120 protein-coding genes, 1 other RNA gene, 1 pseudogene and 1 riboswitch (2 of these 123 only partly in view) are annotated in these 115,343 nt (G+C 44.5%); of the genes and pseudogenes, 28 read left to right on the forward strand and 94 right to left on the reverse strand.

The genetic code is table 11. The features are described 5' to 3' along the window. From ACFFLE_RS01620 to ACFFLE_RS01635, 4 genes are all read left to right on the forward strand, one after another. Positions 1 to 233, forward strand: the 3' end of a protein-coding gene (locus tag ACFFLE_RS01620; RefSeq protein ID WP_380569433.1) for a Y-family DNA polymerase. Its footprint begins 1,027 nt before the window's first position; 233 of the gene's 1,260 nt are visible here — the last part of the coding sequence; the start codon falls outside the window, past its left edge; its stop codon occupies positions 231 to 233. Between the two features lie 200 nt (positions 234 to 433). Continuing rightward, on the forward strand, positions 434 to 1,693 hold the full coding sequence (locus ACFFLE_RS01625; protein WP_380569434.1) for an aminoacyltransferase: 1,260 nt from the start codon (positions 434 to 436) through the stop codon (positions 1,691 to 1,693). Between the two features lie 7 nt (positions 1,694 to 1,700). After that, complete coding sequence (locus ACFFLE_RS01630) at positions 1,701 to 2,975, forward strand: aminoacyltransferase (protein WP_380569435.1); 1,275 nt, start codon at positions 1,701 to 1,703, stop codon at positions 2,973 to 2,975. A gap of 21 nt (positions 2,976 to 2,996) precedes the next feature. Continuing rightward, positions 2,997 to 4,241: a peptidoglycan bridge formation glycyltransferase FemA/FemB family protein gene (locus ACFFLE_RS01635; protein ID WP_380569436.1), complete on the forward strand. Its 1,245-nt coding sequence runs from the start codon at positions 2,997 to 2,999 to the stop codon at positions 4,239 to 4,241. Between the two features lie 22 nt (positions 4,242 to 4,263). Here the strand turns inward: ACFFLE_RS01635 and ACFFLE_RS01640 are convergent, their stop codons facing one another. After that, on the reverse strand, positions 4,264 to 6,012 hold the full coding sequence (locus ACFFLE_RS01640) for a solute:sodium symporter family transporter (protein WP_380569437.1): 1,749 nt from the start codon (positions 6,010 to 6,012) through the stop codon (positions 4,264 to 4,266). A 255-nt stretch (positions 6,013 to 6,267) separates the two neighbouring features. On the opposite strand from ACFFLE_RS01640, the gene ACFFLE_RS01645 reads away from it, so the two are divergent. Beyond that, the gene (locus ACFFLE_RS01645) at positions 6,268 to 6,834 is read left to right on the forward strand and encodes a recombinase family protein (RefSeq protein WP_380569438.1); all 567 of its coding nucleotides are present in this window, start codon (positions 6,268 to 6,270) and stop codon (positions 6,832 to 6,834) included. Positions 6,835 to 7,298: 464 nt separating this feature from the next. Here the strand turns inward: ACFFLE_RS01645 and ACFFLE_RS01650 are convergent, their stop codons facing one another. After that, positions 7,299 to 7,622: a DUF2651 family protein gene (locus ACFFLE_RS01650; RefSeq protein ID WP_380569439.1), complete on the reverse strand. Its 324-nt coding sequence runs from the start codon at positions 7,620 to 7,622 to the stop codon at positions 7,299 to 7,301. A gap of 148 nt (positions 7,623 to 7,770) precedes the next feature. On the opposite strand from ACFFLE_RS01650, the gene pepF reads away from it, so the two are divergent. Further along, entirely contained in the window at positions 7,771 to 9,576 is a 1,806-nt protein-coding gene (gene pepF / locus ACFFLE_RS01655; protein ID WP_380569440.1) for an oligoendopeptidase F, read from the forward strand. A 33-nt stretch (positions 9,577 to 9,609) separates the two neighbouring features. Here pepF and ACFFLE_RS01660 read toward each other — a convergent pair whose 3' ends face one another. After that, positions 9,610 to 10,482, reverse strand: a complete 873-nt coding sequence (locus ACFFLE_RS01660; protein WP_380569441.1) for a CvfB family protein — start codon at positions 10,480 to 10,482, stop codon at positions 9,610 to 9,612. Positions 10,483 to 10,494: 12 nt separating this feature from the next. Next, positions 10,495 to 11,223 (reverse strand): NAD-dependent protein deacylase, encoded by a 729-nt coding sequence (locus tag ACFFLE_RS01665; RefSeq protein WP_380569442.1) that lies wholly within the window; start codon positions 11,221 to 11,223, stop codon positions 10,495 to 10,497. 84 nt (positions 11,224 to 11,307) lie between these two features. Here ACFFLE_RS01665 and ACFFLE_RS01670 point away from each other — a divergent pair, with 84 nt between their 5' ends. The 9 genes from ACFFLE_RS01670 to lysA all read left to right on the forward strand — a co-directional run bounded on the left by ACFFLE_RS01670 (position 11,308) and on the right by lysA (position 21,268). Next, positions 11,308 to 12,912, forward strand: coding sequence for an ABC-F family ATP-binding cassette domain-containing protein (locus tag ACFFLE_RS01670; protein WP_380569443.1), 1,605 nt, complete (start codon positions 11,308 to 11,310; stop codon positions 12,910 to 12,912). Between the two features lie 80 nt (positions 12,913 to 12,992). After that, positions 12,993 to 13,169, forward strand: a riboswitch (Lysine riboswitch). An 81-nt stretch (positions 13,170 to 13,250) separates the two neighbouring features. Beyond that, the gene (locus ACFFLE_RS01675; RefSeq protein ID WP_380569444.1) at positions 13,251 to 14,453 is read left to right on the forward strand and encodes an aspartate kinase; all 1,203 of its coding nucleotides are present in this window, start codon (positions 13,251 to 13,253) and stop codon (positions 14,451 to 14,453) included. A 17-nt stretch (positions 14,454 to 14,470) separates the two neighbouring features. After that, complete coding sequence (locus ACFFLE_RS01680; RefSeq protein ID WP_380569445.1) at positions 14,471 to 15,457, forward strand: aspartate-semialdehyde dehydrogenase; 987 nt, start codon at positions 14,471 to 14,473, stop codon at positions 15,455 to 15,457. Position 15,458: 1 nt separating this feature from the next. Beyond that, positions 15,459 to 16,355 carry a 4-hydroxy-tetrahydrodipicolinate synthase gene (gene dapA / locus ACFFLE_RS01685; RefSeq protein ID WP_380569446.1) on the forward strand — a complete coding sequence of 299 codons (897 nt, stop codon included), beginning with the start codon at positions 15,459 to 15,461 and terminating at the stop codon, positions 16,353 to 16,355. Next, the gene (gene dapB, locus ACFFLE_RS01690) at positions 16,352 to 17,080 is read left to right on the forward strand and encodes a 4-hydroxy-tetrahydrodipicolinate reductase (RefSeq protein WP_380569447.1); all 729 of its coding nucleotides are present in this window, start codon (positions 16,352 to 16,354) and stop codon (positions 17,078 to 17,080) included. Before dapA ends, dapB begins: the two co-directional genes overlap by 4 nt. Before the next feature lies 1 nt (position 17,081). Continuing rightward, the gene (dapD, locus tag ACFFLE_RS01695) at positions 17,082 to 17,798 is read left to right on the forward strand and encodes a 2,3,4,5-tetrahydropyridine-2,6-dicarboxylate N-acetyltransferase (RefSeq protein ID WP_380569448.1); all 717 of its coding nucleotides are present in this window, start codon (positions 17,082 to 17,084) and stop codon (positions 17,796 to 17,798) included. Continuing rightward, positions 17,791 to 18,927 (forward strand): M20 metallopeptidase family protein, encoded by a 1,137-nt coding sequence (locus tag ACFFLE_RS01700; RefSeq protein ID WP_380569449.1) that lies wholly within the window; start codon positions 17,791 to 17,793, stop codon positions 18,925 to 18,927. The genes dapD and ACFFLE_RS01700 overlap by 8 nt, the downstream gene beginning before the upstream one ends. A 12-nt stretch (positions 18,928 to 18,939) precedes the next feature. Continuing rightward, positions 18,940 to 20,028 carry an alanine racemase gene (locus ACFFLE_RS01705; RefSeq protein ID WP_380569450.1) on the forward strand — a complete coding sequence of 363 codons (1,089 nt, stop codon included), beginning with the start codon at positions 18,940 to 18,942 and terminating at the stop codon, positions 20,026 to 20,028. Beyond that, on the forward strand, positions 20,006 to 21,268 hold the full coding sequence (lysA, locus tag ACFFLE_RS01710; RefSeq protein ID WP_380569451.1) for a diaminopimelate decarboxylase: 1,263 nt from the start codon (positions 20,006 to 20,008) through the stop codon (positions 21,266 to 21,268). Before ACFFLE_RS01705 ends, lysA begins: the two co-directional genes overlap by 23 nt. Positions 21,269 to 21,349: 81 nt before the next feature. On the opposite strand, the gene cspA is transcribed toward lysA, so the two are convergent. Next, positions 21,350 to 21,550, reverse strand: a complete 201-nt coding sequence (cspA, locus tag ACFFLE_RS01715; protein WP_017548994.1) for a cold shock protein CspA — start codon at positions 21,548 to 21,550, stop codon at positions 21,350 to 21,352. A gap of 136 nt (positions 21,551 to 21,686) precedes the next feature. Beyond that, on the reverse strand, positions 21,687 to 21,977 hold the full coding sequence (locus tag ACFFLE_RS01720; protein WP_380569452.1) for a DUF1033 family protein: 291 nt from the start codon (positions 21,975 to 21,977) through the stop codon (positions 21,687 to 21,689). Positions 21,978 to 22,082: 105 nt separating this feature from the next. On the opposite strand from ACFFLE_RS01720, the gene ACFFLE_RS01725 reads away from it, so the two are divergent. The 3 genes from ACFFLE_RS01725 to ACFFLE_RS01735 are packed head-to-tail and all read left to right on the forward strand — an operon-like array spanning position 22,083 to position 24,275. Continuing rightward, positions 22,083 to 22,352, forward strand: coding sequence for an acylphosphatase (locus ACFFLE_RS01725; RefSeq protein ID WP_380569453.1), 270 nt, complete (start codon positions 22,083 to 22,085; stop codon positions 22,350 to 22,352). A 26-nt stretch (positions 22,353 to 22,378) separates the two neighbouring features. Beyond that, positions 22,379 to 23,107 (forward strand): 5-bromo-4-chloroindolyl phosphate hydrolysis family protein, encoded by a 729-nt coding sequence (locus ACFFLE_RS01730; RefSeq protein WP_380569454.1) that lies wholly within the window; start codon positions 22,379 to 22,381, stop codon positions 23,105 to 23,107. Then, entirely contained in the window at positions 23,091 to 24,275 is a 1,185-nt protein-coding gene (locus ACFFLE_RS01735; protein ID WP_380569624.1) for a toxic anion resistance protein, read from the forward strand. Before ACFFLE_RS01730 ends, ACFFLE_RS01735 begins: the two co-directional genes overlap by 17 nt. Before the next feature lie 51 nt (positions 24,276 to 24,326). On the opposite strand, the gene brnQ is transcribed toward ACFFLE_RS01735, so the two are convergent. The 31 genes and pseudogenes from brnQ to ACFFLE_RS01890 form a co-directional block, all read right to left on the reverse strand. Beyond that, positions 24,327 to 25,640: a branched-chain amino acid transport system II carrier protein gene (brnQ, locus tag ACFFLE_RS01740; protein WP_380569455.1), complete on the reverse strand. Its 1,314-nt coding sequence runs from the start codon at positions 25,638 to 25,640 to the stop codon at positions 24,327 to 24,329. Positions 25,641 to 25,748: 108 nt separating this feature from the next. Further along, complete coding sequence (locus tag ACFFLE_RS01745) at positions 25,749 to 27,422, reverse strand: vWA domain-containing protein (RefSeq protein WP_380569456.1); 1,674 nt, start codon at positions 27,420 to 27,422, stop codon at positions 25,749 to 25,751. Between the two features lie 74 nt (positions 27,423 to 27,496). Beyond that, on the reverse strand, positions 27,497 to 28,288 hold the full coding sequence (locus tag ACFFLE_RS01750) for an ATP-binding protein (RefSeq protein ID WP_344703059.1): 792 nt from the start codon (positions 28,286 to 28,288) through the stop codon (positions 27,497 to 27,499). Further along, the gene (locus tag ACFFLE_RS01755) at positions 28,288 to 28,494 is read right to left on the reverse strand and encodes a DUF6501 family protein (protein ID WP_380569457.1); all 207 of its coding nucleotides are present in this window, start codon (positions 28,492 to 28,494) and stop codon (positions 28,288 to 28,290) included. Before ACFFLE_RS01755 ends, ACFFLE_RS01750 begins: the two co-directional genes overlap by 1 nt. An 85-nt stretch (positions 28,495 to 28,579) precedes the next feature. Continuing rightward, positions 28,580 to 29,860, reverse strand: a complete 1,281-nt coding sequence (odhB, locus tag ACFFLE_RS01760; RefSeq protein WP_380569458.1) for a 2-oxoglutarate dehydrogenase complex dihydrolipoyllysine-residue succinyltransferase — start codon at positions 29,858 to 29,860, stop codon at positions 28,580 to 28,582. A gap of 14 nt (positions 29,861 to 29,874) precedes the next feature. Next, entirely contained in the window at positions 29,875 to 32,649 is a 2,775-nt protein-coding gene (locus ACFFLE_RS01765) for a 2-oxoglutarate dehydrogenase E1 component (RefSeq protein WP_380569459.1), read from the reverse strand. 112 nt (positions 32,650 to 32,761) lie between these two features. Next, positions 32,762 to 34,126 carry a HAMP domain-containing sensor histidine kinase gene (locus tag ACFFLE_RS01770; RefSeq protein ID WP_380569460.1) on the reverse strand — a complete coding sequence of 455 codons (1,365 nt, stop codon included), beginning with the start codon at positions 34,124 to 34,126 and terminating at the stop codon, positions 32,762 to 32,764. Then, positions 34,123 to 34,797: a response regulator transcription factor gene (locus ACFFLE_RS01775; protein WP_380569461.1), complete on the reverse strand. Its 675-nt coding sequence runs from the start codon at positions 34,795 to 34,797 to the stop codon at positions 34,123 to 34,125. Before ACFFLE_RS01775 ends, ACFFLE_RS01770 begins: the two co-directional genes overlap by 4 nt. Positions 34,798 to 34,982: 185 nt before the next feature. Next, positions 34,983 to 35,609: a phosphatase PAP2 family protein gene (locus ACFFLE_RS01780; protein ID WP_380569462.1), complete on the reverse strand. Its 627-nt coding sequence runs from the start codon at positions 35,607 to 35,609 to the stop codon at positions 34,983 to 34,985. Next, positions 35,609 to 36,685 (reverse strand): undecaprenyldiphospho-muramoylpentapeptide beta-N-acetylglucosaminyltransferase, encoded by a 1,077-nt coding sequence (gene murG, locus ACFFLE_RS01785; protein ID WP_380569463.1) that lies wholly within the window; start codon positions 36,683 to 36,685, stop codon positions 35,609 to 35,611. The genes ACFFLE_RS01780 and murG overlap by 1 nt, the downstream gene beginning before the upstream one ends. A 99-nt stretch (positions 36,686 to 36,784) precedes the next feature. Continuing rightward, positions 36,785 to 38,371 carry a S41 family peptidase gene (locus ACFFLE_RS01790; protein WP_380569464.1) on the reverse strand — a complete coding sequence of 529 codons (1,587 nt, stop codon included), beginning with the start codon at positions 38,369 to 38,371 and terminating at the stop codon, positions 36,785 to 36,787. Between the two features lie 116 nt (positions 38,372 to 38,487). Beyond that, positions 38,488 to 39,207 carry a purine-nucleoside phosphorylase gene (gene deoD, locus ACFFLE_RS01795; RefSeq protein ID WP_380569465.1) on the reverse strand — a complete coding sequence of 240 codons (720 nt, stop codon included), beginning with the start codon at positions 39,205 to 39,207 and terminating at the stop codon, positions 38,488 to 38,490. A 30-nt stretch (positions 39,208 to 39,237) separates the two neighbouring features. After that, the gene (locus tag ACFFLE_RS01800) at positions 39,238 to 39,459 is read right to left on the reverse strand and encodes a YozE family protein (protein WP_380569466.1); all 222 of its coding nucleotides are present in this window, start codon (positions 39,457 to 39,459) and stop codon (positions 39,238 to 39,240) included. Further along, a complete protein-coding gene (locus ACFFLE_RS01805) occupies positions 39,459 to 39,959 on the reverse strand; it encodes a PTS sugar transporter subunit IIA (protein ID WP_380569467.1) in 501 nt (166 codons plus the stop codon). The genes ACFFLE_RS01800 and ACFFLE_RS01805 overlap by 1 nt, the downstream gene beginning before the upstream one ends. Before the next feature lie 33 nt (positions 39,960 to 39,992). Next, the gene (gene msrB, locus ACFFLE_RS01810; protein ID WP_380569468.1) at positions 39,993 to 40,418 is read right to left on the reverse strand and encodes a peptide-methionine (R)-S-oxide reductase MsrB; all 426 of its coding nucleotides are present in this window, start codon (positions 40,416 to 40,418) and stop codon (positions 39,993 to 39,995) included. Between the two features lies 1 nt (position 40,419). Continuing rightward, positions 40,420 to 40,941: a peptide-methionine (S)-S-oxide reductase MsrA gene (gene msrA / locus ACFFLE_RS01815; RefSeq protein ID WP_380569469.1), complete on the reverse strand. Its 522-nt coding sequence runs from the start codon at positions 40,939 to 40,941 to the stop codon at positions 40,420 to 40,422. A gap of 12 nt (positions 40,942 to 40,953) precedes the next feature. Then, complete coding sequence (locus ACFFLE_RS01820; RefSeq protein ID WP_380569470.1) at positions 40,954 to 41,502, reverse strand: DUF2140 family protein; 549 nt, start codon at positions 41,500 to 41,502, stop codon at positions 40,954 to 40,956. 20 nt (positions 41,503 to 41,522) lie between these two features. After that, complete coding sequence (locus tag ACFFLE_RS01825; protein ID WP_380569625.1) at positions 41,523 to 41,999, reverse strand: dihydrofolate reductase; 477 nt, start codon at positions 41,997 to 41,999, stop codon at positions 41,523 to 41,525. A gap of 7 nt (positions 42,000 to 42,006) precedes the next feature. After that, entirely contained in the window at positions 42,007 to 42,960 is a 954-nt protein-coding gene (locus tag ACFFLE_RS01830) for a thymidylate synthase (protein ID WP_380569471.1), read from the reverse strand. A gap of 211 nt (positions 42,961 to 43,171) precedes the next feature. Next, the gene (locus tag ACFFLE_RS01835; protein WP_380569472.1) at positions 43,172 to 43,612 is read right to left on the reverse strand and encodes a BrxA/BrxB family bacilliredoxin; all 441 of its coding nucleotides are present in this window, start codon (positions 43,610 to 43,612) and stop codon (positions 43,172 to 43,174) included. Position 43,613: 1 nt separating this feature from the next. Beyond that, positions 43,614 to 44,725, reverse strand: a pseudogene (locus tag ACFFLE_RS01840) (conserved virulence factor C family protein). Between the two features lie 11 nt (positions 44,726 to 44,736). Then, positions 44,737 to 44,910 carry a zinc-finger domain-containing protein gene (locus ACFFLE_RS01845; protein WP_380569473.1) on the reverse strand — a complete coding sequence of 58 codons (174 nt, stop codon included), beginning with the start codon at positions 44,908 to 44,910 and terminating at the stop codon, positions 44,737 to 44,739. 63 nt (positions 44,911 to 44,973) lie between these two features. Further along, positions 44,974 to 45,369, reverse strand: coding sequence for a ribonuclease HI family protein (locus ACFFLE_RS01850; protein ID WP_380569474.1), 396 nt, complete (start codon positions 45,367 to 45,369; stop codon positions 44,974 to 44,976). Positions 45,370 to 45,379: 10 nt separating this feature from the next. Further along, the gene (locus ACFFLE_RS01855) at positions 45,380 to 46,252 is read right to left on the reverse strand and encodes a 5'-3' exonuclease (protein WP_380569475.1); all 873 of its coding nucleotides are present in this window, start codon (positions 46,250 to 46,252) and stop codon (positions 45,380 to 45,382) included. After that, complete coding sequence (locus tag ACFFLE_RS01860; protein ID WP_380569476.1) at positions 46,242 to 47,090, reverse strand: sulfurtransferase; 849 nt, start codon at positions 47,088 to 47,090, stop codon at positions 46,242 to 46,244. The genes ACFFLE_RS01855 and ACFFLE_RS01860 overlap by 11 nt, the downstream gene beginning before the upstream one ends. 3 nt (positions 47,091 to 47,093) lie before the next feature. Beyond that, positions 47,094 to 50,453, reverse strand: a complete 3,360-nt coding sequence (locus ACFFLE_RS01865) for a dynamin family protein (RefSeq protein ID WP_380569477.1) — start codon at positions 50,451 to 50,453, stop codon at positions 47,094 to 47,096. After that, complete coding sequence (locus ACFFLE_RS01870) at positions 50,454 to 51,584, reverse strand: THUMP domain-containing class I SAM-dependent RNA methyltransferase (RefSeq protein ID WP_380569478.1); 1,131 nt, start codon at positions 51,582 to 51,584, stop codon at positions 50,454 to 50,456. It abuts the gene before it with no gap. 90 nt (positions 51,585 to 51,674) lie between these two features. Next, positions 51,675 to 52,053: RNase P RNA component class B (rnpB, locus tag ACFFLE_RS01875), an RNA gene on the reverse strand. Positions 52,054 to 52,065: 12 nt separating this feature from the next. After that, a complete protein-coding gene (gene gpsB, locus ACFFLE_RS01880; RefSeq protein ID WP_380569479.1) occupies positions 52,066 to 52,392 on the reverse strand; it encodes a cell division regulator GpsB in 327 nt (108 codons plus the stop codon). A 4-nt stretch (positions 52,393 to 52,396) separates the two neighbouring features. Beyond that, the gene (locus tag ACFFLE_RS01885) at positions 52,397 to 52,936 is read right to left on the reverse strand and encodes an SLOG family protein (RefSeq protein ID WP_380569480.1); all 540 of its coding nucleotides are present in this window, start codon (positions 52,934 to 52,936) and stop codon (positions 52,397 to 52,399) included. After that, a complete protein-coding gene (locus ACFFLE_RS01890) occupies positions 52,936 to 53,262 on the reverse strand; it encodes a DUF1798 family protein (RefSeq protein ID WP_380569481.1) in 327 nt (108 codons plus the stop codon). The genes ACFFLE_RS01885 and ACFFLE_RS01890 overlap by 1 nt, the downstream gene beginning before the upstream one ends. An 87-nt stretch (positions 53,263 to 53,349) precedes the next feature. On the opposite strand from ACFFLE_RS01890, the gene recU reads away from it, so the two are divergent. Beyond that, on the forward strand, positions 53,350 to 53,967 hold the full coding sequence (gene recU / locus ACFFLE_RS01895; protein WP_380569482.1) for a Holliday junction resolvase RecU: 618 nt from the start codon (positions 53,350 to 53,352) through the stop codon (positions 53,965 to 53,967). A gap of 2 nt (positions 53,968 to 53,969) precedes the next feature. Further along, positions 53,970 to 56,387: a transglycosylase domain-containing protein gene (locus ACFFLE_RS01900; protein ID WP_380569483.1), complete on the forward strand. Its 2,418-nt coding sequence runs from the start codon at positions 53,970 to 53,972 to the stop codon at positions 56,385 to 56,387. Between the two features lie 25 nt (positions 56,388 to 56,412). Here the strand turns inward: ACFFLE_RS01900 and ACFFLE_RS01905 are convergent, their stop codons facing one another. From ACFFLE_RS01905 to cmk, 33 genes are all read right to left on the reverse strand, one after another. Beyond that, the gene (locus ACFFLE_RS01905) at positions 56,413 to 56,697 is read right to left on the reverse strand and encodes a YpoC family protein (RefSeq protein ID WP_380569484.1); all 285 of its coding nucleotides are present in this window, start codon (positions 56,695 to 56,697) and stop codon (positions 56,413 to 56,415) included. Then, a complete protein-coding gene (gene nth, locus ACFFLE_RS01910; protein WP_380569485.1) occupies positions 56,694 to 57,350 on the reverse strand; it encodes an endonuclease III in 657 nt (218 codons plus the stop codon). The genes ACFFLE_RS01905 and nth overlap by 4 nt, the downstream gene beginning before the upstream one ends. After that, positions 57,343 to 57,957: a DnaD domain-containing protein gene (locus tag ACFFLE_RS01915; protein ID WP_380569486.1), complete on the reverse strand. Its 615-nt coding sequence runs from the start codon at positions 57,955 to 57,957 to the stop codon at positions 57,343 to 57,345. Before ACFFLE_RS01915 ends, nth begins: the two co-directional genes overlap by 8 nt. A gap of 45 nt (positions 57,958 to 58,002) precedes the next feature. Further along, entirely contained in the window at positions 58,003 to 59,292 is a 1,290-nt protein-coding gene (gene asnS / locus ACFFLE_RS01920) for an asparagine--tRNA ligase (RefSeq protein ID WP_380569487.1), read from the reverse strand. A gap of 1 nt (position 59,293) precedes the next feature. Continuing rightward, positions 59,294 to 60,481, reverse strand: coding sequence for a pyridoxal phosphate-dependent aminotransferase (locus tag ACFFLE_RS01925; protein WP_380569488.1), 1,188 nt, complete (start codon positions 60,479 to 60,481; stop codon positions 59,294 to 59,296). A 30-nt stretch (positions 60,482 to 60,511) separates the two neighbouring features. Further along, positions 60,512 to 63,025: an ATP-dependent DNA helicase DinG, 3'-5' exoribonuclease type gene (gene dinG / locus ACFFLE_RS01930; RefSeq protein ID WP_380569489.1), complete on the reverse strand. Its 2,514-nt coding sequence runs from the start codon at positions 63,023 to 63,025 to the stop codon at positions 60,512 to 60,514. Positions 63,026 to 63,043: 18 nt separating this feature from the next. Next, positions 63,044 to 64,006 carry a biotin--[acetyl-CoA-carboxylase] ligase gene (locus tag ACFFLE_RS01935; protein ID WP_380569490.1) on the reverse strand — a complete coding sequence of 321 codons (963 nt, stop codon included), beginning with the start codon at positions 64,004 to 64,006 and terminating at the stop codon, positions 63,044 to 63,046. Continuing rightward, a complete protein-coding gene (locus tag ACFFLE_RS01940) occupies positions 63,963 to 65,174 on the reverse strand; it encodes a CCA tRNA nucleotidyltransferase (RefSeq protein ID WP_380569491.1) in 1,212 nt (403 codons plus the stop codon). The genes ACFFLE_RS01935 and ACFFLE_RS01940 overlap by 44 nt, the downstream gene beginning before the upstream one ends. Then, positions 65,167 to 66,312 carry an N-acetyl-alpha-D-glucosaminyl L-malate synthase BshA gene (bshA, locus tag ACFFLE_RS01945; RefSeq protein WP_380569492.1) on the reverse strand — a complete coding sequence of 382 codons (1,146 nt, stop codon included), beginning with the start codon at positions 66,310 to 66,312 and terminating at the stop codon, positions 65,167 to 65,169. The genes ACFFLE_RS01940 and bshA overlap by 8 nt, the downstream gene beginning before the upstream one ends. A 4-nt stretch (positions 66,313 to 66,316) precedes the next feature. Next, entirely contained in the window at positions 66,317 to 66,694 is a 378-nt protein-coding gene (locus ACFFLE_RS01950; RefSeq protein WP_344702986.1) for a methylglyoxal synthase, read from the reverse strand. A 140-nt stretch (positions 66,695 to 66,834) separates the two neighbouring features. Further along, a complete protein-coding gene (locus ACFFLE_RS01955; RefSeq protein ID WP_380569493.1) occupies positions 66,835 to 67,551 on the reverse strand; it encodes a zinc metallopeptidase in 717 nt (238 codons plus the stop codon). Positions 67,552 to 67,593: 42 nt separating this feature from the next. Beyond that, positions 67,594 to 68,169, reverse strand: coding sequence for a DUF1405 domain-containing protein (locus tag ACFFLE_RS01960; protein WP_380569494.1), 576 nt, complete (start codon positions 68,167 to 68,169; stop codon positions 67,594 to 67,596). Positions 68,170 to 68,251: 82 nt separating this feature from the next. Further along, positions 68,252 to 69,025 carry a menaquinol-cytochrome c reductase cytochrome b/c subunit gene (locus ACFFLE_RS01965; protein ID WP_344702980.1) on the reverse strand — a complete coding sequence of 258 codons (774 nt, stop codon included), beginning with the start codon at positions 69,023 to 69,025 and terminating at the stop codon, positions 68,252 to 68,254. 22 nt (positions 69,026 to 69,047) lie between these two features. Next, the gene (gene qcrB, locus ACFFLE_RS01970) at positions 69,048 to 69,722 is read right to left on the reverse strand and encodes a menaquinol-cytochrome c reductase cytochrome b subunit (RefSeq protein WP_380569495.1); all 675 of its coding nucleotides are present in this window, start codon (positions 69,720 to 69,722) and stop codon (positions 69,048 to 69,050) included. 16 nt (positions 69,723 to 69,738) lie between these two features. Continuing rightward, positions 69,739 to 70,242 carry a Rieske (2Fe-2S) protein gene (locus ACFFLE_RS01975; RefSeq protein ID WP_344702976.1) on the reverse strand — a complete coding sequence of 168 codons (504 nt, stop codon included), beginning with the start codon at positions 70,240 to 70,242 and terminating at the stop codon, positions 69,739 to 69,741. Between the two features lie 140 nt (positions 70,243 to 70,382). Beyond that, the gene (locus tag ACFFLE_RS01980) at positions 70,383 to 70,817 is read right to left on the reverse strand and encodes a DUF2487 family protein (protein ID WP_380569496.1); all 435 of its coding nucleotides are present in this window, start codon (positions 70,815 to 70,817) and stop codon (positions 70,383 to 70,385) included. A gap of 11 nt (positions 70,818 to 70,828) precedes the next feature. Further along, the gene (locus ACFFLE_RS01985) at positions 70,829 to 71,299 is read right to left on the reverse strand and encodes a YpiB family protein (RefSeq protein ID WP_344702973.1); all 471 of its coding nucleotides are present in this window, start codon (positions 71,297 to 71,299) and stop codon (positions 70,829 to 70,831) included. Continuing rightward, on the reverse strand, positions 71,277 to 72,548 hold the full coding sequence (locus ACFFLE_RS01990) for a tetratricopeptide repeat protein (protein WP_380569497.1): 1,272 nt from the start codon (positions 72,546 to 72,548) through the stop codon (positions 71,277 to 71,279). Before ACFFLE_RS01990 ends, ACFFLE_RS01985 begins: the two co-directional genes overlap by 23 nt. A 3-nt stretch (positions 72,549 to 72,551) precedes the next feature. Then, positions 72,552 to 73,838: a 3-phosphoshikimate 1-carboxyvinyltransferase gene (gene aroA, locus ACFFLE_RS01995; RefSeq protein WP_380569498.1), complete on the reverse strand. Its 1,287-nt coding sequence runs from the start codon at positions 73,836 to 73,838 to the stop codon at positions 72,552 to 72,554. Continuing rightward, positions 73,835 to 74,884, reverse strand: a complete 1,050-nt coding sequence (aroB, locus tag ACFFLE_RS02000) for a 3-dehydroquinate synthase (RefSeq protein ID WP_380569499.1) — start codon at positions 74,882 to 74,884, stop codon at positions 73,835 to 73,837. Before aroB ends, aroA begins: the two co-directional genes overlap by 4 nt. Continuing rightward, entirely contained in the window at positions 74,885 to 76,051 is a 1,167-nt protein-coding gene (gene aroC / locus ACFFLE_RS02005; RefSeq protein ID WP_380569500.1) for a chorismate synthase, read from the reverse strand. 72 nt (positions 76,052 to 76,123) lie between these two features. After that, complete coding sequence (ndk, locus tag ACFFLE_RS02010; RefSeq protein WP_380569501.1) at positions 76,124 to 76,570, reverse strand: nucleoside-diphosphate kinase; 447 nt, start codon at positions 76,568 to 76,570, stop codon at positions 76,124 to 76,126. Between the two features lie 64 nt (positions 76,571 to 76,634). Next, on the reverse strand, positions 76,635 to 77,588 hold the full coding sequence (locus ACFFLE_RS02015; protein ID WP_380569502.1) for a polyprenyl synthetase family protein: 954 nt from the start codon (positions 77,586 to 77,588) through the stop codon (positions 76,635 to 76,637). After that, a complete protein-coding gene (locus ACFFLE_RS02020; RefSeq protein ID WP_380569503.1) occupies positions 77,585 to 78,295 on the reverse strand; it encodes a demethylmenaquinone methyltransferase in 711 nt (236 codons plus the stop codon). Before ACFFLE_RS02020 ends, ACFFLE_RS02015 begins: the two co-directional genes overlap by 4 nt. Before the next feature lie 11 nt (positions 78,296 to 78,306). Next, entirely contained in the window at positions 78,307 to 78,798 is a 492-nt protein-coding gene (locus ACFFLE_RS02025; RefSeq protein WP_380569504.1) for a hypothetical protein, read from the reverse strand. 59 nt (positions 78,799 to 78,857) lie between these two features. Continuing rightward, positions 78,858 to 79,130 carry a non-specific DNA-binding protein Hbs gene (hbs, locus tag ACFFLE_RS02030; protein ID WP_031544853.1) on the reverse strand — a complete coding sequence of 91 codons (273 nt, stop codon included), beginning with the start codon at positions 79,128 to 79,130 and terminating at the stop codon, positions 78,858 to 78,860. Positions 79,131 to 79,249: 119 nt separating this feature from the next. After that, positions 79,250 to 79,972 carry a YphF family lipoprotein gene (locus ACFFLE_RS02035; protein WP_380569505.1) on the reverse strand — a complete coding sequence of 241 codons (723 nt, stop codon included), beginning with the start codon at positions 79,970 to 79,972 and terminating at the stop codon, positions 79,250 to 79,252. Further along, on the reverse strand, positions 79,965 to 80,171 hold the full coding sequence (locus tag ACFFLE_RS02040; protein WP_380569506.1) for a DUF2768 domain-containing protein: 207 nt from the start codon (positions 80,169 to 80,171) through the stop codon (positions 79,965 to 79,967). The genes ACFFLE_RS02035 and ACFFLE_RS02040 overlap by 8 nt, the downstream gene beginning before the upstream one ends. A gap of 4 nt (positions 80,172 to 80,175) precedes the next feature. Continuing rightward, positions 80,176 to 81,234 (reverse strand): NAD(P)H-dependent glycerol-3-phosphate dehydrogenase, encoded by a 1,059-nt coding sequence (locus ACFFLE_RS02045; RefSeq protein ID WP_380569507.1) that lies wholly within the window; start codon positions 81,232 to 81,234, stop codon positions 80,176 to 80,178. A 16-nt stretch (positions 81,235 to 81,250) separates the two neighbouring features. Next, on the reverse strand, positions 81,251 to 82,561 hold the full coding sequence (gene der, locus ACFFLE_RS02050) for a ribosome biogenesis GTPase Der (RefSeq protein WP_380569508.1): 1,311 nt from the start codon (positions 82,559 to 82,561) through the stop codon (positions 81,251 to 81,253). Positions 82,562 to 82,661: 100 nt separating this feature from the next. Then, the gene (gene rpsA, locus ACFFLE_RS02055) at positions 82,662 to 83,918 is read right to left on the reverse strand and encodes a 30S ribosomal protein S1 (protein WP_380569509.1); all 1,257 of its coding nucleotides are present in this window, start codon (positions 83,916 to 83,918) and stop codon (positions 82,662 to 82,664) included. A gap of 63 nt (positions 83,919 to 83,981) precedes the next feature. Then, complete coding sequence (locus ACFFLE_RS02060) at positions 83,982 to 84,566, reverse strand: lysophospholipid acyltransferase family protein (RefSeq protein ID WP_380569510.1); 585 nt, start codon at positions 84,564 to 84,566, stop codon at positions 83,982 to 83,984. A 4-nt stretch (positions 84,567 to 84,570) separates the two neighbouring features. Next, on the reverse strand, positions 84,571 to 85,224 hold the full coding sequence (gene cmk / locus ACFFLE_RS02065; RefSeq protein ID WP_380569511.1) for a (d)CMP kinase: 654 nt from the start codon (positions 85,222 to 85,224) through the stop codon (positions 84,571 to 84,573). Between the two features lie 71 nt (positions 85,225 to 85,295). Here cmk and ACFFLE_RS02070 point away from each other — a divergent pair, with 71 nt between their 5' ends. Then, on the forward strand, positions 85,296 to 86,261 hold the full coding sequence (locus ACFFLE_RS02070; RefSeq protein WP_380569512.1) for an asparaginase: 966 nt from the start codon (positions 85,296 to 85,298) through the stop codon (positions 86,259 to 86,261). Between the two features lie 94 nt (positions 86,262 to 86,355). On the opposite strand, the gene ACFFLE_RS02075 is transcribed toward ACFFLE_RS02070, so the two are convergent. Further along, entirely contained in the window at positions 86,356 to 87,333 is a 978-nt protein-coding gene (locus tag ACFFLE_RS02075) for a YpdA family putative bacillithiol disulfide reductase (protein WP_380569513.1), read from the reverse strand. A 13-nt stretch (positions 87,334 to 87,346) separates the two neighbouring features. Next, positions 87,347 to 88,372: a LysM peptidoglycan-binding domain-containing protein gene (locus ACFFLE_RS02080; protein WP_380569514.1), complete on the reverse strand. Its 1,026-nt coding sequence runs from the start codon at positions 88,370 to 88,372 to the stop codon at positions 87,347 to 87,349. Between the two features lie 218 nt (positions 88,373 to 88,590). On the opposite strand from ACFFLE_RS02080, the gene ACFFLE_RS02085 reads away from it, so the two are divergent. Further along, on the forward strand, positions 88,591 to 88,815 hold the full coding sequence (locus ACFFLE_RS02085; RefSeq protein ID WP_380569626.1) for a 4Fe-4S domain-containing protein: 225 nt from the start codon (positions 88,591 to 88,593) through the stop codon (positions 88,813 to 88,815). Positions 88,816 to 88,858: 43 nt separating this feature from the next. On the opposite strand, the gene ACFFLE_RS02090 is transcribed toward ACFFLE_RS02085, so the two are convergent. The 9 genes from ACFFLE_RS02090 to ACFFLE_RS02130 all read right to left on the reverse strand — a co-directional run bounded on the left by ACFFLE_RS02090 (position 88,859) and on the right by ACFFLE_RS02130 (position 97,268). After that, entirely contained in the window at positions 88,859 to 89,413 is a 555-nt protein-coding gene (locus tag ACFFLE_RS02090; RefSeq protein ID WP_380569515.1) for an ECF transporter S component, read from the reverse strand. Continuing rightward, entirely contained in the window at positions 89,413 to 91,110 is a 1,698-nt protein-coding gene (locus ACFFLE_RS02095) for a HAMP domain-containing sensor histidine kinase (protein ID WP_380569516.1), read from the reverse strand. Before ACFFLE_RS02095 ends, ACFFLE_RS02090 begins: the two co-directional genes overlap by 1 nt. Then, positions 91,110 to 91,817, reverse strand: a complete 708-nt coding sequence (locus ACFFLE_RS02100; RefSeq protein WP_380569517.1) for a response regulator — start codon at positions 91,815 to 91,817, stop codon at positions 91,110 to 91,112. The genes ACFFLE_RS02095 and ACFFLE_RS02100 overlap by 1 nt, the downstream gene beginning before the upstream one ends. An 18-nt stretch (positions 91,818 to 91,835) precedes the next feature. Further along, positions 91,836 to 93,035 (reverse strand): c-type cytochrome biogenesis protein CcsB, encoded by a 1,200-nt coding sequence (ccsB, locus tag ACFFLE_RS02105; RefSeq protein WP_380569518.1) that lies wholly within the window; start codon positions 93,033 to 93,035, stop codon positions 91,836 to 91,838. 5 nt (positions 93,036 to 93,040) lie between these two features. After that, a complete protein-coding gene (locus ACFFLE_RS02110) occupies positions 93,041 to 94,672 on the reverse strand; it encodes a cytochrome c biogenesis ResB family protein (RefSeq protein WP_380569519.1) in 1,632 nt (543 codons plus the stop codon). 12 nt (positions 94,673 to 94,684) lie between these two features. Further along, positions 94,685 to 95,215: a redoxin domain-containing protein gene (locus tag ACFFLE_RS02115; protein ID WP_380569520.1), complete on the reverse strand. Its 531-nt coding sequence runs from the start codon at positions 95,213 to 95,215 to the stop codon at positions 94,685 to 94,687. A gap of 81 nt (positions 95,216 to 95,296) precedes the next feature. After that, a complete protein-coding gene (locus ACFFLE_RS02120; RefSeq protein ID WP_380569521.1) occupies positions 95,297 to 96,022 on the reverse strand; it encodes a pseudouridine synthase in 726 nt (241 codons plus the stop codon). Continuing rightward, positions 96,022 to 96,555, reverse strand: a complete 534-nt coding sequence (gene scpB, locus ACFFLE_RS02125; protein ID WP_380569522.1) for an SMC-Scp complex subunit ScpB — start codon at positions 96,553 to 96,555, stop codon at positions 96,022 to 96,024. The genes ACFFLE_RS02120 and scpB overlap by 1 nt, the downstream gene beginning before the upstream one ends. Further along, positions 96,555 to 97,268, reverse strand: coding sequence for a segregation and condensation protein A (locus ACFFLE_RS02130; protein ID WP_380569523.1), 714 nt, complete (start codon positions 97,266 to 97,268; stop codon positions 96,555 to 96,557). The genes scpB and ACFFLE_RS02130 overlap by 1 nt, the downstream gene beginning before the upstream one ends. Positions 97,269 to 97,299: 31 nt before the next feature. Here ACFFLE_RS02130 and ACFFLE_RS02135 point away from each other — a divergent pair, with 31 nt between their 5' ends. Beyond that, the gene (locus ACFFLE_RS02135) at positions 97,300 to 97,827 is read left to right on the forward strand and encodes a DUF309 domain-containing protein (protein WP_380569524.1); all 528 of its coding nucleotides are present in this window, start codon (positions 97,300 to 97,302) and stop codon (positions 97,825 to 97,827) included. Positions 97,828 to 97,906: 79 nt separating this feature from the next. Here ACFFLE_RS02135 and deoB read toward each other — a convergent pair whose 3' ends face one another. The 4 genes from deoB to ACFFLE_RS02155 all read right to left on the reverse strand — a co-directional run bounded on the left by deoB (position 97,907) and on the right by ACFFLE_RS02155 (position 101,069). Continuing rightward, entirely contained in the window at positions 97,907 to 99,091 is a 1,185-nt protein-coding gene (gene deoB / locus ACFFLE_RS02140; RefSeq protein WP_380569525.1) for a phosphopentomutase, read from the reverse strand. An 8-nt stretch (positions 99,092 to 99,099) separates the two neighbouring features. Beyond that, the gene (xerD, locus tag ACFFLE_RS02145) at positions 99,100 to 99,990 is read right to left on the reverse strand and encodes a site-specific tyrosine recombinase XerD (protein WP_380569526.1); all 891 of its coding nucleotides are present in this window, start codon (positions 99,988 to 99,990) and stop codon (positions 99,100 to 99,102) included. Beyond that, positions 99,987 to 100,439, reverse strand: coding sequence for a ferric iron uptake transcriptional regulator (gene fur / locus ACFFLE_RS02150; protein WP_380569527.1), 453 nt, complete (start codon positions 100,437 to 100,439; stop codon positions 99,987 to 99,989). Before fur ends, xerD begins: the two co-directional genes overlap by 4 nt. A gap of 75 nt (positions 100,440 to 100,514) precedes the next feature. Then, entirely contained in the window at positions 100,515 to 101,069 is a 555-nt protein-coding gene (locus tag ACFFLE_RS02155) for an NUDIX hydrolase (protein WP_380569528.1), read from the reverse strand. Positions 101,070 to 101,232: 163 nt separating this feature from the next. Here ACFFLE_RS02155 and ACFFLE_RS02160 point away from each other — a divergent pair, with 163 nt between their 5' ends. Both ACFFLE_RS02160 and ACFFLE_RS02165 read left to right on the forward strand, forming a co-directional pair. After that, complete coding sequence (locus tag ACFFLE_RS02160) at positions 101,233 to 102,147, forward strand: aldo/keto reductase (protein ID WP_380569529.1); 915 nt, start codon at positions 101,233 to 101,235, stop codon at positions 102,145 to 102,147. Then, entirely contained in the window at positions 102,144 to 103,064 is a 921-nt protein-coding gene (locus ACFFLE_RS02165; protein ID WP_380569530.1) for an alpha/beta hydrolase, read from the forward strand. The genes ACFFLE_RS02160 and ACFFLE_RS02165 overlap by 4 nt, the downstream gene beginning before the upstream one ends. Here the strand turns inward: ACFFLE_RS02165 and ACFFLE_RS02170 are convergent. Continuing rightward, positions 103,039 to 103,965, reverse strand: coding sequence for an MBL fold metallo-hydrolase (locus tag ACFFLE_RS02170; RefSeq protein WP_380569531.1), 927 nt, complete (start codon positions 103,963 to 103,965; stop codon positions 103,039 to 103,041). The two genes, ACFFLE_RS02165 and ACFFLE_RS02170, sit on opposite strands and share 26 nt — an antisense overlap. Positions 103,966 to 104,080: 115 nt before the next feature. Here ACFFLE_RS02170 and zwf point away from each other — a divergent pair, with 115 nt between their 5' ends. Both zwf and ACFFLE_RS02180 read left to right on the forward strand, forming a co-directional pair. Continuing rightward, complete coding sequence (gene zwf, locus ACFFLE_RS02175; protein ID WP_380569532.1) at positions 104,081 to 105,562, forward strand: glucose-6-phosphate dehydrogenase; 1,482 nt, start codon at positions 104,081 to 104,083, stop codon at positions 105,560 to 105,562. Positions 105,563 to 105,580: 18 nt separating this feature from the next. Next, entirely contained in the window at positions 105,581 to 106,426 is an 846-nt protein-coding gene (locus tag ACFFLE_RS02180) for a helix-turn-helix domain-containing protein (protein WP_380569533.1), read from the forward strand. 49 nt (positions 106,427 to 106,475) lie between these two features. Here ACFFLE_RS02180 and gnd read toward each other — a convergent pair whose 3' ends face one another. Next, positions 106,476 to 107,882, reverse strand: a complete 1,407-nt coding sequence (gene gnd, locus ACFFLE_RS02185; protein ID WP_380569534.1) for an NADP-dependent phosphogluconate dehydrogenase — start codon at positions 107,880 to 107,882, stop codon at positions 106,476 to 106,478. Between the two features lie 5 nt (positions 107,883 to 107,887). Then, positions 107,888 to 109,006 carry a M20/M25/M40 family metallo-hydrolase gene (locus tag ACFFLE_RS02190; protein WP_380569535.1) on the reverse strand — a complete coding sequence of 373 codons (1,119 nt, stop codon included), beginning with the start codon at positions 109,004 to 109,006 and terminating at the stop codon, positions 107,888 to 107,890. Positions 109,007 to 109,087: 81 nt separating this feature from the next. Between ACFFLE_RS02190 and prli42 the strand changes: the two genes are divergently transcribed. Beyond that, on the forward strand, positions 109,088 to 109,189 hold the full coding sequence (prli42, locus tag ACFFLE_RS02195; protein ID WP_344702891.1) for a stressosome-associated protein Prli42: 102 nt from the start codon (positions 109,088 to 109,090) through the stop codon (positions 109,187 to 109,189). Between the two features lie 38 nt (positions 109,190 to 109,227). On the opposite strand, the gene ACFFLE_RS02200 is transcribed toward prli42, so the two are convergent. The 6 genes from ACFFLE_RS02200 to buk form a co-directional block, all read right to left on the reverse strand. Beyond that, a complete protein-coding gene (locus ACFFLE_RS02200) occupies positions 109,228 to 109,665 on the reverse strand; it encodes a BrxA/BrxB family bacilliredoxin (protein WP_344702889.1) in 438 nt (145 codons plus the stop codon). A gap of 93 nt (positions 109,666 to 109,758) precedes the next feature. After that, positions 109,759 to 111,018, reverse strand: coding sequence for a dihydrolipoamide acetyltransferase family protein (locus ACFFLE_RS02205; protein ID WP_380569536.1), 1,260 nt, complete (start codon positions 111,016 to 111,018; stop codon positions 109,759 to 109,761). A gap of 14 nt (positions 111,019 to 111,032) precedes the next feature. Then, on the reverse strand, positions 111,033 to 112,016 hold the full coding sequence (locus ACFFLE_RS02210) for an alpha-ketoacid dehydrogenase subunit beta (RefSeq protein WP_380569537.1): 984 nt from the start codon (positions 112,014 to 112,016) through the stop codon (positions 111,033 to 111,035). Further along, positions 112,009 to 112,995, reverse strand: a complete 987-nt coding sequence (locus tag ACFFLE_RS02215; RefSeq protein WP_380569538.1) for a thiamine pyrophosphate-dependent dehydrogenase E1 component subunit alpha — start codon at positions 112,993 to 112,995, stop codon at positions 112,009 to 112,011. Before ACFFLE_RS02215 ends, ACFFLE_RS02210 begins: the two co-directional genes overlap by 8 nt. Positions 112,996 to 113,009: 14 nt before the next feature. Beyond that, positions 113,010 to 114,431, reverse strand: coding sequence for a dihydrolipoyl dehydrogenase (lpdA, locus tag ACFFLE_RS02220; protein WP_380569539.1), 1,422 nt, complete (start codon positions 114,429 to 114,431; stop codon positions 113,010 to 113,012). 11 nt (positions 114,432 to 114,442) lie between these two features. Continuing rightward, positions 114,443 to 115,343: the 3' portion of a butyrate kinase gene (gene buk / locus ACFFLE_RS02225; protein ID WP_380569540.1), read on the reverse strand. Its footprint extends 164 nt past the window's final position; the window shows 901 of its 1,065 coding nt (coding positions 165-1,065); its start codon lies beyond the right edge, outside the window — the gene reads right to left on this strand; the stop codon is at positions 114,443 to 114,445.

A 115,343-nucleotide genomic window follows, 5' to 3' on the forward strand; every position in this document is an offset into this window, starting at 1 on the left:
CCTATGCGATGTACCGCACTTTAAGCATCTCTTTGACAAACCTGACACCAGATGACATGAGGCAGTTATCCCTGTTCGAAGACCCGGGCGAATTGAAGAGGCAGGATTTTCTTAGGACGATTGATGCATTAAAGGTCCGGTTTGGACAACTCAGCGTGATGAGGGCCCTGAGTTGTACAGCACCTTCGACGCTTAAGCTTAGGGAAGGGTTGATAGCTGGCCATAAAAGATAAATGTCTTTCGTGTAGCTTCCCGATGGAAATGACAGTGAATTGTAGTCGTGTAGACATGAACTTCGCAGAAATACTGCCAGTACCGTCCGCAGATGATATAATGGAGGAGACTATATATATTTATGAGGTTTCAATTCGCATTAAGTTTGGAATCTGATAATATATTCGGAGTATCAAAATTAGTTGACAGGAGTGCCATTATGCAATTTACAGAGTTGACCACTGAGGAGTTCGAACAGTTCACACGGACACACTTCAGTCATTTTACACAGACGGTGGATAATTATCGTCTGAAAATTGAGCAGGGTGTTGAAACCTACCTGATAGGCGTGAAGGACGGGGAAGCGGTAAAAGCGGCCTGCCTCATCACCCTGACCCCTGTAATGAAGGTATTCAAATATGCCTATACCAATCGTGGGCCCGTCATGGACTATTCAGATAAAAAGGTGTTCGATACATTTTTCGAAGGGCTTAATGCCTTCTTGAAACCAAAGAAAGTGATGCATGTCAGAGTAGACCCCTATGAAGTAATCAAAGAACGCAACCACGAAGGCGATATCCTCGAAGATAGGGGGAACCGCTATATATTCGATTACTTCAAAGCACTGGGCTTTACACATGAAGGATTCTCCGTCGGATTCGATCCAATCGTCCAGATCAGATGGCATTCGGTTCTTGACCTTAGAGATAAAGACAGCAAAGCTGTGTTGAATGATATGGATAGCCTCCGGAAGCGGAATATAAAAAAAGCACAGAAGCATGGTCTTCATGTCCGTTATCTTGGGCTTGACGAGATAGATGTCTTCAGGAAATTCATGAGGGATACATCTGAAATGAAATCCTTCACAGACCGCGATGATTCCTACTATATCAGCCGTAAGCAGCACTTTGGAGACAATGTCCTGATTCCACTTGTGTATGTCAATTTGGATGAATATGTCGCATCGATCACAAAGGATCGGGACGCATTGATGAAAAACATCAGTAAAGCGAATCGTGACCTCGAAAAAGATCCAGCCAACAGTAAAGCTGAAAAGAAAATAACGAATCTGACGGCTCAGCTCGAAAATATAGAAGATAAATTGCAGGAAGGCCATACATTACGTGAAACCCACGGCAATGAGCTTCCCATAGCGAGTGCCTACTATTTCATCACCCCGCATGAAGTGGTTTATCTTGCAGGAGGCAGCGATAATGATTTCAGGCATTTCGCGGGCAGTTATCTGATCCAATGGCATATGATCAACTATGCCCTGGACCATGATATTGGACTGTATAACTTCTACGGCATCAGTGGAGACTTTTCAGAAGAAGCGGAAGACTACGGCGTCATTCAGTTCAAAAAAGGATTCAACGCCACAGTCTATGAATATATCGGCGATTTCATCAAGCCGATCAATAAGCCGGCGTATAGGGTGTATCAGTCACTCGTAAAACTAAGAGAGAGAATAGGGAGGTAACAAACGGATGAAATTCGTTGAACTGACTGAAAAGGAATATAAAGATTATATAGAAAAAGGAGAGGAATCGGCCTTTTTCCAGATGATAGAAAATAAAAAGAATAGGGAGATGGATCAACAGAAGGTACGCCTGCTTGGCGTTAAGGATGCAAGTGGTACGGTGATAGCAGCATGTCTCTTCACATTGAAGAAAACGGTCCTCGGCAAATATTTCTATTATTCCAACCGCGGGCCCGTACTGGATTACCATGATCACGACCTTGTAAAGTTCTATCTGCAGGAGCTGACAACCTATCTCAAGAAGAATGACGGACTGTATGTAAAACTTGATCCGAATTGGATCTATAGAAAATATGATAAGGATGTAGTGCCTAAAGAGGAATATCCGGCCCAGGATGCATTGATCAGACTGATGGAAGATGAAGGATATGTGCATCAAGGGTTCACCCGCGGCTATTCTAAAACATCCCAGGCGCGGTGGATGAGTGTCCTCGATTTGTCGGGCCATGATGAAAAGAGCCTCTTTAAGTCCTTCGATTCACAGAGGAAGCGGAATATAAAGAAAGCACAGAAATTCGGTGTGAAGGTGCGGTTCCTCGATCTCGATGAGATCGATATATTCATGGATCTCTACTTGGATACAAGTGAGAGGCAGGGGTTCTTCACCCATCCGAATCCGAAGGAATACTTCTCCAATTTCAAGAAAGCCTATGGAGATAAGGTCCTTATCCCCCTTGCGTATATAGAGTTGGATGAATACGTAGAGAACCTGTCGCAGGAGATCACAGACAATGAGCGGAAGCGGGACCAGCTCATGCAGAAGGACAGCAAGAATGATAAGACTCTGAATAAGATTGCTGAACATGATAAACAGATCAACAAGATGACTGAAGATCGCAAAAGTGCCATGGAGATAAGTGAAAAGGAAGGGAATGTCCTGAATCTTGGGGCGGGCATCTACTTTGAAACCCCTTATGAGATGGTCTATAACTCAGGTGCGAGTTCAAGCGAGTTCGCCCATTTTGTCGGACCCTACATGATGCACTTTGAAATGATGAAATACTGTCTGGAGAATGGCATCGACAGATATAACTTCTACGGGGTGAGCGGTGACTTCTCTGAAGATGGGGAGGATTACGGCGTCTACCGTTTCAAACGTGGCTTCAACGCTGAAATAGAGGAACTGGTCGGTGATTTCGTCAAGGTCATCAGTAAAGTGCCTTATAATCTCTATAAGGTGAAACGTAAAATCGAACAGAAGACAGCTTCAAAAAGCAACTGAATAGTGAAGGAGGGTTGAACAGTGCAGATATCACAAATCCAGGAAGAAACGTTTAAAGCGTTCATGGCAGAGTATAAGGGACATTGCCACTATCTCCATGACCCGCTTTATTATGATTACATTTCAAAGACACAGGAGACGCACTTGCTTGGCCTCTATGAAGATGATGCGCTAGTCGGGGTCTCCATGCTCAGCGCGACATCGGTCCTGAAACGCTATCGGCTATTCACTTCTCATACAGGTCCATTAATCCAGCCATTCTCGAATGAGAGGCTGCAGTTCTTCCTGAAGGAAATCGACGATCACGTCAAAAAACATCATGCTGTAAAACTCATCCATTCCCCTTATATGATCTATCAGATGAGAGACAACGATGGAGAGATTGTGGAAAGCCCTAAAAACAATCATGAAATCATAGACATCTACATCAATCAGGGGTATTCACATAATGGTTTCACCAAACAGCTGGTTACAGATGAACTGCTCAGACATCAGGCTGTACTTGATTTGAATAAGGATGAAGAGCAGCTCATTAAAGATATGGATTCAAAAACACGCTATAATACGCGTGCGAGTGAGCAGATGGGCCTGAAATTGCGTTATTTGGATGAGGATGAGTATGATAAATTCATCCAGATATATAAAGACACCGAGGAACGCATCGGTTTCGACCCGGTAAGTGGGGAAAAGATAAAAAATCTGCTCCATGCTCTAAAGGAGCGTACTTATCTCACTTTGAGCTATATCAATCTGGATGAGTATTTGGAACAGTTGAATGGTGAACTCGGCGAACTTACTGCAGAATATGAAGAGATGCAGAAAAAAATCGATTCCGGCAATGGTACAAAAAGGATGAAGGGGAGGGTGAATGAAGTAAAGGACCTCCTCGGCAACAAAGAGAAACGGATAAAAAAGATCCAGAATGTGAAAGAAGAGTATGGCACAGTCATAGAGCTTTCTGCAGCCATGTATTATTACAACAACCATGAAATGGTTTATCTATTCAGCGGCAGCTATCCGGAACATTCCATGTTCATGGGTACGAACTTCACGACATGGCAGATGATCAAAAAAGCAAAGGAACTCGGAGCGGAACGCTTCAATTTCTTTGGATTGACCGGCGATTTTACGGAACAGTCCAAGGATTACGGTGTCTTCAAATTCAAAAAAGGATATAATACATTCATAGAAGAGCTACCGGGCACTTTTGAGAAAGTCTTCAACAAGCCTGCATATAAATTGGCACAGAAATTGAATAGAATATAGTGAAGAAACCATAGCGAAGCCGCTATGGTTTCTTTTCATTCTGTAGTTTTTTCAGCATATCCCCGTACCTATCATTCCATTTTCTGTAGGCAAGAGACCATAATATGATCGTGGATAATATAAGGGCGCCTGTAGCTGGCCCGAACCATGGTGAAACGATGCTGTCGTCATGGGCAAGGCCAATCGGGGAAAAGAGGATATAACAGAATATAATGGCCCCGATTAGCAGGAAAGTGACTGGGAGCGCAAATCTCCATGGGGTCATATCCACTTTTGGGTCAGACTTGAAATGATGGGGTTCATCAAGCGGCTTTATGAGCATGGAGAGCATCATAATTGCCACAGCCAACACGAAAAGCATCCCCTGTATATGAATGAAACTGATGTCGAAATTGATGCCGAAAAACATCGGCAGGCCCCATATCAACATATAGTAGAGTGCGACATGGACGATAATCGCCACCTTGGCTCCAATAGGAGGTACTTTTCTGGAAAGTATTCCGGTGAGGATAATGGCAATTACCGGTATATTAAAAAATCCGGTAAATTCGCGGATGATATTCCATAATCCTTCCGGCGCCCGGAGCAGGAGTGGAGCGATGAAGAAGGAAACAAGGGCAAGTAGGGTGCCGAACCATTTGCTGACCTTTATCATCTCACGGTCTGAAGCATTCCTGTTCATTTTGACCTTATAAATATCATAGACGAACATTGTCGCCGCGCTGTTCAACAGTGAATTAAAGCTTGAGAAAACAGCGCCGAGCAGAACAGCCAGAAAGAATCCGCTTAATATAGGAGGCAGTAACTCAGCGATTAATGTAGGATAGGCCAGATCCATGGTTTTGAGTCCATCTCCATATAGATGATAGACGATGATGCCTGGTATCATCATCATGATGGGGACAAGTATTTTGAGGAAACCGGCAAACAAAGTGCCTTTCTGTCCTTCAGCCAGGTTCTTTGCCCCAAGAGTCCGCTGGATGACATACTGATTGGTACCCCAATAAAATAAGTTGGCGAAAATCATACCGGTGAATATCGTACCGAAAGGGACGGAGTCTTCCTTCGAGCCGATGGCGTTTAATTTTTCTGGATTGTTAGTGGCAATCACCTTCATGCCACTCAATACGTTTCCATCCCCCAAAGAGTAGAAACCGATGACAGGTACAAGCAGACCGATGATGAGTAAGCCAATGCCATTCAGGGTGTCCGATATCGCAACTGCCTTCAATCCGCCGAATATAGCATATATGGAACCAATTATACCTACAATCCAAATGACAATCCACATCGATTGCTCAAGGGAAAGACCAAGGAGGGCGGGTACATCGAAGAGCTGCAGCACCGCAATGGATCCGGAATAGAGAACAGAGGGGATTGTGACGAATGTATAGCCGAGCATGAAGAGTAAAGTCACCATCATCCGTGTACCTTCGTCGAAACGGCTATTTATAAATTCAGGTAAAGTGGTGAACGAACCGCCTATGTATCTCGGAAGAAGAATCAGTGCAAGAATGATGACGGCAAAGCCGGCCGTCACTTCCCATGCCATATTGGACATATTTGAATTGTAGGCCTGTCCATTAAGCCCTATAAGCTGCTCTGCAGAAAGGTTGGTGAGCACAAGGGAACCAGCAATAAATCCGCCCGTCAAACCGCGTCCCGCAAGAAAATACCCAGCACTGTCGCCGACAGTATTGCGCGTTTTCATATAGGAATAAAAAGCGACGAAAGCCATGAAGAGAAAACATGTAACAATGGTATAGACCATTTTATCAGCTCCATGAGTATATTAATAAAAAGTCCTTACTAATATACTCTCAATATGCATCTATTAAACTTTAAATGAATGAGTTTTGCAAATATTAATGTGTCTATTTAACGAGGGTTTTACATACATTAACATAAAAACAACAAATGTTAATAAAATAGGTGTTTTTGTTGTATTTTAACTTGTATTTTTATCTTAGTATACTTATACTATATATATACCGTTAAAAATACATTAAAAGGGAGAAATGGAAAAATGAGTAAAATAGGATATGCGAGAGTAAGTACCAAGGGCCAAAATCTGGAAAGCCAGCTCGATATGCTTGAAGAAGCAGGATGCATCAAAGTGTTCTCAGAGAAAGTAAGCGGTAGGAAAGCCCAAAGAACGGCTTTAGATCAGTGCTTAGAGTATATGAGGGAAGGTGATACAATGGTAATCACCAAGTTGGATCGATTGGGTCGGACTACAAAACAGCTTATAGAATTGGCGACGACATTGGAAAAACGCGGCATAGACCTTGAAATCATCAATATGAATGTAACGACGAAAGACCCGATGGGTAAGATGTTCTTTACGATGATGTCGGCATTCGCAGAACTGGAAGCAAGCTTGTTGAGCGAACGCACCAAAAAAGGGCTTGAGTCAGCGCGTGCAAGAGGCAGAAATGGCGGCAGACCTGGCATTACAGACGATAAAAAAGCGATGATACAATCATTGTATGATGCAAAGAAATATACAGGGAAACAAATTGCAGAAATGGTTGGTGTATCTAGAGCTACTGTATATAAAGTTGTAAATGAATCAAAACAAAATGAATCATAAGTCAAAGAAAATTGTACCAACTCAATATAGTGGATAAAGCATAAAGCCTGATCGATATACACGGATCAGGCTTTATTTGGTGCAAAAGTATTATTTTACAAAAGATTTACTGATTATATAATAAAGTTTACATAATATATATTATAGGAAGTTATATATAAGGAAGTAGTACTCCTACTTTTACTTTATATCACGTTTATAGCACATGTCCATAAACCAATACGGTCTATAAATGAATATGAGTCGAATCATCCCTGGAGTCTGTTCCATACTGATCTCGAGTGATTAAAACGAGTTATATCGCCACGTGATTCCAAAATTAAATATATTGATTAAAATAATTTTATATTTATTTACGTGTCTATTTTATATATACATGTTTATGGGTATTACTATACGAATATAAAAAACTTCTTTGGTTTATTTCATCCAAAGAAGTTTTTGCATGCCTCTCGTCCGTCACATTACATATTCCGAGTATTGGTATCTGTTGGCTCTCCATTACTTTCTGGGCTGGATAATTCCTTCTTTCGTTTACGTCCTCTGACATACATCCACACGAGCATGCTTACAATCAGTGACAGAACGCCTAAGAATACTGCATAGCCGAACAACGGCTTCCAGTCTGTACCCTCTATAAAGTTAGGTATCACGAATGCCGCCAGCGTCATCAATATAAAAGAAAACACGGGAATGAGGATATAATTATGCAATACCCATCCGACTAAAATCGTTAAAATAATGACGGCAAGAATCGTAATTAAATAAAAATTGAAGTTCTCTATCATGATTTCACCCCATCTTCACTATTGCTATATTTATATTACCCTCTTTACTTTTAAATATTTGCATATCATATGATTTGAATTTTTAGAATCTTCATGTATACTGTCATTAATACTTCGGATTTCGAAATTAAAGGAGCGATTTTTAGCCATGGAAGAAATGAAATCAAGAAAAGATGTTGACGTGCAATATACGTGGGATTTGAGCGACTTATTTGCAGATGATGAAGCTTTTGCTCAAGCAATTGAAGCAGCTCGTCCCAAAATTAAAGACTTCAACAAAAAGTACTCGGGAAACCTGCACAACCCTACTGCAGCAATAAAAGCCATCCAAGAATATAAATCGATCCTCGAATCACTCGTCCCAATCGGCAATTATGCCAATTTGAAGCTCTCCTCGGACCAAGGCGACGGGAATGCACAGAAATTGGATAGTATGGCGAGTAATATCAGTACATATTTCAACAGCGAATCCAGTTTCCTCACAAGTGAACTGATTCAAAAAGAGGATGCATTTCTTGAAGAAGTGAAATCAGAAGCGCCGCAATTCCTCCACTTCATAGATGAACTGCTCAAAAATAAACCATACCAATTGAATCCGGAAGTCGAAAAAGCGCTTGCAAGCTATTCACCGGTTTTTGACGGACCCTACAGCTTATATCTTAAAACTAAATTGTTGGATATCGATTTCGGTACTTTCAATGCCAACGGAAAGGAATACCCCCTCTCCTACTTGTCTTTCGAGGGAGAATTGGAAGGCCATGAAGATGTCGAGATAAGACGCAATGCATTTAGGGCATTCAGTGATACACTCTCAAACTATCAACATACTGCTGCCGGTACCTATGATTTGCAGCTAAAGCAGGAAAAAACGATATCTGATCTCAGAGGGTTCGATTCTGTTATAGATTATCTGCTCCATGAGCAGGATGTAGATCAATCCCTCTACCATCGTCAAATTGATATGATAATGAGTGATCTTGCCCCTCATATGCGACGCTACGCAAGACTGTTGAAGCGCGTCCATGGGCTTTATGAAATGAAATATGAGGATTTGAAGGTTTCACTCGATCCGGCATCAGAACCTGAAATAAGTGTCGAAGATTCCAGACAGTATATCAATGATGCCCTCAAAGTCATGGGTGATGATTATCTCAATATGGTGAACCGTGCCTATGATGAGCGCTGGATTGATTTCGTCAAGAATAAAGGGAAGTCTACAGGTGCCTTCTGCGCAAGCCCATACGGGTCACATCCATTCATTCTGATATCCTGGACTTCCCTTATGACTGAAGTGTTTGTACTCGCCCATGAATTGGGGCACGCTGGACACTTCCATAATGCCAATCGTGAACAGAACATCTTCGACGCGCGCAGTTCGATGTATTTTGTGGAAGCACCGAGCACAATGAATGAAATGCTGATGGCGAATCATCTTCTAGAGAACTCCGAGGATCCCAAGTTCAAACGCTGGGTCATCAGTTCAATCATATCCAGGACCTATTACCATAATTGCGTGACGCATCTGCTTGAAGCTGCCTATCAACGTGAAGTCTACAGAAAAGTTGATGCCAAGGAGAATATTTCCGCAAGTGACCTCAACACGCTGAAGCGTAATGTCATTGAAGAATTCTGGGGGGATGATGTGAGCATCACTGAAGGGGCCGAACTGACATGGATGAGGCAGCCCCACTATTATATGGGATTATATCCGTATACCTATTCAGCTGGTCTGACGATTGCGACTGCTATGAGCAAGCGTATACTCAATGAGGGACAGCCTGCTGTGGATGATTGGTTGAAGGTACTGAAGGCGGGTGGTACAAAGACCCCTGTCGAATTGGCCAAGATGGCAGGAGTCGATATCACGACTGATCAGCCTCTCCGCGATACCATCGATTATATAGGAGAACTGGTTGATGAGTTGGAGCAGTTGACTGACCAGATAGAAGGATAGAAAATGGGCAGGAAAAACCCGGTAATCATATGATTACCGGGTTTCTTTCATTTCAGTCTCTTTTTCAGTCTGGACGATTTTACCTTCCTTCATCAAACGGCCAAGCGCTCTTTTGAAGGCGCCTTTTGACATATTCAAAGCTTCTTTTATATCTTCAGGCGCACTCTTATCATTAAGCGGCATGCGCCCGCCATTGCGCTCGATGTAATCCAGTATCTTCTCGCTGTCTGCATCCATCTTCTTATATGCCTGCTGGATGAAAGAACCGTTCAATTCCCCTTTATCGTTGATGCCGATCACCCTGAACTTCTTCAACTCACCCAGGCGTGGTTCTTCTTCACGTTCACTCTCATGGATAAAGACTTTGTGTCCTTCATTCGTCAAAAGGAACGATCCTATCCTGAGCAGACGGTAAGGACGCCCTTCCATCCATTTATTCCTGTAGTCTGCGAATGCCGACTGGTCAAGTGGCGTGAAGCGCTCGGCGGCTTCCTGTTCAGTGATCAGACGCCCGAATAATTGGTTGTCGCTCTCAGCCCTCAACTTCAAATAAAGCTGATCCCCTTCTTTAGGCCAGACTGACTTCACTTTAGGGAGGTCAACCCAAGGCACAAGAATTTCGCGAGGGGCCCCGATACCGACGAACGCTCCCTCCCGTGTCACTTCAACCACTTCTGCATAACCGTATTTATCAACGGTTGCAGTTGGCACTATAGGAGCAGCAAACAGTTCACCACTTCTATTCGGATAGATGAATGCGCTGATTTCTTCCCCTATCTCATAATCCCATCCCGAGGCGGAGGCATTCATTCTGATATAGACTGCGTCTTCCGCTTTAAGGTGATATGTGGAACCTTCCCTCTTGATGATTTTCAAAAATTGCACTGTACCTGATATCTGATTCATGAATGATCTCCTTCATTTGTGTTCTATATTTTCAATTATTGTGGTCATATCTTGATTGATGACCAGGTCGGCCATAAAATCAAAAGGCGTCTCTTCTCTGTTGATTATGATAAGATGGTGACCTTTGAAGTAATGGAGCAGATATGCTGCAGGGTTCACAACCAGTGACGACCCCAACACAATCAGTGTATCCGCTTTTGATACCTTGTTTTGGGCGGACTGCAGGACACGCTCGTCCAGCATCTCTCCATATAATACTATGTCAGGCCGCAATATCCCGCCACATTCACACGTCATTACATCATTTTGCAATAAGGCACCCTTAGTATAATCCTGGTTGCATGAAATGCAGTAGAAACGATTGAGCGAACCATGCAATTCATCTACATTACTACTGCCGGCCTCGGTATGGAGGCCATCAATATTCTGTGTCACGGTCCCAAGGGAACGCCCCGCAGTCTCCATTTCCGCAATGAAGCGATGGACACTGTTCGGGTGCTTATCGCTGGTCAACAGGCGTTTCCTGTAAAACTGCACGAAGCGCTCAGGTTCTTCATCGAGATGGTCACGGCTTAAAAGATATTCAGGTGAATTCCCCGACTGCCTGATTTCATCGAACAATCCACCCATACTCCTGAAATCCGGTATGCCACTTTCAACTGAAACCCCAGCACCAGTAAAAAAGACGATATCGTGACTGGTATCGATAATGCTTTGAAACCGGCGTATATCGTTCTTCATGGGTACTCATCCTCCTAGAATTATATTTCAATGGTACCATAAATGTGGTATCATCGCTTAAGAATATACTAAAGGAGAATGCCTATGCTACAGGTAACAGACGTAAGTCTCAGGTTTGGTGACCGCAAACTATTCGAAGACGTAAACATAAAATTCACACCAGGAAATTGCTATGGTCTCATTGGGGCGAATGGCGCCGGCAAATCAACATTCCTGAAGATCCTCTCAGGAGAAATAGAAGCTCAGACTGGTCATGTGAGCCTGGGGAAAGACGAGCGTCTCGCTGTATTGAAACAGGACCATTTCGGTTATGAAGATCAGCGTGTATTGGATGTCGTCATGATGGGACACTCGAAACTTTGGGACATAATGAATGAAAAGAACGAAATCTACATGAAACCGGACTTTTCTGATGAAGATGGCATACGTGCAGCCGAGCTTGAAGGCGAATATGGCGAGATGGGTGGATGGACAGCTGAAGCTGATGCTGAAAGCCTGCTCCATGGACTGGGTATAAAATCTGACTTGGTCGATAAGAATATGTCCGAGCTCGAAAATAATCAGAAAGTCAAGGTCCTGCTGGCCCAAAGCCTGTTCGGCGACCCGGATGTCCTACTTCTCGATGAGCCGACCAACGGCCTCGATATAGAAGCGATCCAGTGGCTTGAGGAGTTCCTCATCAATTTTGATAATACTGTTATCGTGGTTTCCCACGACCGTCGATTCCTTAATAATGTATGTACCCATATTGCGGACCTTGACTTTGGTAAGATTGAGCTTTATGTGGGCAACTATGATTTCTGGTACCAATCCAGTCAACTCGCCCAGCAAATGGCACAGGACCAGAATAAGAAAAAAGAAGAGAAAATCAAAGAATTGAAAGATTTCGTTGCACGTTTCAGTGCCAACGCCTCCAAGTCCAAGCAGGCGACAAGCCGTAAGAAGACCTTGGAAAAAATCGAATTGGATGACATCAAGCCATCGTCAAGAAAATATCCATTCGTCAAGTTTACACCAGAACGTGAAATCGGCAATGACCTCCTCTACATTAAAGGGCTTAGCCATAGCGTCGATGGCGTCAAGGTGTTGGATGACATCAATTTGACGCTCGACCCTTACGATAAGGCAGTTTTAATCGGTTCATCCGAAATTGCCCGCACTACTTTCCTCCGCATATTGGCTGGTGAAATCACACCTGATGAAGGAGAAGTTAGATGGGGCGTGACAACAAGTCAAAGCTATATGCCAAAAGACAATTCAGCTTATTTTGAAGGCGTGAATACAAACTTGGTGGATTGGTTGCGTCAATATGCACCTCCAGAGGAGCAGACAGAAACTTTCCTCCGTGGATTTTTAGGCCGTATGCTTTTCAGTGGTGAAGAAGCTAAGAAGAAAGCAAATGTCCTTTCAGGGGGAGAAAAAGTTCGTGCCATGCTCTCTAAGATGATGTTATCGAAAGCCAACGTGGTCCTTCTTGACGAGCCGACAAACCACTTGGATCTTGAAAGCATTACAGCTGTGAATGATGGGTTGAAAGATTTCAAAGGTTCTATTATATTCACTTCACACGACTTCGAATTCATTAACACCATCACCAATAAAGTGATTGACCTGCAGGATAAAGGTGCAATCGTCAAAGAATCAAGCTATGAGGAATACTTGAAAGATAAAGGTCTCATAAAATCTTAATTGAGAGATAATTTTAAAAAATACAAAAAACAGTTTACTTATATTGGCTGTCTATGTATAATCATATCTACAAATAAAATATGTTTGGATGAGGCGCATCAATCATGAGTAGCCACTTGTTGAAGTCTGCGAACTTTAAGCTGGTGAAAGGGTGCGATGCCGAAATAGTATACTGTTGCAGCAGTCTGCTATTGGATCCGGAGGTTAAGAGCTACGGGTCTGTCATTATTTTTTAATAATGGAGTGCATCACTTGTATATGGATAAGACAAGTCTGGCATTCTGCCAGGCTTGTTTTTTTATTATTTCTGGTGTGTGCTCCCAGTGACAGGAGGACATATGGACGCTAAAGTTTTGAAGTTCGGTGGTTCATCAGTTGGTGGTTTCGATAGGATCAGAAGTGTAGCAGAACAATTGCAGGAAAGGGTGCAATCTGGAGAAAAACTGATAGTGGTGGTAAGCGCCATGGGAAGGACGACCGATGAGTTGTTGACAAACATCAACACCCTCTCCTCTACTCCCAAAGAAGATCACGTCGCGCTTCTTTTGACGACGGGCGAACAGCAGACCATCTCCTACCTGTCGATCATCCTTGAAAATCTAGGGGTGCGCACTAAAGCGATGACTGGCTATCAGGCAGGGATAAAGACGTTTGGCGGCCATATGAAGAGCCGGATTGCGAGCATCGATCAGGAGGCCATAGAGTCTAGCCTGGCATTATATGATGTTGTTGTAATAGCAGGATTCCAAGGCATTAACGGCGATGGAGAAATAACAACGCTGGGACGCGGGGGCTCGGACACTACAGCTGTCGCCTTGGCTGCACGATGCAATATACCTTGTGAGATATATACGGATGTAGAGGGCCTCTATGCAACAGACCCCCGACTCTACAGTGCAGCAGGCAGAATCTATGAAATCAACTACGATGAGATGATGGAGATGAGTGCACTTGGTGCAGGCGTTCTTGAAACACGCTGCATAGAGATTGCCAAAAACCATTCCATCCCCCTCTATCTGGGGCAGACATCATCAGAAAAGAAAGGAACATGGGTTATGCAAGAGACAGAGATCATTGAACGTAAGGCAGTGACGGGCATCGCCCTAGACAGCAGCATGATGCATGTCACCCTTTACGAACCCGAACAGGACTCTACGCTTATATTCGATATGTTCAATCAATTTGATAGTCATGAAGTCAATATCGATATGATATCGCAAGTCATCAACAGTGGAGGCTTTCAACTTTCATTTACGGTAAAGGGGACTGATTCCCTCCAGCTTCATGAAATACTTGAGTTGATTGAAGAGATGCATGGGGAAATCGTGACGGAGGTCAGAACGGATCGGGCTAAAGTTTCAATCATTGGTTCAGGCATGCGGGATATGACAGGTGTTGCTTCCAAGGCATTTATCGCATTGCATCAATCGGGTATACCTTTTTATCAGACGACCACTTCGGAAATCAGCATTTCCTATGTGATCGACAAGAAGAACGAGACTCAGGCAGTCGAAGTGCTCGCCGAAAAATTCAACATATAATTTTGGAGGTTTTTTAGATGGTTAAGGTTGCAATTGTGGGGGCGACAGGCGTCGTTGGAGATAAGATGATTGAAATGTTCGAGAGGTATGAAATAGAACCGGAAGAACTCATGTTGTTCTCTTCTCCGCGTTCTGCAGGTAGACAAATCGAAGTCCATAATAAGTTGTACACAGTCCAAGCATTGACTGAGGAATCAGCGGATGAAAAATTTGATTATGTCATTATGAGTGCAGGAGGGACGACAAGTGAGCATTATGCGCCAGTGTTTGAAGAGAATGGCGCCATCATAATAGACAACTCCAGCCATTGGCGGATGTATGAGGACGTTGATCTTATAGTGCCGGAAATCAATTCGCCAAAACTGAAGCGCAGGATAATAGCAAACCCGAACTGTTCCACAATCCAGTCCGTGGTTGTGCTCGCCCCTTTGAAGGAAAAGTTCGGTTTAATCAGAGTCGACTACACTACCTATCAGGCAGTGTCCGGTTCCGGAAGTGGCGGATTGCGTGATTTGGAAGAAGGTGCAAAAGGTGCGTCTCCAACCACTTATCCCCACCCGATCCATGATAATGTCCTCCCCCATATCGATGTCTTTCTGGAAGATGGCTATACAAAGGAAGAACATAAGATGATTTCAGAAACACGTAAGATATTAGGCCAGCCTGAACTTCCTGTAACTGCTACATGTGTGAGGGTCCCTGTTTCAAACAGCCACAGCGTCCAGATTAACGTCACACTTGAGGCTCAGGCGACTGTCGAAGACATCAGGGAAGCGTTCAAAGGATTGCCCCACATCAGCATAATTGATGATCCGAGCAGCAACCAGTACCCTACTCCGCTGGCAAGCACCGGCAAATCGCAAGTGTTCGTCGGCAGGGTCCGTAAAGATGAATCGTTGGATAATACATTCCATATATGGTGTACAGCAGACAACCTTCTAAAGGGAGCCGCGCAGAACTCGGTACAGATTTTAAAAATGATGATGGAAATGGAGCGTGGATGATATGGATAGTCGTTTGATTTTTGAAGGAGTCGGAGTTGCGATTACAACCCCATTCAGCAGTGATGAGATAGATTTTGAGGCATTTTCCGATCATATAGAATACTTGATCAAGAATAACGCCCAAGCGCTCATAGTAAACGGTACTACGGGAGAATCCCCGACCTTATCCATGAAAGAAGCCAAGTTGCTGATTGAAGCGGCAGTGACCAAGGTGGCGGGTAGAATCCCCGTCATTGCCGGCACAGGGACAAACGCGACACAATCAACCGTGGAGATGTCCAAATTCGCAGAAAATGTAGGGGCGGACGGCATCATGCTGATAACCCCCTACTACAATAAGACGAATCAGAAGGGACTCTACCAGCATTTTATCAAGGTAGCGGATTCCACCAACTTGCCAGTGGTCCTCTACAATGTGCCCTCCCGTACTGCCATGACCATAGAAGCAGAGACGGTTTACGCACTCAGTAAGCATCCCAACATCATCGCCCTGAAGGACGCAACCGGCAACTTGGAATATACAAAGCAGCTACTCGAGTTGACTGGGGACGAAAACTTTAGTCTCTACAGCGGTAATGATGACAACATGCATCGATTTTGTTCGATTGGCGGCAAAGGGTTGATTTCAGTGGTAGGAAATGTCATCCCGGGAGAAATGCAGGATATATACGGATCGATTAAAGAGCACAAGCCGGACTCCGAGGCAAAGTTTCAACAGCTGATGCCTTTAATCGAAGCAGCACAGGTGGATGTCAACCCGATGCCGATCAAGGCGATGACAAGCGCTCTCGGTTTTGGATTGAATGAATTCAGGTTGCCCCTGGTCCCTTTGGAAGGTGCAGCACTGGGGCATGCGTTACGAACGTTGAAGAACTATAAGGAGGGCATCGTCCTATGAGGATACTGCTGGTCGGCTACGGCACCATGAACAAAATTACGGCACGTCTGGCAGAAGAAGGAGGACATGAAGTGGTGGGGGTCATAGTAAATGGCGATAACCACTCCCCCTACCCCACATTTCAAAATATAGATGACGCCCAGGCAGACGTGGCGATTGATTTTTCCCACCCCGCTCTAATATTACGCCTTCTGGAAAATGAAGTGGCCACTCCCCTTGTGGTGGCGACTACCGGAGAAAAGGAAGCGGTCATTTCAAAGCTGAAAGACAAAAGTCGTGAAGCGCCAATATTCTTCAGTGCAAACATGAGCTACGGGGTCCATGTCATGAACAGCCTCCTGAAGAAGGCGCTCGGACTGCTGGAAGAATTCGATCTGGAGATGGTTGAGCGGCATCACAATAAAAAAGTGGATGCCCCAAGCGGTACGCTTGTCAAACTTCTCGATACCGCCCTCGACCATCGTCGTGGCAGTTATCCCGTATATGACCGGTCGAACACTAACGAAAAAAGGAGCAGTGATGAGATTGGCGTGAGCGCCATCCGTGGTGGTTCGATCGTCGGCACACATGATGTCATCTTTGCGAAAGATGATGAAGTGATAGAAATCACCCATCAGGCACAGTCCAAAGAAATATTTTCAAATGGGGCTCTAAAAGCAGCGGCAGAATTGGTACATCGTCCAAAAGGATTCTACGACTATAACAACCTATTCGAGGAGAGATAAAATGAGGAATTTTTCAGCAGAGGAAATCATACAATATATAAGCGATGCGCATAAAACCACACCTGTAAAAGTATATGTAAATGGTCATTTCGAAGGTGTGGAATTCCCCGATTCGTTCAAAGTGTTCGGAAGTGATGCCTCAAAAACGATATTCACTGACCTTGCAGATTGGAAAGTGTTTGAGGAAACGCATTCAAACAGAATCAATGACATTGAAATTGAGATGGATAGAAGGAATTCAGCCATTCCTTTGAAGGACTTGTCCGAAACGAATGCACGTATCGAACCCGGCGCCTTCATTCGTGAAAATGCTGTAATTGAAGATGGTGCAGTAGTGATGATGGGTGCCACCATAAATATAGGGGCGGTTGTCGGTGAAGGCACCATGATCGATATGAATGCTACTCTGGGAGGCCGTGCCTACACAGGCAGAAATGTACATGTAGGCGCAGGCGCCGTACTTGCAGGTGTCATAGAACCGCCGAGCGCATCGCCCGTCGTCATAGAGGATGAAGTCCTGATCGGTGCCAACGCGGTCATATTAGAAGGTGTCAGGGTTGGGAAAGGTGCGATCGTGGCAGCCGGTGCGATCGTCACTGATGATGTTCCCGAAGGTGCAGTTGTGGCCGGCACGCCTGCTAAAGTCATTAAACAGGCAGAAGATGTGGAGGGGTCAAAAAGGGAAATCGTCTCAGCTCTGAGGAAACTCAATGACTGAATTGGAAGCAGTCAGGTCATATAGGCGTAAGCTCCATCAATTCCCGGAACTATCCCTTGAAGAACACAGGACGACTGAATATATAACTGCGTTTCTGAACAGCTTGGATATCACGTTCGAACAGCCACTTAAGACAGGAGTGGTCGCCTATGTAAGGGGTAATTCGGATCGGACATTCGCGTTTAGGGCGGATATAGATGGGCTCCCCATCCAGGAAGAGAATGATGTTGAATACCGCAGCAGGAACGATGGGAGGATGCATGCGTGTGGTCATGACGGCCACACTGCTGCCATGATGCTTTTTATCGAACGCTGTAAAACCTTATCGGATAAAGGCAGCTTGAAGCATAATGTAATCTGTATCTTCCAACCTTCTGAGGAGACTGGAGCAGGAGCTAGACAATTGCTTGATGTGTGGCACCCAGGAGACGTTGAGGCGATATTTGGGATCCATATGATGCCTGAGGAAGACGAAGGGACGGTGGTGGTCCGGGATGAGGAAATCACAGCCAGCGCGACTGAATTCCGTTTTTATATAAAAGGTTCTTCTGCCCATGTCGCTGCAAAGCATGAGGGTGTATCGGCCATTGAAACACTCCTCTGCATCTCCAGCCAGCTCACCCAACTTCAGCATTTCCATCTGAATGGACTCAATCGGAACATCATCCATATCGGAAATCTGCAAGCAGGCGAAGCAATTAATACTGTGGCTTCAAAAGGTTACCTTGAAGGGACAATAAGAACCTACGAAGCAGAAGATCTTGAAAAGATTAAATTACGCATGAAGAAATTGGCTAATTCTGCACGCAATCTTTTTGGCGCAGAAGTGGAAGTAATTTTCAATGAAGGTTATCCACCAGTCATCAATTCAAACAAATTACGCCCGCAAGTCGAAGGCGCATTATCTCTATTGGATTTAAATGTCGTCGATAATGAAAAGCCATATTTGTTCGGCGAAGATTTCAGTTTCTACAGAGCGTTGGCACCCTGCTACTTTGTGTTTTTCGGCTGTCGAAACAAGGATAGAGGATTTACGAATAGTCTTCATACTCCTCTTTTTGACTTCGATGAAAAAATACTGACGGCAGTGGCAGATTATTATATGACCCTTCTGAATGATACTCTTTAAGGTGGTGACCATATGGGCGGTGTTGTTACGATAGATCAAAAACAGTTCATAAAGACAGCCAGGCAAGCGACAGGCGGTAATGATGTGATAGCCGTCGTTAAGAATAATGCGTATAACCACGGTCTTCAATTTACAGTTGAATCTTTCCTTGAAGCGGGGATAAAGGCATTTGCGACGACATCGATGGATGAAGCACTCACCATCAGGGAGTTGTCTGAAGAAGCAATGGTGTTCCTGATGAATCCCGTGCAGGAAATTGAGGTGGCCAGGGAGAAAGACATCCACATCACGCTCCCCTCCCTGCAATATTATTATGATAACAAGGACAGGTTGTCAGGGGTAAAGGTCCACCTAGAATATGCCGGTCTATTCAACCGTTCAGGATTTGAAAATGCAGAAGACATAAAAGAAGTGATTCGGGATGTATATTTCAGTGATCAGGAACCAGGAATCGACATCCAAGGTATATGGACGCATTTCGGCTATGCAGATGAAATAAAAATGGATCATTATGAACTGGAACGTTCATTATGGATGGATGTACTTGCAGAAGTCAGTTCAACCGGGCATAATTTCAAATATATTCATGCACAGAATAGTGCCAGTTATGCACGTGACGGCCTTTTTACAGGCCACACCCATCTCAGGCTAGGCATTGCGCTCTATGGATCCCGCCCCTACTCCCTTTTATCTGCTGATGACTATGTACAGAGCCTTTCATTGAAAGCACCAATCATTCAGATAAGGAGGCTTACAAAAGGACAGAAGTGTGGTTACGGGGGTGTTTATGAGGCGAAGGATGATGTACATATCGCAATTGTAGATATCGGCTACGGCGACGGAATTCTGAGGAAACGCGCTGACTTTGATTGTATGATAGGCACTAGAAGATTTCCGATAAAAGCCTTGATGATGAGCCATATGATAGTCGAAGTCGATGATATTGTTGAAGTCGGTGATGAGGTGGTCCTATACAGCAACGGTATGAGGATAGATGAGTATACCAATTTAGGCGTCGGCGCCAATTCAGAACAGCTCGGTGCACTGAACTATAATTCTCTAAAAAAGGTGATTTTAAATGATGATAGAGTATGTAGATAATGAGCTTCAGATCAAAGGTCATCCTCTATCGGAGGTTGCTGATAAATATGGTACCCCCCTATTTATTTATGATGAAGATGAGATACGGGAAAATTGCCGCAGATATCACCACGCCCTCCAGAAGGATGAAATTGGATATTCGATTTCATATGCTTCAAAAGCATTTACTTCTATCCAGTTGGTGCGTCTTCTGCGGGAAGAGAACATGAAGATGGATGTCGTATCGGCAGGTGAACTTTATACAGCCCTTGCCGGTGGAATGCCAGCGGAAGATATACACTTTCATGGCAACAACAAGACTCGAGAAGAGATTGAGTATGCACTTTCAGCAGGAGTCGGGCTATTTGTGGTGGATGCCCTTGACGAGGTGGCACTTATAGATGATATTGCTCAGCACCCAGTCCAAGTATTGTTGAGGGTAAATCCAGGGGTTGATGTTGACACCCATTCATATATACAGACTGGCCAGGCGGATAGCAAGTTCGGATTATCGATTTCCAATGGCTCTGCCTTAGAGGCTATAAAAGAGATCAAGCATAGCCGCAATCTTGAATTTAAAGGTCTACATTATCATCTTGGGTCCCAATTGACCGAAATACAGCCGTTTATCGATGCCATGGAAATGGTGTTGAGATGGTTGAAAGAAACTGACATTCAAATTGAGGTACTGAATATGGGGGGCGGATACGGCATCAAGTACACAGAAAAAGACGACAGATTTCCGATTGAGGAAGCTTTTGAAGAAATTATCAACAAATTGAAAAACCTGTGCAGACAGTATAGCATGGCCCTGCCCCACATCATGATAGAACCTGGGCGTTCAATTGTTGCAGAAGCAGGAGCCACTCTATACGAAACAGGTGTGGTCAAAGAAATACCAGGTGTCTCCCGGTATGTTTCCATAGATGGGGGGATGAGTGACCATCTACGTACAGCACTATATGGCGCTGAGTATACAGTACTCCCAGTCAAAAAAGAGGAAGGAAAAGAAATAAGATCACATATCGTCGGGAAACTCTGCGAATCAGGGGATGTGATCAGTAAAGACATTGCTCTGCCTGAAAATATCACGCGTGGAGATTTGCTTGTAGTCAAATCTACAGGAGCCTATCATTATTCAATGGCCTCCAATTATAATCAGATGAGAAAACCGGCAGTGGTGTTCATTTCGGATGAGGGAATACGTGAAATCATAAAAAGGCAGGCACTCGCCCAATTGATAGAGAATGATGTTACTTGAATATATTAATATTTAAAAACCCCAAGGCAAAAGCCTTGGGGTTTAGATGATACAAATCCATTTAAAATAAATTGATTTATATTATAGTTTAACAACGTTAGCAGCTTGTGGGCCGCGGTCGCCTTCAACTACTTCGAATTCTACTGATTGACCTTCTTCAAGTGATTTGTAGCCTTCTTGGTTGATTGCAGAGAAGTGTACGAATACGTCATTCTCGCCTTCAATTTCGATGAAGCCAAAACCTTTTTCTGCATTGAACCATTTTACTGTACCTTGTTTCATTAATAAATCCTCCAAAAACGATATTCAATAGTAAATATCATATGACTATTGATATATTGATTATACTCTATTTTAACTTGTTTTGCAAACCAATATGCTATTATATTTTTTGTATCATAAGAATATTCTGAGTATCCTATTTGACTACTTCATTATCTTTGATCATGATTGGAGTATAGAAGATTTGAAGGTCTTCATCACAGTCTTCACAGTATTCCAGTTCACAACCATTGAAAAAGGCATGCATATCATACTTACCGACCTTATATGAGCTGAAGTGTTTCTTCATATCTTGAATAATATCTGTATATCCGTTTCCCATTTCTTCCTCTGTATCATACGTATACCGGTCCACTATTTCTTCCTGCCAGCCTTCGAAAAGCCACCAACCTTCGTAATCCGCCTTTAGTATGACAACTTCGTACATTTTAAAAACCCCAATTCGGTAACCGTAATAAATGTATTATATACGCGTATAATTCGCATTATCAAGCTAAAAAACCTATAATATATTAATAAGAGGTGTTATAAAATGGAGACAAGAATGATTGTTGTTATTGGAAAAGTCCAAGGAGTCGGGTTCAGGTATTCTGCAAAGAGAATCGCCGATCGATTTGGCATAACCGGGTACGCCGCAAATGTAAGAGATTACGTGGAAATCTATGCATCCGGTAGAAAAGATGACCTTGATGAGTTTACTGAAGAAATCATCAAAGGCGCCTCCCCTACTTCACAAGTTGATGATCATTCAATCAAGAAAATGCCATATGACTCCAGCTACAGTAACTTCTCGACAAAATAGTTATCGACTGAAGGTGTATTGCTTTTATGAATAAAAATATCTCCCACTTGGTTGCCTCTATGGTATCCATACCGGTTGCGTTGATTGCCGGTATGCTTTCGATGATCGCCTTCGACATTCATCTTATATTTGATATGATGATTGCGGCTGGGGCGTTCTTTTCATCCTACCTACCAGTCCAGACGAAAAGTATGCGGTCACAACTGGAAAAGATGGGTATCACGAAAAGTGAGTATCAACATGTTAAAAAGCAATTGTCTGAAGCCAGGGAAAAGATGAAACGCTTGAGGCAAAGCTACAAGAATGTCAGAACACTAAAAGACGCAAAATTGATATATGATATAAACAGGCTTTCGCGTACCATCTATCAAGCTGTAGAAGATGATCCCAAACTTTTCTTCAGCATCCAGCAATTCTTCCATTCAAACCTGGATTCCGCCGTTAACACTATCGAGCAGTACCTGTTTCTATATAAGATGCCTGGAAAGACAAAGGATGAAAAAATCAAGCTTCATGAAACCCGGATTTCCCTCTTTGAGTTAAAACGTACCATACAGTCTAATCTATCGGCGATGAATGCCACAGGCTACCAAAATCTCGAGGTGGAAAAAGATATCATTAAATTGAACAGAAAAAGAAAGATGACGACCCTCAAACTGGATAACCAAATGGAACAGAAAAAAGTCAATTTGAAAAAAGAAGAAAAAGAACCAGTATATCAAGACAGAGGTGAACATGATGAAGGAAGAAAATAATCTGAAGGAATCATTACTCTCTGATCCTTTTTCATCTGTGGATGAGAATACAGAAATTATGCCACAGCCAGAACCCACAGACATCGAATCAGTGGAACAGGATCAACTCACAACGTACAAGGAACGCTTCAGTGAAGAAGACCTTAAGAAAATTGAAGAAATAAAAGATAAAATAGAACCACTGGATAATGATGGATTGATCCAATACGGTTCAAATGCCCAACAGGCCCTTTCAAAGTTTTCCCATCAAATGTTATCGGAAGTACAGTCAAAGGATGTCGGCCCGATAGGAGATACTCTTGAGAACTTGATGAAGAAACTCAAGGAAATAAACCCAGATGAACTGACCGATAAGAAAAAGAATATATTCAATCGTCTGTTCAAACGAGTTAAAAAATCTGTGAATGAGTTGATATCGAAACACCAGAGCGTCGCTTCACAAGTAGACAGGATCAGCATCCAGCTTGAACATGCCAAGGAAGTGCTGATAAAGGATATCCAATCTTTAGATCAATTATACAATCAGAATAAGGATTATTTTGACGCGATCAACATCTACATTGCGGCTGCAGAATTGAAGAAGGAAGAACTGAATGAAAAAACTTTGCCAGAATTAAAGAGCAAGGCACATAACTCTGATAACCAGATGGACGTTCAGGAAGTAAATGACATGATGCAGTATATCAACCGACTCGAAAAAAGGATTTATGATCTGAAACTGTCGCGTCAAATCACATTGCAGTCAGCGCCGCAGATCAGGATGATACAGAACATCAACCAGACGCTTGCGGAAAAGATACAAAGTTCAATATTAACTAGCATACCACTATGGAAAAACCAAATGGCGATTGCGTTGACCCTACTCCGCCAACAATCAGCCTCCCAGGCTCAACAAGCTGTCTCGAACACCACTAATGACTTGCTCACAAAGAACTCTGAGATGCTTAAGCAGAACTCGATTACAACAGCCAGAGAAAATGAACGTGGTATAGTAGATATTGAAACGCTGAAAACTACCCAGGACAACCTTGTCAGCACCATAGAAGAGACATTGAGGATACAACAGGAAGGTTCCCAAAAGAGGCAAGCTGCAGAAAAAGAACTCGTCAATATGGAAGAGGAACTTAAATCAAGACTACTTGAACTTAAAGATGAACATCGTTATTAAAAAGAATCGGCCGCTATTAGATATCCAATAGCGGCCGATTCTTTAATTTTATTAAGAATAGGATATACGTTCTTTCTTGAGACCTATCAGATAGCCGACGATATAGCCGATTATCATTACTGGAATCCATTCGAATGAACTTGCAAATAACGGCATGCTTTCAATCCATCCGATATCCATCCAACCATTACGTTGAATGACAGCCAACACACTGGTTATGATTATAAGATAAACCGGCAGTTGGAAACTGAGTCTCGGTGACGGAACAAAGTATGTTATGAACAACAACGCAACAGAAGCCATGGCGACTGGATAGATGATGTAAAGAACAGGTACACTTGTCTGTATTACCTGATTCAATCCTTGGTTGGCAAGCAGAAGTGACAACAACGTGAAACCGATGACAAAAGTTTCATATGAGATTTTAGGCAAAATACTGTTGAAATATTCACTGACCGCAACAATGAGTCCTGTTGCAGTTGTCAAACAGGCGACAAGTACAATAACCCCTAACAATACAGCTCCAAAACCACCATAAGTATCACTGGCGGTGAACGTAAGGATGAATGTCCCCAAGTTCTGATCACCTATAACCTCGTCTCCAATATTCACCCTATTGCCTATCCAACCGAGTGATATATAGATTATTCCGAGCAGCAGAGCTGCGATTGAAGCGGATTTTACGGTTTCTATCAATAATTCTTTTCGGCTGTTGATACCGAGCCCTCTGATGGCATTCAAAACGATCACTGAAAATGCTATTGCTGCTATGGCATCCATAGTCAGATAGCCTTCCGTGAAACCGACAGAAAATGGTGCACTGGCATTAAATTCTTCCGCAGAAGGATTCGGAGCATTACCTGTATACATCATTATAGCCTTGATGATGAGGGCGACGATGGTAAGGAGTAATACCGGCGTCAAAAACCGTCCAATATTATCGACCATACTTGTCGGGTTGTAGCTGAGGGCGAATACTATAATGAAAAAGACGATTGAAAAGATAAGAAGACTAACCCCACCAGCTCCGTTGATAAATGGAACGGCTGCCATTTCATATGCAGTTGTTGCAGTTCTCGGAATGGCAAAGAAAGGTCCAATGGCCAAATATATGGCGACCATAAATAAGACTGCGAATACGGGATGAACCACTTTCAATGACTCCCTGTACCCTCCTCTTGAGATTGAGCCTGCAATCACCCCGACCAGAGGTAATCCTACCCCAGTGATGACGAACCCGATAATCGCCAGCCAGAACAGATCCCCGCTTTGAAAACCTAGACCCGGCGGGAAAATAAGGTTGCCTGCTCCAAAGAACATGGCAAACAACATAAATCCAACTATAAGACTGTTTTTAAACTTCATTTATTGACCCCCTAATTGAATTTGATATAAATGATAGACTTTAGTTTGCAGTATAAAACTGTTTTAGTCTATTAAAATTCTAAATTGTCAGATATAAGACACAGACTATTACAATAACATCTGTGTCAGCAGTCTTTGCATAAGTTGCGGCAGAACATATACGATATCTTCAGCATCGTCAACAATGACAACATTAGTATCATATATATTTTTTATGGCTTCTAATGTATTTTCTTCATTATCTTGGTTTATGAAGATATTGATTACTCCTATACCATTTTTAGCTGCTTCCTGCACAGCTTCATGAGTGTCAATTATACCGCTCTGATTATATTCTTCTGCGCTTGGCAATCCATCTGAAAACATAATGATGAACTTATTCTTTTCATTACGCCTATTTAAAAGCTCCATCTCATGCCTCAAGATCATACCATCCCTATTATCACCCGAAGCTTCAATATTTAATAAAGAAACAGGATAGTAATATTTGGAGCGCTCGAAATCCATATGTTCATAGATGGTGTTGGGATAGTGATTTTTCATGACCTCAAATGTATCTTCATGGTGCGAAATGATACGATGAGGGATTTCAAGCGTCTTTAACACATTGTTGATGATGATTGCCCCATTACGGCACCCTTCGAGATTCTCCATCATAGAGAAAGATTGATCGATGATAAGAGTAAATGCAGCATCTATTTCTCTCGATTCAGTATTTTTCTTTGTAAAAACTTTATGGCTACCTGTAATCATTGGCCCTACCGGATTTTTCATGAGCCTACCTGAAGATCGGTTATCTTGTATAGAATTTATCTTGTAATCAAGAATCTGCATGATCTCTAGAATGATTTTCCGGGCTGTAGAGTGATAGATATCATATAATGATTTGTAATCCGTGTAATTCGTGAGATTTATTTTAGGTTGCACAATATTCAGGACGGCATTGTGGTTGGCAGAATAGGAGTCCATGAAGTGGTTATCACCAGTATTTGTGCCGAAACCTTCGTGGTAATCATCAACATCATCATTATAATCATTTTGCTTTCCATGATCGTTTTTGTGGGATGCGTTGTCGCCCGTCTCACCAATCATGTTAGCCTGCCCCGCATCCCTATCCGTTTTAGTATCTATCTGCCTCATCTCATCCTGTTGGTCTTCATTGGATTTGCTTTCTAGTTTCTGTGCATCCTTCCGTAAATCATCTTTTCGGATGGCTGACTCGATTTCACTGAACGGCATATCATGAATCTGAAACTTGGAAGACACTGAGATGTACCTGGACAAATAATCTGTCATCTCTATTGCGAGCTTTATACTTTCGGCAGTGGAATGGGTGATGATATTAAAATATTCATCCATGAAATAAAATGAATCTTCCGATTTTAAAATGGCTACATTAAATCCTTTTAAAAACTTCTCGGCATCACTTTTGGAAGGTTTTTCATACTCCCTCATCATGATAGTGTCACCTGGACCAATCATGTGTACTATTAATGGACGTTCTTGTAGTGCATATTTTCTAGTACGGTTATACTCCAGCGAAAGAAAGATCTGTTGGGTAAACCTGGATTCCTCTTTCATTTTGCTGTATAAAGCATAATCAAATATAAAAATGGAAGGATAACGTGTCAGGATATCGTACCTGAATCCTTCCAATTCGGATATATCCTGTCTATGTTTCCAAAAGAAACTGAGATTGAAGACATTATCAACTGGGTTGAAGTAACTGAACTTACGCACCATGACAGTAGTTTTTTCCTGTTTGAGCAGAAGGCGCGTCAAATCCGTCAACTCCATCATAATTTTTGAATCTATAACTTCATCGTTGAATTTAATAAATGAATAAGCGATATTCCTCACCTTCCAAAGCGTAACTCAGCTGCATTTAAAATCGCCTTCTTCTCCTGGTTACTATCGAGCTTGTCAATGATTGTGCGGCGACACGCTCGGTTTATAGGTATTTTAGTTGACAAGTCTGCGAGGTCAATCAGACTCCTGACACTGGAAGCTTCCTGTGAAATCTGCCCCTGTTCTGTCATGGTAACGAGATCAGTATGGAAAAGAGTGATTGCGTCAATGACTGATTCCTCTTGTTGTAAGCTTTGTGCTTTCAGAACTTCAGTCAGTGCCTCTCTCGAGACATAACCGAGTTCGATTACGTTGAACCGGTTGAGTAGCGCTTCATTCATGGGCATTGTTCCGACATATCCGACATTTATCGCGGCAATGACATTAAATCCATCCTTTGCCGTCGTTGTTTCACCTGTTAAAGGGTTGGTAATGGTTCGGCGGTAGTCCAAAGCGGCATTCAATATAGGCAAAACTTCCGGTTTCGCCATATTTATCTCATCTATATAGAGAATTGCCCCTTCATTCATCGCCTGTATGACGGGTCCCGACACGAATACGACTTCCTGCTTGCCATCGATATACTCGATTGTCTTGAAACCAAGCAAAGATTCTATATCTACATCCACTGAACAATTGATGCTGTACATGGAACTATTCATATCTTCAGCTAAATTTTCAGCAAGTCTGGTCTTTCCCGAACCGGTCGGCCCTTTGAGCAGGAGATTTTTATTCAGAGACATTATTATTTTCGAATCTTCATATATGGTTTCATCATTATGGAGAAAACGAATAGCCATTATGATTCCACTTTTTCGAAATATGTCTTGTAATAGCCGCCGACTTTTCCGGAATTATCTATGACGAATATATATTCTTCAGTTTCGTTCACCATTCTATAAGTTTCACCAACAGTCAACATATCAGAAACTTTATATTTTTCGGCATCTGTGTGCACTACCTTTACTGTACCCAAGTCATTTTCGTACCATGTTTCATGTAACATATCAATCTCTCCAGTCATTTTATTTAATATGATTCTAACATAAAAAAGTCAGGCGTCACATGGACGCCTGACACAAAATATATTATCAGCCTTCAAGAAGTAGATCTTCAGGATTTTCTACAAGATCTTTAATCGTTTTCAGGAAACCGACTGCTTCTCTGCCATCAATTATCCGGTGGTCATAGCTTAGTGCGATATACATCATTGGGCGGTTTTCCATATTTTCATCATCTATTGCAACAGGTCGTTTTTGAATGGTATGCATTCCAAGAATGGCTGCTTGAGTACCATTGATGATAGGCGTGGACATCAGTGATCCAAAGACGCCACCGTTTGTTATTGTGAACGAGCCGCCGGTCATATCATCGAGACCCAACTTTTTATTTTGAGCTTTTTTCGCCATATCTGCAATGCCACTCTCTATTTCAGCGAATGTCTTACGATCACAGTCCCTTACGACAGGCACTACAAGCCCTTCTTCAGTCGATACTGCAACACCGATGTCATAGAACTGTTTGAGTACGAGATCGTCTCCATCAATTTCAGCATTTACCGCTGGGTATTTTCTTAGTGCTGCTACTGAAGCTTTAGTGAAGAATGACATGAACCCGAGACGGGTACCATCATGACGTTCTTGAAACTCTTCTTTTTTACGTTTTCTGAGTTCCATCAGATTTGTCATGTCAACTTCATTGAATGTCGTCAACATGGCAGTATTCTGGGAAACTTCCAGCAGACGCTTGGCAATAGTCTGCCTTCTGCGTGAAAGCTTCTCCCTTACTACCGGCTTTTCAGGTTTGCCCGAGTCTTGTGCCTTAGGCTGTTGTGTTTGTTTTGGTGCTTTTTCTTCGGCAGGTTTAATGCCATGGTTCTCGACATCTTGGCTCCTCACCAACCCGCGTGGATCGGCAGCATTGATATCACTGATTGAGATGCCTTTTTCACGTGCCATTTTGCGGGCAGAAGGGGTAGCGACTACATGTTCATCATCAGAAGAAGATTCTGATGTCGCTGGTTCTTCGGATTTTGTCTCTTCTTTGGCAGGCGCTTCTTCTTTCTTTTGTTCTGGTTGAGAATTTTCATCTTCAGAGGAACTCTCTGAAGCTTGTTCATCAGAAGAGTCCGCTTTACCGCTTTCGTCAACTATAGCAATGACTTGTCCGACCTCAACCGTATCCCCTTCTTCAGCTTTCAGTTCAGTAAGGGTACCAGCTTCTTCACTGATCACTTCTACGTTGACTTTATCAGTTTCCAGTTCAAGGATATTTTCACCTTTTTCAACATAGTCGCCTTTTTGTTTTAACCAAGTCGCAATCGTTCCTTCTGTTATGGATTCAGCTAGTTCCGGTACTTTTACTTCAGCCATTTTTTAACCTCCTATTATTTAAAAGCAGTTTCGATTATTTTTTGTTGTATCAGTTTATAGGATTCTCCATCGCCCTCAGCAGGAGATGCCCGTCTCAATCTTCCAATGTAGTTCAATTCCACTTTTTCAGGGAGGACCTCGAGCAATAGTGGCAACGCATAATGGTATGCACCCATATTTTTCGGTTCTTCCTGAACAAACCTCACTTCTTCGAGATTTTTTAGATCATCCAATAGATCTTTCAGCTGTTCGGATGGGAATGGATAAATCTGCTCCAGCCTTACAACAATGGTTTCATCGTCAGGATTATCCTTTTGTTCAGCAAGAAGGTCTACTGCCATTTTTCCGCTTGCAATTAATACTTTTTTAACTTTTGTCTTTTTGTAGGAAGGAATGATTACTTCCCTGAATTGACCTTCAGTGAATGCACTTACCGGCTCACTCACTATTGCGTTGCGGAGCAGGCTTTTTGGTGTCATCAGAACGAGAGGTCTCATCTTATCGGTATCCATGTATTGAGCTTGCTTACGCAATAGGTGGAAATAATTGGATGCGCTGGATAAGTTTGCAACCGTCATATTATTCTCTGCCGCAAGCTGAAGGTACCGCTCGAGTCGTGCTGAAGAGTGTTCCGCGCCCTGACCTTCCTGTCCATGCGGCAAGAAGAGGGTCATGCCGGAAGTTTCTCCCCATTTGGCGTTCCCAGACGATAGGAAATTATCAAATAACACTTGTGCCATGTTTGAAAAGTCACCATACTGTGCTTCCCATATCGTCATAACATTTTTATGTTCAATATTATAGCCATAATCAAAACCGACTACAGCAGCTTCGGATAATGGTGAGTTGTGTATATCGAATGAGGCACTCAGGTCTTCAATATTGTGAAGAGGGACAAGTTCTTCACCACTTTCCGGGTCATGGAGTACCGCATGCCTTTGGGCGAATGTACCCCTTTCGGAGTCTTGTCCTGTCAGACGAATAGGAGTGCCATCCTGGTTGATTGTAGCGAAAGCGAGTGCTTCAGCATGCGCCCAGTCCACGAGATCCTTATCATCCTCAAAAGGTTTTTTGCGGCGGTCCAATACTTTGGAAAGCTTTTTGAACACAGTGAAATTCTCCGGATAATCGAGGAGTGCGTCATTAATCTGTTGGAGCCTATCCCTTGAAATGTTATCTTCAGGGTCGCTGTCTTGACCTTCCATCACCGAGTCGGGAGCTTTGAGGTCACCATCTATATTGGTATCATTTTTATCGATGGCATCGTGTGCCGCTCTCATTTCATCAAATACACTCTGGATAATTTCCTGCTTCTCATCTTCAGAAAGAATATCTTCCTCAACGAGTCTGGAACCGTAAAGCTCTTCAAGAGTTTCCCGCGACTTGACTTCTTTGTAGAGAAGTGGGTTTGTAGCGGATGGTTCGTCCATCTCGTTATGGCCGTATCTTCTATAGCCGATTACATCTATGACGATATCCTTACGGAATTGCTGCCTATATCTCAAGGCGATCTCCATTGCACGCAAGACATGTTCTGGCTTATCCGCATTGACATGTATCACAGGGAGGTCGAAACCAAGTGCAGGGTCTGAAGCATAGACAGTTGACCTTGCATCTGTTTCTTCAGTTGTGAAGCCTATTCTGTTATTCGCAATGATATGCAGGGAACCACCGACTGAATAGCCCTTCAATTTACCCAGGTTGAGTGATTCGTACACAATCCCCTGTCCCGGGAAGGCGGCATCTCCATGGATGATTGCGGCAATTGCTTTGTTGGTATCCTGTTCTGGACGGCCAGCAAGGTTCGTCGCCTCTTGCTGTGCCCTTGTTCTGCCGAGGACTACAGGGCCCGCGACTTCAAGGTGACTTGGGTTGTTGGCGAGGGTGATGCGTTGCTCAAGACCTTTGTCAGAACGCGTTTTAGCGCCGCCAAGGTGATATTTGACATCACGCATCCAACCCTGTGTAATTTCCAGGGAACCATCTTCAGGAAGGAATTTCATGGGATCAGTATGCATGAATTCACTAATCATCATTTCATATGGCTTTTCAAGAATGTGCGTCAGTACATTCAGGCGGCCACGGTGGGCCATACCGATCTGAAGGTTTGGTATTCCCTGCCCTGCCATAAGAGTGAGCAGATGATCAAGCATAGGAACGATGGAGTCAAGGCCTTCAATAGAAAACCTTTTCGCACCAACGAAGTTTTTGTGAATATACTTTTCAAAACCTTCTACTTTAGCCAGCATTTTGAAGAGATGTTTTTTTTCATCATCCGACATTTCAAAATTACGTTGATCTGCAATCATCTCCTTGAACCACTGACGTTCCTCAGTGTCATTGACATGCATGTATTCGTATGCAATCGGTCCAGTGTAAAGGTCATGGAGCTGCATTAATGCTTCATAAGCATTATCGTTGTCATCGCTTAGATATTCACTGACAACGGTAGCAGGCATGTTTTTCAGATCTTCTTCAGTCAGATCGTAATCTTTGAAATCCAAACTTGGCACATTTTTTATATCAGGATCATACACGGGATAGATTTCCGATTTCAAATGTCCAAATAGCCTTATATTGTCGATGAGATGAAGTAGATTCTTCACCTTCTTATGGTCAGTTCCCGAAGAATCGGCAACAGCACCACCCGAGCCGAGATTTTCAAACAGGAATCGCATTTCTTCGCTTACACTGTTTGGGTCTTCCTGATACATTTCATGAAGCTCGAGAAGCATTCCCATGTTAGCGCCGAAACGTACCGGGGCATTCTCAAGTTCTTTCTCCTGCATTTTGCCACACCCTCTTTAGAATCTTTTTAACTTATACAGCTCCATTTTAGCACTATAGAATAAGGTTTTAAAGCCAATAATAAGAGCAAAACATAGAATAAGCTACTTTAGGTCACTTTTTCATATAAAAACGGATTGTTACCTTCGTAAACTGTCCTTCTTCGCTTTCCAGCCAGACATTTCCCCTATAGCTTTCAATAAGCTTTTTCGCGATTGAAAGGCCGAGTCCATTGCCTCCCATTTCTCTACTCCTTGATTTATCCACTCTATAGAACCTATCGAATATGGCTTCGATTTCCTTTTCCGGTATTCCAATGCCATGATCCATGATGACTATGTCAAAATGATCTTCTTTCATTTCTGTAGTAATCATTATGTGACATCTATCTTTATCATATTTTATGGCGTTATCAAGAAATATGACGAGTATCTGTTCGAGGTGGTAGGGGTTGATCATATATTTGATCGGTTCTTCTTCCAAGTCAAGTGTGAAAGTATAATTAGAATGGAGTTTCCTCATAGATTCAACACGGCTTCTGACCTCTTCGTTAATATCTACCTTCTCCATATTCATGTCGGGTTTACCTTCATTTTTTGTCAAGATCAACAGTTCTTCGACCAATTTATTAATCCGTCTCAGTTCGTCGATGGATATGCCCAATGACTCATCAAGAACTTCAGGCTTATGTTTCCCCCATCTGCTTATTAATTTCAAATGCCCCTGGATAATCTGGAGGGGAGTCCGTAGTTCATGACTGGCGTCCTCGACAAATTGTTTCTGTTGATTATAGGATTGTTCCAGTGAATCCATCAGGTGGTTGAATGAATCTATCATATAGTCCGTTTCTTCTGAGTTGGTTGTGATCTTCAGACGTTCAGAAAATCCTTGTTCCTCAATCCGTTTCAATTGGTTCGCAATCTTCCTTATTGGGCGTACCATCCTATTGGAGAAAAAGTAGCTGATGACGGAAGTGAAAAGGATAGACATGAAACCAACTACTGTTGCTATGAACATCATCATGCGAATTACTGAGTTGTATGAATTCAAGGGGTGTATGACTGAAATGTAACCATCCCAATACTGTGAATCAATTTTGGTGCTGCCGATAAGAAAATCTTCCTGATCGATTTCAGATTCCTTTATTTCCCGTTCAGAAACAGCTTCAAAATCAATATCGAGTTTCATCGGTATACCGGTAGTGGCGCTGAAGACTTCCTCGCCACCTTGGGTATAGAGAATCATCTTCTGTCTGTCATATAGGCTTGAATATACTTCATCCTGGCTTATGGTGTTGATCGGCTGCGTTTCATATAAGCTTTCCAATTCTTCAATGCTTCTATCGACTGAACGGTACTCCTGATCCTTCAAATATATACTGGTGAAATATATGAGCATCGAACTGAAGATCAGATAGGTTACTGATATGATCAGAGTAGATAGCCTCAGCCATTTATACTTCAACGATTTCTTATTCATGTCCGTATCACATACCCGACTCCCCTTACAGTTTCAATCAGCTTGTGCTTATTGTAGGGCTTCAATTTATTCCTCAAGTATCTGATGTAGACATCCACTACATTCGTTTCAACTTCACTTTCATATCCCCATACATGGTCTAGAATCGTCTCCCTTTGGAGCACGATACCGGCATTCTTCATCAGCAGATACAGAAGATCATATTCGGTCTTCGTCAATTCGATTGGATTGTCGTCAACGGAGACATGGTGGGCGTCGGAATTTATCTTGATGCCATTGGTACTGAGTATCTCGCTTGCATTCACCTGAGATGGTGAGCGTCTCATAATCACTCTGATTCTTGCGAGGAGCTCCTCGATTTCAAAAGGTTTGACAATATAGTCATCGGCGCCATAATCAAGACCTATGACTTTATCGTATGTCTCCCCTTTTGCGGTGATGATGATGATGGGAGTATCTTTTTCCTTTCTTAGCCTTCTACATACTTCAAGGCCGTTTAATCCGGGCAGCATGAGATCAAGGAGGATACAGTCATAATCATTTTCCATTGCTTTCCTCAACCCATCTTCTCCATCTGAAGATGACGTGACCCCATACCCTTCGTGGGTCAACTCAAGTTCTATAAAACGGGCTAGATTAAGCTCATCCTCGACTACAAGTATTTGTTTCATCGTAATCTTCCTATCATTCTTTTTACATATCATATCACTAATCTTCATTTCTAAGAAAGGATAGCAACAAAAAGTGGTATGGCTGTTTTTCAGCCATACCACTTAGAAAGGATATATAGTTTTTGAAAATGATTAGATTAATAAGGGGGGCTTATTCTCATTGAGAATCATTTTCAATTAAAATTTTATCGTTGTAGACGAGTTCTGTCAAGCTTTTTATGCATAATAAAACTTGTACCTGCCACTACAGCGAGACCTCCGACTATCCCAGCTATTACATCAGTTGGATAGTGTACGCCTAGATAAACTCGTGATGATGAAATCATTATTATAAAAAACGCTCCAAGACTATAAAGTAAGGTCTTGTGATCCAGAGAACTGTTTTTCACCAGAACCATCAACGAGCCAAAAAAAATGGTCGAACCCATTGCATGGCCACTCGGGAAACTGAATCCTGTAATTTCTATCAATCGGAGCATCGAAGGCCTTTCCCTATCAAAGGAATTTTTCAGCACCGGGACAAGTATACTGCTTGAGAGCATGGATATGATCAGAAACAAAGTTGCAAACTTCAATCTATAGAGCATCAATATGGTAATCATCACCACTGATAATATGATCATTGAAAGGACTTCCCCGACTTGGGTAAAGCCAAGCATCAATGCTGTAGTGATGAAACTCTCGGAAGCATAGATGAGTTCGTAAACTTCTTTATCCACCCACCGGCCGACCCGTGATTCATGGAACAGGGCAATGGTGCCGAAAATCAGGACAAATACCATGAAAAGCGAGAATTTCTTTGTGCGGCTCATTAATCCACCTCCTTATCCACCAGCATATCCACCAGGTCCTTTGGACGGAAACCTGCATCAAATTGCTTCATTCTGGCAAGTATCTCATCTTCATCGTCTCGAATGCGGTTCACGGCCTCTTGGAAGGTATCTATGCCGAGACCTTCTTCATCAATGACTTCCGCGTACCCCTTCTCTTTAAAATACTCTGCGTTCTCAACCTGGTCTCCCCGGCTTTGTCCTTTGGGGAGTGGGATGAGAATCATTGGTTTCTCATTCAGTAAAAACTCGTAGATTGCATTGGAGCCACTGCGGCCAACTGCAATCTTGGAAATTTTCATAAGATGCGGCAATTCTTTTTTGACGAATTCAAATTGTTTATAATTCGAATTATCAAGCCCTTCAATGTAGTTACCTCTGCCGCACAGATGAATAATTTGCCATTCATTAGTCAGCACGTCGAGATTCTTCCTGATGAAGTTATTGATTGATTTCGCGCCAAGTGACCCTCCCATCACTATCATTACAGGTTTTTCAGGAGTGAAGCCTGTAAGTTCATATCCAATATCATCATATCCACGTGCCAATTCGTCACGTATTACAGGGCCTAGGTATTCAGTTTTATTTTGTGGTAGGTAGTCTAGGGTCTTTTTGAATGTGACGAAAATCTGTGTGGCAAATTTAACGGCAATTTTATTTGCCAGGCCAGGTGTAATGTCAGACTCATGGATATATACAGGTATGCCGAGTGATCTGGCAGCCAGTACTACAGGCACACTGACAAAGCCACCCTTTGAAAATACAAATTCCACCTTCTCCTTCTTAAGGATTTTTCTGGCGTCACCGATTCCCTTTGCAACGCGCGTTACATCTTTAAGGTTCTCCATTGAAAAATAGCGTCTTAACTTACCACTTGAAATATTGTAATACTTAATCGACGTTGCACCGATTATTTCTTTCTCAATGCCTTTTTTCGAGCCGATGTAGATAGGTTCTATACCCCGGTTTATAAGGCATGGGATCATCAGTTTATTAAGCATAACATGTCCCACAGTGCCGCCGCCGGTAAGGGCAACTTTTCTTTTTTTAAGTTCCATACTTTCCTCCATAACTGTTCTATTGTAATTACTTTAAACTATTTTAACTTGCTGTACAATCAGAAGCCGCATAAACATTATGTTCATACGGCTCCTGGATTATTCTTCTGTATCTTCTTCGTCAGGGGACTCTTCAGAACTTTCTTCTGAATCGTCTTCTTCCGGTTTCTGAATTTCAAGTATTTCCGCATGTTCTTTTGCATACTTTTCGATTTCAGAACGTGTAAACTCACCGTTGATATAATCCACAAGATAATTGAGCTGCGCATCGTTTTCATTGATGTAGGTCCGCAACTCACTCATTATGGCAGTGGCTGTTTCGCCAGTGACGTTGCCTGTCTGATCGAGATCATTATCAGCTTGGAATTTCTTTACTGTTTTCGTCAGCTTCTTATCGTAGGATTCGTCAAAATCGTCCATTGGATATCCAAGGGTATCGAGCGCAACCTTGATGGAAGGAACAGATTCATCAGATATGCCTTCTGTAAAGACTTCATCAGGCCCAAGCATCTCAACCCTATAATAATCAGGGTTCAATAGTCGGATATCCGGTGTGATGCCTTTTTCGTGAATCCAATCGCCTTCTGGCGTAAGCCATTTTGTATCGGTGTACTTGAGAAGGGAATCATCACCGAATTCGATTGTCTGTTGAACGATGCCTTTACCGAACGACTCTGTACCGGCAATTGTGACATCAGTCAGATCGTCCATCGCTCCCGTGAATACTTCGGAGGCACTCGCTGAACCTTCATTAATCAGTATATATAGATTAAAGTCGTCCGTGTTGTCATTTGAAGGCCCAGGGGCTGTAATTTCCTTTCGTTCTCCCCCATTCTCTTCGAGGTAAAGTACAGTTTCCCCTTCATCGACGAATTGGTTGATCATGCCGACTGCCTCATCCAGGAGACCGCCTGGGTTATATCTGAAATCAATGATCAGATCTTCAATATTAGCTTCTGCAGCTTCATTCAATTTAGCTTCGAATTCGTCATTGGTGCCTCTTTGGAACCTGTTTATGCTGATATGACCGACTCCGTCTACCTCTTCATAAGTAACACTATCGATATGGATGGTATCACGGGTGATCGTAATCTCAAATGGGTCCCCTTCATTTCTTGCAAGAGTGAGGGTGACATCCGTACCTTTCTCCCCGCGGATAAGTTGAACTGCTTCTTGCACATTCATACCTTCTACTGGCTCATCGTCAACTGCGAGTATTTCATCGCCCGGCTCCACCCCGGCTTCTTCAGCCGGAGAACCACGCATTGGAGATGTGATGATAATGCGACTGCCTTCCTGCATCACTTCTGCCCCTATACCTTCGAAGTCTCCGCTGACGGATTCCTCGAACGAGGCGATTTCCTCGTTATTCATGTACTCGCTGTATGGATCGTCGAGACCTTCAACCATTCCCTGTATTGATGACTCTATCAGTGCGTTCCTGTCAACATCCTCGTAGTAGTTGTCGGTGATGGTGTCATAGACACTATAGAGTTTGGAAAACTCGCTCCTGGTATCAGTACCTACATTAACTGCTTTTTCATTGCCTGCTTCAAGACTCAACGCAGTAATGACTGCAGAAAGTATGATGGAAGTAAGTATTATGATGAGAAACCAGAAAAAATTGATATTTATATGTTTGCCCCCGACTTTGCGGGAATTATTGGAATCATGCTCTTCTTTCAAAATCTACACCTAATTTCTACTTGAATAATTAAGTAACAGTTTATCAGTTTAAAGATGAAAATTAAACAAATATATGTAAAAAGGAAAGGTCTCGACACCTTTCCTTTCTTTTGGAATTATTTTGCTTTTCCAATGAACGGCAGGCTTGCTTCTAAGGCAACCTCTATCATTTCATTGAAAGAAGTTTGTCTTTCTTCACTTGAGGTTGCTTCACCCGTTAATACGTGATCGGAAACCGTCAGAATGGAAAGCGCCCTGGCGTTGAACTTTTTACTGATTGTAAACAATGCAGTGGATTCCATTTCAAGCGCCAATACTCCATATTCCGCCAACTGTTCAATATTGCCATTCTCGTCATAGAAGGAGTCAGCTGTGAATATATTTCCGACTTTAACATTCATGCCCTTCTTCTGCGCTTCATTATAACTTGAGAGCAGCAATTCGAAATCGGATGTTGGAGCAAAATCGATGTTCTTGAAAAGTTTACGGTTCTGATAGGAATCACCTGATGCACTTTGGGCAAGTATAACATCCCTTACTTTGACATCTTTTTGAATAGCGCCGCAAGTTCCTACACGTATCAGGTTTTTAACGCCATACTCGTCCATAAGCTCGTGGATGTAAATGGAGATCGAAGGTACTCCCATACCAGTCCCCTGGACAGAAATGCGTTTTCCTTTATAGTAACCTGTAAATCCAAGCATGTTACGGACTTCGTTATAGCAAGTGACATCATCCAAGAAGTTCTCGGCGATGTATTTTGCACGCAGTGGATCTCCCGGCAGTAGTATAGTGTCGGCAATATCACCTTTTTTGGCATTGATATGAATACTCATTGTTTTATTGCTCCTTTATCTTAAGTTGTTTTAATGCTGCAACCAGTTGAGGTAATCGTCAAAAGCAGTATCAAAATGCGAAAGCGGCATATCTTCATATGGATTGTTCTCAAGATATTCCGTAACCTCAGAATATTCCGTGGAATATTTCGGGAACATGGGATCGTTTAAGATATGTTCGGCTAAACCTCCGATTGATGAGTTTTCACCTTTCCTTGTTTTCATATACTGGTAGAATGAATGATTCTTCATTACTTGACGGTAGCAGTCACAACTACAGTGTCGGCCCTGTTTAAGTTGGTGACATCCTCAACCTTGAATTCATCCAGCATATCACTATTCGTGATGATGACAGGAGAAATGGTGCTGTTCGCTTCTGATTTTACCAGTTCCATATCGAAAGTGACAAGTGGATCCCCTTTTTCGACGGAATCTCCTTCTGAAACATGTCCTGTGAAGCCTTCACCTTTCATCGCTACGGTCTCAAGACCGATATGGATCAGAACTTCAAGTCCATTGGCAGTTCTGAGCCCAACTGCATGGTTTGTCGGAAATACTTGCATGACCGTCCCGGAAACGGGCGCAACGACTTCGCCGTCGGAAGGTTTGACCCCAAACCCTTCGCCCATCATTTTTTCGGCGAAGACCGGGTCTGGGATATCTTCAAGTTGTATATATTCACCGTTTAACGGACTCGTAATTTCCAATTCCTTCTCAGTGTTGTCTTTTTTACCAAATAGATTTTTGAACATAATTTTACTCTCCTATCAAAATGGATTTGAAATTCAATCGAATAATTTAAGGTATTCACCGTAACCTTTTTCTTCGAGTTCATCTTTCGGTATGAAGTCCATAGCGGCTGAATTGATGCAGTAGCGCAAGCCCCCCAGTTCTTTGGGGCCATCTTCGAAGACATGGCCAAGGTGGCTGTCTGAAGCTTCACTCCTTACTTCTATTCTATGCCTCCCGAAGGAATCATCGAACTTTTCACTTACATCTTCTGAAATTGTTTTGGCAAAACTTGGCCAACCGCAATCGGAAGCGAATTTGTCCCTTGAAGTGAATAACGGTGTGCCTTTCAATTTATCGACATAAAGGCCATCCTCGTAATGATTCCAATATTCATTCTGGAATGGTGGTTCAGTTCCATTCTCTTTCATTACGCTATATTCTTCTGGTGATAGCTCTGATTCATGACGTCCTATTGCCATTTTATTTCATCCCCCAATGCTTTTCGATGAATGCTTTTCTGCCGGAGCCCTTAAAGTATGCATTATAATGGGCACTGTTCGTTTTATAGAAATCCTGATGTTCTTCTTCAGCTCTATAGAAGTTTTTGTAAGGTAAAACAGGTGTTTTTATCGGATCATTGAATATATTCTGCTTGTCCAAATCTGCAATTACAGATTCCGCAATTTCTTTTTGCTTGTCATCATGATAGAAAACTGCCGGTGCATATTGCGGGCCTCTATCACCAAACTGACCTTCTGTATCAGTTGGATCGAAAGTCTGGAAAAAGATATTCAATAGTTTTTCGTAAGACATTACAGTTTCATCAAAATCAATCTGGACAGCCTCGACATGTCCTGTTGTGCCGGTTGAGATTTGCTGGTACGTAGGGTTTTCCACATGTCCATTCGAATAGCCGGACACGACGGAATTGACACCATCAAATTGGTCGAATGGTTTGACCAGGCACCAGAAGCATCCTCCTGCTAGTGTAGCTGTTGACAAATTACTCACCTCTTAATCATTTGTTATTGAAAAGTACCACTCGTCATTCTGGTAATCAATCTTTTCGACTTCCACTTCCATTTTAAAATCCTGCGTTAATGTTTTGGTGTTGATCAATAATGCACGCTCATCATCATCAAAACGGATGCCCTCTGGGAGATCGCTTTGATTTTTGATGATTGAGTAGAACATATCTTGGGTGAGCGGCAGATCGCCAACATCGATATCCTTTACGGCAAAGACGACCTCTTCACCTGTAGAGACGGGTTCAAGATTCAAAGAAGTTTCTATTTCAATGCCAAGTACATCCTGCACAGCCTTAAAATAGATACCCGCTTCACCCACCGAAACCTGAATGGATTCCTCATCGATTGCATCATTGAGGATGGATTGCACTGCTTGATTGGTCATCTTCAATTCTATACCCGATTCTGCTGTGTTATAATTACCATTTTTCTCATCAGGCAGATCATATGAATTGCTGAATGTAATGGCTATCCATATGATGAACAGAATATTGATGGACAGCAGTATTGAGAAGAAAGTCTTCCAAATGTTCAAACCCCAACTCCCCTCCTTCTTCACTTGCGTCTATAGTGCAGGAATTCATAAGGATATCTGTTCTTTTCATTTTGAATCCCCTCAATCTTATCGACCAGTTCCCATTCAGAAGGATCATAATCGGGAAAGAAGGTATCACCAGCGAAGCGCCTGTGAATACGGGTGATGTGCATTTCCTCTACAAGGTGCATCGTCTGATTATAGACGGTGCTACCTCCAAAGATAAATACTTTTCCTTCCAAAGAATTGATTGCATCAGTATGATTGATGACATCAATGCCTTCTGCACTGAAAGTTTCATCGCGCGTCAATACCACATTGCGCCTATTCGGCAGGGGACGCCCCAAGGACTCGAATGTCTTACGTCCCATGACGATTGTATTCCCTTCCGTCAGTTGTTTTACATGTTTAAGGTCTTCGGGAAGATGCCAGGGCATTTTGTTTTTAAAACCAATTACAGATTGGTCGGCGTAAGCGACTATTAAAGATATCATGATTCTCCTCCTAGACGGCTATTGGTGCCTTGATATAAGGGTGGCTTTCGTAGTCGATGACCTCGAAATCTTCATATTCCAGTTCGAACATTGATCTATTGCCTTTTATTTTGATTTTAGGAGGGCTGAAGCTCTCACGGGCGAGCTGTTCATTTACTGCGTCCATATGGTTGGTGTAGATATGTGCATCCCCCAACGTATGGATGAATTCATGTGCCTCCAGACCACACTCCCGTGCGACAAGCTCAAGCAGAAGCGCATAGCTTGCTATATTGAATGGTACGCCTAGGAAAACATCTCCGCTTCTTTGATAGAGCTGCAGGCTCAACTTACCATCGTTTACATAGAATTGGAAGAAGGCATGGCATGGCGGCAATGCCATACCGTCGATTTCGGCAGGATTCCACGCCGTAACGATGTGTCTCCTTGAATCTGGATTCTTTTTGATGCTTTCGACTACATTCTTCAACTGATCCGTAAATGAGCCGTCCGGGCCTTGCCAATGACGCCATTGCTTGCCATAGACATTTCCAAGATCACCGTATTTCTCGGCAAACGCATCATCTTCCAGTATCTTATTTTTAAAACGCGTCATTTCTTTCTTGTATGTTTCATTGAATGATGCATCTTCCAGCGCACGGCGTCCGAAATCGGTCATATCCGGGCCTTCATATTCTGCGGATTCGACCCAATTTTTAAACGCCCACTCGTTCCATATGTTATTGTTGTATTGAAGTAGGAAACGTATGTTCGTATCCCCGCGTATGAACCATATCAATTCTGTTGCAAGCATTTTGAAAAGCACCTTTTTGGTTGTCAGTAGCGGGAATCCCTCTTTAAGGTCAAAGCGCATCTGATGGCCAAACAACGAATAGGTGCCGGTTCCGGTGCGGTCATCCTTGTAGCTGCCCTCGCTTTTGATTTTTCTCATAAGGTCATGGTACGTATCATCAAAAGTATTCATTAGATCCTCCCCTTTTCTTTTTGGACGTCTTTATATATAATATACATTGAATACAGTTAAAATAGTTAAAAATTTATTTGATTTGGGGTGTCGATCATGGAAATATTTATGACGGTCGGTCTCACTCTTCTTGCTCTCTATTTGATGTCGATGAGTATTTTTGAGTAGATCCTATCCAATAAAAACAGGAAAGGCTTGGCCTTTCCTGTTTTTATTTTGAACAATTTTCATCAAACGCTTCCTTCAAGTCCATCATGATGTCATGCACATCCCGGCCCTCGATATTTTCCCGGGGCACGAAATGAACAAGTGCATCCCCTTTGAAAAGGGCCATGGAAGGGCTGGAAGGCGCTTGACCGATGTACTCGCGCATACGTTCAGTCGCTTCCTTGTCCTGGCCGGCGAACACCGTTGCCTTATGATCCGGCTTGATGGGGTTCTGTTCCGCTACAGTTACGGCAGCAGGCCGTGCGAGTCCCGCTGCACAACCACAGACACTGTTTACAACCACAAAGGCGGTTTCATCTTTGCCGATGCCCTTCATGAACCGATCGACTTCTTCTGCTGTAGTAAGATCATTGAAAGCCATGCCAGTCAATTCTTCACGCATCGGACGTGCCATTTCCTTCATGTACTCTTCATAGGCGTTCATATTATCGCTCCCTTTCCTGAATTTGCTTCCATACGCTGCCGAGGGCTTCTTCGCCCTGCTCTATACGGGTGATGGCCATTTCGATCTGCAGTCGTACATCGTACTGCGGATCATCTTTATGCGCCTTCAAATGAGACAGGCTCTCTTCATCGCCGACCTCATATATGAACATTGCTGCACGCCACCTTACGATCGGGCTCTTGTCGCCGAGTAGAGGATAGATATCCGGCAATCCTTCTTCGTATCCAAGGTCACTGTATGCATCACCAGCAGTCCGTCTGACAGGTACGGAACGATCCTGCAAGGCTTTCTTAAGGTAAGGCAGCGTCTCACGCTCCTCAATCATTGCCAGCAGACTCACCGCTTCCCGCCTGATCTGCATCTTTTCATCTTCCAGGGCGATGGATAGGACGGGATAATCATCCTGTGTGGGTGTCTCCATATGATTAAGCAGCCACAGGCGTTCCTTCCAGTTGTCGCGTGCAGTGAATTCGGACTTCTCCACCTTGAAGTAGCGTTTTGGCTCCGGGGCCTTCTTTGTCTTTGCTTCCTCCACCATGGTCTTAAGCACTTCATCGTCATGGAGCGCCTCAAGCTCTTCAGTCAACTCTTCGAAGATTGATTCGGGTTCCCCGTATCTGGTGCCATAGTCCTCCCATTTCCTGAGCATTATGATGTTGTCTTCAGGAAGGGTTGCCGCTTCCACGGCATCGGTGAAACGTTCTGGCAGCTGCCTGCGGTGTTCCTGGCCATCGTTGAGCTTGATCTGGTAGGGTATGCCCTTGAAGGTAAGCACCTGGGCTGAGACGGAGCCAAAAGCATTTTCAGATTCTAGTTTTTTTTTACTTCATCGTCATTATTGGAATCGAAAGTTTGCTCGATCTGAGGAATGAGCGTCTCCCAGTCCGCCTTCGGTGACTTGTCGACCGAGATGAAATTGAGGGCGTGGAAGACGCTTGTGACATCCTCCAATTCAAGTACGCGGTTGATGAACTCAGGTGCCTCATCTGAAACAGCGCGGTAAGTCGATGACTTCATTTCCTTCTTCTCTTCACTCACAGTGATTTTCATTGTATTGGGACTTGGTGTCGGTTCAATTTTTACGATTTCCATTATATATCCTCCTATTGAAGTTTATTGCCATGCGTCCGTATCGAAATGCCGACCGAACACTCATGGATGCAGAAATTATGTGCAGCTGTCCTGCTGCCTTCGGAACGGTTCAATTCTTTGAGAAGGCAGCCATGACAGTACTTTTCTTCTAGATCATTAATTTTTTCAAGTACATCTGTGTTCACTTTTCAACCTCCTCCACTGATTATAACGAAGTTCCTTCCATAACAAAAGGCAGGGCCACACAATCAGTTTTTCCGGTGCCTGAACAGTGCGTCTTTAGCGAGTGCATCAGCGTGTCTATTTTTATTCCTCGGGGTCCAACTGATGATGAACAAAGCCATTTCCCCTAACTTATCTGAAACACTCATAAAATATTTTCGGAACACTTTATTTTTGACGTGGTTTTTATCGAAGCTATCTGCAATGACCTTTGAATCGGTGTGGATGATCAGTGAACGATATCCATGCTCAAGCGCCTTATCTACCGCAAATTCCAAAACCGCCCACTCCGCCTCATGGTTATCCATCTCCCCGAGATAAGCGGTGAATTCTTTTTGTCCAGCGTCATCCTTGAAGACTACAGCGCCGGCAGCAGCCTTCGGGTTGGTGCCGGCTGCTGCATCTATATATACACGTGTCATACAGACCCTCCTAGAGACCGAGCTTCCCTACATATTTTCTGGCGATGGACAGATCATGTGCCAAGAGCACCTGATCGACGTCCTGAAGGGATAGGCGCAGTATGCTCGATTCACTTATCTCCCTTGCGTCAAGCGGGACATCGGTAATGATCTTCGCCAGCTGGTGGGCAATCCTCAAAGATGCCATATCCGCTTCAATCTTCTTTCTCAGTGCTGGTGTCAGGGTGTCGAGATTAGTCAGCATATTGTCTATATTGCCATATTCCCGTATCAGCTTGAATGCGGTTTTCTCACCCACGCCTTTGACGCCTTTATAGCCGTCACTTGCATCCCCCATCAGCGCCTTGACATCGATGAATTGCCGAGGGGTGATGCCATGTTCCAGTATAAAACGCTCTTTTGTATAGTGATGGTACTCGGTATAGCCTTTCTTCGTCAGCCACAGCTCATTCTCTTCATCCAGAAGCTGAAGGAGGTCGCGGTCACCGCTGACCATGACGACATCATCGAACGTGGTCGACAGCGTACCGATGATGTCGTCCGCTTCGTAGCCCCTGATGCCGATTTGGAAGATGCCTAAGTCATCAAATACTTCCTTGATGTGGTCGAATTGCGGAATCAGCTCATCAGGCGGGGCTGTGCGGTTCTTTTTATAGTCTGGATACCAGTCGTTGCGGATCGTCTGTGACCCCATGTCCCATGTGATGATGAGTCGGGTCGGCTGTACGGTTTCAACCAGCTTGAAGACATGGCGCACAACCCCCTGCACGCCGTTGGTCGGCCTGTCGAAGGCACTGTACATGAACTGCTGCCTGAAACTGGTGGCGTAGAAATGACGGAACAGGAGCGCCATGCCGTCTATGATCAGATTTTTATCCTTCAAATTTTGCCATCCTTTCATGCATGGTCGACACACCGGTCTCCACATCGTGATGGCGGATCCATTCCGAGAAGCTGCCGCCATAGAGGCGTACCGGCAAATCCATGCTTTCAAGTACATAATAAGGCGGGGTCGCACTCATGCCCGAGCCGCAATAGACTATGAGTTCCCTGAATTCCGACAGGAAGGGCCTGAGGTGCTCCAGACTGGTTATATTCAAGCGGCCTGATTCAAAGACGTCGGAATACGGGATATTTACAGCGCCTGGTATATGCCCTTTCTTAAAGTCGATCGGCTCCGTGTCACCGAGGTAGCGGTTATGTGCCCTGACGTCGATCAGCAGCACATCATCAATGCCCACAGCATGCTCCACGTCTTCTAGTGTGGCGAGCATCGATACATCTGGAGGCTGTACCTCACGGGATTCATCAACTTCATCCGGGAAGGAAGGCGTGTGCTCCAGTAGCGTGAGGCCGGAATCTTTTAGGTTCTCGCACGCGTCATTCCACAGCATGGCATGGAAACCGTATAGCTGGAATAGATAATAGAGGCGTGTATGAAAGAATGCGTCCTCCTTATCCAACAGAAGCAGTTCGGCATCCGTGTCTTGCTTCAGTGCATCATAAAGTCCGCCTACCACTGAGCCCGGTGGTATGGGATGACGCCCTTCATTTAGGCCTTCTGATGTGAACATCCATGGCTTTTGGGGAATATGGAGGCCTAGATATGGTGTGTCTGCCACCATCGCGGCGGATGCATCTAGATCATCCATGACATTACGGCAATCGATGGGCATGAACTGTGTGCCACGTAGATTATTGTCGGTACTGTCGATAATCATTTTTTAATCTCCTTTATGCCTTCTCAGTTGTTCGAAAAGTGCCTGGTCTTCTTCATAGTCCGTTTCGCTGATATCAGCAAGCGGTTCATTCAATGCGTGTGAGACAGTGGTGAGTTCATCGTCCAAAACGGCGTCTTTGGCTGTCAGATACTCATCTGCCATCTGCACTAGCTCCTTTTTTAGCGCCTCGAAATCGATGGAGCCGACAATCGCCTCGGACAGCTCGAGTAGCAGGCTCCTGAATGCTTTAGGTTGGCTTCTCGATTTATGCAGCGCTTTTTGATGGTCCAACAGGACTTGCGGTTTGATGCGCAGTTCCGGCTGTGGCCTCGGCACACGGCCGTCTTCAATACGGCTGGCGATCATGGCTTTGCCCAAGTCTTCGTTGATGGCTGTCAAGGACTGCATCAGCTCGGCATCAGCCTTGTGGTAGACTGCGTTGAAACTTGTGGCAAGTTCAAGTCCAAGGTGCTGGTTGATGTCATTGGAGAGCGCCGTCAGATTGTCAGCGATGAAATTCCGTTCTTTTATGTCCGCAGCCGATATCAAGTATTTCAAGTAATCGTAGAGTTTAAGCTTCAGCTGCTTTTCAGTATGGGAGAGGATGATGTCAATCTCCTGCTGCAGGGTATGTGCAAATTGCTGTGCACTGTAGTCGGCAAGCGTTTCAAGGAGACGACGCCGAAGCGTTTCAATGCGATCCTTTTCCTCATTCTGATTGTGGTACCGTCGCATATTGGAAGCCACTGCTTCTTCCAGCTGGTTGGCCGTTTCCCTAAGCGACTGATACTGCATGCCTATGGCATTATTGTTGGCAATCTCGGTGATTTCCGCCTTGGCCGCTTCAAACTGAGCATTATGGGACGTCACTGCTTGTTTGCTCGAGACCGGGAATACTTTATGGCTGATCTCGAGGTGATCAAGCGACTCGTGGGTATAGTCCATGACTTTTTCCAAGTCTGCCTCGGTCCGCATCAGATCCACCGCATTGATGATGAAGATGATCGGGAAGGCGCTGCCTTTTATCGATTTTATATACTGTAGGAAGCGCTCATCGGAACGGCTGAAGACATGATTGTAGTAGGAGACGTATATGATCATATCACTGTCTGAGATGATGTGGTGCGTCTCCTCTGTATGGCGTTCGTTGATCGAGTTGATGCCTGGTGAATCGACGATGGAAAAGCGCTGTGTCAATTCATTATCGACGGCCAGATATGCCTTATGGATGAAGATCGCTTCTTCGTCTGCACTGATCTTTTCTATAAGTTTATCTTCGGACATGCTGATTTCCTTGCCCAGATCATCACGATGGGCGTCGTAATGCGTCAATATGCCGTTTAGGAACGGAATGTAGGCTTCTTTGACATTATTTTTATGGCGTTTGATCCAAGGGATGAAATCAGTGATGGACTGACCCTCCTGATTGGTGATCACTTGAAGCGACTGGACGATATCCGCTTCTGTCTTATAGAGTGCCCGCGACTCGCCCACGTTCGATATCTCAGTGATTGTCGCGGTGGTCGGATTCGGGCTTGCAGCCAGTCGGGCCTGACCCATCAATGCATTGATGAACGTCGTTTTGCCGGCGCTGAAGCCACCGAAGACGCTGATGTTGACTTTACCGTCATGGATGCGTTTGAGCTTCTCGTTGATTATTGCAGCGAACTCCGCATAGCGCGGATGCGGTTTTAGGATCTTCAGGAGATATTCGAACTGATCGATGTCCATGTTTTGTGGTGCAGGTGCTTCATACCCTCTCGATTCGGGGCGCTCCGTTTCGGTTCGGGCCACATCACGGCTCACCGCTTCCGTCAGTTCAAGCTTGTCGGTCTCGTCGTCCAGATGGATATAGAAATGCCTGTAGTTGGCAGTGCCTAGGGACTCCTTCAAGGCAAGCAATGCCGCCAGATGTTTCGCATCATCAATCTCATCCGAATGGTCTTCAGTCCGTGTCCCTTCAGTGGCTGCGGATAATGTGGCGGCATGCGCCAATGCAGATGTGGTGACGTCTTTTTCAATCCTGGCTTTCAACTTGTCCAAATAGTTCATGATGTACTGGGAAGAAAGGGTGGTGATGTCTTCCTCAGACAGCAGTTCATCATTCCAAATGTACCGGAAAGGCGCCCCTTCTAGAGTGAGCGTATCAAAGAAGGCATTCACCGGGGCGTTTATTTCAGATTGGATGACGGGTTGAATCTCCTCACCGATCTTTGTGCGCTGGGACTCATATAGTGACTGGTACTTCTTTTGCTTGCCAAAGAACCCCCCTGGTTTGATGTCGCCGGATAATACCTTCAAAAATTCGGTGATCGCGGACTTCACGGGGTGGGGATATAGATAGCTGTCCTTTGCGATTGCCTTCACTTTATCCTGTATATGTGTCTTCAACTGGTCTGGGTCGGAGTGAAGTGCTGCAATCCTGTTCTGGTCATCTTCCTTTTCGAGATAATCGATATGGTCCTCTACACCCTCTTTCTGGACACCTTCTTCAAGTCCCAGGCGCTCCTGTAGAGAAGAGATCTGGTCATCCAGATAATACAGTTGACGGCTTTCGATATTGTCTACAATACGTTCATGGTACGCCGCCTCATATGCCCCGCGGTGCGATTCGACTTGTGAGATGTGCGCAGCCAGCGCCTTTACATCATTATGCGGGGAATCATAGATGGAAGTTGTAAACACTTTCTCCGGCATGATGCGCCATTGGCTCAATGTCTTTTTGATGCGTGCGATGAAGGTGTCCATGGCCAGTTCCCCATCGTCATGCTTATCGATCTGGTTGATGATCAGGGAGAACGGGATGTTCATCTCTGAAATCTCTTTTAGCAGCCTTAGATTATGTTCGCTTTCGACGTGATTGTATTCGACTGTAAAGAAGATGTAGTCACTGTTCAGCAGGAAGCGGTTGGCACTGTCTTCATGACTGTCGGTTCTTGAATCGACACCCGGCGTATCCTGGAAGACCGTCTTTTCCTTGAATACTGGATGGGCTACTTTCATCGAGATCGACGCAATGTCCAAGTCACCCGTGTTCAACTCCCTGAGCGCGCTGTAGTCTTCCAGTGGAATGTATCTATATTGGTCGATGAAGGCCTGGATCTCCTCCGCTTCACCGATTTCCACCGATACGGTGTTGCTTGTGGTCGGCACTGGCGATGAAGGCAGGATATCGCGGTCAAGAAGATGATTGACCAAACTGGATTTCCCTGCAGAGAAATGACCGATGAATGAAAATACAAGCTGGCCCCTATAAGTTTTCATAATGGCATGGTCAATCTGTGACACCAGAAATGCATTGTCGGACTTCAGAATCTCTTTACGTAGTTTATACAGGGTTTCAAGGGTAGCGGTTCCAGACAATTATTCATTCCCCCGCTTTCCCCAATATTGGAAGTACGTGGTCTCTATATAGCCGTTGAACAGTTTACGGCGCTTCGTCGCACGCTTCCCTACTATATGTTCGAACATTTTATTTGAAGTCATCAGATAGACGCTCAGCGTCGGGTCGGCAACCATCATATCGCCAAGCCGTCTGTACATCTCTTCGACTTCTTTTGCCTCCCCGATGCGTTCGCCGTAAGGTGGATTGGTCACCAGTTGGGCATCTTCATCTTCAATCTCAAAATCATGGATATCGGACACCAGGAATTCAATATCATCTTGCAGGCCGACTTCTAAGGCATTATCCTTAGCGACTGATATCATTTCAGGATCGATATCAGCGGCGATGATTTTGATGTCCCGCTCATAAAGGGCCGCTTCTTCTAACTCCATACGCATATTCTGCCAATCCGCCTCCGGGATGATGTCCCATTTTTCAGCATCAAAAGTACGGTTCGAACCGGGTGCGATATTGAGCGCCATCAACGCGGCTTCAATCACGATCGTACCAGAACCGGCAAAGGGGTCTATCAAAGTTTTCGAGCCGTCATAATTGGCCAGTTTGAGCATGGTAGCGGCCAACGTTTCTTTGATCGGCGCCTCCCCCTGCCCCGTACGGTAGCCGCGTTTATGGAGGGCATCGCCACTTGTGTCGATGGTCAGCACTGCCCGGTCTTTCAGTATGGCGATATCCACCTTGTATCTCGGGCCATTTTCAGGCAGCTTGCCTTTAATGTTGAATGCTTCTTTAAGATGTTCGACGATGGCTTTTTTCACGATGCGTTGTACGTCGGGTACACTGTACAGCGTCGATTTATGGGAACGGCCTGTAACGGGGAACGCAGCCGCTGGACCGAGGATGTCCGACCATGGCAATGCCTTCGTCTGTTCAAAAAGATCGTCGAAGGATGTCGTTTCAAAATCCCCGACTATGATGCGGATACGGTCGGCTGTGCGCATCATCAAGTTCGTCCGGATGATGGCCGTTTCATCGCCCTCAAAATAGACACGTCCATTTTCGAGTGTCGCAGGATAGCCAAGCGCCTCTATTTCATCGGCGACGACCTTCTCTACGCCCATTGGTGTGTTTGCCAGCAGTTTGAATTGCATCTAAAAACCCTCTCTTTTTTTATGTATGACCCATAATCTATAAAATAAAAGCCCCCCATTTCGTAATGGAGAGCGTGTCTAGTCCGGTGTCTCTGTAAGCCATGTTCTGTACCACCGTGCTGTCATGTGCACTAGTTACACTCGCACAGTGGTGATAATCATCTGTCTATACTACAAAGTAGTATCTCTCCGCCGGTTGAATTCCCATTGGAAAGTGCTCCTACCAAATTTGGATTGCTCACTCGAGGGGTTTACCGCGTTCCACCTCCTGCATTTCTGCAGAAGCTACGTCACTGTGGCACATTTATGACTACCGGGACCATATTCTCACTTAGGCCCTGTCGTCGCCGTCAGCCTTAAGCTGCCCTGACTTATTATTTCGTCAGGCACGAACACTACACTCATCTCAGAAGTGTGTGAGCATGGACTTTCCTCTATGCATCAGAGTGCATAGCGATTATCCGAGACATACCGGTTCGAATCAATTAACTTTAGACTGTCCAAACACCTTTTTTTCCAGATTGCTCAAGCGTTTGAGTATATCGATCTGGTGGTTTTGCGTCTGGTTATCAACGGAGCGTGATTTAGTCGCTACACGAATCCTCAGTTCCTCTACTTCCTTTTTGAGGCGGGCATTCTCATCTTCCAGTCTTTTGAGGCTATTATTCATATCAGCCATCTTCTGATAGTCGCTGATGACATCATCAAGGAAACTATCTACTTCAATCGGCTTGAATCCTCTGATAGATTTTTCGAATTCTTTCTCGAATATATCTTTTGCTGAAAGCTTCAGCGTGTACTCGCTCATTGTATCACCTCTCATACGCGGAATCTATGAAAGCATTGATTTCGTCAAATTGTATTCTTTCAATATTATACGGCCTATCTTCCTTTAGTTCAAGCATTTGATCATATATGAATCGGGTTTTTGAATCGGCCTGTTCATCATATACGACGAGGGCCTGGTCCGAATGGTCGATCAGGAATCGGTTGATCATCGGGAACATCCGCGGAGATTCGTAAGGTCTGTCGAAGATGAACTGGTGATGATCGCTGTTATCTAAAATCTGGTGCAACAGCAGCGCATCGTCCTCCTTGTACCGCTCGTCGAAGCCGTGGAAGGGCTTCAGCACCGAATACTTGAATGTATATTCCTCTCTCAGCTCGATCATCGCCAAGGCGGCGTAGAATTCGATGCCGGTGTACCCTTGGATGATGAACCATTCGGTGCCGTTATCGATATATTCCTTCAATTTGAATTTCATGAAGTCTTTAAGCACCTGGGCTTCAGGCTGTGACGATTTGAATATACCGAGCTCATAAGGCCTATAGCCGGCGATCAGTGTCCGCATCAGAATAGCGCCTCCCTTTCGGCGTGGGCCAGCCACATGTTGAGGAATTTGTATTTCTCACGGTAGACTTTCTTACTGAAGCGGCGCATATGACAAGCCATCAAGAGTTCCATGAATTCCTCTTCGGCCTTTTCACGGGTGGCAGCGTTGAAGCGGAAATCCGTCTTCATGTTCCTTATGGACATCACAGTCTCTTCGTTATCTTTAAGGAACGGTTCGATCTCCTCACCGAAGTCGAATTCGTATCCCGCCCTGGCCTTCTCGTACCTCCGGGCAACTTCATCAAGCAATGCGCGCAGTTCGGAAAAAGAGGGGTTTCTTGACAAAAATGCTGCACCTCCTATAATTATCAATGTTTAAGTCAGCATAAATATTGTATAATGATATATCATCATACACAATAACGAAAGGTGATGGGCATGAAGTACCCTAAAGGCACGAAGCCCCGGCACAACAATCCTGCTTCCCGGAAGAAGTCGAGAAGCGGGACGGTCCGCTACGGATCGCGGGGAATGACGCTTGAAAAAGATCTTGACCATACCAATCAATTCTACCTGGAGACCGGACGGGCCGTCATACACAAGAAACCGACGCCCGTGCAGATCGTCAATGTGGACTACCCGTCAAGAAACAGGGCCAAGATCGACGAAGCCTACTTTAAAGTACCGTCGACAAGCGACTACAATGGCATATATCGAGGAAAATATATAGACTTTGAAGCTAAGGAAACGCACAACGAGTCCCGTTTCCCCTTCATCAACATACATGAACACCAGGTTGACCATATGATACGGTGCCATAGGCACGGCGGCTTAGTCTTTATCATCCTCCGCTTTTCATTCTACGGGGAAACGTATATGATGCCCTTTGAAAAGTTCCTGCCGTTTTGGGATGCTTATAAAGATGGTGGCAGAAAATCAATCAGATATCAAGACATCAAGTATGAGAGCATCCTGCTTAAGCAGGCCATAAACCCGCGCATCCAATATTTGGACGCTGTAGATGAATTCTATTTCGAGAATGGAGAATGACAATGGCACAAAATTATAAGAGAAGTTCTGGGAAGCCACAGAAGAAAGGTGGAAAACGCTCCAGGTCATCAATAATCAAGCGCATAGTTTTATGGCTCCTGCTCATCGGCCTGGTTATGCTGGTTGCCGGGTCCTTCCTGTTCGCCTACTATGCATCGAAAGCCCCCGCCTTCAGCGAGGAAAAGCTGAAAGATCCGATACCTGCTAAAATATACGATAAGGACGATGAGCTGGTCACGAAGCTGTTTGAAGGCCAAAAGCGGGAACTGCTGGACATCGACAATACGCCGGAATACGTCACTGATGCTGTACTTTCGGTTGAGGACGACCGTTTCTATGAACATGGAGCTGTGGATTTCCGGAGACTCGGCGCAGCGGTGCTCAATAATGTTACGGACGGTTTCGGCAGTCAGGGAGCGAGTACGATCACGCAGCAAGTCGTCAAACGGGTCTTTCTGACCGAAGAGAAGACCATCGCCCGAAAGGCACAGGAAGCGTATCTCGCCTATCGCCTGGAACAGGAATATTCGAAGGACGAGATACTCGAGATGTACTTGAATAAAATCTACTACTCGGATGGGATATACGGCATCAGGACAGCATCAAAATACTATTTCGACAAAGAGCTTGATGAATTGAACCTGGCGGAGACAGCCTACCTTGCCGGCTTGCCGCAGCTGCCCAACCGGTATAATCTATATGTGGATGGCGAATCGGGAACCAACCGGGCCCACACTGTCCTGAACCTCATGCTGCATCATGAACGCATCACCGAAGAACAGTATAATGAAGCGATAAATACGGACATCACAGCGAATCTGGTGAGCCGTTCGGAAGAAGAACGTGCTTCTAGTGAACCGGAAGATCCTGAATATGCCTCATATATCAATATGGTCAAGCAGGAACTGCAGACGAACGATAAATTTAAAGATATGGAGCTTGGTGAAGCACTGGCAAGCGGCTTGTCGATCTATACGAATATGGACAGTGGTGTCCAAGCGCAGCTTCAGACGATGGTCAATGACAGAGATTATTATTATAATGAAAAATTCAAAAGCGAGCACTTCAATATTGCGTCCACCATCCTGGATACACAGACAGGTGATCTGGTCGCCGTCTCTGGAGGACGCGATTACCGTGAAGTCGTCATGCATAACCAGGCATTGGTCAAAAAGAACGTGGGGTCTACAATGAAGCCTTTCCTTTCCTACGGCCCTGCCATAGAACATATGAAATGGCGGACGGATCACCTCATTGAAGATGAAATGGAATACCAACCTGAAGGATTCAGCAATACAATCAGCAACTATGATATGCAGGATCACGGCGAAGTTACGATGAGGGATGCCTTGAGGCAGAGCTTCAATATTCCGGCAGTCAAGACTTTTGAAGCCGTAAAGGAAGAAGCGGGAGAAAATGCGCCTGAGGAATTTGCGGAAAATGTCGGACTTGAGTACAGCACTGAGGACGAAGACGATCTGTCGTTGACGTTCAACGATGTGCTCGGGGGCGGTGACCATTCACAGTTCAGTCCACTGGAAATGGCCCAGGCCTATGCTTCTTTCGGCAACGGTGGTACTTACAATGAAGCGCAGTCAATCCGCTACGTCGTCACCGATGAAGGTGAAACCATAGAGTTTGAGAGCGAATCCGAAAAGGCTATGGAAGATTACACAGCCTACATGATGACTGATATGCTAAAAGGCACTTTTGAACCTTACGGCAGTGCAGACTTCATTCCAATGAATGGCTTGAACATAGCCGCCAAAACGGGAACCACTTCCTACTCGAAAGAATTGAGGGAAGAGAATAACCTGCCCGACAATGCAGCGAAAGATGCCTGGATTGTAGGATACACACCCGAGTACACAATGAGTGTGTGGACCGGATTCAACAAAACCCTTGAAAATGGTGAGGCGTCATTCGTCGGTCAGGATGAGCACATTACGCCGCAATGGTTCTTCAGGGACATCATGCAGTCGATCAGCACCTATAATGGACAAGATTTCGCAAGGCCTGATAGCGTTGTCCAGGTGAACGGCAATGAACTCGCCGTTCAGGGCAATGAAGGACTTCAGTCTACAGAAACCGGCAGAAGACAACAACAGAATACTGAAACCGAGAAAACAGTAGAAGAACCAAGTCAGGTCATTACAGAAAGTGAAGAAGAACCAAGCACGCAGGAAAATACTACTGAACCATCAACACAGGAAGAGACTACCGAAGAGCCGACTGAGGAAACGACTTCTGAACCGGTCCAGGAAGAAACGACTGAAGAGCCGACCCAGGAAGAAGCCACTGAAGAGCGGACTGAAGAACCGACTTCTGAACCGACTGAGGAGCAGACGGAAGAAGCGGCGCCTTCTGTTGAAGAGCCAGTGGAGGAGCAGACGGAAGAAGAAACAGATGAAGCGGCATAAAAATAAGCACCCCTGCCTGGGGTGCTTATTTTTTGTTCCTCCTGACGCAATAGGAGGCGTACTTTTTAACGAATTCCGTATAGATCAAATTCAACTGGACGATGCTGTGGTATTTATAGGGATTGGCTTTTATATAAGAAATCCTGTCGCAGTAGTTAAGGGGGAGGACTTCTGGATGATCGTCTGTTTCTAGTTCCGATAAGTGCTTTTGGATATGATCGGTGACGAGTGAATAGTATTTGTCGTAAAGATCATGGTCAGGCTGACGGGCATTTTTGATGAGTGAACCGTAGACTGCCTCGATCGTCACAGTAGCCCTGCCTTCTTCATACGTTTTTGCCCTTCCCTACAATCGTCGAGAAGCGGACACGCTTCACACTTCGGGTTTCTCGCAGTGCAGTGGTATCTGCCGAAAAAAATCATCTGATGATGGGTCTTACTCCATCTATCTTCAGGGACTTTCTTCATAAGGGTCTGTTCCACCTCAAGCACAGAGTCTTTGTACCGTGCAATGCCTAATCGCTTGGATACACGTTCGACATGCGTGTCCACCGCAATTCTCGGGACGCCGAATGCCACTGAAAGTACAACATTTGCGGTTTTTCTGCCGACTCCAGCGAGGCTGACCAGGTCATCGTAATTATCAGGAATTATTCCGTCAAAACGCTCAATGACATCTTTGCTTAATTTTTGGATGTTTTTGGCCTTATTTCGAAATAGGCCGATTGATCTGATGTCCTGTTCCAGCTCAGCCTGCTCGACCGCAATAAAATCCTCGGGCCCTTTATATTTCTTAAAGAGCTCACGGGTCACCTTATTGACAAGGTTATCTGTACATTGTGCCGATAGAAGGACGGCTATAGTCAGTTCAAATGGGTTCTCATGGATGAGTTCACACTCGGCATCTGGAAACATGGCGTCAATCTTATCTATCATTTCTATGGTTTTTTTCCGGCTAATCAAAGACATCTTCTCCTTCCAACCAAGATCTGAGGGGCATATGGGTGCTGTTTTGAGGTGATTTCTTGCTTCTCGGCTGACTTAGGATACGCTCCACATACTGAAGGGATGTCACTTGATTCTGATAGGCAAGATCGACAGCTTCTTTTATTGACTCAGCACTATTTGCTGGGTCTTCAAGCCAGCTGTTGATCCTTTCGAATTCATTCGGGCTGATGACACGGCCGTACAGTGCTTCAATATATTCGAATAACGAGCGTATTTCCGAAGGGTCCGGCTCTGCCGCTTTTTCCTCGATGAACTGTGGAAGTTTCCTGAACAGCGGTTCGAGCGAGAAATGTTCGACATACCGGCCTTCATCTTTGACTGTTTCGACCTCAAGCAGCCCGTTTTCGATCAGATGTTGGATGACATCCGAAACTTCTCCAAATGATATCGTCATCCCTTCAGAAAGGTGTTTGAAATCAGGCAGTTCTGCTGAATTATGACGGATATCAGACAGTCTTATGACGATGATCAATGATTTCTCATCCAACCCGAGTTTAGAGTAATTGTCGAGCAGAATTTTATTGACCGGCACATTCATATACTGTATATAATCTGCAAGCATGATAAAAGCTCCTTATAAAAATATCGCCTTGCGGCGATATTGGTTTTATGGATAGAGACGGTTGAGCAGACGTGGGAATGGTGCTGTTTCCCTGACATGCTGTACACCACTCAGCCAGGCAACAGTACGCTCGAGGCCGAGTCCGAAGCCGGAATGCGGCACACTGCCGTACTTCCTCAATTCAAGATACCATTCATAGGCATCAAGATTGAGTCCGCTTTCTTCTATCCTTTGTTTTAATGTGTCATAGTCATGGATTCTTTCACTGCCTCCAATGACTTCTCCATACCCTTCCGGTGCAATCAGATCGGCACACAGGACGGTACGTGGATCCTCGGGATTTTCTTCCATATAGAATGACTTTATCTCTTTTGGATAGTTGATTATGAAGACGGGTTTATCGAAATGGTTGGCGATTTCGGTTTCATGTGGCGCTCCGAAGTCATCTCCCCACTCTATATCTTCAAAACCTTTTTCCTTCAACAATTCTATCGCATCAGTATAAGTGATGCGCGGAAACGGGGCTTTGATCCTCTCAAGCGCTGTTGTATCACGGTCAAGCCGTTCAAGGTCGAGCTTGCAGTGTTCCAGAACTTGCGTAACCAGGTATTCTACATACTGTTCCTGAACTTCAAGGCTGTCCTCATGCTTATAGAACGCCATTTCCGGTTCGATCATCCAGAACTCAATAAGGTGTCGCCTTGTCTTCGATTTTTCGGCGCGGAATGTAGGTCCGAAAGAGAACACTTTTCCATGAGCCATTGCTGCCGCTTCTGCATATAGTTGGCCGCTTTGTGAGAGGTAGGCATCTTCATCGAAATATTTCGTATGGAACAGCTCTGTTGTACCTTCCGGTGAACTGCTTGTCAGTATCGGCGGATCGATCTTTTTGTAGCCGTTGTCGAAGAAATAGTCATAAGTGCTCTTGATGATCTGGTTGCGGATGTTCATGACAGCGTGCTGCTTCTTCGAACGCAGCCACAGATGCCTGTTGTCCATAAGGAATTCAGCGCCGTGGTTTTTCGGTGTGATCGGATACCCATGGGACTCATGGATGATTTCAATGTCCTCGACTTCCATCTCATATCCAAACGAAGAACGGTCATCAGCTTTAATGGTGCCGGTAATATACATGGAGGTTTCCTGGTTGAGGCCCTTGGCGGTTTCGAATAGACTTTCGTCATTTTCTTTTACTACGATGCCTTGCATGAAACCTGTACCGTCCCTAAGTTGCAGGAACTGAATCTTGCCACTCCCTCTTTTCTGGAGCAGCCAGCATCCTATCGTTACCTTCTGTCCTTCATGTTTTGGTGCCTGGTTAATTGAGATCTTCATGTCAAACTCCTTTTGCATGTTGTGTTATGAATTTTTTGATGCGTTCAAGCGCTTTTTCCATATCCTCTGCGCTCAATGAGTAGCTCAGGCGGATATTGTCGGGTGAACCGAATCCGGAACCCGGCACTACAGCCACATGCTGTTCTTCAAGCAGCTGTGCGACGAAATCATCGACACTATCGAATCCGCATTTAACAGCACACTCCTTGAAATTCGGGAAGAGGTAGAACGCGCCTTCTGGTTTTATGCAAGTTATATATGGCAGCTCCATCAATTTACTGTACGCTTTATCCCGGCGTTCCCGGAAAGTATTATTGTATTCAACCAGATACGAATCTTCCATCCCATAAGCCGCTACCGCAGCCCATTGTGATGGTGTGGCAGGGTTCGATGTCGAATGGGTCGTAAGGTCAGTCATCGCCTTCATGAGGTCACGGTCGCCACAAGCGTAGCCGATGCGCCATCCGGTCATCGCATGGGATTTGCTGACGCCATTTACGATGATGGTGTTCTGCTTCATCTTATCGCTCATCGAGGCGATCGAAATGTGTACATTATCGTAGACGAGTTTTTCGTATATTTCATCAGCCACTACGATTATATCCGTCTCTTCGAGATAATCTGCAAGTGCCTGGAGTTCGTCTTCTGTGTAGACCATGCCACTTGGGTTGCTTGGTGAGTTGAGGAGCAGCATGCGTGTACGGTCGGTCACGTGGCGCTGAAGTATTTCCGGCGTCATTTTAAAGGACGTGGATTCATCTGTATGCATGATGACTGGCTTACCTTCAGCCAGTTTAACCTGTTCAGTGTAACTTACCCAGTAAGGGGTCGGTATCAGGACTTCATCCCCTGGATTCAAGGTCGCCTGGAAGATATTGTAGAGGACATGCTTTGCACCACTTCCAACGAAAATCTCTGATGTGTCGTATTGCAGGTCATGGTCCATTTTCATCTTTTTTGAAATGGCTTCTTTAAGCTCTGGAACACCAGAGGCAGCGGTATATTTGGTATGGCCTTCCTTTAGCGCCTGGTAGGTTTTCTCGATGATCTCATCTGGTGTATTGAAGTCAGGTTCTCCTGCTCCAAGGCTGATGACATCAACGCCCTGGGCTTTCAGTTCTCTTGATTTGGCTGTGATGGCCAATGTCTGGCTTGGTGTGATGTTCTTTATTTTTTTAGAGAGTTGCATCGTCTGTCTCCTTTAATAGTGTTATATCCATTATAAGTCACGAAGCAAAGCTTTGAAAGACTCAGTGTTTCCTTCTATGACGTTTTCGTCAGGGAAGTATTTCAGAAAGGCATTTTTATACCTTCTGCTGAGCAGCCGTTTATCGAACAGGAACAGAAGCCCCTTGTCAGATGGTTTGCGATGGATACGCCCCGCTATTTGACGGAATTGAAAAACAGCTTCCGGCAGATCATTTTTATAGAAATGCCTGAAGTCCGGCTGTTTTGGCACGGGGAATGGTAATTTTGTCAGCATTAGGCTCTTCAATCCGTCCCCCTCTATATTGATGCCTTCGTTGAAACTGGAAGTGCCAAGCAAAATGCTGCGTTCCAGCTGATTGAATTGGGACAGCAACTTGTCGCTGGCCATTCCTCTCGTCTGCCTAAGTATGACGAAGCTTTCGAATGTTTCGATGGCTTCCATGTATTCATATACCTTATCAAGCAGTTCATAATTGGAAAATAGAATCATTAGTTTTTGATCCGTTTCACTCAAATAGACGGCCATATATTCCACGATTGACGAGATGAAGGCATCGTCATTGATATTGTAGTCCGGCACATCTTCAGGAATGAAGAGCTTCGTGCTGTTGAACAGGGAATCATTCGCAAAGACTTTGGTGCGGGGCTCATGCTCTCCGAACCAATAATCAAGATGGCTGAAGCCGCCGTTCACTTCGAGGGTCCCTGAGAGCAGGATGGACGCCGAACCGCGCACCACTCTCTCTTTGATGGTCTCCATATCATCAAGCTGTATATGGATTTTTATCTTTTGGAAATTAACGTCAACATCAAGAGAAAAGCGCTCATTTTGAAGCCCTTCGTATATCTGTTTAAGCACCATAGCATAATGGTGCATATGGTTATAGATTGCCTGGTAGTCGCCTGTGTCCCTGACGATGCCAAGAAATGTCGAGGCGTGCCTTGAGCCTGTCTCAAGATGTGCCATAAGCTGTTTTCTGTTGCCGGCCGAGATGGCACTGAAGATATTATCGATATTATGGTTGATGCGTTTTAATATATCTTCAAGCATTTCGGCGTCCGCAGCATCATTTTGTTCGAGATAGCTAGAAAGTAGCCTCTCCTGATTGGTGGTGCCTATCTGTCCAATGAAGAACTTCATGTCCTGATAGCCATAGGAGACCTTCAGACGCTCATCGAGCGCGCGCTTCAGCTGGTGGGCCTCATCGATGATAAGCACTTCTACATCCTGCAGGTATTCAGCACAGTCTGTAAGGAAATAATGGTTGGTCACTATCAGAGTCGACTCTTCGGCACGTTTTAGGGCCCGGTTGAAGAAAATCTCTCCAAGTGTGCCGGATTGGATCGACGCAGTCCGGTAGTAGGATTTTTCAGGTCCCCTTAAATGTATTTCCGCTATATCCCCTGTTTCAGTTTCCAAAAGCCATACGAGCAATTTCATCTTCAACTGTATGATTTCTGTATTATCCTCTTCAGCGGAGAGCAGAAGTTCTACGGCATCGAGATCAATGTAATTATCTTTTCCCTTCAAGCTGGCTGTCGGTATATCTTTGCCAAGCGCCGCCTTCAGAGATGCCAATTCATCTTTGATGATCTGGTTCTGCAGAATCTTCTTCGACGTGGAGATCAACACTTGTTTTCCATACAACGAATGATAGCTTACGGCTGCAATAAGAAAAGCGATGGTTTTTCCAATACCAGTATAAGCTTCCACCGCGAGGTTTTCAGATCGTTCCATCGCTTCGAATATTTCTTTCGCAAGATGTAGCTGGTCCGCCCTGAAGTCTTTATGTGACCAGCGTATGTAGGCACTATATATTTCGTCCACTGACATGGGAGCAACACTCGCCCGCTTCGTTGTGGCTTTACGGATATGGAAGGTACCATACCGTTCGAGATGAGTCGTCTTTGATGATGTAGATTCTGCTGCTACAGAAAAGATCAGATCTGAAAGGTTAAATTTCAGGGGTTTGGATAAATGGTACAAAAGCTTCAAAGTCTCTGTATCGAGTGCAGTGATCTTAGTGAGCAGATGGATAAGCAGTTCTGCAGTAGCCCTTGCATCTTCATCAGCCCTATGGGCGTTTGACAGTTCAAGATCTAATACTTGCGCAATTTCATTAAGCTGAAAGCGCTCGAGCGTGGGCAAGAAAATCTTGGATAGTTCAACAGTGTCGAGCAGGTATAAAGGCCTGAAGGAAATACCACAGGACTTGAAGGCCATTTCAAGAAACCCGTAGTCGAATTCCACATTATGTGCTGTAAATACACACCCTTCAAGCATACTCGAGATGTGTTTTGCAACCTGTTTAAACTTCGGGGCGCCTTCCAACATCCCGCTGTCAATCCCAGTCAAATCTTGGATGAAAGGAGAGAGCATGACTTCATCCGACAAAAATGTAGTATACTGATCGACTATCTTCAAGTTTTCAACTATTACAATACCTACTTGTATAATGCTGTCTCTATTCCGATCGTTGCCTGTTGTTTCAAGGTCTACAACCGCAAATTTCTGATGTTGCATCTTATCACCGATTCCCCACTATAATTCTATATCTGCACTGATTACTCTTCTGAGTCGACCATTTTCATCCACCACTTCAAGGAAGCCGCCCTCATCTATGTCAAGTGCCCGAGCCATGAATGAATCTCCTGTCTCGCTGATTTTTAAATATTTGTCGAATATTATCGATTTGGCTTTCCACTCGTCCCTGATGGCAGTGAATGGATGCTTGAGGAACAAACCATAGTAATGTTCCAGGTTTCTAAAGAGATGCTTCATGAAAATGTCCGTATCGAGCCCCTCCCCTTCAGCCATCTCTGCTTCGATGGAAGTCGCCCTCGGCAAGGAAGACAAAGCTGCGTCATTGAATATATTGATGCCGATGCCACATACCACAGCATTGACAGCATTCCCTTCACTCACTACTTCCGTCAGGAATCCGCATACTTTCTTATTATTGATATATATGTCATTTGGCCATTTTATGCCGCTCGATAGATTAAAAGTTTCATCAATGGACTTGGAGATGGCGAGCGATATGAATAAATTGAACCGGATGATGTCCGTCAGTGGCACGTTCGGTCTCAATACGAGTGAGATATAGAGCCCCCGCTGTTTGGGAGAAGCCCAATTACGGTTGAATCGGCCACGTCCTTTCGTCTGTTCCTCTGAAACCACGATAAATGCACCGTCATAGGTATCGAGCATCTTAAAAGCAATATTCTGCGTCGAGTCGACCGTCTGCAGATATTCGATATGCCCGAACACTTCGGAGTGTTCCACCAGAACTTCCAAGGCGGTCTGATTTATGTAGCCGGGCGGCGCAATCAACCGATGACCTTTATTCGGTACAGATGTAATCTGATAGCCTTCCGCTTTTAGCGCTTTAATGCTCTTCCATACTGAAGTTCTGGAAATGCCAAGCTGATCCGCCATCGACTGGCCTGAAATGTATTCATCATTCTTTAATAATCTTAATATGTCCTGTTTCGATTTCGACATGGGCGTCCATCCATTTCATGATTTCATACTTGTCATTCTTTAAATTGCCACACAGAATCTCTTCTTCAAGCGCCTCCATAATTGTACGGATCCATTTGCCGCCAGGCAGATTAAAATACGCCATAAGCTGCTTGCCATCGATGGCAATATCTTTTTGGGAATGTATCGGCAAATCCGATTTCACCCCTATCGCGGCAGCTATATTCTGCACTTTCAGCGATGAAGAGAAAAAAGGATTGGTGCCCATCATGGAGGACGCAACAGATAGTATTCTATCAGAAAAACTATATGCAAGCATCAAGTAATCTTCGTGTGCAGCGTCCTCCGACAATTTTAATATCTGGTTGATTTCATTTTTCATCTCGTTCGAAAGTTTCAAGGTATTGAGCGCGTCATATAAATCTTCATCCAGCCAAATCTGCAGTGCAATCTCCTCCAGTAATGATTCTGGCCGTGTTTTGAGGAATGATGTTTCACACACATGTTTGAAGAAAGGGAGATGCGCTGTAATCCCAGTTTTGACAAGGACGTGTTTTGCTTTTAGATTATCCTTCCCACCATACAATTTTACAAGCTCTGCCACTGTTCGCTCTACAGCCACATGTTCAAGGTATTTGGCGCTCTCAGTCATGGCATCTTGCGTGGCTGTTTCAACGTCAAACTGCAGCTGGGAAGAGAAGCGTGCTGCCCGCAACATCCTGAGGGCATCTTCACCGAATCGTTCCCTTGGGCACCCGACCGTCCGGATGATTCCATCTGCTATATCGGCTTTGCCTGAATAGGGGTCCAAAATCTTGAAATCTTCATCCATGGCCATCGCATTCATCGTAAAATCCCTGCGCTCCAAGTCCGTATAAAGCCGGTTGGTGAACGATACGCGGTCCGGCCTGCGAAAATCACTGTAGCCTTCTTCTGTGCGGTACGTCGTGACTTCAAAGGAGACACCTGAAATCCGTACGATGATTGTGCCATGCTCCTTCCCCACATCGATCGTCTGCGGGAATAGTGATTCTATCTGATCCGGAAGCGCGTTGGTTGTGATATCTACATCATTCACCGTGCGTCCCATATAGTAATCCCGTACGCAGCCTCCAACAAAGTATCCCTCGAACCCGTTGGATTTCAATGTCTTCAGTATCTCTCCACCTAAAATAAATAACTCATGCATTGTCTGCATCCCCTAACAGATCTCCATAAAGCTTCTCGTACTGACTGACGATGACATTGGAGTGGAATCTTGATGCAATATCCGACAACATATTCTCATGCATTTCCCTATATAAAGAAGGGTCTTTCGCCAGTTGCATGATATGTTTTCCAGCACTTCTGTAGTCCCCCACCTCAACCAGGAATCCAGTATCTTCATTTCTGATCACTTCACTGATGCCACCAGCCACACTGCCGATAGGTACTGCGCCGCAGTTCATCGCTTCGAGCAAGGCTAATCCAAAGCTTTCCTTCTCACTCAGCAACAGGAAAATATCGCTCATCAGATAGAATGACCGTACATCCGTCTGTTGGCCGGCGAAGATGACATGGTCCTTCAGCCCCAGAGACTTTACCAGCCTTTTGACACTGTTCATTTCGGGACCATCACCCACCAGTACCAGCACTCCATTGAGTGCTTCATGCACAGTATGGAAGGCCCGCACTATATCATCGATGCGCTTGATCTTCCTGAAATTGGAGGTGTGCATCAATACGATAGTGTCTTCATCTATACTGAAACGTTCCTTCATCTTCTGCTGCGTCATCTGGCGATGTTCAACATTAAAATAATTTTCATCGACGAAATTATGTACGGTGCGGATCTTTTTCTCCGTCTCTATCACAGCTTTCGTCTGTTCCTTTAAGCTCTCGGAAACTGCCGTAACAGCATCAGAGCCGTTTATGCCAAAACGGATGGCGCTCACTAACGACATATCGTAGCCGAGCACTGTGATGTCTGTACCATGGAGAGTGGTTACAACGGGCACCTCCCGTCCAGCCATCTGCCTCGCCAGTATACCGCATACGGCGTGGGGCACTGCGTAATGCATATGGATGATGTCCAGGTTATGCTCAAGAATCACTTCAGAAATCTTACTTGCGATGGTTATGTCATATGGCGGGTAACGAAAAACGCTGTAATCATTGATATCCGTCTGGTGAATATAGATGTTGGGATGGCTTGTGCTTAGACGGAACGGTACATTGGAAGTTATAAAATGGACCTCGTGCCCCCGCTCTGCCATCTGTATACCAAGCTCGGTGGCGATGATTCCGCTGCCCCCTACACTTGGATAACATGTAATGCCAATTTTCATAATGCTACTCCCTTTCCGTGCGTGTCAGATGGTACAGGACTGCTTCCGCAGTGCCTTCATTGGTTGCTAGAGGCACGTCATAGACATCGGATAACCTGAGCAAAGCGGTAACATCCGGTTCGTGCGGTTGGGCAGTGAGTGGATCCCTGAAAAAGATGATACAGTCAATGGCTTTATTCGCGACCATGGCACCTATCTCCTGGTCACCCCCTAGGGGACCGGATTTACAGCGGTTGACCGGCAAACCTGTATGCTCAATGATGCGTCCTCCGGTAGTTCCTGTCGCAAAGAGTTCTTGATTTTTGAAGAAATCCAAGTGGATGTCCATAAAACGTAAGAGGTCATCCTTTTTCTTATCGTGTGCAATCAATGCAATCTTCATGTTCATCATCCTTTTCTGATCATTCAATGATTGATATTCGAAAGAGTATATATTGTCGAATTTACTTCATATCATCATCATTTTACCAGAGTTCAAGATAAATAAAAAAGGAACCCTCCAAAAGGGTTCCAGAAAAACTATCAATTGCTTCCACGTGCAATGAGGATGAACCGTACCAGTTCTGCCACAGCGACAGCAGTCGCAGCGACATAAGTCATGGCCGCAGCATTCAAGACCTTCTTTGCATGACGGTATTCCTTCTCATTGACGATATTCAAAGTCTCTATCTGGTTCATGGCGCGTTTTGAAGCATCGAACTCGACCGGTAGCGTGACCACCTGGAAGAGTACTGCAAAAGCCATAAGTGCGATACCGCCCCATAGGAGCATTTCACCCAGTCCACCACCTGCATTGCTTTGTGCATAGGTGATGAGCATTCCTGCAATGATGAGGAAGTACGAGAAATTACTGCCGATTTGGGCGAGTGGGAACAATGCGGAGCGGAAGTTCAGAAAAGCATATCCTGTTGCATGTTGGATTGCGTGCCCCACTTCGTGTGCTGCTACCGCGGTTCCGGCAACACTAGGCGTATCATAGTTGTGTGGGGATAGAACTAGTTTTTTATTCTTGGGATCGTAGTAGTCGCTCAGAAATCCTCTGCCTCTTTCAATGGACACGTCATAGATGCCATTTTCCTTCAAGATTTCCTCTGCGACTTCACGTCCTGTCAGGCCGCTGGTTGACCGCACACGGGAATACTTATTGAATGTGGATTTTACATTCATTTGTGCGAGCATTGGAACAACCATAAGGACTACAAAATATAGAATGATATACACGTGTATTCCAACCTCCATTATTTTTACATACTTTATTTTACTTCAAATTTCAGTATCCCGTCAATCAGAACGCCTTTCTACCAGTTGTTGTAGCAGCACCAGCACCAACACACTCAGCCAGAACGAAAAATACCCGATATGATCCTGGTATTGGACGAGATTACCATATACGGGGTATTGATTATAGACATAATCCACCACGTCATTATGGAACAGCCATATTGCAGTGATATAGAAATGACTCTGTTTTATTTCAAGATGTGGCAGGAATAGGAAAGCTTGTATAGCCATTATGCTGTGGCTCGCTATAAGCATAAGTCCTATCCACGAAACAAAACCTGTTTCTATGAAAGTCAGGAAGTTCATCACCACTGCCCATACGCCGTATTTTATAAGCGTAGTAAAGGCAAGCGCATCCATCAGCCCCCATCTTTTGCCGAGGAGAATCAGCACGATAACTATGCATAGGAAAAGCGTGGCCGTCGGACTATCCGGGACGAAAGGCATGAAGTACCATTCGGTTGAACCCAGCTGTCCCCTATACCACCAATACCCATACAAAGTCCCGAGTATATTTGAAATGAGCAGGAGCAATAAAAAAGCCCTGTTGTACATTAGGTCCAGTAGCTTATACATATAAACATTCCCTTATTAAAAAAAGCCCTATTCCTAGGGCTTTTTGACTTATCGATCTGTAGCGTGACGCTCCCAGAAGAACTTATTCGTCTTCTGAAGTTTCTTCAAGGTTTGCTACAAATTCTGAGATTTGCTTTATTTCATCGTCTGAAAGTTGATCTTTGAATGCTGGCATATCCCCTGAGCCGTTCTCTACGAATGCCTGTACAGTTTCAGGAGCGAGATCGGCTTCAACCAGGTTTGGACCTGAAGCACCGGTCAGCTCACCGCCGTGGCAACTTGTACAGTTCGTTTTGATGAGGTTCTGGTAGACAGGGTCTTCAGTATCCAAGTTGGAGAATACGATCTCCCCTTGCTGATTCTGTGTCTCCCAGTCGTGGTATGCCACTGATTCCCATGTAGTATAGAAAATAATCGCAAAAGAAATCAGCATCATTGCAGAAGCGACTGGACGTTTTGACCAGAGGCGTTCTTTATTGTTGTCAAGCCATGGTGCAAGAAGCAATGCACCTACACCAAGCCCCGGAATGACGATTGCGCCGATGATGTTGAACGGGCCGGATGCGTATGAGTATTTGAGTATCTGATAAAGGAACAGGAAATACCAGTCAGGTAACGGTATATAACCAGTGTCGGTAGGATCTGCTATACGCTCAAGCGGCGCAGGATCGGCCACTGTCAAACATAGGAACCCTATAAGGAAAACCGAACCAGTCACCCATTCTTTCAGAAGGAAATCAGGATAGAATTCTTCCGTGCGACCAGGAAATTCTGAATAGTCGCGATTTAGTTTTGGCTTTTCATACTTTTGTATTCTGGAATCGCCGACAAAAGTCAGCCCTTTTCCACGTTTCATATCAATTTACCTCCCTTGATTCCTATAGTGGTCCTGAGATGCCTTGTCTACGTATCATGATGAAGTGGATAGCCATCAGTACAAATAGAGCAGCAGGCAGGAAGAATACATGGATGGCAAAGAAACGTGTCAATGTCTGGGCACCGATGATCTGTTCATCACCAGCAAGCAACGTCTTAATCCATTCACCGACGAACGGTACACTCTCTGCAATTTCCAAACCTACTTTTGTGGCAAACAATGCTTTCATATCCCATGGCAGCAGGTAGCCTGTGAACGCCAGCCCAAGCATGACGAGGAACAGCAGTACACCAACGACCCAGTTGAGTTCACGTGGTGCTTTATACGATCCGGTAAAGAATACCCTGAGCGTATGTAGGAATATCATCACTACGACCAGACTTGCGCCCCAGTGGTGCATCCCTCTTACTATAAGTCCTGCAGCAACATCATGTTGCAGATAGTAGACGGAATTCCAAGCATTGACGATGTCCGGGACATAATACATTGTCAGGAACATGCCCGACAATACTTGAATAACAGTGATGAAGAATGTTAACCCTCCGAAACAATAGACGAATGCTGAGAAGTGGTAGGCAGGGTTAACGTGTTCCGGCACTTCGTGGTCAGCGACATCCCTCCATATAGGAGTGATGTCCATGCGATCGTCTATCCAATCATAGATTCTATTAAGCACATTATTCCCTCCTATATTAATTCACCAGTTCGTTAGGCTTCAATTCGCCTATTGTAATAAAACCATCGGACTTGCCGACTTCATACTGATCCAATGGTCCTCTTGGAGGAGTACCCGGAACATTCTTACCATTTTTCTCGTAAAGTCCATTATGGCATGGACAGAAGAAACGATTCGGGTTTGCATCATCACCCGCCCAAGTCACTGTACAACCGAGGTGCTTACATACCGGTGATAACGCTATGAGCTTATCTCCGTCCTTATACACCCAGGCGAAGTCAGTCACTTCACTCTTATACCAGCCATCCTGCTGCTCAAAGGAAAAGTCGACCTTCGTAGGCTCTTCAGTGATCTCATCGACTTTGATGCTCGTTGTGATCATAGCACCTTCTGCTTCACCTTGGAACAATGGATCGACGGCAAATCTTCCCATAGGTAGTATTATGCCGGCAGCCATGAATGAACCGACCCCCATCAGGGAATAGTTCAGAAATTGGCGTCTTGTTACTTTTTGCGACATTCGTATTTCCCCCCTCAAACGCGCGTTCTTTTACATATTAATATAACTAGGACAGTTCAATTTTAGCCTATTAGATGAGGCCGGTCAATAACGTATATCAAGTTTTGATAACGGCCTAAAGCATAATGGTGTAAAAACACCTATTTTTTATTGTTCCATACCGCAATGATTTGTTTCATCGTATCTTTGACCTCATCATCGATGAGGTTCATCTTCATATCTGCAGACATATCCTCCAAGGGGATGTGGTTCAATTGTATGCCGTGTGTCCCTTCTACCTGAGGCACATTATGGGAAAGAATGATGATTTTTTTGAAGCCATAGTTGCGGAGCTGCTCAGAATAGTCTTCTACAACAGCCGTGATGCCATTGACGGTAACGACTGCAGGTGTAATGAAGAGTCTGCCTTTGAATTGTTTCTCAAGATGAACAGTAATCATCTGCATCATTTCCATATCGCTTGCGTGCATTTTAGGATCTTCGTCCATATCCCCATACGCAAAGGGGATGACAGCCGTATCCACAAATTCAATTTCATCTTTGAGTACATTGAGATCTTGATGGTTATAAAGCATCAGGTGCCCTCCTATCGGTTTGTTTTCTGCAAGTAATCGGTCAATTTTATGAAACGGTCGTGGTCTTTCCTGTCCAGGGCCTCATCAATCTGACTTAGCACGGCAGTACGGCTGAGGGCCATCAACTCTTCGTCCAGGGAGGATTCAAGTTCCTTTATTTGTTCATAACGGTTATCCTCATATCCTAGCCTGAAAGTAAGCAGCAAAGGCTCATCCTGATTCATATTCAATTCATGGAAAATCACTTCACCATCTACAGTGATCGTATTCCCCTTCTCAAGCATGAGTGTTGGACCTTGTCCTGATGAAGCGACTTTGAGGTGACGTTCTATCTCCTGGTCATCTTGAAAGTGGATGTTACTTGAGATATCTGGATGCGATTTGATGAAGTTTAAGATCCATACCGCGATACGGTCATCAAAATCATAATTATATAAAATATAGTCAATGAAGTCTTTTCTATATTTCATCGTATTCGTCATCCAACCTCTCCTTTTCAAACTGCCATTCGACATTGTCAGGTTCAATCAGCCTGAGTTTATCCAATACTTCCATTCTTGAAGGATGCCTGATCTCTGTCAGGTAACCATAATAATCCGTGTAGAATTCCACCGAGTCTCCGATGAGCATTGCGGCTTCCTGATATAGCGATAAAGCATCATCGTCATTTTCATTTTCCTGTTGGATCTTGGCCAACAGATACAGACTTTCTCCAGACAACGCATGGATATCGAGATTCGAGGTGTAGGCCCCTATTTCATCTGTCCTTGATGATTTCAATAAGGTTTCAAAAAGCATCAGGTAGGCATCATCATAATCTTCATCGAGTGCTATTGCACGACTGAAGTTTGTGATGGCTTCGTCAGACTCTCCACTCCTGAAATGTAGACGGCCCAAATGGAAAAAGAAGAGCGCATCCGTATCATCTTCCAGAATATATCTTTTAAGCAGATCTTTAGCCGCTTCGAGATCATGTTCCGTTTCATATATGTTCATCAGTAGAATATAGGAGTTGACGAAGTAAGGTTCGTTCTCGATGACCTTACCGAGTAGTTGTTTGGCAGATTCATATGATTGGAGCTGATAGTTGAGCAATGCCTTGCGGTAAAGGTCGTCATTGGTGTATTTGGACTCGTCTACAGCTTCAAAATAATCTTTGGCGGACTCGAGCTCAAGTTGATTCATATGAAGTTCTGCCAAGCGTAGATTAAGTTCGATACCATTCACTTCATTGATATCATTTGCGGTGAGCATTTCATAGAAGCGGATCGCTTCCGGAAATTGTCCATCCTGATAGTGGATTTCTGCCAAACCAAAATCCAGTATCGGATCATCAGAAAGCATTTTAGCTTCGTGAAGCGATTTGACGGCTACGTCATTCATGTTGAGCTGCTGGAATATTTCAGCTTTCAATATAAGGATAGCGGGCGTTTTCTCAGCACTGTTCACCAAGCTCAAAGCCTCATCCAGTCGGCCGTCAGTTATCATGATGTCTATAAGGTAAGACAACACTTCATCATCATGCCCAACATGCGCATTCAAATGGGTGAATACGGTCTCCCCTTCTTTATGGAGACCTAGTGACATGAGGGCATCACCAAGTATGAATAAGGCTTCCAGGTCTTCCTCTTCCGTCAGCCGAGGAACTTCAGCCAATACCTCATTCAATTTTGATTCCGGGTGTTCCCCTTTCCTCAAAAGGTCAACTACTTCATAAATCTGATTTTGCATATGCTATGCATCCTTTCTTAATGCCTCGAGGTCTGCCATAAAATCCGGATAGGAAATATCTATGGCCGCCATATCATCTATATCAAGTGGTTGGTCCATCACGATTCCCAACACAATCAGCATCATGATGATCCGATGGTCGCCATATCCTCTCATGGACACTCCCTCTGCCAGGTGAATTTTTTCTAGGGAAACTGTAAATCCATCATTGTATTCCGTAAATTCGAATCCGAATTTTGATAACTCATCGATGACGGCGCGAATCCGATCTGTCTCTTTATATCTGAGCTCTACAGCATCCCTTACCGTGCATGGTCCATCACTATGGGCGGCCAGTAGTGTCAGGATCGGGATTTCATCAATTAATCTTGGGATGAGTGCTCCTGAGATTTCAAAGCCTTTCAATTTGGGGGTATAGACAGCGCGGATGTTTCCAATGGGTTCACCTGTCGTCGAGGTGGGTTCAACGGTGATGTCAGCTTCCATCATCTCCAACACATCTATAATGCCAGAACGTGTTTCATTGAGGGAGACGTTCTCGATGGTGATGTCGGAACCTGGTTTAAGGGTCGCCAACACCAGTAGGAACGCCGCCGAAGATATATCTCCAGGCACTACTACATCGGCAGGGCTCAACTCTTTACCACCATCCAATGTGATTACATGATCATCAACCGAGATGTCGGCCCCAAATTCCGCCAACATGAGCTCACTGTGGTTCCTGGATGGCGAGGGTTCGGTTATGACGCTTTTGCCCTCAACAAACAATCCCGCAAGAAGCAGTGCACTTTTAACTTGTGCACTTGCGACCGGCATAGTATATGATATGGGTGACAGCTCAGCCTTGCTTATCTTGATTGGAGGGTATTTGTCATTCTTCAGGGCAATGCGCGCGCCCATCTGTTCAAGGGGGGCTTTAATGCGGTCCATTGGGCGCTTCGATATGGAAGCATCCCCTATTATTTCAGCTTCCAGTCCAATTCCGGCAATCATTCCAGTCAACAACCTGGCGGTAGTACCGGAATTACCGGTATATAATGGTGCATTAGGGGATTGAAGGTGCTTTCTTCCTGGAGAATCGACTTTCCACCCTTCGGGCTCAGCCACTATTTCGACGCCCAGAGACTCCATACATGCCTTTGTAGCATATGTGTCTGCGCTGAGGAGAGGGTCTTTGACATGGGAGATCCCCTTTGCCAATGAAGCGAACATAAGGCTTCTATGGGTGATCGATTTGTCGCCTGGAACTTTCCGGGTGCCGTAAAACCGGCTGTTCATCAATGTTTTCATAATGTCTCCTTTAATTCTTCAAGGAGCTGGGTCAAGTGCTCCTTTGCGATTTGTTGATAGTGGCACACCCCTATCTCCGTCATTAAAATGAAACCGATGCTCGCGTCATCCTGATTCTTCTTATCCTTCGACATAAGGGCGATCAGCTTTTCAACATCCATATGCTTTAGAGTATCCATCGGATAACCGAGCCGTTTGAAGTACTTGTAATAGGATGATAGCTCAAACACTTGAACGTTTGAGTTTGAATTTGACACATGCATCATAATATAGAGGCCAAGTACCACTGCTACGCCATGGGGAAGTTTGTCATTGTATTCTATTGCATGGCCGAATGTATGTCCAAGATTAAGGTATCTTCTTATACCTGCCTCTTTTTCGTCCTGTGTGACATGCCGCATCTTCGTTCTTATACCACTTATGATATACGGTTCCAGACTCTCTAACTGGATGTTTTCGGTGGTTTTTGACATCAATGAATGAACAGTGTCCTCTCCGTCGAGCAATGCATGCTTGAAGATTTCCCCAAATCCGCTTCTCAGTTCTTCCTGGGGTAATGTCTTCAGGAAACTCAAATCATATATGACGGCTTGAGGCCTATAGAATGTACCAATTAAGTTTTTGCCGTGGGCACTGTTTATAGCAGTCTTTCCGCCTATTGATGAATCATGTGCCAGAAGCGTTGTCGGTATCTGGATATAGTCTACGCCCCTCAATACAGTAGATGCAATAAAACCACCAACGTCACCAGAAGCACCGCCGCCAATCACAATGATCAGATCATTTCTGTGGATGCCTTTAGAGAGGAGTGTTTCCATAACATGGGCATAGGATTGGAAGTTTTTGGATTTTTCGCCAACTTCCAATATAATGGGTTGGTCGACCAAAGCATCAATGGTGCTGGAGTAGAGGGTGTAGACGCTCTGGTCCACCAATGTGTGGATTGTTCCATAGTGCGCCGTGTACTTCAAAAGTTTCTCTTCCAATATCCCCCAGCCTATATGAATCGTATAGTTGTTGTCATTATAGGTGGTCTCTATATCCATCTAGTACTCCTTTGTTCTTTCCTTGTATTGTTCTACAGCAGCGAGAAGTTCGCTGAAGTCATCATGAGGGAATTTCTCGAGCACAGCGCGTGCCATTTCAATGGCCACCATATGTTCACATACTACAGATGCAGCAGGAACTGCACAAGCGTCACTACGTTCTATTGTTGCTTTGAATGGTTCCTTAGTGTTGATGTCTACACTGAATAGAGGCTTGTATAATGTTGGAATCGGCTTCATTACAGCTTTTACGATAATCGGCATTCCTGTCGTCATGCCGCCTTCGAAACCGCCGAGGTTGTTGGTGCGTCTATGGTACCCTCTTTCCTCGGTATAGAGGATCTCATCCTGGACTTCAGAACCTGGAGTGGACCCTGCCCTGAATCCGATGCCGAATTCTACACCTTTGAAGGCATTTATGCTGATGATGCTGCCTGCAATCTTGCCATCGAGTTTACGATCATAATGGACATGGCTCCCAAGCCCAGGAAGTGGATTTTCAACGATGACTTCCACAATGCCGCCGATCGAGTTCCCTTGTTTTTTCGTTTCATCTATCAAAGCTTCCGCTTCCTTGGTCTTCTCTTCTGACACCATACGGACTGATGATTCGGCTGGAAGGTCGCGACGCTCTTCTATACTGTAGTCGCCTGAATCTTCGACGCTGCCGATCTGATTGACGCGGCTGTAGATGCGGATGTCGAGTGCATGCAGCAGTTCCTTGCTCAACGCACCTACTGCTACACGTGCAGCAGTTTCCCTCGCGGAGGAGCGCTCAAGTATATTGCGGAGGTCCCGTACATTGTACTTCATCCCACCAACGAGATCCGCATGGCCGGGACGCGGTTTGGTGATGACACGCCTCAGTGATTCCTGTTCTTCTGGAGTGAGAGGCTCGCTTCCCATGATTTTACTCCAGTGTTTGAAATCATCATTGATGATTTCAATCATTATCGGGCTTCCGAGTGTTTTGCCGTGTCGGATGCCACTCCCGAACTGGAAGGTATCCTTTTCGATCTGCATGCGACGTCCTCTACCGTAGCCCCCCTGCCGTTTGAGCAGTTCTTGCGTCATCCTTTCCTTATCAATCGGAAGATTGGATGGAAACCCTTCAACTATTGCGGATAATTTTGGGCCGTGCGACTCCCCTGCTGTCAAAAATCTCATGTAAATAGCCTCCCATTTAATTTTTTATACTAAAAAAAGCTGAGTAGATTACCCAGCTTGTATTAAGATCTACTAGTAGATCCAGTCAGTGTTGGACAAGTTGTAATCCAATACTTCACTGTCGTTGAAGAATAGAGAAATTTCACGTTCTGCACTCTCTTTCGAGTCAGAACCGTGGATGATGTTTTTGCCGACTGTAAGGCCGAAATCTCCACGGATTGTGCCTGGTGCTGCTTGTTGAGGGTTTGTGGAGCCTACCACAAGGCGAGCAGTATCGATTACATTTTCACCTTCGAGTACCATGGCGAAAACTGGACCTGAAGTGATGAAGTCCACCAACTCTCCAAAGAATGGTTTGTCTGCATGTTCCTGATAGTGTGTTTTCGCAAGCTCTTCAGATACATGCATCAATTTAGCACCAGCAATTTTAAAACCTTTGTTTTCGAGTCGCTCGACGATGGTACCGATAAGATTTCTTTGTACCCCGTCAGGTTTGATCATTAGAAACGTCTTTTCCATTATTCAAAAACTCCTTTTTTTCTATTCTTCATCATTTTAACACTATTATTTTTGTTATTTCAATTCAATTTGGACGATTCGCAAGCTTTTCTGCTATTTCCATCAAATATTCCCTGATTGGAGAGTCTATATTTCTTATGGCTTCCCGGGCTTTCTCAATATGTTGGGAGCTGATTGACAAGGATTGTTCAATTGCGTCTGAGGCAAGGAGCGTTTCTATCAACCCCTCAAGGTATTCTCCATCCTTACTGAATGCTTCCAGCCTATCCCTGAAAGATGCATCACGATTCCGGTGCAAAAGGACGGGCAGTGTATAATGGCCATTCTCCATATCTGAAAACTTCGGTTTCCCCAGGTTCTTTTCATCCCCTATGAAATCAAGGCAGTCATCTATAATCTGGAAGCTCATACCTATATGATAGCCGTATTCGATCAGATGGTTGAGTGTGTGTGAGGACAGTCCGGAAGCATATCCGCCCATTTTAATGCTGAGCTCGATGAGAAGTGCAGTTTTTCGGTATATTTTCCGATAATAGTCATCAAGCGTCTGATGCGCATTGAACTGCTGGTCAAGCTGAAATAGTTCTCCATCGACCAGATCTCTTATCGTTTCGGAAAAAGACCTATGCAATTCCTTATGTTTTATCGTACTGACAAGCGAAATTGAAGTGGACAGCAGATAGTTGCCTGTATTTATGGCTTGAAGATAGCCATGTTCATAGTACACCGTCGTTTTGCCTCTGCGCATTTTACTGTTGTCGATGATGTCATCATGCACCAGGCTGGCCATATGAATGAGCTCAAGACTGGCGCCAGCTTTTAGCACATCTTCAAATCTATTCGGGTCGCCAAGCTTTCCTGCAAGAAGTGTGAATGTAGGCCTTATTTTTTTACCGCCCGACATGAAAAGCTCATAACTCTTATTATTGACAAGCACATTATTTGGCGCCAGATTTTTTTTAATCAGTGTATTTATCTTCTCAAAATCTGAGGAGAGATACTCTTTGACTGTTTTCACAGCGACCCCGTCCATTCGATGGGCTTATACCCGATATGGGTGGCTGCCGTGCCCAAAGTGTGCCTGATGACTTTTATGTTTACAAAGCCATTTTCGGCCATTAATGCTTTTAGTCCATCCTTTGTAAGGAAGGTGCTTGTCGATTCGTAAAGCCATTCATATTCCTTGGTACGGTTTGCAATGATTCCGCCCAACGCTGGCATCACCTTACCGAAATATAGGTTGAAGCCTTTGTTGATGAGATGATTTTCAGGGTTGGATGTCTCAAGTATCACCAACTTACCGCCAGGTTTGAGTACGCGATAAAATTCCGTGATTGCTTTATGGTAGTCAGGCAGATTTCTCAGACCGAAGCCGATGGTAATGTAGTCGAAATAATCGTCATCAAAAGGCAATGACATGGCATTGCCTTGGATCAATTCTATATTCTCATAGTCTTCAACTTTTTGCGCAGCAACCTCAAGCATTTTTTCGCTGAAGTCCAAACCGGTAATCTGGGCACCTGGAGCCACTTTAGAAAGCTGTATGGTCCAATCGCCAGTGCCACAGCAGACATCGAGCACCCGGTGGTCATTTTTGACGAACATTTCCTTCATCGTGCGATTGCGCCAGATATTATGTTGGTTGAAGCTGATGATATCGTTCATCCTGTCATAGTCGCCTGAGATGGTGTTGAATATATTCTGTACTTTTTTCTCTTTATCCATTGACCTCACCTTTACTTATGATTTATGTATGGCAATGAAGTGATGTTCAGGTTTTTAATCCGTTCATCAATGACATCATTGAGTGAATCATCCGCATAGCCATGCTTGATCAAGTACAGCATCGGACCATACAGGAGCCATTTAAGCTCTTCAAGTTGAGGACTGGACTCCTTGAGCGCCAATTCTGACTTTGTAGAACTCAAAGACTTCGACATGTTCATCATATCATGGAGCACTTCATATTCCTCATGTTCAGCGAGCTTCAAATAAAATTTACTGAAGAGATAGTCTCCTACGAGCACACCAAGTTCCCTGCTGTCATCAGATGGTGTATCCAGAAAATTGAGTGCAGTATTAAAGAAGAGGACCGCTTCATTCACATGGGGGTTTTGGAAAGTATGAGCATTATCTGAAAAGAAATCGAAGAAGGGATCGTTATGTATATCAAGTATATGTGAATGGTAACCGAGGTCTGATATGAGTTCTTTTCTTAGAGCATCCATGAAAAATATCACCTTATAAATTAATAGACCTAACCATATGTTAGGCCTAAAATAATTAATTATTTTACTGCATCTTTAAGTGCTTTACCTGCTTTGAAAGCTGGAACTTTCGATGCTGCAATTTCAATTTCTTCTCCAGATTGTGGATTGCGTCCTTTTCTTGCAGAACGTTCACGTACTTCGAAGTTACCGAAACCAATCAGTTGTACTTTCTCACCATTTTTAAGTGATTCCTGAATAGTGTCAAATACTGCATCTACAGCAGCACCTGCTTCTTTTTTAGTCAAGTCAGCCTGATCACTGACAGCATTGATCAAATCTGTTTTGTTCATTAGGTCCACCTCCTTATATAACTATAATGATAATGCTCATTATCATTATGTTTTGACTTTAACACAGTGGCCGGGGCACTGCAACGCATTTGGAAGTTTTATGACCAAAAAAAGGCGTATTAATCACCTTTTGACCGGTTTGTCATGAAGATTGGATTATTATTCTCATCAACTGTGATTTCTGGGGAATAGACCGGCACTATGGGTGTGTATTCGTACAACACACTGCGTACATCATCTCCAGTTTCAAAAGAGAGATCATTCTCCTTGATTATTTTTCCGATGTCCTCCCTGTAGTCTACAATGAATTCTTCCCCACCGTTGTAGTAGACATTCAATGCCGCTCCAGTATAAGGGCTTTTTACCGTAGGGTTTGATTCCAAGTTGTAGAATTTCAAATCAAGTGGGTATACATTCGGATCAATCTGTTCATCCAGTTCAACATGTTCCCCCATTGCATTTAACCGCAAACGTAGAGAACGCACCTCCTCAGTGATCCTCAGATCGGCAAGCTTAACTTTCGGGTCGTCCTCAGCGTCTATGACGACATATTGATAGTGTCCGCCCATTTCATAGGAGTTTTCCGGTCGTTTCTCCAGATAATCGGGCACAAGTTTCTCAAAGTCGATTTGGTATTCCAAGTATTCGCGCTGGCCTTCTTTAGTTTTAATGGGCAAAAGGCCTCCAGAATCCTGACTGAATAGATCCACTGCGTTCTGCACCATCTGGATCTGTGTCTCATCAGGCATTTGGCGCTCCGCCTTTTCGGATTCCGGATAAAGGCAACCGGCCATGAATATGGTACTGATGATGATCATCACCAGCATTCTCCATCTATGCATGGGTACTACCCCCCAGTACAGGAATCATCAACAGAAATGCAATGATCAGAAGGGCCCATGCAATCATTGAGACGATGAAACTGAAAATCCCTTGATTCATTTTATACCTTGCTACATAGATGAGGACGGCTGCCAGAGCCATCGCCCCTATTGAATAGAAGGATATCCACATAAGATCCATTCTTGATATATCAAACATTTGATCACTCTCTAGTCCATTCTTTGTTTTGTTTTCCCATAACTTCTTTCAGCTTATCCGTCTCTCCAGTCCTCTCACGAAGCATCAGGGCATAAGTCGCCTCTTCTTCGCTCATTTCTTCAAACAGGAACTGGTAAAGCACTTTTGTTATCGGCATCTCGACTTCATATTCTGCAGCAAGCTCATAAGCGGCACGTGTCGTATTGACGCCTTCAACGACCATGCCCATCTCCTCTTGGGCCTGCTCTACACTCTTGCCTTCCGACAGCATTATGCCACACCTATAGTTTCTGGAGTGCATGCTCGTTGCTGTGACGATGAGATCTCCCATACCAGCAAGCCCTGTAAATGTGAGTGGATCAGCACCCATACGTGTCCCGAGGCGGGCGATCTCCTGAAGTCCGCGTGTGATGACTGCAGCTTTCGCGTTGTCGCCAAACCCCAACCCATGGATGACGCCTATGGAAAGGGCAATGATGTTCTTCAGGGCACCACCGATTTCAACCCCCACCATATCATCATTATCGTAAACTCTGAAATAGCTGTTCATAAAGACATCCTGGACGATTTTAGCATATTCCGGCTGTGCAGATGCCACACTAACGGTCGTAGGTGATCTTTTGGCCACTTCTTCCGCGTGGCTCGGACCACTCATTACGGAAATGTCTTTAACCGTATCAGTAGTGGTTTCTTCAGCAATGACTTTAGACACTCTGAGGTGGGTGCCGAGTTCAAGTCCTTTGGCGACATGCACTATTTGAACTTTCCTACCCAAAGTTTCCAACAGCTTATGCATATCCCGGGTGACAGACCGTATAGCCTTGACAGGGACGGCCAAAACCACCAGTTCCGCATGGGACAGTGCCTCATTTAAATCCACAGTTGCCTTGATGCTTGAAGGGAGTTCTATTTCCTTCAGATATGAAGAATTGGTGTGTTTTGTATTGATTTCTTCGACGACTTCATTGTTCCGGCCATAAATGATGACATCGTGGCCGTTATCTGCAAGCACCAATGATAAACTGGTGCCGAAACTGCCGGTACCGATCAATGAAATTTTCATAAGTCAACCAAACCTCCTAATTTCTTTTTCTGCTGATGATGTGGATTGGGGAACCTGTAAAATCAAAAGCCTTCCTCAGCTGATTCTCCAAATATCTACGATAGCTGAAATGCATCAGTTCTACGTCATTGACGAAAAGCACAAAAGTAGGCGGTCCGACACTGACTTGGGTACCATAGAATATATTCAGTCTGCGGCCTTTATCTGTCGGAGTAGGATTCATGCTCACACTATCTGCCAGCACTTCGTTGAGTGTACTTGATTGCACCCTTTTCTTATGGGAGTCATTAGCCAGTCGAATGAGTGGGAAGAGCGTGGATAACCGCGACCTGTTAAGAGCGGATACAAAAGCCACTGGTGCATAATCAAGGAATTGGAATTCCTGTCTCACCTGATCTTCAAACTTCTTCATAGTCTTATCGTCCTTTTTCACCGCGTCCCATTTATTGACGACGATCAATATGGCGCGCCCCGCTTCATGAGCCAATCCGGCTATGCGCTTATCCTGCTCGATTATGCCCTCTTCCCCATCCAATATGACAAGGACAACATCAGACCTTTCGATGGCACGATTGGCACGAAGAACAGAGTATTTTTCTGTAGCCTCATAAACCTTGCCACGTTTCCTCATTCCGGCAGTGTCGACCAGTTTATAATGTTCTCCATCATAATGGTAGTCGGTGTCGATCGCGTCCCTGGTCGTACCTGCCACATCGGAAACGATGACGCGCTCTTCCCCAAGAATGGCATTCACAAGGCTTGATTTGCCGACGTTCGGCCGCCCTATCAATGAGACCCGGACAGAATCATCTTCGGCCACGTCGGTTTCAATATTCTTGAAGTGCTCTACCGCCTGGTCGAGAACATCCCCCAATCCAAGGCCATGTGAGCCTGAAACCGGATACGGATCGCCGAGACCAAGTTCATAGAACTCGTATATATCACTTCTCATTTCGAAGTTGTCGATTTTATTGACTGCCAAAACAACGGGTTTTTTGGACTGCTGCAAAATGCGGGCTACGAAAAGGTCATCATTCGTGACACCTTCCCTGCCATTGACGATCATCATTATGACGTCTGCCTCTAAAATGGCGATTTCCGCCTGCATTTTAATCTGTTCCTGGAAGGGCTCGTCTTTAATCTCTATCCCTCCCGTATCAATGACGTTGAATTCATAGTTCAACCAGTCGCCTGTAGCATAAAGGCGGTCTCTTGTAACGCCGGGGGTATCTTCAACTATTGCTTTCCTTTCGCCTATTATCCTGTTGAATAATGTGGATTTCCCAACGTTGGGCCTGCCTACTACGGCAATTGTCGGTTTATACATAAGTAACCTCCTATATTTAAGCTTATTTTAACATAAAAATAAAAATAAAGAGCGATGGTATCGCTCTTTATCCGGTCGTATCCAATATTATTTTGAACGTTTAGATATCAAGGTCTTTGAAACGATCTCCGAATACATCACCTAGTGTTGGTGCGTCATCGTCTGTATCGTCACGATAGACTTTTGGTTCAGGATCGCGAGCAGGCTTTTCCGATGTTTCTTTGATGGACAATGAAACTTTTTCGGAATCTTCGTCCAAGGAAAGGATTTTGACTGATACGGTCTGACCTTCTTTTAGGACATCGGAAGGAGTTGCTACGTGTTCGTGGCTGATTTCAGAAACGTGTACGAGACCCTCTACTCCTGGAGTGACTTCTACAAAGGCACCGAAATCGACGAGGCGTTTAACTTCCCCTTCAAGCACTTCCCCTTCTGAATGCTCTTCAATGAAGGAATCGAAAGGACTGGCTTTTGCCTGTTTAAGGGATAGGCTGATCCTTTCTTGCTCAGGATCAACATCGAGTATCTTCACTTGGACTTTGTCGCCGATGTTAACTGCATCTTCGACTTTTTCGACTCTGCTGTAATCCAGCTCAGAAATGTGTGCAAGTCCATCAACATCGCCAAGATTAATGAAGGCGCCGAATGTAGTGATGCGCACTACTTCACCTTCGACGATGCTTCCCGCTTCCAGTGATTCAAGTTGCTTTTGGCGTTCTTCGGCCTTCTCAGCTTCTACGATACGCTTACGGTTTAGGATGACGCGATTCTTTTCAGATTCAATATCTTCAACCTTGACTTCAAGATCCTGCCCTTCGAATTGATCGAGATCTTCAATATAAGCGTCTGACAGAAGAGAAGCCGGTATAAATCCTCTTACTCCCACATCGACGACAAGACCTGCTTTGACGACTTCCATGACTTTCCCGGTGATCGTCTCATCATTGTCTTTGGCATCCTGCAATTTTTCGTAGGCATTCGCCTCATCCAGTTTCCTGATTGAGAAGATGACATTCTTGCGATCTTCTTCGTCTTCCACTTTGATGACGACACCCTCGATAGTGTCTTCTTCAGACACGATTTCTTCAGGGCGTTCAATCCTCTTGTTGGTCAACTGGCTGATTGGTACGATGCCTTCAAAATCAGAATCTTCAATGTGTACTTTGACAAATTTGTCTTCTACTTTGTAGACGGTGCCTTTGACAATATCACCAACTTCAAATGTGCCTGTAGATTCTGTTGTGTTCTCTTCAGGAAGACTGTCTGTTGTTTCTACATTGCCTTCTGTCACTTCGTCCACTTGTGTTTCGTTTACTTCTTCGTTGTTCTCTTGTTCTTTAAAATTATCTGTCGTCATGTGCCTGCCTCCATTACATTACTAAAAAGTATACCTCTAACTTCTTATAAATATCACAATTTGTCAAGTGATTGTCTCTGAAATCAGAAGATTGTTGATATCTTCCCTGAGTATTTCTGTAATCTCCTTACGGTTTTTACCTTGTTCCGTTAGTGCTTTCGTATCGATCGGCTTGCCAAAAATAAGTGTAATCCCTTTTTTTCTGTCATAGTTGCCTTTGATTGCTGCAGGTACGATGGCAGCTCCGGATTTGACCGCCATGAAACTGGCACCCTGTTGAAGGTCTTTCAAAGTGCCGGATTTGTTTCTGCCCCCTTCAGGGAAGATGAGGAGCATATTGCCCTCCTTCAGTTTTTCGACAGATTTCTTCAACGCTGCCCTGTCCCCTTTTCCCCGATCAACTGGAATAGCATTCAAATGGCTGATCAGAAAACCGAGCACAGGTATCTTGAATAATTCAGATTTGGCGAAAAACGACATCTCCCGTTTTACATTTATGGCTATGAGGGGAGGATCGTATTCTGAAGAATGGTTGCTGCATATCAAAACCGGACCTGTAGCAGGAATCCTGTCTTCTCCAATTACCCTTACCTTGAAACGGGAATAATAAAAGCCTTTCACCAAAGTCTTGACTGCATTGTAAAACATATCTTCAACTCCTAATCAGGCCTTCTGCCAACTTTATGATTTTATCCTCAACTTCATCGATGCTCATATGACTGGAATCCAAAAGCACTGCATCTGGTGCCTTGACCAACGGTGAAATCTCCCTGTTCATATCAAGGGCGTCCCGGCGGATGATCTGCTCAGTCAAGGTGCCGATGTCAATCCTGACCCCGCGCGCTTCTTCTTCTTCCAGTCGGCGCTTGGCCCTGATTTCAGCGGAAGCTTTCATATAGACTTTCAACTCAGCCTCGGGCAGAACGGTAGACCCTATGTCCCTTCCATCCATCACCACACCTTTTTCTTCCGCAATTTTCCTCTGCATTGAAACGAGGTAAGAGCGCACCTGGTGCTGACTGGAGACCTCACTGACACGTTGGGTCACTTCCTGGCTGCGGATGTCTTGAGAAACGTCTTCTCCGTTCAGGAATACAGATGTGCCAGAAGCCCCAAACCGTATGTCCACATCCTCCAGGTGATCCAATACTGCATCCCCATGCCTTATGACATGAAGTGTGATGGCGCGGTACATTGCTCCTGTATCGATATATATGTAGCCTAATTTTTTGGCAACGCGTTTTGAAATGGTACTCTTGCCTGCCGCCGCAGGGCCGTCAATTGCGATATTAATTTTATTTTTCATATAAACCCGCCTTGTTCATTGTTCCAGTATATTCTATCATAGATTTATAAATTCGTTTAGGAGGAAGTCATGTGCAGAATAAAATTTTAGCGATACATACTGGCGGCACCATCAGCATGTCATCAACCGATGGCATCGTCACTCAAACTTCTGAAAATCCACTCAAGATGGAAACGGATGGTGCAGGCGCACTTGGCATTGTGCTGGATGAAATCTACCCGGTGCAGAAGCCATCGCCGCATATGACTTTAGAAGATATGATGGTAATCCGTGACATCATCCTGCAGGATGGCGGCAGGCATGATGGGTTCGTCATTACTCACGGCACCGATACATTGGAGGAGACGGCCTACTTTTTAGACCTCACGCTTGATATCGATCAACCTGTGGTCATAACAGGGGCAATGCGATCATCAAATGAAATAGGGTCTGATGGATTATATAATTATATATCAAGTTTGAAGACTGCGATGACCCCGGAATCTGCTTCGAGGGGTGTGCTCGTCGTCTTCAACGATGAAATCCACACAGCTCGTAATGTAACAAAGACTCATACATCAAATATTGCGACATTCCAGAGTCCGAACCACGGTCCCATCGGTTTTTTGACGAAGGATGACATCCACTACCACCATCACATCAACAGGCAAGACCAATTCAATTCCGTCGACTTATGCAAAAAGGTCGCGCTCATCAAAGCCCATGCAGATCTGGACGGTACGTTCTTTAAGGCACTGGTGGATGCCGGATATGATGGGCTGGTTCTGGAAGCACTCGGCCAGGGTAATATTCCGCCAACAGCATTGGAAGGCCTCCAAGCCGCACTTGATGCGGATATCCCGGTCATTCTAGTCTCCCGTTCCTTTAACGGTATCGTCGGAAGCTATTATGACTACGAAGGGGGTGGCCATGACCTGAAACAAAGGGGCGTGATTTTCTCGAATGGGCTGAACGGGCAGAAAGCACGCATAAAATTATTGCTCGCGCTATGTAATGATTATGGCCATGATGCCCTGGAAGAAGTATTCAGACATTGACGGGCAGCATGCTGATATTACAGAAAAAACAACTTGGAAATCCATTGAGTCGGGATCTCCAAGTTGTTTTATTATTGTTCCAACAAATTCTAACCTATCGTTCTGAATGCTGTTTTGCGATTTCATCAGCAATTATTTTACCATGGAATCGGCCGTTTTCTATAAAGATCGTATTTGCGTCATTACCAGCTGCTATGACACCGGCAATATATAAATTTGGAATGTTCGTTTCCATGGTGTTCGGGTCATGGTTAGGAGCAGTACCATATTCATTCTCATTCAACTCAACGCCAAATGAGCTCAGGAAGCGATAGTCTGGGTGATAACCGATCATCGCAAAGACGAAGTCGTTGGGCAGTTCGAATGTCTCACCATTCTTCTCAAGAACCACGCTCTGATCTTTGATGTCCACTACTTCAGTACTGAAATGCATGTCGATCTTGTCATTCTTAACGAGAGAATCGAATTGTGGTAAAATCCATGGCTTTACACTTTTCGAATACGCCCCGCGCCGATAGACGACAGTGACATCAGCACCTGCCTTCTCGAGTTCGATGGCAGCGTCCACACTCGAATTCTTTCCACCGATCACAAGTACTTTTTGATTGAAGAATGGATGGGCCTCTTTGAAATAATGAAACACTTTTTCTTTACCCTCGCCGGGCACATCCAGATGGTTCGGTTGCCCATAATATCCTGTGGCGACGATGAGATGATTACATGCATACTGTCCTTTGGAGGTCTCAAGAATGAACTGTTCTCCAGATTTACGTCCTGAAGTTACCTCTTCATAAGTATTGATCTTCAAATTGAAGTGTTTAACTGCTTCCCGATAATAGACAAGTGCCTGATTCCGGTGTGGTTTATGCTGCTCGGTAATAAATGGGAAGTCCCCGATTGACAGCTTTTCACTGGAAGAAAAGAATGTTTGATGTGTCGGATAGTTGTAGATCGCCTCAACGACATTCCCTTTCTCTATCACCAGATACTCCATGTCCTGCTTATGCAGCTCTATGGCTGCAGAAAGGCCACAAGGCCCAGCTCCTATAATGATTGTATCTATCTGTTTCATGTTCTACACCTTTCTATTCAGGTATCGTCAGTTCCTGCCCGACCGACAATTCTCTATGATCATTGATGCCATTGGCCTCGAGAATTTTATCTATATTCTCTTTACTGTTGTCGCCATAAAATCTAAGTGCAATGCGGTACAGGTTATCATTGGGCCTCACTGTATAAGTACCGATTGAACCTGCTTGCCCCTGATCAGTCTCCTGTGTCGATTCCTCGACGGAAGATTGTTCCTCCCCAGTTTCCTGCGTCGCTTCTTCAGGCTGCTCGCCAGACTCCTCTTCCAATGGTGTCACCGGGCTGTCTGGGGTGTCGCTGGCATCCCCCGATTTTTTTTCTTCTATTGCTGCCTCAGCGGCGTCATTGAGTTCAGACTGCTGTTCCTCTGAGTAGGAGAAGTCCGAAGTGCCTGTACCCAAGTCATTGTTCTTTTCTTCACTTCGTCCATCATCTTCCCCTTTTTGGGCTTGTGCAATCTCTTTTTCTTTTTGTGCCTTTTTCTCTTCCAATTCCTTACGTGCCTCAGGTGCAGCCTCTTCGCTGTTTTCTTCTGATTGATCAGCTATCTGGGTCGACGGGTCATCAGGCCAGAAGTTGCTTGTGATCATAATGCCGAGGGCAATGGTTATGGGTAGTATGAAGACACCAGCAACAATGATGGGCCATAGGCGACGGTTATTATGCCCATCCTCATCTTGCTTTTTATTTTTGGGGACATTTGGACGTTTTCTCTTCAATTCCCCAAATTTCTTTTTAGAGACATTGATTTCATCTCTGAATCTTTCTTTGTAGGAAGAAAATTTATCTAGGAAGAATGTTTTCTGTTTGTCTATACTTTCGCGGTTGATGTAGCTGCCGATAGTTTTTCCAAGCGGTTGCCGTTTGGTTTTCCCATCGGTTTTATCCTTTTGTTTATGACGCTCAGCCCGACTCAATCGGGGCGCATCCTTTTTTTCATTATGCCCATTTTCGTGCTTTTCGTCCTTCTTTTCATCGGGGGTCCGCTTATGGTTTATATCTTTATAGAAATCGTCTTTCATATACATTCTCCTCAGAACTTCAATATTTCTCAATGTAAGTATAATATGTTTTCATTTTAATTTAAAGAGGCGGTCTGTGGCCTAATACGACCATGGTTGTATTATTAGGGCAGATATTTAATTTAATTGAAATATGGCGTAATTAGAATTAGAATGATAAAGAATGAATCGGTTAAGAGGTGAAAGTGTTGAGCGGGAAAAAATATACTATTGTAGATATGGATACTTGTATCGCATGTGGTGCATGTGGCGCGGCAGCACCTGATATATATGACTACGATGATGACGGCATCGCCTATGTCATCTTGGATGACAATAAAGGGACAGCAGTGGTTCCGGAAGAGTTGCTTGAAGATATGGAAGATGCCTTTGACGGATGCCCGACGGATTCCATAAAAGTTGAAGATGAACCATTTGATGGCGATCCTTTGAAATATGAATGATGATATTTAAATCACCTTGATCGGACCGATCAAGGTGATTTTTTCATTTTCTCAGTTTGGGAATCACTTTCGTATACACCAGATAGGCCACAAGGCCAACCAGTATACCTTTTATGATATTGAATGGAATGATTCCGGCAGTAATGATTGCACGTATATTCTCTATAAGATCACGCTGATCGATAATCAGGCCGTACGTGGGCAGCAGGACGAAATAATTCAACACAGCCATGGCCACTGTCAATGTAGTAATCCCTAAAACGAACCCTAGAATCAATGATTTTCTGGTCTTATATTTACTGTAGACGAAATATACGGGGAGCAAAAGTGAAAATGAGGCGAGAAGATTTGCTAAAGGGCCGATCGGCTCACTGGCCATGAGCAGTCCATACAATATAATCTTCATCAAAATCACAAGAGATCCTGCAACACCTCCAAAAAGCATGAAGCCTATGAAAGCAGGGATATCAGAAAAATCCACAGTCAGAAAAGGCGGTATAAGGGGTATCGGAAACTGTACAAGCATGAGTATGAAGGATAGGGCTGCTAGGATACTTATGATGATTAGCTTCTCCAGACGCGACCTTCTCATTTTCATCAATCCTCTCCAATAGTTTTTGGTAGTGTGATCCGGAATGTAGTGCCTGACCCGAATCTACTTTCCAGTTCAATGATGCCTCTATGCCTTTCAATGATACTTTTGACGATATAGAGACCCAACCCGGTACCATGCTGACCCCTGGTCCGCGATTCATCAACCTTATAGAAACGTTCGAAGATTCTAGCCTGATGCTCCGGTTTGATTCCTGTACCTGTGTCCCGGACCTCGATCGTCACTGAATGTGGCGATGACGATACATCCACGGTGATCTCATCTCCCGTTGAAGTATAGCGGATGGCATTGTCCAGGAGATTGGTCATCACTTGACTCAATTTATCGTAATCAAATTGGAAAATCAGCGGTCCGTCCAATGAATTCACCGAGAACTCTATGCCGTTTTCATTCATCTCATGTCTGAAGCGGCTTTTTAGCTTTTCAAGCAACAGATTAAAGTCGTTATCCATGATGTCGAAGAAATCGGAACGACTGTCCATGCGGGCTATTGTAATCAATTCATTGACCATCGTATTCATGCGATCTGATTCATCTTTGATGATGCCGATCATTTCCTTGATCTCATGCGGCTCTGTCACAATGTCGTCGAGGAGCGCCTCGGAATAGCCGCTCAACATGACCATCGGGGTTTTGAGTTCATGTGATACGTTGGCAATGAATTCAGAGCGCATTTTCTCAGCGCCCACTTCTTCAGTTATATCCCGTATGAGGAGTATCACTCCATACACTGTCTCCCCCTCTTTCACCGGGGTGTACGATAGTTGGAAATGACGGTGTTGCAGTTCTACCCTTTCGATGGTCGATTCACGCTTATCTGCCACTTCCTTGATGGCATCGTTGAAGCGTATGCTGCCCGATTCCGTACTCTGGAATATATGATTCATTTCATTTCCCTTATGGTTGCTGTAGATCAATTCTGCGCTACGGTTAAAGTATAATACACCTTCATTCATATAGGTGAATATTTGTTCGCGCAAATTTTTCTCATGGGTGATTTCCGATACATTATGTCTGATGTCATCGTTCATTTTATTAAAAGCAAGCGTAAGCTCGCCCAATTCATCGCGGCTTTTGACTTGAAGTTTATTATAGTCCCCCTTCGCTGTTCTGAATGCTGCATTCTTCAGGTTTATAAGCGGTCTTGTCAATCGGTTTATCAGAAAGAAGGCGAATAGGGTGGTGATGATGAACAGTACGAAAGCACTTGCAATGATTATGGTAGTCACTGCACGCATCGATTCATTGATGTCCTCCAGATCGCGGTATTTCAGAATAGCTGTATCTTTGTCAAAATAATCACTGAGATTGGAGACCTTGACCATATAATCATGGCCGTATATATCATTTAGGATGACTGTGCTTCCTTCACCTTCTTTATCAATCGTCTCCCGGAAGATCAATTCATCAGTGGCGGATTCTTCTGATAGGACAGTCCCATCCATATAGATGATGAGATTATCTTCCCTGAATAGTATTTCATCCGGATTATCGACATAATGTTCAGTCAGCACCATTTCTTCAACTCGTGACACTTCCTCCTGAAGGAGTGTTTCAGTGGAATTCAATACATAATTACGGAAATAGAGGCTCAATATGATGGATAATAAAATTAAAACTGTCGTTACTATCAGAATGATAGTCAACCACAGTTTTGTAACAACGCTATTAATGAACTTCATCAGTCGTTAACCTCGAATTTATAACCGATGCCCCATACAGTATGAATCATATTGCTTGCTTCTGGAGAGACTTTGTTGAGCTTTTCACGCAATCTCTTCACATGTGTATCGACAGTCCTGAGGTCACCGTAGAAATCGTAGTGCCATACTTCCCTTAATAATTCTTCCCTGTCGAAGACTTTATCGGGGCTGCGTGCCAGGAACAGCAGCAATTCATACTCTTTCGGCGTCAAGTTTATTTTTTCATCATCGGCCAGTACCCTATGGGCATCATTGTCAATCACAAGATGATTGTAGATGATGACATCTTTCGCGGTGGCATCAGCTTCTATGAAAGCTGTCTCAGATGAGCGGCGGAGGAGTGCCTTGACACGTAAGACAACCTCACGTGGGGAAAAAGGTTTGACGATGTAATCATCTGCCCCAACCTCAAACCCTTCAACCCGGTTATTTTCTTCACCTTTTGCGGTCAACATGATGATAGGTGTAGATTTTTGGGTCCTAAGACGTTTAGCCACTTCAATGCCATCCATTTTAGGCATCATGAGGTCCAGAAGGACGCAGTTAAAATCCTGTTCCATTGCAATTTCAAGAGCCTCTTCGCCGTCTTCGGCTTCAACAATCTCATATCCCTCGCGCACAAGGTACATATTGAGGAGCTTTCTGATGCGCTCCTCATCATCTACTACGAGAATTCTTTCAGTCATACAACCCCTCTTTCCATTTTATGCATAAGAGTGTAGTCCTGCTACAAGTAAGTTGATTGCAATCAGGTTGAAGAGTATCAGCAGGAAACCGATGATCGCAAGCCATGCGGATTTTTCCCCTTCGTATCCCCTATTCAATCTGAGGTGCAGGAATATCGTATAGAACATGAAGGTGATGAAAGCCCATGTTTCCTTAGGATCCCAACCCCAGAATCTGCTCCAGGCAATCTGTGCCCAAATGGCAGCGAAGAATATGCCGCCGAGGGCGAAGACTGGGAAGCCGATGATTACTGAACGGTAGCCAATTTCATCCATCAAATTCAGATCCGCTTTACTGGACCATGGCTTCAAAGCTGCAATTATGCGTTTCCTTAAAATCAGACGTACGATACCGTAGACGATCGTCCCCAGAATCACTGACCAGATTACAGTATTGAGTTTCTGTGAATCAATGATCGGCGGTAAATTGAGGCCGCTATGGAAATGTTCTGCTTCTTCATAATTATTATCCCCGACATTTTCGACCGCCACGGCACCTTCAAAATTAACCAGGCTCGGAAGATGGTACTCTGCCACTTGCGTCTGGCCCTGCTTATCTTGATAGATGAAGTCGTCTTGATAACCAATCACGTTCTGCATGATTAGTGTAGTTGCTATAAAAGTGACGACGATGACAATACCTGCCATAACAGCTTCAAGGAACCTTGCCCGCCACGACTTCTCAGTTGCCGGAACAGCTTTTAAGAGGTAGATCAGTCCAGCTACTGCACTCATGGATAGTATACCATAGGCCAAGGTGACTGTGATGACATGGATTGCAAGCCAACTACTCTGAAGTGCAGGTATAAGCGGCTCAACTTCCCTTGAGAACATACTGCCATAGGCCGTCAGAAGTAAGGATACCGGTAGTGCGAAAAGCCCGAATAAAGTGCTTCTGAAGTAGTAGTAGGTGATCAAATATCCTGCAATGAGCATGATTGCAAACATTGTAATGAATTCATACATATTTGATACTGGGGCGTGCCCTTGTGCAACCCATCTCAATATAAAATAGGACAGTTGCATAACAAAACCTATGACGACCATTATAAGAGCGATCTTTTCTGGCTTTTTGGATTTCGACTTGATGCTTGCTCCCAGAGGCAGCAATGCCACCAGATAAAGCAGAAAAGCCGCATACAGCAATGTGCTGCTTAATGTAACTAATTGAGATGCCATAAATATTACTCCTCGTCTTTATCAGTTTGCGCAACATCCAACTTATCGGAAACAGGTTCCATACCGCTGGATGCGAGCACTTCGTTCAATTCTTTTTTCATACCGAAGTAATTTTTATTCGTATGTGCAGCCATCAACAGCCCATCATCGGTCTTTATCCATATACGCCTATGGTTGATGTAGGAGCCAATTGCGAGTCCAATCAGGAATATGACGAACCCAGTGGCAATCAGAGGGATGGTATGGTCTTTTTTGACTGTGAGTACACTTGCAATATGCTCTTCTGCACCAACGAACCGAACGCTGTATTCATTGTCTTCAGTGATATCTGTGCTGTTCATTATTTGCAATAGGCTCAGCTCGCTGTCATTTCCATCCGTCACTTCAAATACAAATGCCGGGTTTCTTGGAACAGGAGTCTCTGATATGAGTGTACCATTCTCAGCGACTTCGAGGAAATCAGGCGAGTAAGCCCGCATATTTACATTGATGTCCTCTGTGATCGGGAAAGTCGACTCCGGATTTTTGAGGTTCACTGTAAAATTATCTCCGACAGTCTTACCTGAAGAATCTTCGAGTTTGAAAGTCATCGATTTCATCTGTGAATTGTCATAACTTGACTGATATACTTCATAAGAGTCGAAGCGGTACGGGTGGTTCACCTGGATGCTGGACTCGTCAATCGCTTTTAAATCCGGTGCGGAACCCACTATGTCGGCACTTTCATTCTCATAAAAAGTGATGTCAGTCTGGAAGTTACTGATGGCACTCGAACCTTCAGCCAATGCTTTTTGGAAGACCTCACCATCGCCTTTTTCATAAGTGTCTATGGTAAACTTTTCATTTTTAATATAATACTGGCCATCGGTGGTCGGAATCTCTTCGGTTTCCCCCTCATTGATGTAGAGAATTTCATCAACATACATCCCAGGGAAGAACCTTAGCATGCTGCCGAGGAGAAGCAGAATCAATCCTGTGTGGTTGATGTAGGGACCGTATCTTGAAAGTCTGCCCTTTTCAAGCAGATAATTCCCGTCCTCTTCCCTCACCTTATATCTCTTTTTGGCAAGACCATCGACCAGTTTATCAACTTTGCCGGCGTCTTCATCCATTGCAGAGAGCCTTTGTCTTCTGAAGAAAGTACTATGCTTTTTGACCCTCTGGTTTCTTAGTGACTTAAACAGCGGTATCCCTCTGTCTATGCTTGCCGCTATGATGGATAATGCAAGCATGCCATTCAGGACAAGGAACCACCAGGAGGAATAGAGGTTATGGAAACCGAGGGAGTAGTAGAGATATCCTAAAGAGCCGTAGTTTTCCTGATAATGTTCCGCGGGATCCACACCCATAGGGATGAAATATTCCTGCGGGAAGATGGTGCCGATTGCTGCTGCAATCGCGATTGCGAGTATGATGCTGACACCTACTTTAATTGAGGTGAAAAATATCCATATTTTATCGAATATACTCTTAGAGCGGGTTTTTGACCTTACGGCGCTGCCGTCATAACGCATCAAGTCTTTAATTTTGTCCTTGTCATAATCGTTGTCGATCATTTTACCGCAGGACTGGCAAAGTTGGGTCCCGGGCGGATTGACATGCCCACATGATTCACATCGTATGTCGTTGAGTTTCATTTTAAATCCATCCTATTCTATGGAAGCCTCTATAAAGGAGGCGATATCCTCATGATTCAATTGGTACTCTTGTTTTTTGACGACTACTCCATCCTTATTGACGGCGATGGTGGTAGGGAGCGGTCCGATGTTATATGCGTCGGTCACACTTTTTTCACTGTCCAGTGCTATAGGGAATTGCAGCTCCGCATCCAGACCGGAAATGAATTGTCTGATCTGTTGCTGGTTCTCACCGACGTTGACTGCGACGATTTCATAATCTTCATGGCCATCTATGTAAAAATCATTCATATCAGGCATTTCTTCGCGGCATGGTTTGCACCATGTGCCCCAGAAGTTCAGGATTACACCTTTTTCGGCAGTTAATTCCGACAGTTGGATGGTCTCACCTTCCAGTGTCGATAGTTTGAAATCTATGGCTTCGTCGCCGACATCCACAGTTTTTGTGCCCGAGGTCAGATTGAACCACAATGTGATACCGATAAGTAGCGTAATCAGTATTATGACACTGACCCTGAGCACGTTCCTGTTACTCTTCTTCATCCATTTCACCTACCTATACATAATGTCCATTATAGCATCATATAATTTAAGCCTACATGACAGTATTATGACAATTCTGTTTTACCTGGATTTGGCATTGGCGATCAATTTTTTGACTTCATGCGGCTTGAGGAAACGATACTCTCCTTCGCTCAGACCATCCAAAGTCAAAAAGTCGTAGTTGATACGTGTCAATTTCACAACATTAAGCCCAAAGTGTTCAAACATACGTCTAACTTGACGGTTCCGCCCTTCATGTATGGTGAGCTCAAGAATCATGTTCTTGTTGTTCTTGTCTCTAACGACTTTGAGTTTTGCAGGAGATGTCAGCCCATCATCGAGCCTGACGCCTTCACGCATCATTTTTTGCTGTTCCCTTTTTAGTACGCCATCGACTTTGACCCTGTATGTTTTGCTCATTTCATATTTCGGATGCGTCATGTACTGGGTGAATTCTCCGTCGTTCGTCAACAGAAGGATACCGGAAGTATCATAATCGAGCCGCCCTACCGGGTATAGGCGGACATCCATTTGCTGGAATGCATCTGTAACTGTTCTGCGTTGCCTGTCGTCTTCGACGGCAGAAATTTCGCCGCCTGGTTTGTAATAGAGGATGTAGACCTTCTCTTCAGTTTCAAGTGGCACGCCATCCACCTCTATCTTATCGGAATCAACCACTTTACTGCCGAGTTCCGATACTGTCTTGCCATTGACCTTGACACGTCCTCCCTTTATCAGGTCCTCAGCCTTTCTCCTTGATGTATAGCCACTGTCTGCAATTGCTTTTTGTAGACGCATTTCTTCCATTATTCTTCCTCCTTCATGTTTTCAAAAAATAAGTCGATTTCTTCTTGTTCTGAAATATCCGCTTGTGTAGGGAGTTCTTCCAAATCAGTCAATCCGAAAAGCTGCAAAAAGTAATCTGTCGTTACAAAATGGGCGGCCCGCGCATCCTGTATGTTCTTTTTGGCAATCAATCCTTTGCTCATCAAAGTGCTGACAGGCCCATCAGAATTGATTCCTCTCATCACTTCAATGTCCCCTCTCGAGAGGGGTTGGTTATAGGCAATTATCGATAAGACTTCAAGTGCAGCTTGTGACAGTTTCTGCTTCGGGCGGTCGCTGAGTACGCGTTCGACGTACTTCTCCATCGCTTGGGATGTCTTTAAAAAATATTTGTGGCCATGCCTTTGGATGATGAAGTTCGGTCTATCGTAACTCTCAGTCACTTTCTCCAGTTGTTCCTTAGTAATGGGAACGTGCATGATCAGTTGTTCTTCTTCCAGGCCTATATCACCTGCAATGTACAACAGCCCTTCTATAATTTCAATTTTTTCCATTACTCAAACAGCCTCTCAATTTTATAATCTCCCCCCTGCACCCTGCATATCCTCATTTGGCCTTCCTTGACATAATCCAGCAGTACTATGAATACAGCCACAACTTTGGATTTTGATTCATTAAAGTTGAAGAGTTCATGAAATGCAAGTGAGTCGCGATCTGTGAAATGCGCGTCAATGAAAGACTCGGCCATTTTACGGGTGTATCGTTCATGGTTGATGACAACGTTCTTTGGTTGACCTAGCGCAACCCTCGACCGTACTTTTTGGTAGGCGACAAGGAGTTCTGATATCGAAACATCCATTTCGTCTTCAGACACATCCACTTCTTCATACTCTTCTGGCGGCTTGATATACAAGCGCTCACTCTCTTGCTTCATCGTGGAAAGCTGCTCTGCATATTGTTTGAAATTTTGATATTCAATCAGTTGCTCCATCAACGATTCTCTTGGATCTTCGAACGGTTCCTCAGCGTAGGCGGGTTCGGGAAGAAGTGTATGACTCTTGATTTTCAGCAGCTCGCTGGCCATAAGCAGATATTCGCTTGCGACGTTGATTTCAAGTTCTTTCATTTCTTCAATGTATTCCATATACTGGCGGGTGAGCACCTTCATCGGTATATCATAGATATCAATTTCCAATTCTTTGATCAGATGAAGGAGGAGATCGAGAGGCCCTTCGAATACATCGAGGCGCACTTTATAACCATCCATAAAATAACCTCAATTGTTAGGAGCTGGCACAATGGACCGTACACAACTCTTAGATTTCTATAACGAACTCATTATAAAGCAAGATTACTTCGAATGCCATGAAATCATGGAGAGCCACTGGAAATCGAAGCCTGTTTTCACTAAGCATGATCCGGAAGTCTTTCTTATTTTGTTAGCAGTTGCAGAATATCATTACAGGCAAGGAAATACAGTGGGGGCCGCATGTTCCTATAACCGCGCCATCGCACTTTATGAAGCGCATGAATATGATCTTATTTCTTTAGGAATGGCTGAAAATCTTATCGCAATGATTCATGAAAGAAAGAAACATATTAAAACTACCCCCTTCATTCCCCTGCAATTCCCCCTCACAGTGGAGACGTGGTCGCACCTGCACATCATGCATGATCCATTGACGCCTATCGGGACATTCCGGGAGATGGCCATAAATATATTCGTACAGGATGAAGCAATAGTGTTCAAGCATAGGCTCAGGGATCGTTCTGGTGTAATTTCAGACCGGGAAGCGTCCATTAAAAAAAGAAAACATCACAAGTGATGTTTTCTATAGCACCATGACCCAATATCCAATCCCCCATGCGAGTGCTGCCAGGACGATCAGAATGAAGGTGAACTTTTTATTTCGCATGTGAGACAATCTCCTCAAACAGGCTTTTACCATGCGTTTTATACTCGATGTTGAAGTTTTCAGCGATGGTAGCTGCTAAGTCGCTGAAAGTCTCGGAATTGCGCAGTGCTCTATAGTTCATATCTTTTCCGGCTTTAATCAGGAGAGGGACTGACTCTCTTGTGTGGTCCGTGCCTTTGAAGGTAGGGTCATTACCGTGGTCAGCGGTAATGATGAGCAAATCGTCAGCCGCCAATCTGGAGACGATTTCGGGTAGCCTGTCGTCAAAAGCCTTCAACGCTTTGCTGTAGCCTTCAGAATCTCTCCTGTGACCATAGAGCGCATCAAAATCAACCAGATTGAGGAAAGAAAGACCTGTGAAATCGCGATCCATGACTTCGAGTAGCTTATCCACGCCATCTTCGTTATTTTTTGTTCTGACAGCATCTGTCACACCGGAACCTGTGAAGATATCGTTGATTTTGCCTACAGCAATTACATCATTGCCATTGTCTTCAAGCGCGTTCAACACAGTTCTGCCGAATGGTTCAAGCGCGTAGTCGTGCCTGTTTTCAGTACGTTTGAAGTTGTTTTTCGACTCCCCGATAAATGGCCTTGCAATGATGCGGCCCACCAGGAAATCCGGGTCGAGTGTCATCGCCCTGACCTTTTCACAAATCTCATAGAGTTCTTCAAGAGGCACAACATCTTCGTGAGCCGCAATTTGAAGGACTGGATCATTGGATGTGTAGATGATCAGGTCGCCTGTTTTCAGTTGATGCTCACCATATTCTTTTATGATATCCGTACCACTTGCCGGTTTGTTCCCTACAATGTCACGGCCTGTTGCTTCCCGGATTCGATCCAACAGAGCTTCAGGAAAACCATCTGGATAGACTTTAAAGGGTTTTTTGATATCGAGACCGGCGATTTCCCAGTGGCCCGTCATGGTGTCCTTACCTTGTGATACTTCATCCATTTTACTGTAGAATGCTTCAGTATCCTCCGGACAATCGATGCCAGGTAATGCGTCAATGCATCCCAGACCGAACTTTTCCAGGTTTGGCAGTTCTACAGGATATTGCTCGAGTGTATGTTTTAGTGTATGGGACCCTTCATCCCCGAAATCTTTGGCATCATGCTGCGCTCCGATTCCAACAGAATCAAGTACTACCAGATGTATTCTCTTAAACATGCTATCTCCTACTTTCTTGGATGGAATTGTTTGTACATTTCCCTGATTTTTACGGTCGAAATTTGTGTGTAGACTTGAGTAGTGCTGATATCGGAATGACCCAACATCTCTTGCACGGCCCTCAGGTCAGCACCGTTCTCAACAAGGTGGGTGGCGAAAGAATGCCTGAAGGTATGCGGTGTAATGTTTTTTCCAATGCCGCTCAGCACTTCATATTTTTTTATCGTCTTCCATAGTCCTTGGCGGGTGAAGCCCTTTCCCCTGTTCGTCAAAAAGAGTATATCGGTATTCTTATCCTTAAGTAAAGCCAACCGTCCTGATGAAATATATGATTCAAGAAGATCGCCTACATAGTCTGTAATTGGTACGATACGTTCCTTGTCCCCTTTTCCTTTTACGCGGATGAAACCAAGGTCCGTATTGATATCATTTGCCTTGATGTCGATCAATTCACTGACCCGGAGCCCCGAAGCATAGAGCAGTTCCATCATGGCACGGTCCCTTCTGCCCGCAATCGAGTCATTGGGAGTGGATAGCAGAGTTTCCATCTCTTCGACAGTCAAGTAGACGGGCAAGGTCTTGCCTTTCCTTATGGATTGGAGACGCAGTGCCGGATTATGTGCAGTGATATCATCATTGACCAGGAACTGATGGAAGTTTTTCAGTGTAGATTGCATGCGCGATAAAGTTTTGGCGCTTTTACCTTGACCATCCAACATCTTGAGGAATTGAATCAGGAATTCAGTGTCCAGCCGATTCAAGTCATCTATGGCAGAGTCGTTCAAATAAGTCTGATATTTTTTAAGATCTTGATGGTAAGATTCGATTGAAGATTGGCTCAGACCTTTCTCCACTCTCAGAAAGAGGAGGTATTCATCGATGTATGCATCAAAATTCATTTTTTTCGACTTCTTTCCTGGCAATCCCGGCATACGCCGTGGAAGGTCAAGCGGTGGTCCAGAACTTTGAAATTATAATCATTTTCAACTATCTTTTCCACGTCGCCAAGCAGATCTTCTTCAATTTCCTCAACTGCACCACATTCCATGCAGACAAGATGGTGATGGAAGTGTTCAGCCCCTTCTTTGCGGAGGTCATAACGGCTGACCCCGTCCCCGAAATTGATTTTATCGAGCACTTTCAGCTCGCTTAGGAGTTCCAATGTACGATAGACGGTTGCCAAGCCGATTTCCGGATATTTATCTTTCACTTTAAGAAAGACATCCTCTGCACTCAGATGATCCCTTTCGTTTTCGAGCAGGACCCGCACCGTGACTTCCCTCTGAGGGGTCAGTTTGTATTGGGCACCCTGCAGTGCCTCTTTGATTCTTTGAATCCTATTTTCCACGGGTTCACCCACTTTGTAATATAATCACAGACATTATAACGGATTTGTAAAAAATTTTAAAGGTGTTTAAAATGATTATAAATTGTGGGTGGCCAACACATGTTGGACTGCAACGATTGTTTTGGCATCTTTGAATGCCCCACTTTCGAGTTCCACCCTAAGCTGATCGAGGTCGATCTTCACAATGTCGAGGAATTCATCATCGTCCAGTTCCTGCGGCTTGAAGGATACATCTGCCGCTTCATAAAGATGGACATATTCATTGGAAAATCCAGGAGACACATAGAAAGATTGAATCTTCTTCAGTTCTCCGGCGGTGCCGCCGACTTCCTCCCTCAACTCTTTTCTAGCCGTTTCAATAGGCGCTTCACCTTCCTCGATCTTGCCTGCCGGGATTTCGAGCAGGAATTCTTCTGTTGATACCCTGTATTGTCTGACGAACAACATCTGGTGGTCCTGCACTGCAATCAGACATACAGCACCTTTATGATAGACGATTTCCCTATCAGCTTCGGCGCCGTTCGGCAATTTCACCCGACTGTGGTCCACTTTAATTACTTTGCCGTCGAATATTCGTTCGCTTGAAATCAGTTCTTCTTTAAGGTGATCATAGTGTTGGTCATTATCCATTTCATTACGCTCCATTATCAAGTTCTTTTAAAACCATATATTTATATTAACACACGTATGGCCTGCCATATAGTTTTCAGACGTATGAATAAAAGTAAATATGTGCAACTTGGGCGGCTGAATTGGTATAATCAAATCATATATTCAATGGAGGGAGAACCATATGCGACAACTAACTTTAAAAGATGGACTGCACATTTCCGAGTTTTCCTTGGGATGTATGAATCTACCACTTAACGATAAGAATGAGATGGAGAAGATCATTCAATTTGCATTGGAGTCGGGTATCACCCATTTTGATACTGCCGACCTCTATCAGTTCGGCAAAAACGAACAGGAATTGGGTAAAATACTGAATGCTTTCCGCTCTACCTATGATTTCACCATCGCATCAAAGGGAGGAAATGAATTCGATCAGAAGACACAGGAGAAAATAGGATGGAACCCTACGCCAAAGCATATCAAGTCAGCCATAAAAGACTCGATGCACCGTCTTGGAGTAGACCATATTGATCTATATCAACTCCATGGTGGGACCATTGAAGATAATAAAGAAGAAACCATCAGTGCATTCGACGATCTGAAGCAGGAAGGCGTAATCACAAGCTACGGCATATCATCGATACGGTTGAACGTCATCGATTATTACTTGCGCCACAGCGACATGTCGACAATCATGATGCAGTTCAACCCGTTGGATAATCGTCCTTTTGAAGTTGCAAACACCCTTAAAGAAGATGTTACGATCCTGGCACGCGGACCAGTCATGAAAGGCGCTCTCAGCAGCAGCTGGAGAAGTGTCATTGAAGAGAAATTCCCTGATGGATTCCTCGATTATTCCTACGAAGATCTGAAAGAAAGCCTGGAACGTCTGAGTGAAGTGGATGAAGATCTAACCGCATTGTCCTATGCGTTCCTCAAATATAATGAAGCTGTCATAGTCAATGGGGTGAGCAGCCTGAAACAGCTGAAGTCGAATATTGAAAGCTACAATAAAATGCCAGACCTGTCACAGGAAGAATACAAGGCAGTTCTCGATGCGGTGAAAATAATCAAATATGAGAAGCATCGGGCATGAGGAGTTTCTTAAAATGGGGAGCCGGTCTATCAGGCTCCCTTCTCGTATTACTTATCTCACTTGGCTATTACGCCTCGAGCCAGATCCTTTTCTTTAAACTACGGGACGTCGAGATCATCAAACGCAGGGAAACGCGCGCTAAGAGGCTCGATATGGACGAATTCAAAAAGTTGCCGCAAGATGATGTCCTCATATCTTCTAAATTCGACTACAGCATCAATGCCATCTTCACCCACCCTAACGAAACGAATAAATGGATGGTCCTGTGCCACGGGGTCACGGAGAATAAAATAAGTTCCATAAAATACCTCAATATGTTCACAGAAATGGGATACAATTGTGTCATCTACGATGCGAGGCGTCATGGGAACACAGGTGGACTTCATTCCACTTACGGCTTCTACGAAAAATATGATCTAGAGACAGTGATAGAATACCTTTTTGACCACTACGGACCTGATATCCAGGTGGGTGTGCATGGAGAATCTATGGGAGCGGCCACCATGCTGCTCTATGCAGGTGAATTATCGAACCGCGCCGAATTCTATATATCGGATGCTTCATTCTCCACTTTTGGAGATGAACTGACCCACATCTTCAGCCAATATACAAAAATCGGATCGCCTCTAGTGCTTATATTCACAAATATATTCTTCCGCCTGAGAAGCCGATTCTCACTCTTTAAAGTTTCCCCATACCGGGTGGTGGACAACATCAGGCAGCCGATACTCTTCATCCATTCGAAGCCTGATAAATTCATCCCATATACGCATACAAAAGAACTGTATAAAAGAAAAAAGCCGCCTAAGGCGGCTTGGTATCCCGAACGGGGCGGTCACGTTGAAAGTTTCAATCGCAATCCTGAAAAATATCGGCAGGTAATCGCTAGCTTCATTGCGAATCACGTGGGATGGTGATTTCCATGAAGTCATAGGCCAACAGCGTATTTTCAGGCAGCGTGCTGCTGACGCTGTTGATCTGCTCCTGGTCATAACGATTGCTGATATGGCTGAAAATCAGCTTTCCATATGAAATTGATGAAAAATTCTTTAGCACCTCGGACATTTCAGAATGGTAGTAAAGATGTGCTTTTTCGCCTTCTCCATCGAGATATGTTGCCTCATGGACGATAAGGTCTGATCCATCAACCAAATCCAGGTAATCCGGATGCTGGACCACCCTTGTATCACCATGGACTGCCACTTTCCTGCCTTCTGTCGGGGGATTCATGAATTCTGACGTATTGTATATCCGTCCATCGAATTCGAAAGTGTCCGACTGTTTTATCTCTTTATAGAAGGGACCAGGCTGTATGCCAAGTCGCTTCAATTCTTCATCTTTTAGGGCACCTGGCTTGTCTGGTTCAATGAATACATAAAGATAGCTCTCAATAGTGTGGTCCAGCAGATAGGATTTCACCTTGAAGCCATCTGCGTCAAACTCCATATTATGTGCAACCTCTATATAGTGAACCGGATAGTTCAGATGTGAAGCGCTTGTCCTTAAGGTCAGCTCCACCCACTCCTTCAAGCCGGCAGGTGCATAGATATATAAAGGCACCCCTTCCCCGCCTTGGTGGGCACGGGAAGAGAGAAACCCCGGCAGACCGAAGATATGATCACCATGGAGGTGGGTGATGAAGATGTGCTTGATTTTAGCCGGTCTTATCGTTGTGCTCATGATGCGATGCTGTAGTGCTTCAGAAGCATCAATGAGGAAATATTGGTTGAGCTCCTCGACCACATCCAATATATAGCTTTGGGTATTTCTTGATTTCGAAGGTATGCCCGCACCGGAGCCGAGTATTTTAAATTTCATGCAATCACCTATCATTAAATGTTGGTTCATTATATCATAGTTATGGAGTTGTGTTTTTCAGAATACAGTGGAATAATAATATAAGAAAATTTTTGATAAAAGGACTTGTTTGCATATGACCCAATCATTTAAAGCATCCATCGCATTGTTTGGCGCCACAGGGGACCTCTCAAGAAGAAAACTTCTGCCATCCATGTTCCATCTGTTCCAGGAAGGCTCATTGACACATGATTTCGCCATATTGGCGATAGGACGTAAAGATATGAATGATGAAGACTTCAGGGAAGTGGCCCGCACTTCCCTGCAAGATAACGAAAAGCTGGAAAGCCTTGAGGGGCTGGACTCCTTTTTGAGCTGCATTCATTATGTGCAGGTAGACATCACCGATGTCGACAGCTATTCGACATTGAAGGATAAATTTGAGAGTGTCGAGTCATCAGTCGACACGGAAGGGAACAGATTGTTCTATTTGGCGATGCCCCCTCAATTCTTTACGGTCATTACGGATAATCTCCGGCGTTCAGGTGTCACAGAGACCAAGGGTTATAAGAAACTGATAATCGAAAAGCCATTTGGCAGGGATTATGAAAGTGCCTATAGATTGAACCAGGACATCTCCAAAACATTTGAAGAGCATGAAATATACAGAATAGATCACTATTTGGGGAAAGAGATGGTTCAGAATATTGAAGTCATCCGTTTCAGCAATAGTTTGTTCGAACCATTGTGGAACAACCACTACATCTCAAATATCCAAATCACTTCTTCTGAATCCTTGGGTGTACTTGACCGCGGGGAGTATTACGAAAGAAGCGGCGCAGTCCGGGATATGTTCCAAAACCATATGCTTCAGATCGTCTCACTGCTTGGCATGGAACCACCGATCAGTTTAAGCAGTGATGATATCCGCGATGAAAAGATTAAAGTTCTGAAGAGCATTAGAAAAATAGATAAGAAGGATGTAAAGAATCATTTTGTACGCGGTCAATATGATGAAGGGACAGTAGATGGTGAGTATGTCTGCAAATACAGGGATGAAGAAGATGTCAGCGAAACCTCCAACACCCCGACTTTCATTGCCGCCCGCCTCTTTATAGATAACTTCAGATGGGCAGGCGTTCCTTTCTATATCCGTACCGGTAAGAGGATGAGGAATAAGGAGACGAAAATCGTTGTGGAATTTAAAGAAGTGCCAAAGAATCTGTATTATCAAAACGAGCAGGACGATATACTCTCTAAAAATCTTCTCATTTTACGCATTCAGCCTGACGAAAGCATCTCTTTGCAGCTTAACGTCAAAGACCATGGCAGTGAAAAGGATACAAAGGAAATTAAACTCTCCTATGCAATCGATAATAAAGACCTTGCGCGTACAGTAGATGCGTATGAGAATCTGATATATGACTGTCTGAACGGGGACGCAGCAAACTTTACCCACTATGAAGAATTGATGAATGCCTGGCAATTCGTAGATTCGATCAACCAGGTATGGGAGACCGACATCGCTCCGTTTCCAAACTACAGGGCGGGCTCCGACGGGCCTGTCAAAAGCAATCTGCTCCTCTCGAAAGATGGGTTCAAATGGTGGAATGTATAGAAATGAAGTGAGGTTAATATGCAAACAGTAAATTTTGTAGAGAGGTTCATTATATATATAGAAGACCATATCAGGGAGAATATAGATTATGATGAAGTGCTCCTTGATATGTCCGTAGAACCGAAATCATTCATCACAATCTTTTCCTCATTGGTCGGGTTCAGCCCCTACGAGTATCAGATGAGGCGCAAAATGACGGAGATTGCATATGAATTGGAGGCAGGACATAGACGACTGATCGATATATCCAAGCAGTATGGTTTTCATGACATCGAGCAGTTCAAGAAAACATATCGGGAAGCGTTTGGGATTTCGCCCTACGAGACTGAAAAGTATTTTCACACACTGGATCTTACGGAACGCATATCCTTTGAAGTGGTTCCGGTCGAACGGCCAAAATACCGTTCCACGGAGAAGTATATTGAAGGGTTCAGAATCATAGGTGCCGTCCGCCGCTTTTCGGTAGATCATTACAGTACTTTGATGAAGTATGATTTTTTGTCATACCTCGAAGATAATCATGTGCTCGAGGAACTCCTCAAGTATAATGACGGCCATATTAAAGGCATCGTACTTCTTGAGAGGTATATAGGGGGTAAGATGGAATTGATGATTGGCGTTTCCTCCTACTCCCCTGCACCATTTGAAGAGACTTATACGGAATCCGGCGATTATGTGATCTTCGAGTCGGAAGGGAATCCGGAAGTCGTCAGTGAAGACATCTATCGCTATATATTCCGTAGGTGGCGATTCAAGGAAGAGCGCGAGCTGAATTGTGCCTATTCCATGGAGTTGATCAAAAGTAGAAGTCTGTTCTTCTCTGAAAACAGCAAAGTACAAGTATGGCAACGTTTATCTGATTAATGAAAACGCAGTGTGAAGTTGATTTCAATCAACCTCACACTGCGTTTTTTTACTGTTGCCAGTCGGTATGGAAAGCGCCTGGCTTATCGATTCTTTCATAGGTGTGTGCACCAAAGTAATCACGTTGGGCTTGAATCATATTGCTGGACACACGCTTTTGCTTCATGCTGTCAAAGTAAGAGAGTGCACTCAAGAAACCAGGCACTGGAATTTCATTTTCGATCGCCTTGATGGCAATGCGCCTTAGACTAGGATGTGCTTTCTTTACCACGGATTTGAAATAGTCATCAAGAAGCAGATTATCGAGTTCAGGGTCTTTTTCATATGCTCTATTGATCTCTTCAAGGAAGTGGGCCCGGATGATGCATCCGGCTCTCCAGATCATGGAGATCTCTCCCAACTGCAGATTCCATTCGTAGATGTCGCTTGCTTCTTTCAATAGGCGGAAACCTTGTGAATAGCTCATCAGTTTACTTATATATAAGGCATTTTTCAAGTCTTCAAGGATTTCATTCTTGTCTTCTTGCGGGAGCGCTCCCATTTCGGCATCATACGCCTGATTGATCTGCGCACGCTCATCAATCAGACTTGAGAGGCATCTTGAGAATACACTGTCAGTAATGATGGAAAGCGGGATGCCCAGTTTCAGACCTTCTATACCAGTCCATTTGCCCGTGCCTTTTTGCCCGGCCTTATCCAAGATGAGGTCAATGATATATTCACCGTCCTCATTCTTGAATTCAAGGATGCGTGCAGTGATTTCAATCAGATAACTGTTCAAATCACCTTGATTCCATTCGTCGAACACTTCACTCATCTCTTTATTGCTCATGCGGAGGCCATGCTTCATGAAATAGTAGCTCTCTGAAATGAGTTCCATATCGGCGTATTCTATGCCGTTATGGATCATCTTGACATAGTGACCGCTACCATCATTGCCGATATAGGTGACACAGGGCTTACCATCGTCCGCCTTGGCTGAAATTTTTTCCAGTATATCTTTAACATTGTCATAGGCTGATTTTTGGCCGCCCGGCATTAAAGAAGGACCATTCAAGGCACCTTCTTCTCCCCCACTGACGCCCATGCCAATGAAATTGATGCCCAACGCCGTCAAATGGCCGTTGCGGCGCTGTGTATTCTCATACTGTTCATTACCACCATCTATCAGCGTATCCCCCTCTTCCAGCAAGGGGGCTATTTGTGAGATGGTCTTATCGGTCACTTCACCTGCCTTAACAAGAAGCAATATGTTGCGAGGTTTTTTAAGGCTCTTTACAAAGGATTCCAGGGAGGAAGAAACTGATACTCCTTCTTCCTTCAGTTCCAAGATCCTGTTTTTCCTCACATCTTCGTAAAAGTCGAATGTAGTAACATCAAATTCATTCCGGGCCATATTCTTGGAGATGTTTGCGCCCATAACCCCCAAGCCGACCACGCCGATATCATACAGCATATATGCTACTCCTTATCACTTTGGACTTTGATGATGCCTGTAACGAGTTCAGCGACCTTGACGAGTTCTTCGACCGGGATGCGTTCCTCGGTAGTGTGGATGTTTTCATATCCGACGCCGAGTATTACTGTATCTATTCCATGTCCGGCGAAGATGTTGCCATCACTGCCGCCCCCGAGGCTGATTAAATCAGGTGTCCTGCCAATGTTTTCGATGGCTTTGACAGCTGTGGTCACTACTTCAGACTCTTTCCCGGCATCCAATGCAGCATACATGACCTCGGGCTTGATTTCTGCATGCCCGCCCATCTCTGATGCAGTTGTTTCAAATACGTCCTTCATATGCGCCACTTGTTTTTCCATCTTATCGGCATCAAGGCTGCGCGCCTCTGCCAGAAGGTAGACGTGATCTGTGACCACGTTGGTTGCGCCACCGCCTTCAAATCGACCGATATTCGCTGTGGTTTCAGAATCGATGCGGCCGAGCTTCATCTGGCTGATAGCCTTGGCGGCAATGTTTATGGCACTAACGCCCTCTTCAGGTGCCACACCTGCATGTGCTTTCTTACCATGGATATTCACTTCAATCTTACTCTGTGTTGGTGCCGTAGTCACTACAGTGCCGACTTTGCCTGTAGAGTCTATGGCATAACCAAAACGACTTTTCAAACGCGAGGCGTCAAATGCCTTGGCGCCCACCAAGCCAGATTCTTCCCCGACTGTAATTACAAATTCAACATCGCCATGTGGGATTTCAGACTCCTTGATTGTGCGGATGGATTCTATGATGGCTGCAATTCCGGCCTTGTCATCTGCACCAAGTATAGTAGTCCCATCGCTTACGATATAACCATCTTCGATGGCTGGTTTAATATTTTTTCCGGGTGCCACCGTATCCATATGAACCGTGAAATAAAGTGGCTCTGCTCCAGTGTTGCCGGCCATCCTCACAAGGATGTTTCCTGCCCCATATCCCGTATTCTTTTGGGTATCGTCTTCTTTTGCTTCAACGCCCATTTCCCTGAAGGTGTTCAGCAGATAATCTGCAATTTCCCTCTCTTCTCCAGTTTCGGAATCGATTTGAACCATTTCCATGAATTGCGAAGTCAATCTTTCTTGATTCATTGTGTGTGCCTCCTGTTACTGAGTTGATTGTAGATGTTCAGTGTATTATAATGTAATGAGTAAAGAATTAAGGATGATTCCATGCAAAATAAGAAAATGCAGAGAGTAGTAATCTGGTTTATGATCTTTCTGATAGTGATTTCTGGTGTCCTTTTCGGCATCAGCATGCTCACTGCGATCTAATCAAATTAAAGAGGTCCCTCGGGACCTCTTTAATTTGATTAGATATCTTTGCCATGCTCCTCAAACCAAGCCTGCAGATCCATGATTACACTCATGGTTTCATGGCCTTCAATGTTATGGCGCTCTATCATATCTACAATCTTTCCGTCCTTAAAGAGTGCGAATGATGGTGAAGAAGGCAGGAAATCCGGTGCCTTTTCCCTGACATGCTCAGTGGCTTCCTTATCCTGGCCGGCAAAGACCGTAAGCAGTTGGTCAGGAAGCTTATCATAGTTGAGTGCATGCTTTGCTGCCGGACGTGCAATTCCGCCGGCACAACCACAGACTGAATTGACCATCACCAGAGCCGTCCCTTCCTTAAGAAGATGCTCATCCACTTCTTCGGGTGTCGTCATTTCAGTATAACCCGCTTCCCTCATTTCGCTTCTTGCAGTAGTGACAATATCATTCATGTACATGTTGAAATCCATATTCATTGCAAAAATCCCTTCTTCCAGTCCTTATGATCCAAAGCATATGCAAAGGATTTGATGACTCAATTCTATATTCAATCACTCTTTTTGTAAAGCTTAATAGACTGAAGTATGTTCAATGGAATAGGCTTCAATACGCTGTTTGACTGCTTTCAGGAATTGTCCCGCCACAAGGCCATCCAATATGCGGTGATCAATGGATAGGCAGAGGTTGACCATGTCCCTTACTGCAATCATATCGTCTATGATCACAGGCTTCTTGACGATTGATTCCACTTGCAGTATGGCTGCTTGGGGATGATTGATGATTCCCATTGATTGGACCGATCCGAATGCGCCAGTGTTGTTGACAGTAAAGGTGCCGTTCTTCATATGGTCTTGGGTCAGTGCATGCCTACGGCCGAGAGAGGCGAGCTCGCTCACCTGCTTTGCTATCCCTTTGATTGATAGATCGTCAGCATTCTTGATTACTGGAACATACAACTTATCATCTCCTGCGACAGCAATGGAAATATTGATATCCTTATTGACGACGATCTTATCATCTTGCCATGAACTGTTGAGCATTGGATACTCTTTCAAGGTTTCAGCCACAGCTTTAACAAAAAAGCTGAAGAACGTCAGATTATACCCTTCACTTTCTTTAAAGGCATTCTTATGCTTGTTTCTGACATTGACTAAATTGGTCGCATCGACTTCCATCATCAGCCAGGCATGTGGAATCTCCTGACTGGATTGGACCATCTTATTGGCGATTGCTTTGCGTACTCCCGTTACCGGAATCTCTTCACCTGGAGTCGTAGAAGCTTCTGCAGGCGCCACAGGTTCAGGGCGACTTGGAGAATCGGCCTCTTTATGTTCTTCTTGTTTAGACTCCACTGGGGCAGTGCTGCCGGATTCTATCGCAGCCATAATATCTTTCTTTGTAATCCGACCTTCAAACCCAGTGCCTTCAACCGTTTTAAGGTCGATATCATTCTCTTCGGCTAAGCGCATGACTACAGGAGAAATACGCATCTTCTGCCCCTTAGTTTTTGTGTTTTTTTCTTCTTTGGGATTCTCATCCACCGTCTCTACGCTTGACTCCTCAGACTCTGAAACGGGTTCTGCATTTGAATCCCCTTCCGTCTCCATCATGCAGATGGGCGTGCCTACCTCGACAGTATCTCCCTCGTCAACCAGCAATTCTTTGATTGTACCGTCAAATACAGAGGGGACCTCAGCGGTGACTTTGTCGGTTATGACTTCACACAAAGGCTCGTATTCTTCTATTTTATCGCCCGGTTTCACCAGCCACCTTTCTATCGTTCCTTCAGTGACACTCTCACCAAGCTTTGGCATAAGCACCTTTTCCATTACTCTTTTCCTCCTTAGTGTTCGGCAAGTTCCATCATTTTTGCTTCTATCTTGTCCGGGTTGATCATGAAAAAATCTTCCATCGGCGGAGAATATGGCATTGCCGGGACATCTGGTCCTGCCAGACGCATTATCGGAGCATCGAGATCATACAGGCAGTTCTCTCCTACAATGGCTGATACCTCGCTCATCACGCTACCTTCGAGGTTATCCTCGGTCACCAGAAGTACTTTACCTGTTTTGGATGCGGCTTCTATAATGCTTTCCTTGTCCAGCGGATAGATGGTGCGCAAGTCCAGAATCTCTGTTTCATAACCCTTCTTGGAAAGTCTCTCAGCAGCCTGCATGGCATAATTGACGCACAGGCCATAAGTTATGACTGTAATGTCGTCGCCTTCACGCTTGACATCAGCTTTGCCGATCGGCACAGTATATTCGCCTTCAGGAACATCTTCTTTAAGGAGGCGGTATGCCTTCTTATGCTCGAAGAAGAGCACCGGATCATTATCGCGGATTGCGGAAATGAGCAGTCCTTTAGCGTCGGAAGGAGTGGATGGGACGACCACCTTCAACCCCGGTGTCGAGGTGAAGATCGTTTCTATCGACTGCGAATGGTAAAGGGCGCCATGGATCCCACCGCCGAAAGGAGAACGTATCACCATCGGGCAATTCCAGTCGTTGTTGGAACGGTATCTGATTTTCGCCGCTTCGTTTAAAATCTGGTTTGTCGCAGGCAGAATGTATTCTGCGAATTGTATTTCAGCAACCGGTCTCTTACCCATCATTGCTGCGCCAATGCTTGTGCCGACAATGTTGGATTCTGCAAGAGGTGTGTCGAGACAGCGCATTTCTCCATACTTTTCCTGGAGACCTTCAGTAACTTTGAAGACACCGCCCTTTTTGCCGACATCCTCCCCCAGTACAAATACACTATCGTCTTTTCCCATCTCATAATCCAGTGCCTGATGTATTGCTTGCAGATAGGATGTCTTAGCCATTGTTTACCTCCTCATATACATGCGTCAGCGCTTCCCTGGCATCCGGATAAGGTGCGTTTTCTGCAGCCTTGGTCGCATCAGTGACGATTTTTTTAACTTCGGCCTCGAGAGTCTCAAACCACTCATCATCCGCAACTTCATGCTCTTTGATATAGGCTTTAAATCGCATGAGGCAATCCTCTTCCTTCAGCTCACCTTTTTCCCTGTAGCTGTCGTCGTCATCAGAGGAATGAGCAGTCAGCCGCGTGGACATTGCCTCTATAAGAGTGCCGCCTTCGCCATTCATTGCGCGCTCCCTAGCCTCTTTGACTGCCTTATAGACGGCAATCGGATCATTCCCGTCTATATGCTCTCCGTGCATTCCATATCCAATTGCACGATCGGACAACTTGTCTGCACCATATTGAAGCTCCACCGGTACACTTATGGCGTATTTATTATTTTCTATGATGCATATAAATGGCAGGTTATGTACGCCTACAAAGTTTAACCCTTCGTGGAAGTCGCCCTGGTTCGATGACCCTTCGCCGAGTGTCGTCAGAGCAACGCGCTTTTCATCGTCCATCTTGAACTTGAAGCTGGCACCGACTGCGTGAAGGACCTGGGTCGCAACACAGGAACCCTGGGTCATGATGTTATTACTTTTCTTACTGAAGTGTGAAGGCATCTGTTTGCCGCCACTTGAAACATCACCTTTTTTTGCAAAAGCAAAAAGCATGGTCTCTTCAGCCGTCATGCCGAAATGCGTCACGAGAGCGAGGTCCCTGTAATAGGGGCTGATTACATCAACTGCTGTATCGAGCGCATACCCTGCCCCTACTTGAGTCGCTTCCTGACCTTGGCATGAAATGACGAAAGGCAGTTTCCCCGCACGGTTCAAAAGCCACATCCTTTCATCCAGCCTTCTTGCAAGGTGCATGGTCCTATACATTTCCTTTAAATCATCGGGGGCGAGCCCCGCTTCTCTATAATCCAACACGATAAATCTCCTCCTTATACATGGATGGCCTGTCCTTCGGCACTGAGCCCCAATTCCATCAGCGCTTCGCCGATGGAAGGGTGCGCATGAATGGCTGAACCGAGCTCCAGCGCAGAAGCATCAAGGAATTTGGCGAGTGCCGCTTCATTTATGAGTTCGGTCGCTTCCGGGCCGATTAACGAGATGCCCAGAATATCCTTTGACTCTGGATCCGTGAGAATCTTGCCAAATCCTTTTGAGCCATTATTGATGACTGCCTTGCCGATGGCGGCGAACGGAACTTTATGAACATTGTAGGAGATGCCTTCTGATTTTAATGTAGCTTCGGTCATACCGATAGAGGCGACTTCAGGCGAGGTATATATACATCTTGGTACAGCGTTGTAATCCACTGGATAAGGCTTATTATCTGCCATATGCAGGACGGCATTAATCGCCTCTTTGGTTGCTACGTGCGCCAGTTGAAGGTTGCCGATGGCATCACCGACTGCATAAATGTGCTTATCCTCAGTCTGGTAGTTCTCGTTAACATTCAAGTAGCCGCCATCAAGTTTGATTTTGGTATTGTTTAACCCGATATCAGCAGAATTAGGTGCCCTGCCGATTGCCACAAGCACTTTATCAAAGATGCTTGGTTCGTCGTCACCGATGGCAAGGCTGACGGACTTCTCACCTACTTCTATGTCTGATTCATCCAGCGCATGACCAGTCTTGAATATGATGCCTCTGGCCTCTAGGGATTGTCTCAGCTGTTTGGCGATATCTGCCTCTTCTAGGGGAATGATCTGATCCCCCGCTTCAATTACCGTTACGGCAGTACCAAGGTCATTCATCAAACTTGCAAATTCAAGCCCGATGACGCCGCCCCCGATGATTGCCATTTTATCAGGGATACTCTCTAGGGTCATCATATCGTCACTCGAAAGCACGACTTCACCATCAAAGGGAAGAATCGGCAGTGGGCGTGGATACGAACCTGTCGCAATCAATACATGTTGATTTATGAGTATGTCGCTTTCTCGCTCTTCATCTTCTGGGTACTCTACTGCAATTGTCCCCGCCATCGGTGAGAAGATGGAAGGTCCCAATATGCGTCCATAACCGTTATAGACATCAATGGCATGTTTTTTCATAAGGTGTTTTACACCGTTATACATTTGGTCGACGACAGTGGTTTTGCGTTCCTGCACTTTAGCCATATTGACTGCAGGTGTTACCGATTCTATGCCAAAAGTGCCGGCATTTTTCATGGCGTTTGCGATTCCCGCTGACTGCAGGAGGCTTTTAGTAGGTATGCAGCCTTTATGGAGGCATGTGCCACCCAATTTCTCCTTTTCGACAAGTGCAGTCTTCAACCCCAGTTGGCTGGCTTTGATCGCTGCAACATAGCCTGCAGTACCGCCACCAAGTATAACTAGGTCGTATTCATGGGCCATTCGTTTTCCTCCTATTCATATACCTTCATTTCCTCTTCTCCGCTCAACACGCGGTAGCCACCTTCTGCAAGCGCCTGCATTTCTTCCTCGCCGGGATAAGTAGTATCCGGCGCGATGAACGCAATATATGGCCTTATGAGATCAATGAGATAAGTGCTGTACGCCAAACCGCCGGTGAATATGATCTGTTCGACCTCGCCTTTCAGTATGGCAGCCCGTGAGCCAATTTCTTTAGCGATTTGAACGGCTAATGCCTGGTATATGGCGATTGCCTTTTCATCACCGTCTAGCGCCATATTCTCAAGCTCCAGAGCGTCCTGCGTTCCGGCCAATGAGACGAAACCGCCCGATTTGGTCAATGTTTCCACGACCGCGTCATAATCCATGGCGTTATCCTCCATAAATCTGGCCAGACTGCCGTTCGGCAGAGTGCCAGTTCGTGTCGGACTCATCGGGCCTTCCCCTGCCAGTCCGTCATTCACATCGATTACCCGTCCGTGGGCGTGGGCGCCTACTGTAATACCACCGCCCATATGACATACGATGACGTTGATATCTTCGTAATCCCGGCCTATGGAATGCGCGTACTTGCGCGCTACAGCCTTTTGGTTCAGTGCATGGAAAATCGACTTGCGCCTGATTTCCTTAAGGCCGGTCATACGCACCTCCTCAACCAGCTCATCCACTACCACAGGGTCTGTGATCACGGCTTTGCAGCCGTACTTCTCCCTAAAGCGATCGGCAATCAGTGCACTCAGGTTAGAAGCGTGCCTGCCATATCTGTTTTCCCTCAAATCATCGATCATCTTCTGTGAAATGTTATAGGTTCCGCCTGAAATCGGTTTGAGGAGTCCGCCTCTGGCACTGACGATATCAATTTCCTCTGGTGCTACACGTTGTGCCCTAAGAAAG

The organism is Salinicoccus siamensis (assembly GCF_042429615.1).
In the GTDB taxonomy this organism is placed as follows: domain Bacteria; phylum Bacillota; class Bacilli; order Staphylococcales; family Salinicoccaceae; genus Salinicoccus; species Salinicoccus siamensis.

Bases quoted from the DNA above. Each gene is read 5' to 3' on its own strand.
- ACFFLE_RS01625 (WP_380569434.1), top strand. From the start codon at position 434: ATGCAATTTACAGAGTTGACCACTGAGGAGTTCGAACAGTTCACACGG.
- ACFFLE_RS01630 (WP_380569435.1), top strand. From the start codon at position 1,701: ATGAAATTCGTTGAACTGACTGAAAAGGAATATAAAGATTATATAGAA.
- ACFFLE_RS01640 (WP_380569437.1), bottom strand. From the start codon at position 6,012: ATGGTCTATACCATTGTTACATGTTTTCTCTTCATGGCTTTCGTCGCT.
- ACFFLE_RS01645 (WP_380569438.1), top strand. From the start codon at position 6,268: ATGAGTAAAATAGGATATGCGAGAGTAAGTACCAAGGGCCAAAATCTG.
- ACFFLE_RS01650 (WP_380569439.1), bottom strand. From the start codon at position 7,622: ATGATAGAGAACTTCAATTTTTATTTAATTACGATTCTTGCCGTCATT.
- pepF (WP_380569440.1), top strand. From the start codon at position 7,771: ATGGAAGAAATGAAATCAAGAAAAGATGTTGACGTGCAATATACGTGG.
- ACFFLE_RS01660 (WP_380569441.1), bottom strand. From the start codon at position 10,482: ATGAATCAGATATCAGGTACAGTGCAATTTTTGAAAATCATCAAGAGG.
- ACFFLE_RS01665 (WP_380569442.1), bottom strand. From the start codon at position 11,223: ATGAAGAACGATATACGCCGGTTTCAAAGCATTATCGATACCAGTCAC.
- ACFFLE_RS01670 (WP_380569443.1), top strand. From the start codon at position 11,308: ATGCTACAGGTAACAGACGTAAGTCTCAGGTTTGGTGACCGCAAACTA.
- ACFFLE_RS01675 (WP_380569444.1), top strand. From the start codon at position 13,251: ATGGACGCTAAAGTTTTGAAGTTCGGTGGTTCATCAGTTGGTGGTTTC.
- ACFFLE_RS01680 (WP_380569445.1), top strand. From the start codon at position 14,471: ATGGTTAAGGTTGCAATTGTGGGGGCGACAGGCGTCGTTGGAGATAAG.
- dapA (WP_380569446.1), top strand. From the start codon at position 15,459: ATGGATAGTCGTTTGATTTTTGAAGGAGTCGGAGTTGCGATTACAACC.
- dapB (WP_380569447.1), top strand. From the start codon at position 16,352: ATGAGGATACTGCTGGTCGGCTACGGCACCATGAACAAAATTACGGCA.
- dapD (WP_380569448.1), top strand. From the start codon at position 17,082: ATGAGGAATTTTTCAGCAGAGGAAATCATACAATATATAAGCGATGCG.
- ACFFLE_RS01700 (WP_380569449.1), top strand. From the start codon at position 17,791: ATGACTGAATTGGAAGCAGTCAGGTCATATAGGCGTAAGCTCCATCAA.
- ACFFLE_RS01705 (WP_380569450.1), top strand. From the start codon at position 18,940: ATGGGCGGTGTTGTTACGATAGATCAAAAACAGTTCATAAAGACAGCC.
- lysA (WP_380569451.1), top strand. From the start codon at position 20,006: ATGATGATAGAGTATGTAGATAATGAGCTTCAGATCAAAGGTCATCCT.
- cspA (WP_017548994.1), bottom strand. From the start codon at position 21,550: ATGAAACAAGGTACAGTAAAATGGTTCAATGCAGAAAAAGGTTTTGGC.
- ACFFLE_RS01720 (WP_380569452.1), bottom strand. From the start codon at position 21,977: ATGTACGAAGTTGTCATACTAAAGGCGGATTACGAAGGTTGGTGGCTT.
- ACFFLE_RS01725 (WP_380569453.1), top strand. From the start codon at position 22,083: ATGGAGACAAGAATGATTGTTGTTATTGGAAAAGTCCAAGGAGTCGGG.
- ACFFLE_RS01730 (WP_380569454.1), top strand. From the start codon at position 22,379: ATGAATAAAAATATCTCCCACTTGGTTGCCTCTATGGTATCCATACCG.
- ACFFLE_RS01735 (WP_380569624.1), top strand. From the start codon at position 23,091: ATGAAGGAAGAAAATAATCTGAAGGAATCATTACTCTCTGATCCTTTT.
- brnQ (WP_380569455.1), bottom strand. From the start codon at position 25,640: ATGAAGTTTAAAAACAGTCTTATAGTTGGATTTATGTTGTTTGCCATG.
- ACFFLE_RS01750 (WP_344703059.1), bottom strand. From the start codon at position 28,288: ATGGCTATTCGTTTTCTCCATAATGATGAAACCATATATGAAGATTCG.
- ACFFLE_RS01755 (WP_380569457.1), bottom strand. From the start codon at position 28,494: ATGTTACATGAAACATGGTACGAAAATGACTTGGGTACAGTAAAGGTA.
- odhB (WP_380569458.1), bottom strand. From the start codon at position 29,860: ATGGCTGAAGTAAAAGTACCGGAACTAGCTGAATCCATAACAGAAGGA.
- ACFFLE_RS01765 (WP_380569459.1), bottom strand. From the start codon at position 32,649: ATGCAGGAGAAAGAACTTGAGAATGCCCCGGTACGTTTCGGCGCTAAC.
- ACFFLE_RS01770 (WP_380569460.1), bottom strand. From the start codon at position 34,126: ATGAATAAGAAATCGTTGAAGTATAAATGGCTGAGGCTATCTACTCTG.
- ACFFLE_RS01775 (WP_380569461.1), bottom strand. From the start codon at position 34,797: ATGAAACAAATACTTGTAGTCGAGGATGAGCTTAATCTAGCCCGTTTT.
- ACFFLE_RS01780 (WP_380569462.1), bottom strand. From the start codon at position 35,609: ATGAGCCGCACAAAGAAATTCTCGCTTTTCATGGTATTTGTCCTGATT.
- murG (WP_380569463.1), bottom strand. From the start codon at position 36,685: ATGGAACTTAAAAAAAGAAAAGTTGCCCTTACCGGCGGCGGCACTGTG.
- deoD (WP_380569465.1), bottom strand. From the start codon at position 39,207: ATGAGTATTCATATCAATGCCAAAAAAGGTGATATTGCCGACACTATA.
- ACFFLE_RS01800 (WP_380569466.1), bottom strand. From the start codon at position 39,459: ATGAAGAATCATTCATTCTACCAGTATATGAAAACAAGGAAAGGTGAA.
- ACFFLE_RS01805 (WP_380569467.1), bottom strand. From the start codon at position 39,959: ATGTTCAAAAATCTATTTGGTAAAAAAGACAACACTGAGAAGGAATTG.
- msrB (WP_380569468.1), bottom strand. From the start codon at position 40,418: ATGGCAATAGGACGTCATGAATCAGAGCTATCACCAGAAGAATATAGC.
- ACFFLE_RS01830 (WP_380569471.1), bottom strand. From the start codon at position 42,960: ATGAATACTTTTGATGATACGTACCATGACCTTATGAGAAAAATCAAA.
- ACFFLE_RS01835 (WP_380569472.1), bottom strand. From the start codon at position 43,612: ATGAACGCCTATGAAGAGTACATGAAGGAAATGGCACGTCCGATGCGT.
- ACFFLE_RS01850 (WP_380569474.1), bottom strand. From the start codon at position 45,369: ATGACACGTGTATATATAGATGCAGCAGCCGGCACCAACCCGAAGGCT.
- ACFFLE_RS01860 (WP_380569476.1), bottom strand. From the start codon at position 47,090: ATGATTATCGACAGTACCGACAATAATCTACGTGGCACACAGTTCATG.
- ACFFLE_RS01870 (WP_380569478.1), bottom strand. From the start codon at position 51,584: ATGCAATTCAAACTGCTGGCAAACACACCAATGGGCGTAGAGAAGGTC.
- gpsB (WP_380569479.1), bottom strand. From the start codon at position 52,392: ATGAGCGAGTACACGCTGAAGCTTTCAGCAAAAGATATATTCGAGAAA.
- ACFFLE_RS01885 (WP_380569480.1), bottom strand. From the start codon at position 52,936: ATGCGGACACTGATCGCCGGCTATAGGCCTTATGAGCTCGGTATATTC.
- recU (WP_380569482.1), top strand. From the start codon at position 53,350: ATGGGCATGAAGTACCCTAAAGGCACGAAGCCCCGGCACAACAATCCT.
- ACFFLE_RS01900 (WP_380569483.1), top strand. From the start codon at position 53,970: ATGGCACAAAATTATAAGAGAAGTTCTGGGAAGCCACAGAAGAAAGGT.
- ACFFLE_RS01915 (WP_380569486.1), bottom strand. From the start codon at position 57,957: ATGCTTGCAGATTATATACAGTATATGAATGTGCCGGTCAATAAAATT.
- asnS (WP_380569487.1), bottom strand. From the start codon at position 59,292: ATGAAGATCTCAATTAACCAGGCACCAAAACATGAAGGACAGAAGGTA.
- ACFFLE_RS01925 (WP_380569488.1), bottom strand. From the start codon at position 60,481: ATGCAACTCTCTAAAAAAATAAAGAACATCACACCAAGCCAGACATTG.
- dinG (WP_380569489.1), bottom strand. From the start codon at position 63,025: ATGCAACATCAGAAATTTGCGGTTGTAGACCTTGAAACAACAGGCAAC.
- ACFFLE_RS01935 (WP_380569490.1), bottom strand. From the start codon at position 64,006: ATGTCGAAATCGAAACAGGACATATTAAGATTATTAAAGAATGATGAA.
- ACFFLE_RS01940 (WP_380569491.1), bottom strand. From the start codon at position 65,174: ATGCATGAGTTATTTATTTTAGGTGGAGAGATACTGAAGACATTGAAA.
- bshA (WP_380569492.1), bottom strand. From the start codon at position 66,312: ATGAAAATTGGCATTACATGTTATCCAAGTGTAGGGGGCAGCGGAATC.
- ACFFLE_RS01950 (WP_344702986.1), bottom strand. From the start codon at position 66,694: ATGAAGATTGCATTGATTGCACACGATAAGAAAAAGGATGACCTCTTA.
- ACFFLE_RS01955 (WP_380569493.1), bottom strand. From the start codon at position 67,551: ATGGAGGTTGGAATACACGTGTATATCATTCTATATTTTGTAGTCCTT.
- ACFFLE_RS01960 (WP_380569494.1), bottom strand. From the start codon at position 68,169: ATGTATAAGCTACTGGACCTAATGTACAACAGGGCTTTTTTATTGCTC.
- ACFFLE_RS01965 (WP_344702980.1), bottom strand. From the start codon at position 69,025: ATGAAACGTGGAAAAGGGCTGACTTTTGTCGGCGATTCCAGAATACAA.
- ACFFLE_RS01975 (WP_344702976.1), bottom strand. From the start codon at position 70,242: ATGTCGCAAAAAGTAACAAGACGCCAATTTCTGAACTATTCCCTGATG.
- ACFFLE_RS01980 (WP_380569496.1), bottom strand. From the start codon at position 70,817: ATGCTTTATAACCATCAAGATCTCAATGTACTCAAAGATGAAATTGAA.
- ACFFLE_RS01985 (WP_344702973.1), bottom strand. From the start codon at position 71,299: ATGACGAATACGATGAAATATAGAAAAGACTTCATTGACTATATTTTA.
- ACFFLE_RS01990 (WP_380569497.1), bottom strand. From the start codon at position 72,548: ATGCAAAATCAGATTTATGAAGTAGTTGACCTTTTGAGGAAAGGGGAA.
- aroA (WP_380569498.1), bottom strand. From the start codon at position 73,838: ATGAAAACATTGATGAACAGCCGGTTTTACGGCACCCGGAAAGTTCCA.
- aroB (WP_380569499.1), bottom strand. From the start codon at position 74,884: ATGGATATAGAGACCACCTATAATGACAACAACTATACGATTCATATA.
- aroC (WP_380569500.1), bottom strand. From the start codon at position 76,051: ATGAGATTTTTGACAGCAGGGGAGTCGCACGGCCCAAAATTATCCGCA.
- ndk (WP_380569501.1), bottom strand. From the start codon at position 76,570: ATGGAAAAGACGTTTCTAATGATCAAACCTGACGGGGTACAAAGAAAT.
- ACFFLE_RS02020 (WP_380569503.1), bottom strand. From the start codon at position 78,295: ATGGATAAAGAGAAAAAAGTACAGAATATATTCAACACCATCTCAGGC.
- ACFFLE_RS02025 (WP_380569504.1), bottom strand. From the start codon at position 78,798: ATGGATGCTCTAAGAAAAGAACTCATATCAGACCTCGGTTACCATTCA.
- hbs (WP_031544853.1), bottom strand. From the start codon at position 79,130: ATGAACAAAACAGATTTGATCAATGCTGTCAGTGATCAGGCTGACTTG.
- ACFFLE_RS02035 (WP_380569505.1), bottom strand. From the start codon at position 79,972: ATGCATAGATGGAGAATGCTGGTGATGATCATCATCAGTACCATATTC.
- ACFFLE_RS02040 (WP_380569506.1), bottom strand. From the start codon at position 80,171: ATGTTTGATATATCAAGAATGGATCTTATGTGGATATCCTTCTATTCA.
- ACFFLE_RS02045 (WP_380569507.1), bottom strand. From the start codon at position 81,234: ATGAAAATTTCATTGATCGGTACCGGCAGTTTCGGCACCAGTTTATCA.
- der (WP_380569508.1), bottom strand. From the start codon at position 82,561: ATGTATAAACCGACAATTGCCGTAGTAGGCAGGCCCAACGTTGGGAAA.
- rpsA (WP_380569509.1), bottom strand. From the start codon at position 83,918: ATGACGACAGATAATTTTAAAGAACAAGAGAACAACGAAGAAGTAAAC.
- ACFFLE_RS02060 (WP_380569510.1), bottom strand. From the start codon at position 84,566: ATGTTTTACAATGCAGTCAAGACTTTGGTGAAAGGCTTTTATTATTCC.
- cmk (WP_380569511.1), bottom strand. From the start codon at position 85,224: ATGAAAAATAAAATTAATATCGCAATTGACGGCCCTGCGGCGGCAGGC.
- ACFFLE_RS02075 (WP_380569513.1), bottom strand. From the start codon at position 87,333: ATGAAACAGATAGATACAATCATTATAGGAGCTGGGCCTTGTGGCCTT.
- ACFFLE_RS02080 (WP_380569514.1), bottom strand. From the start codon at position 88,372: ATGAAAGACGATTTCTATAAAGATATAAACCATAAGCGGACCCCCGAT.
- ACFFLE_RS02085 (WP_380569626.1), top strand. From the start codon at position 88,591: ATGGATACTTGTATCGCATGTGGTGCATGTGGCGCGGCAGCACCTGAT.
- ACFFLE_RS02090 (WP_380569515.1), bottom strand. From the start codon at position 89,413: ATGAAAATGAGAAGGTCGCGTCTGGAGAAGCTAATCATCATAAGTATC.
- ACFFLE_RS02095 (WP_380569516.1), bottom strand. From the start codon at position 91,110: ATGAAGTTCATTAATAGCGTTGTTACAAAACTGTGGTTGACTATCATT.
- ACFFLE_RS02100 (WP_380569517.1), bottom strand. From the start codon at position 91,817: ATGACTGAAAGAATTCTCGTAGTAGATGATGAGGAGCGCATCAGAAAG.
- ccsB (WP_380569518.1), bottom strand. From the start codon at position 93,035: ATGGCATCTCAATTAGTTACATTAAGCAGCACATTGCTGTATGCGGCT.
- ACFFLE_RS02110 (WP_380569519.1), bottom strand. From the start codon at position 94,672: ATGAAACTCAACGACATACGATGTGAATCATGTGGGCATGTCAATCCG.
- ACFFLE_RS02115 (WP_380569520.1), bottom strand. From the start codon at position 95,215: ATGAAGAAGAGTAACAGGAACGTGCTCAGGGTCAGTGTCATAATACTG.
- ACFFLE_RS02120 (WP_380569521.1), bottom strand. From the start codon at position 96,022: ATGGAAGAAATGCGTCTACAAAAAGCAATTGCAGACAGTGGCTATACA.
- scpB (WP_380569522.1), bottom strand. From the start codon at position 96,555: ATGGAAAAAATTGAAATTATAGAAGGGCTGTTGTACATTGCAGGTGAT.
- ACFFLE_RS02130 (WP_380569523.1), bottom strand. From the start codon at position 97,268: ATGGATGGTTATAAAGTGCGCCTCGATGTATTCGAAGGGCCTCTCGAT.
- ACFFLE_RS02135 (WP_380569524.1), top strand. From the start codon at position 97,300: ATGGACCGTACACAACTCTTAGATTTCTATAACGAACTCATTATAAAG.
- deoB (WP_380569525.1), bottom strand. From the start codon at position 99,091: ATGTTTAAGAGAATACATCTGGTAGTACTTGATTCTGTTGGAATCGGA.
- xerD (WP_380569526.1), bottom strand. From the start codon at position 99,990: ATGAATTTTGATGCATACATCGATGAATACCTCCTCTTTCTGAGAGTG.
- ACFFLE_RS02155 (WP_380569528.1), bottom strand. From the start codon at position 101,069: ATGGATAATGACCAACACTATGATCACCTTAAAGAAGAACTGATTTCA.
- ACFFLE_RS02160 (WP_380569529.1), top strand. From the start codon at position 101,233: ATGCGACAACTAACTTTAAAAGATGGACTGCACATTTCCGAGTTTTCC.
- ACFFLE_RS02165 (WP_380569530.1), top strand. From the start codon at position 102,144: ATGAGGAGTTTCTTAAAATGGGGAGCCGGTCTATCAGGCTCCCTTCTC.
- ACFFLE_RS02170 (WP_380569531.1), bottom strand. From the start codon at position 103,965: ATGAAATTTAAAATACTCGGCTCCGGTGCGGGCATACCTTCGAAATCA.
- zwf (WP_380569532.1), top strand. From the start codon at position 104,081: ATGACCCAATCATTTAAAGCATCCATCGCATTGTTTGGCGCCACAGGG.
- ACFFLE_RS02180 (WP_380569533.1), top strand. From the start codon at position 105,581: ATGCAAACAGTAAATTTTGTAGAGAGGTTCATTATATATATAGAAGAC.
- gnd (WP_380569534.1), bottom strand. From the start codon at position 107,882: ATGCTGTATGATATCGGCGTGGTCGGCTTGGGGGTTATGGGCGCAAAC.
- ACFFLE_RS02190 (WP_380569535.1), bottom strand. From the start codon at position 109,006: ATGAATCAAGAAAGATTGACTTCGCAATTCATGGAAATGGTTCAAATC.
- prli42 (WP_344702891.1), top strand. From the start codon at position 109,088: ATGCAAAATAAGAAAATGCAGAGAGTAGTAATCTGGTTTATGATCTTT.
- ACFFLE_RS02200 (WP_344702889.1), bottom strand. From the start codon at position 109,665: ATGAATATGGATTTCAACATGTACATGAATGATATTGTCACTACTGCA.
- ACFFLE_RS02205 (WP_380569536.1), bottom strand. From the start codon at position 111,018: ATGGAAAAGGTGCTTATGCCAAAGCTTGGTGAGAGTGTCACTGAAGGA.
- ACFFLE_RS02210 (WP_380569537.1), bottom strand. From the start codon at position 112,016: ATGGCTAAGACATCCTATCTGCAAGCAATACATCAGGCACTGGATTAT.
- lpdA (WP_380569539.1), bottom strand. From the start codon at position 114,431: ATGGCCCATGAATACGACCTAGTTATACTTGGTGGCGGTACTGCAGGC.